98 protein-coding genes, 6 pseudogenes and 2 other annotated features (2 of these 106 cut by a window edge) are annotated in these 115,343 nt (G+C 35.1%); of the genes and pseudogenes, 30 read left to right on the top strand and 74 right to left on the bottom strand.

What is annotated here, in order from left to right:
• The 3 genes from CSE16_RS07305 to CSE16_RS07295 form a co-directional block, all read right to left on the bottom strand.
• Window positions 1-119, bottom strand: partial view of an NAD(P)-dependent oxidoreductase gene (locus CSE16_RS07305; RefSeq protein WP_099423297.1) — the 5' portion only. Its footprint begins 1,249 nt before the window's first position; only the first 119 of its 1,368 coding nucleotides appear in the window; the start codon lies at window positions 117-119; the stop codon falls past the left edge of the window.
• A gap of 180 nt (window positions 120-299) precedes the next feature.
• The gene (gene hydA / locus CSE16_RS07300; protein WP_099423296.1) at window positions 300-1,703 is read right to left on the bottom strand and encodes a dihydropyrimidinase; all 1,404 of its coding nucleotides are present in this window, start codon (window positions 1,701-1,703) and stop codon (window positions 300-302) included.
• Window positions 1,704-1,726: 23 nt separating this feature from the next.
• A complete protein-coding gene (locus tag CSE16_RS07295) occupies window positions 1,727-2,971 on the bottom strand; it encodes a Zn-dependent hydrolase (protein WP_099423295.1) in 1,245 nt (414 codons plus the stop codon).
• Window positions 2,972-3,160: 189 nt separating this feature from the next.
• Between CSE16_RS07295 and CSE16_RS07290 the strand changes: the two genes are divergently transcribed.
• The 3 genes from CSE16_RS07290 to CSE16_RS07280 all read left to right on the top strand — a co-directional run bounded on the left by CSE16_RS07290 (window position 3,161) and on the right by CSE16_RS07280 (window position 7,893).
• Window positions 3,161-4,732 carry a PucR family transcriptional regulator gene (locus tag CSE16_RS07290; RefSeq protein ID WP_099423294.1) on the top strand — a complete coding sequence of 524 codons (1,572 nt, stop codon included), beginning with the start codon at window positions 3,161-3,163 and terminating at the stop codon, window positions 4,730-4,732.
• A 248-nt stretch (window positions 4,733-4,980) separates the two neighbouring features.
• Window positions 4,981-6,342, top strand: coding sequence for an aspartate aminotransferase family protein (locus CSE16_RS07285; protein WP_099423293.1), 1,362 nt, complete (start codon window positions 4,981-4,983; stop codon window positions 6,340-6,342).
• Window positions 6,343-6,372: 30 nt separating this feature from the next.
• Window positions 6,373-7,893: a CoA-acylating methylmalonate-semialdehyde dehydrogenase gene (locus CSE16_RS07280; RefSeq protein WP_099423292.1), complete on the top strand. Its 1,521-nt coding sequence runs from the start codon at window positions 6,373-6,375 to the stop codon at window positions 7,891-7,893.
• A 740-nt stretch (window positions 7,894-8,633) separates the two neighbouring features.
• Here the strand turns inward: CSE16_RS07280 and CSE16_RS07275 are convergent.
• The 14 genes and pseudogenes from CSE16_RS07275 to CSE16_RS07210 all read right to left on the bottom strand — a co-directional run bounded on the left by CSE16_RS07275 (window position 8,634) and on the right by CSE16_RS07210 (window position 27,219).
• Window positions 8,634-9,287: a M48 family metallopeptidase gene (locus CSE16_RS07275; RefSeq protein ID WP_099423291.1), complete on the bottom strand. Its 654-nt coding sequence runs from the start codon at window positions 9,285-9,287 to the stop codon at window positions 8,634-8,636.
• 749 nt (window positions 9,288-10,036) lie between these two features.
• Window positions 10,037-12,373 carry an ABC transporter permease gene (locus CSE16_RS07270; protein ID WP_099425776.1) on the bottom strand — a complete coding sequence of 779 codons (2,337 nt, stop codon included), beginning with the start codon at window positions 12,371-12,373 and terminating at the stop codon, window positions 10,037-10,039.
• Between the two features lie 10 nt (window positions 12,374-12,383).
• The gene (locus CSE16_RS07265; protein ID WP_099423290.1) at window positions 12,384-13,145 is read right to left on the bottom strand and encodes an ABC transporter ATP-binding protein; all 762 of its coding nucleotides are present in this window, start codon (window positions 13,143-13,145) and stop codon (window positions 12,384-12,386) included.
• A gap of 134 nt (window positions 13,146-13,279) precedes the next feature.
• Window positions 13,280-14,545, bottom strand: coding sequence for a HAMP domain-containing sensor histidine kinase (locus tag CSE16_RS07260; protein ID WP_099423289.1), 1,266 nt, complete (start codon window positions 14,543-14,545; stop codon window positions 13,280-13,282).
• The gene (locus CSE16_RS07255; RefSeq protein ID WP_099423288.1) at window positions 14,542-15,231 is read right to left on the bottom strand and encodes a response regulator transcription factor; all 690 of its coding nucleotides are present in this window, start codon (window positions 15,229-15,231) and stop codon (window positions 14,542-14,544) included. The genes CSE16_RS07260 and CSE16_RS07255 overlap by 4 nt, the downstream gene beginning before the upstream one ends.
• A 375-nt stretch (window positions 15,232-15,606) precedes the next feature.
• A complete protein-coding gene (locus CSE16_RS07250; protein ID WP_099423287.1) occupies window positions 15,607-16,725 on the bottom strand; it encodes a DUF4179 domain-containing protein in 1,119 nt (372 codons plus the stop codon).
• 5 nt (window positions 16,726-16,730) lie between these two features.
• Window positions 16,731-17,267, bottom strand: a complete 537-nt coding sequence (locus CSE16_RS07245; RefSeq protein ID WP_099423286.1) for a sigma-70 family RNA polymerase sigma factor — start codon at window positions 17,265-17,267, stop codon at window positions 16,731-16,733.
• Between the two features lie 147 nt (window positions 17,268-17,414).
• Window positions 17,415-17,753: pseudogene (locus CSE16_RS07240) on the bottom strand (ATP-binding cassette domain-containing protein); the annotation flags it as partial.
• A 602-nt stretch (window positions 17,754-18,355) separates the two neighbouring features.
• Window positions 18,356-19,093: a class I SAM-dependent methyltransferase gene (locus tag CSE16_RS07235; protein WP_099423285.1), complete on the bottom strand. Its 738-nt coding sequence runs from the start codon at window positions 19,091-19,093 to the stop codon at window positions 18,356-18,358.
• A 310-nt stretch (window positions 19,094-19,403) separates the two neighbouring features.
• The gene (locus CSE16_RS07230; RefSeq protein ID WP_099423284.1) at window positions 19,404-20,123 is read right to left on the bottom strand and encodes a spore coat protein; all 720 of its coding nucleotides are present in this window, start codon (window positions 20,121-20,123) and stop codon (window positions 19,404-19,406) included.
• Between the two features lie 441 nt (window positions 20,124-20,564).
• The gene (locus CSE16_RS07225; RefSeq protein ID WP_099423283.1) at window positions 20,565-21,878 is read right to left on the bottom strand and encodes a sensor histidine kinase; all 1,314 of its coding nucleotides are present in this window, start codon (window positions 21,876-21,878) and stop codon (window positions 20,565-20,567) included.
• A gap of 842 nt (window positions 21,879-22,720) precedes the next feature.
• Window positions 22,721-24,520 carry a S9 family peptidase gene (locus CSE16_RS07220; RefSeq protein ID WP_099423282.1) on the bottom strand — a complete coding sequence of 600 codons (1,800 nt, stop codon included), beginning with the start codon at window positions 24,518-24,520 and terminating at the stop codon, window positions 22,721-22,723.
• Between the two features lie 719 nt (window positions 24,521-25,239).
• Window positions 25,240-25,809, bottom strand: coding sequence for an SF0329 family protein (locus tag CSE16_RS07215; protein WP_099423281.1), 570 nt, complete (start codon window positions 25,807-25,809; stop codon window positions 25,240-25,242).
• Between the two features lie 186 nt (window positions 25,810-25,995).
• Window positions 25,996-27,219: an MFS transporter gene (locus CSE16_RS07210; RefSeq protein ID WP_099423280.1), complete on the bottom strand. Its 1,224-nt coding sequence runs from the start codon at window positions 27,217-27,219 to the stop codon at window positions 25,996-25,998.
• Between the two features lie 109 nt (window positions 27,220-27,328).
• Here CSE16_RS07210 and CSE16_RS07205 point away from each other — a divergent pair, with 109 nt between their 5' ends.
• The gene (locus tag CSE16_RS07205) at window positions 27,329-27,703 is read left to right on the top strand and encodes a winged helix-turn-helix transcriptional regulator (RefSeq protein WP_099423279.1); all 375 of its coding nucleotides are present in this window, start codon (window positions 27,329-27,331) and stop codon (window positions 27,701-27,703) included.
• Window positions 27,704-27,785: 82 nt separating this feature from the next.
• On the opposite strand, the gene CSE16_RS07200 is transcribed toward CSE16_RS07205, so the two are convergent.
• The 4 genes from CSE16_RS07200 to CSE16_RS21760 form a co-directional block, all read right to left on the bottom strand.
• Window positions 27,786-28,631, bottom strand: coding sequence for an aldo/keto reductase (locus CSE16_RS07200; protein WP_099423278.1), 846 nt, complete (start codon window positions 28,629-28,631; stop codon window positions 27,786-27,788).
• 777 nt (window positions 28,632-29,408) lie between these two features.
• A complete protein-coding gene (locus CSE16_RS07195) occupies window positions 29,409-30,767 on the bottom strand; it encodes an amino acid permease (RefSeq protein WP_099423277.1) in 1,359 nt (452 codons plus the stop codon).
• A gap of 99 nt (window positions 30,768-30,866) precedes the next feature.
• Window positions 30,867-31,101 (bottom strand) — a binding site (T-box leader).
• 160 nt (window positions 31,102-31,261) lie between these two features.
• Window positions 31,262-31,496: a binding site (T-box leader), on the bottom strand.
• A 449-nt stretch (window positions 31,497-31,945) separates the two neighbouring features.
• Window positions 31,946-32,434 (bottom strand): L,D-transpeptidase family protein, encoded by a 489-nt coding sequence (locus tag CSE16_RS07190; protein ID WP_099423276.1) that lies wholly within the window; start codon window positions 32,432-32,434, stop codon window positions 31,946-31,948.
• A gap of 334 nt (window positions 32,435-32,768) precedes the next feature.
• On the bottom strand, window positions 32,769-33,074 hold the full coding sequence (locus tag CSE16_RS21760; protein WP_253896190.1) for an aldo/keto reductase: 306 nt from the start codon (window positions 33,072-33,074) through the stop codon (window positions 32,769-32,771).
• 227 nt (window positions 33,075-33,301) lie between these two features.
• On the opposite strand from CSE16_RS21760, the pseudogene CSE16_RS07180 reads away from it, so the two are divergent.
• The 4 genes and pseudogenes from CSE16_RS07180 to CSE16_RS07160 form a co-directional block, all read left to right on the top strand.
• Window positions 33,302-33,805: pseudogene (locus CSE16_RS07180) on the top strand (ABC transporter substrate-binding protein); the annotation flags it as partial.
• 113 nt (window positions 33,806-33,918) lie between these two features.
• Window positions 33,919-35,163, top strand: a complete 1,245-nt coding sequence (locus CSE16_RS07175; RefSeq protein ID WP_099423274.1) for an amidohydrolase — start codon at window positions 33,919-33,921, stop codon at window positions 35,161-35,163.
• On the top strand, window positions 35,160-36,374 hold the full coding sequence (locus CSE16_RS07170; protein ID WP_099423273.1) for an amidohydrolase: 1,215 nt from the start codon (window positions 35,160-35,162) through the stop codon (window positions 36,372-36,374). The genes CSE16_RS07175 and CSE16_RS07170 overlap by 4 nt, the downstream gene beginning before the upstream one ends.
• 818 nt (window positions 36,375-37,192) lie before the next feature.
• Entirely contained in the window at window positions 37,193-38,431 is a 1,239-nt protein-coding gene (locus CSE16_RS07160) for a flavin monoamine oxidase family protein (RefSeq protein ID WP_172954362.1), read from the top strand.
• Window positions 38,432-38,837: 406 nt separating this feature from the next.
• Here the strand turns inward: CSE16_RS07160 and CSE16_RS07150 are convergent, their stop codons facing one another.
• On the bottom strand, window positions 38,838-39,119 hold the full coding sequence (locus CSE16_RS07150) for a hypothetical protein (RefSeq protein WP_099423270.1): 282 nt from the start codon (window positions 39,117-39,119) through the stop codon (window positions 38,838-38,840).
• Between the two features lie 471 nt (window positions 39,120-39,590).
• Between CSE16_RS07150 and CSE16_RS07145 the strand changes: the two genes are divergently transcribed.
• The 3 genes from CSE16_RS07145 to CSE16_RS07135 all read left to right on the top strand — a co-directional run bounded on the left by CSE16_RS07145 (window position 39,591) and on the right by CSE16_RS07135 (window position 41,524).
• Entirely contained in the window at window positions 39,591-40,088 is a 498-nt protein-coding gene (locus tag CSE16_RS07145; RefSeq protein WP_099423269.1) for a COG4315 family predicted lipoprotein, read from the top strand.
• A 115-nt stretch (window positions 40,089-40,203) separates the two neighbouring features.
• On the top strand, window positions 40,204-40,788 hold the full coding sequence (locus tag CSE16_RS07140) for an RNA polymerase sigma factor (protein ID WP_099423268.1): 585 nt from the start codon (window positions 40,204-40,206) through the stop codon (window positions 40,786-40,788).
• On the top strand, window positions 40,778-41,524 hold the full coding sequence (locus tag CSE16_RS07135; protein WP_099423267.1) for an anti-sigma factor: 747 nt from the start codon (window positions 40,778-40,780) through the stop codon (window positions 41,522-41,524). The genes CSE16_RS07140 and CSE16_RS07135 overlap by 11 nt, the downstream gene beginning before the upstream one ends.
• 107 nt (window positions 41,525-41,631) lie before the next feature.
• Here the strand turns inward: CSE16_RS07135 and CSE16_RS07130 are convergent, their stop codons facing one another.
• From CSE16_RS07130 to CSE16_RS07100, 7 genes and pseudogenes are all read right to left on the bottom strand, one after another.
• A complete protein-coding gene (locus tag CSE16_RS07130) occupies window positions 41,632-42,891 on the bottom strand; it encodes an MFS transporter (protein WP_371514556.1) in 1,260 nt (419 codons plus the stop codon).
• A gap of 479 nt (window positions 42,892-43,370) precedes the next feature.
• A pseudogene (locus tag CSE16_RS07125) lies at window positions 43,371-44,719 on the bottom strand (FAD-binding oxidoreductase).
• Window positions 44,720-45,263: 544 nt separating this feature from the next.
• Window positions 45,264-46,316 (bottom strand): YkvI family membrane protein, encoded by a 1,053-nt coding sequence (locus CSE16_RS07120; RefSeq protein WP_099423265.1) that lies wholly within the window; start codon window positions 46,314-46,316, stop codon window positions 45,264-45,266.
• Window positions 46,317-46,416: 100 nt separating this feature from the next.
• Window positions 46,417-47,523 (bottom strand): o-succinylbenzoate synthase, encoded by a 1,107-nt coding sequence (gene menC, locus CSE16_RS07115; RefSeq protein ID WP_099423264.1) that lies wholly within the window; start codon window positions 47,521-47,523, stop codon window positions 46,417-46,419.
• Window positions 47,510-48,331 carry a GNAT family N-acetyltransferase gene (locus CSE16_RS07110; RefSeq protein WP_099423263.1) on the bottom strand — a complete coding sequence of 274 codons (822 nt, stop codon included), beginning with the start codon at window positions 48,329-48,331 and terminating at the stop codon, window positions 47,510-47,512. The genes menC and CSE16_RS07110 overlap by 14 nt, the downstream gene beginning before the upstream one ends.
• Window positions 48,328-49,455 (bottom strand): amidohydrolase, encoded by a 1,128-nt coding sequence (locus tag CSE16_RS07105; protein ID WP_172954361.1) that lies wholly within the window; start codon window positions 49,453-49,455, stop codon window positions 48,328-48,330. The genes CSE16_RS07110 and CSE16_RS07105 overlap by 4 nt, the downstream gene beginning before the upstream one ends.
• A gap of 5 nt (window positions 49,456-49,460) precedes the next feature.
• Window positions 49,461-50,318, bottom strand: coding sequence for a MurR/RpiR family transcriptional regulator (locus CSE16_RS07100; protein WP_099423261.1), 858 nt, complete (start codon window positions 50,316-50,318; stop codon window positions 49,461-49,463).
• Between the two features lie 369 nt (window positions 50,319-50,687).
• Between CSE16_RS07100 and CSE16_RS07095 the strand changes: the two genes are divergently transcribed.
• A complete protein-coding gene (locus CSE16_RS07095; protein WP_253896189.1) occupies window positions 50,688-51,104 on the top strand; it encodes a hypothetical protein in 417 nt (138 codons plus the stop codon).
• A gap of 250 nt (window positions 51,105-51,354) precedes the next feature.
• Here the strand turns inward: CSE16_RS07095 and CSE16_RS07090 are convergent, their stop codons facing one another.
• The 6 genes from CSE16_RS07090 to CSE16_RS21755 form a co-directional block, all read right to left on the bottom strand.
• The gene (locus tag CSE16_RS07090) at window positions 51,355-51,951 is read right to left on the bottom strand and encodes an ankyrin repeat domain-containing protein (RefSeq protein ID WP_099423259.1); all 597 of its coding nucleotides are present in this window, start codon (window positions 51,949-51,951) and stop codon (window positions 51,355-51,357) included.
• A gap of 109 nt (window positions 51,952-52,060) precedes the next feature.
• Window positions 52,061-52,756: a response regulator transcription factor gene (locus CSE16_RS07085; protein ID WP_099423258.1), complete on the bottom strand. Its 696-nt coding sequence runs from the start codon at window positions 52,754-52,756 to the stop codon at window positions 52,061-52,063.
• 15 nt (window positions 52,757-52,771) lie between these two features.
• Window positions 52,772-54,223, bottom strand: coding sequence for a sensor histidine kinase (locus CSE16_RS07080; RefSeq protein WP_099423257.1), 1,452 nt, complete (start codon window positions 54,221-54,223; stop codon window positions 52,772-52,774).
• Between the two features lie 57 nt (window positions 54,224-54,280).
• Window positions 54,281-55,270 carry a DUF4822 domain-containing protein gene (locus CSE16_RS07075; RefSeq protein ID WP_099423256.1) on the bottom strand — a complete coding sequence of 330 codons (990 nt, stop codon included), beginning with the start codon at window positions 55,268-55,270 and terminating at the stop codon, window positions 54,281-54,283.
• 445 nt (window positions 55,271-55,715) lie between these two features.
• Window positions 55,716-57,620, bottom strand: coding sequence for an endonuclease MutS2 (locus CSE16_RS07070; RefSeq protein WP_099423255.1), 1,905 nt, complete (start codon window positions 57,618-57,620; stop codon window positions 55,716-55,718).
• 721 nt (window positions 57,621-58,341) lie between these two features.
• Window positions 58,342-58,482, bottom strand: a complete 141-nt coding sequence (locus CSE16_RS21755; RefSeq protein WP_253896188.1) for a hypothetical protein — start codon at window positions 58,480-58,482, stop codon at window positions 58,342-58,344.
• Between the two features lie 159 nt (window positions 58,483-58,641).
• On the opposite strand from CSE16_RS21755, the gene CSE16_RS07060 reads away from it, so the two are divergent.
• The 4 genes from CSE16_RS07060 to CSE16_RS07045 all read left to right on the top strand — a co-directional run bounded on the left by CSE16_RS07060 (window position 58,642) and on the right by CSE16_RS07045 (window position 62,479).
• Window positions 58,642-59,439, top strand: a complete 798-nt coding sequence (locus CSE16_RS07060; protein ID WP_371514640.1) for an ABC transporter ATP-binding protein — start codon at window positions 58,642-58,644, stop codon at window positions 59,437-59,439.
• Window positions 59,436-60,458, top strand: coding sequence for a FecCD family ABC transporter permease (locus CSE16_RS07055; protein WP_099423253.1), 1,023 nt, complete (start codon window positions 59,436-59,438; stop codon window positions 60,456-60,458). Before CSE16_RS07060 ends, CSE16_RS07055 begins: the two co-directional genes overlap by 4 nt.
• Entirely contained in the window at window positions 60,455-61,471 is a 1,017-nt protein-coding gene (locus CSE16_RS07050) for a FecCD family ABC transporter permease (RefSeq protein WP_099423252.1), read from the top strand. Before CSE16_RS07055 ends, CSE16_RS07050 begins: the two co-directional genes overlap by 4 nt.
• Window positions 61,472-61,555: 84 nt before the next feature.
• A complete protein-coding gene (locus tag CSE16_RS07045) occupies window positions 61,556-62,479 on the top strand; it encodes an ABC transporter substrate-binding protein (protein ID WP_099423251.1) in 924 nt (307 codons plus the stop codon).
• Between the two features lie 333 nt (window positions 62,480-62,812).
• Here CSE16_RS07045 and CSE16_RS07040 read toward each other — a convergent pair whose 3' ends face one another.
• Window positions 62,813-63,067, bottom strand: coding sequence for a zinc ribbon domain-containing protein (locus tag CSE16_RS07040; RefSeq protein ID WP_099423250.1), 255 nt, complete (start codon window positions 63,065-63,067; stop codon window positions 62,813-62,815).
• A 25-nt stretch (window positions 63,068-63,092) separates the two neighbouring features.
• Window positions 63,093-63,719: a hypothetical protein gene (locus CSE16_RS07035; RefSeq protein ID WP_099423249.1), complete on the bottom strand. Its 627-nt coding sequence runs from the start codon at window positions 63,717-63,719 to the stop codon at window positions 63,093-63,095.
• Between the two features lie 753 nt (window positions 63,720-64,472).
• Between CSE16_RS07035 and CSE16_RS07030 the strand changes: the two genes are divergently transcribed.
• The 4 genes from CSE16_RS07030 (at window position 64,473) to CSE16_RS07015 (ending at window position 69,163) form a co-directional block, all read left to right on the top strand.
• Window positions 64,473-65,738, top strand: coding sequence for a saccharopine dehydrogenase NADP-binding domain-containing protein (locus tag CSE16_RS07030; RefSeq protein WP_099423248.1), 1,266 nt, complete (start codon window positions 64,473-64,475; stop codon window positions 65,736-65,738).
• Between the two features lie 450 nt (window positions 65,739-66,188).
• Entirely contained in the window at window positions 66,189-66,788 is a 600-nt protein-coding gene (locus tag CSE16_RS07025; protein ID WP_099423247.1) for an SET domain-containing protein, read from the top strand.
• Between the two features lie 435 nt (window positions 66,789-67,223).
• Window positions 67,224-68,744 carry an acetaldehyde dehydrogenase ExaC gene (locus tag CSE16_RS07020; protein ID WP_099423246.1) on the top strand — a complete coding sequence of 507 codons (1,521 nt, stop codon included), beginning with the start codon at window positions 67,224-67,226 and terminating at the stop codon, window positions 68,742-68,744.
• An 83-nt stretch (window positions 68,745-68,827) separates the two neighbouring features.
• On the top strand, window positions 68,828-69,163 hold the full coding sequence (locus tag CSE16_RS07015) for a DUF779 domain-containing protein (RefSeq protein ID WP_099423245.1): 336 nt from the start codon (window positions 68,828-68,830) through the stop codon (window positions 69,161-69,163).
• A 257-nt stretch (window positions 69,164-69,420) separates the two neighbouring features.
• On the opposite strand, the gene CSE16_RS07010 is transcribed toward CSE16_RS07015, so the two are convergent.
• From CSE16_RS07010 to CSE16_RS06995, 4 genes are all read right to left on the bottom strand, one after another.
• The gene (locus tag CSE16_RS07010) at window positions 69,421-71,196 is read right to left on the bottom strand and encodes an aminopeptidase P family protein (RefSeq protein WP_099423244.1); all 1,776 of its coding nucleotides are present in this window, start codon (window positions 71,194-71,196) and stop codon (window positions 69,421-69,423) included.
• A complete protein-coding gene (eutH, locus tag CSE16_RS07005; RefSeq protein WP_099423243.1) occupies window positions 71,186-72,301 on the bottom strand; it encodes an ethanolamine utilization protein EutH in 1,116 nt (371 codons plus the stop codon). The genes CSE16_RS07010 and eutH overlap by 11 nt, the downstream gene beginning before the upstream one ends.
• A gap of 254 nt (window positions 72,302-72,555) precedes the next feature.
• Entirely contained in the window at window positions 72,556-73,137 is a 582-nt protein-coding gene (locus CSE16_RS07000) for a helix-turn-helix domain-containing protein (RefSeq protein WP_099423242.1), read from the bottom strand.
• Between the two features lie 503 nt (window positions 73,138-73,640).
• On the bottom strand, window positions 73,641-74,894 hold the full coding sequence (locus CSE16_RS06995; protein WP_099423241.1) for a helix-turn-helix domain-containing protein: 1,254 nt from the start codon (window positions 74,892-74,894) through the stop codon (window positions 73,641-73,643).
• 195 nt (window positions 74,895-75,089) lie between these two features.
• Here CSE16_RS06995 and CSE16_RS06990 point away from each other — a divergent pair, with 195 nt between their 5' ends.
• Complete coding sequence (locus CSE16_RS06990; protein WP_099423240.1) at window positions 75,090-76,382, top strand: MFS transporter; 1,293 nt, start codon at window positions 75,090-75,092, stop codon at window positions 76,380-76,382.
• A gap of 321 nt (window positions 76,383-76,703) precedes the next feature.
• Here CSE16_RS06990 and CSE16_RS06985 read toward each other — a convergent pair whose 3' ends face one another.
• On the bottom strand, window positions 76,704-77,087 hold the full coding sequence (locus CSE16_RS06985) for a VOC family protein (protein ID WP_099423239.1): 384 nt from the start codon (window positions 77,085-77,087) through the stop codon (window positions 76,704-76,706).
• Window positions 77,088-77,162: 75 nt separating this feature from the next.
• Entirely contained in the window at window positions 77,163-77,498 is a 336-nt protein-coding gene (locus CSE16_RS06980; protein WP_099423238.1) for a redox protein, read from the bottom strand.
• Between the two features lie 724 nt (window positions 77,499-78,222).
• Between CSE16_RS06980 and CSE16_RS06975 the strand changes: the two genes are divergently transcribed.
• Window positions 78,223-79,572, top strand: coding sequence for an MATE family efflux transporter (locus tag CSE16_RS06975; protein WP_099423237.1), 1,350 nt, complete (start codon window positions 78,223-78,225; stop codon window positions 79,570-79,572).
• Window positions 79,573-79,625: 53 nt separating this feature from the next.
• Here the strand turns inward: CSE16_RS06975 and CSE16_RS06970 are convergent, their stop codons facing one another.
• Together CSE16_RS06970 and CSE16_RS06965 are read right to left on the bottom strand one after the other, a co-directional pair.
• On the bottom strand, window positions 79,626-80,063 hold the full coding sequence (locus tag CSE16_RS06970) for a homoserine dehydrogenase (RefSeq protein WP_099423236.1): 438 nt from the start codon (window positions 80,061-80,063) through the stop codon (window positions 79,626-79,628).
• Window positions 80,064-80,334: 271 nt separating this feature from the next.
• A complete protein-coding gene (locus CSE16_RS06965; protein ID WP_099423235.1) occupies window positions 80,335-82,560 on the bottom strand; it encodes a YcdB/YcdC domain-containing protein in 2,226 nt (741 codons plus the stop codon).
• Window positions 82,561-82,764: 204 nt separating this feature from the next.
• Between CSE16_RS06965 and CSE16_RS06960 the strand changes: the two genes are divergently transcribed.
• A complete protein-coding gene (locus CSE16_RS06960; protein WP_057982593.1) occupies window positions 82,765-82,959 on the top strand; it encodes a hypothetical protein in 195 nt (64 codons plus the stop codon).
• Between the two features lie 77 nt (window positions 82,960-83,036).
• On the opposite strand, the gene CSE16_RS06955 is transcribed toward CSE16_RS06960, so the two are convergent.
• Complete coding sequence (locus CSE16_RS06955; protein WP_099423234.1) at window positions 83,037-84,623, bottom strand: Na/Pi cotransporter family protein; 1,587 nt, start codon at window positions 84,621-84,623, stop codon at window positions 83,037-83,039.
• Between the two features lie 153 nt (window positions 84,624-84,776).
• Between CSE16_RS06955 and CSE16_RS06950 the strand changes: the two genes are divergently transcribed.
• Entirely contained in the window at window positions 84,777-85,022 is a 246-nt protein-coding gene (locus CSE16_RS06950; RefSeq protein WP_172954360.1) for a hypothetical protein, read from the top strand.
• Window positions 85,023-85,391: 369 nt separating this feature from the next.
• Here CSE16_RS06950 and CSE16_RS06945 read toward each other — a convergent pair whose 3' ends face one another.
• Window positions 85,392-85,799, bottom strand: a complete 408-nt coding sequence (locus tag CSE16_RS06945; RefSeq protein ID WP_099423233.1) for a YhfM domain-containing protein — start codon at window positions 85,797-85,799, stop codon at window positions 85,392-85,394.
• Window positions 85,800-86,013: 214 nt separating this feature from the next.
• Here CSE16_RS06945 and CSE16_RS06940 point away from each other — a divergent pair, with 214 nt between their 5' ends.
• The 3 genes from CSE16_RS06940 to CSE16_RS06930 are packed head-to-tail and all read left to right on the top strand — an operon-like array spanning window position 86,014 to window position 88,775.
• A complete protein-coding gene (locus tag CSE16_RS06940) occupies window positions 86,014-86,625 on the top strand; it encodes a GntR family transcriptional regulator (RefSeq protein WP_099423232.1) in 612 nt (203 codons plus the stop codon).
• Window positions 86,626-86,677: 52 nt separating this feature from the next.
• Window positions 86,678-87,988 (top strand): branched-chain amino acid transport system II carrier protein, encoded by a 1,311-nt coding sequence (brnQ, locus tag CSE16_RS06935; protein ID WP_099423231.1) that lies wholly within the window; start codon window positions 86,678-86,680, stop codon window positions 87,986-87,988.
• Window positions 87,989-88,016: 28 nt separating this feature from the next.
• Window positions 88,017-88,775: a gamma-glutamyl-gamma-aminobutyrate hydrolase family protein gene (locus CSE16_RS06930; protein WP_099423230.1), complete on the top strand. Its 759-nt coding sequence runs from the start codon at window positions 88,017-88,019 to the stop codon at window positions 88,773-88,775.
• Between the two features lie 524 nt (window positions 88,776-89,299).
• On the opposite strand, the gene CSE16_RS06925 is transcribed toward CSE16_RS06930, so the two are convergent.
• The 21 genes and pseudogenes from CSE16_RS06925 to CSE16_RS06825 all read right to left on the bottom strand — a co-directional run bounded on the left by CSE16_RS06925 (window position 89,300) and on the right by CSE16_RS06825 (window position 108,359).
• A complete protein-coding gene (locus tag CSE16_RS06925) occupies window positions 89,300-90,427 on the bottom strand; it encodes a PepSY-associated TM helix domain-containing protein (protein ID WP_099423229.1) in 1,128 nt (375 codons plus the stop codon).
• Between the two features lie 511 nt (window positions 90,428-90,938).
• Complete coding sequence (locus CSE16_RS06920) at window positions 90,939-91,370, bottom strand: metal ABC transporter substrate-binding protein (RefSeq protein ID WP_099423228.1); 432 nt, start codon at window positions 91,368-91,370, stop codon at window positions 90,939-90,941.
• A 102-nt stretch (window positions 91,371-91,472) separates the two neighbouring features.
• On the bottom strand, window positions 91,473-91,922 hold the full coding sequence (locus tag CSE16_RS06915; protein WP_099423227.1) for a hypothetical protein: 450 nt from the start codon (window positions 91,920-91,922) through the stop codon (window positions 91,473-91,475).
• Between the two features lie 518 nt (window positions 91,923-92,440).
• Window positions 92,441-93,529, bottom strand: a complete 1,089-nt coding sequence (locus tag CSE16_RS06910) for a DUF4179 domain-containing protein (RefSeq protein ID WP_099423226.1) — start codon at window positions 93,527-93,529, stop codon at window positions 92,441-92,443.
• Window positions 93,513-94,055, bottom strand: a complete 543-nt coding sequence (locus CSE16_RS06905) for a sigma-70 family RNA polymerase sigma factor (protein WP_099423225.1) — start codon at window positions 94,053-94,055, stop codon at window positions 93,513-93,515. The genes CSE16_RS06910 and CSE16_RS06905 overlap by 17 nt, the downstream gene beginning before the upstream one ends.
• Window positions 94,056-94,457: 402 nt before the next feature.
• Window positions 94,458-94,775, bottom strand: a complete 318-nt coding sequence (locus CSE16_RS06900) for a hypothetical protein (RefSeq protein ID WP_099423224.1) — start codon at window positions 94,773-94,775, stop codon at window positions 94,458-94,460.
• 412 nt (window positions 94,776-95,187) lie between these two features.
• Window positions 95,188-95,695: pseudogene (locus CSE16_RS06895) on the bottom strand (IS6 family transposase).
• A gap of 127 nt (window positions 95,696-95,822) precedes the next feature.
• The gene (locus CSE16_RS21625) at window positions 95,823-96,725 is read right to left on the bottom strand and encodes a hypothetical protein (protein ID WP_216641131.1); all 903 of its coding nucleotides are present in this window, start codon (window positions 96,723-96,725) and stop codon (window positions 95,823-95,825) included.
• Between the two features lie 202 nt (window positions 96,726-96,927).
• Window positions 96,928-97,380, bottom strand: a pseudogene (locus CSE16_RS06885) (hypothetical protein); the annotation flags it as partial.
• Between the two features lie 572 nt (window positions 97,381-97,952).
• Window positions 97,953-98,204 carry a YfzA family protein gene (locus tag CSE16_RS06880; RefSeq protein ID WP_099423223.1) on the bottom strand — a complete coding sequence of 84 codons (252 nt, stop codon included), beginning with the start codon at window positions 98,202-98,204 and terminating at the stop codon, window positions 97,953-97,955.
• 69 nt (window positions 98,205-98,273) lie between these two features.
• Window positions 98,274-98,768 carry a small multi-drug export protein gene (locus CSE16_RS06875; RefSeq protein ID WP_099423222.1) on the bottom strand — a complete coding sequence of 165 codons (495 nt, stop codon included), beginning with the start codon at window positions 98,766-98,768 and terminating at the stop codon, window positions 98,274-98,276.
• A 440-nt stretch (window positions 98,769-99,208) separates the two neighbouring features.
• Window positions 99,209-100,297, bottom strand: a complete 1,089-nt coding sequence (locus CSE16_RS06870) for a DUF4179 domain-containing protein (protein ID WP_099423221.1) — start codon at window positions 100,295-100,297, stop codon at window positions 99,209-99,211.
• Window positions 100,281-100,844, bottom strand: coding sequence for a sigma-70 family RNA polymerase sigma factor (locus CSE16_RS06865; RefSeq protein ID WP_099423220.1), 564 nt, complete (start codon window positions 100,842-100,844; stop codon window positions 100,281-100,283). The genes CSE16_RS06870 and CSE16_RS06865 overlap by 17 nt, the downstream gene beginning before the upstream one ends.
• Window positions 100,845-101,144: 300 nt before the next feature.
• On the bottom strand, window positions 101,145-101,453 hold the full coding sequence (locus CSE16_RS06860; protein WP_099423219.1) for a hypothetical protein: 309 nt from the start codon (window positions 101,451-101,453) through the stop codon (window positions 101,145-101,147).
• Window positions 101,454-101,702: 249 nt separating this feature from the next.
• Entirely contained in the window at window positions 101,703-102,242 is a 540-nt protein-coding gene (locus CSE16_RS06855) for a GNAT family N-acetyltransferase (RefSeq protein ID WP_099423218.1), read from the bottom strand.
• 385 nt (window positions 102,243-102,627) lie between these two features.
• Window positions 102,628-103,473 (bottom strand): DUF2785 domain-containing protein, encoded by an 846-nt coding sequence (locus CSE16_RS06850; protein ID WP_099423217.1) that lies wholly within the window; start codon window positions 103,471-103,473, stop codon window positions 102,628-102,630.
• Between the two features lie 322 nt (window positions 103,474-103,795).
• The gene (locus CSE16_RS06845) at window positions 103,796-104,572 is read right to left on the bottom strand and encodes a DUF7683 domain-containing protein (protein ID WP_099423216.1); all 777 of its coding nucleotides are present in this window, start codon (window positions 104,570-104,572) and stop codon (window positions 103,796-103,798) included.
• A 154-nt stretch (window positions 104,573-104,726) separates the two neighbouring features.
• Window positions 104,727-105,185, bottom strand: coding sequence for a hypothetical protein (locus CSE16_RS06840; protein WP_157764759.1), 459 nt, complete (start codon window positions 105,183-105,185; stop codon window positions 104,727-104,729).
• Window positions 105,186-105,414: 229 nt separating this feature from the next.
• The gene (locus CSE16_RS06835) at window positions 105,415-105,636 is read right to left on the bottom strand and encodes a hypothetical protein (RefSeq protein WP_099423214.1); all 222 of its coding nucleotides are present in this window, start codon (window positions 105,634-105,636) and stop codon (window positions 105,415-105,417) included.
• 565 nt (window positions 105,637-106,201) lie between these two features.
• A complete protein-coding gene (locus CSE16_RS06830) occupies window positions 106,202-106,663 on the bottom strand; it encodes a hypothetical protein (protein ID WP_099423213.1) in 462 nt (153 codons plus the stop codon).
• 418 nt (window positions 106,664-107,081) lie between these two features.
• Entirely contained in the window at window positions 107,082-108,359 is a 1,278-nt protein-coding gene (locus CSE16_RS06825) for an IS110 family RNA-guided transposase (RefSeq protein ID WP_099423212.1), read from the bottom strand.
• 721 nt (window positions 108,360-109,080) lie between these two features.
• Here CSE16_RS06825 and CSE16_RS06820 point away from each other — a divergent pair.
• Entirely contained in the window at window positions 109,081-109,659 is a 579-nt protein-coding gene (locus CSE16_RS06820; protein ID WP_099423211.1) for a hypothetical protein, read from the top strand.
• A gap of 415 nt (window positions 109,660-110,074) precedes the next feature.
• On the opposite strand, the gene CSE16_RS06815 is transcribed toward CSE16_RS06820, so the two are convergent.
• The 3 genes and pseudogenes from CSE16_RS06815 to CSE16_RS06805 form a co-directional block, all read right to left on the bottom strand.
• Window positions 110,075-110,404 carry a 6-aminohexanoate hydrolase gene (locus CSE16_RS06815; RefSeq protein ID WP_099423210.1) on the bottom strand — a complete coding sequence of 110 codons (330 nt, stop codon included), beginning with the start codon at window positions 110,402-110,404 and terminating at the stop codon, window positions 110,075-110,077.
• The gene (locus CSE16_RS06810) at window positions 110,397-110,633 is read right to left on the bottom strand and encodes a helix-turn-helix transcriptional regulator (RefSeq protein ID WP_099423209.1); all 237 of its coding nucleotides are present in this window, start codon (window positions 110,631-110,633) and stop codon (window positions 110,397-110,399) included. Before CSE16_RS06810 ends, CSE16_RS06815 begins: the two co-directional genes overlap by 8 nt.
• 196 nt (window positions 110,634-110,829) lie before the next feature.
• Window positions 110,830-110,931 (bottom strand): annotated as a pseudogene (locus CSE16_RS06805) (VOC family protein); the annotation flags it as partial.
• A gap of 155 nt (window positions 110,932-111,086) precedes the next feature.
• On the opposite strand from CSE16_RS06805, the gene CSE16_RS06800 reads away from it, so the two are divergent.
• Complete coding sequence (locus CSE16_RS06800) at window positions 111,087-112,424, top strand: TrkH family potassium uptake protein (protein WP_099423208.1); 1,338 nt, start codon at window positions 111,087-111,089, stop codon at window positions 112,422-112,424.
• Window positions 112,425-112,448: 24 nt separating this feature from the next.
• Entirely contained in the window at window positions 112,449-113,108 is a 660-nt protein-coding gene (locus tag CSE16_RS06795; RefSeq protein ID WP_099423207.1) for a potassium channel family protein, read from the top strand.
• A gap of 164 nt (window positions 113,109-113,272) precedes the next feature.
• Here the strand turns inward: CSE16_RS06795 and CSE16_RS06790 are convergent, their stop codons facing one another.
• The 3 genes from CSE16_RS06790 to CSE16_RS06780 all read right to left on the bottom strand — a co-directional run.
• Entirely contained in the window at window positions 113,273-113,605 is a 333-nt protein-coding gene (locus CSE16_RS06790; RefSeq protein ID WP_099423206.1) for a hypothetical protein, read from the bottom strand.
• Window positions 113,606-113,741: 136 nt separating this feature from the next.
• Window positions 113,742-114,518: a class I SAM-dependent methyltransferase gene (locus CSE16_RS06785; protein ID WP_099423205.1), complete on the bottom strand. Its 777-nt coding sequence runs from the start codon at window positions 114,516-114,518 to the stop codon at window positions 113,742-113,744.
• 291 nt (window positions 114,519-114,809) lie between these two features.
• Window positions 114,810-115,343 carry the 3' portion of a serine hydrolase domain-containing protein gene (locus CSE16_RS06780; RefSeq protein ID WP_099423204.1) on the bottom strand. Its footprint extends 393 nt past the window's final position, so only the last 534 of its 927 coding nucleotides appear in the window; its start codon lies off the right edge, out of view; its stop codon occupies window positions 114,810-114,812.

Here is a 115,343-nt window from a genome sequence, read left to right as displayed (position 1 = left end):
TAGCAATATAGACAACGATTGGCCTCTTCTATTGCTTCATTTTTCGTCATCCTACTATTCATTTCAACAAAATTTCGCTTAAGTTGTGCAGTCATTGCATTTTCTTGAATCGGAACCATTTCCACATCCCCCTCATGTATACTTTTTTCATGGTTCATTATCGTAAAATTAAGTTAATTCCCTTTCAACTTGGCGCTTACTGGCGTAGCCTATAGGTCGCTAATCCCTATTTACGACGAAAGCGGAGCGACAGGAGCACTCGCCCAGCCTCCACTTCAATCAACGAGTGTGATATACAGTTAGATGTTTATTGCTTCTACAGTAGTCGGTGTTAGTTGACGTTTGATGTATTGTCCACTGCCTAATACCCCAACAAATTCTTTATTCTTAATCACGTACTCACCGCGCACAAGTACGCTAACGGGCTCACCTGTAACTTCCCAACCTTCATACGGGTTGTAATCCACATTCATATGATGTGTGTTCGCTGAAATCACACGTTTTACCGTAGGATCGAAAAGTACAATATCTGCATCAGAGCCGATTGCAATCGTTCCTTTTTGTGGGTATAAACCGAAAATCTTTGCTGCACTCGTCGAAACCATATCGACAAATTCATTGATTGATATTTTCCCTTTCGCTACACCTTCGGAATATAAAATGCCACATCGATCTTCAATAAACGGTCCCCCGTTTGGAATTTTAGAGAAATCATTCAAACCTAATTGTTTTTTACCATTGAAGCTAAATGAACATTGATCCGAGCCAATTGTTTGCAGTTGCTTCGCTTTTAATGCATTCCACAAATGCTCTTGATGGTTTTTCGGACGAAGTGGCGGTGACCAAACGTATTTCGCTCCTTCAAAACCTGGCTGTGCTAACGCCGATTGATCTAATGTTAAATAAGGCGGACATGTTTCTCCGTACACGTCATATCCTTTTTCACGTGCTGCAATAATTTCAGCTACTGCCTCTTTGCAAGTAACATGTACAACGTAAAGCTTGGCTCCTGCAATATGTGCTAGCTCAATTGCTCTTTTAGTCGCTTCACCTTCTAATTCCGCCGGTCGTGTCAGTGCGTGATAAATTGGCGCTGTATGACCAGCTTGCTTCGCTTCTTCTACAAGTTCATCAATAACGGAGCCATTTTCACAGTGCACCATTACGACAGCCCCCACTTCTTTCGCAATTTTGAATGCTTTAAAAAGTGTGCGGTCTGACGCTTGGAACTCTTTCGCGTAAGCCATAAACACTTTCACCGAAGTGATTCCTTCTTTCTCTAGTAATACCGGTAACTCGGCTTCTGTTTCAGGCGTTAATTCACCAATCATTAAATGAAAACCATAATCAATTACTGAGTTTCCTTTTGCTTTTTCATGCCACTTTTCTACAGCTGGCCCAAGTTTCTCTTCACCAGCAGTTAAGCAAAAATCTAAAATCGTTGTCGTACCACCGAAAGCAGCGGCAATCGTACCAGATTTCCAATCATCATCTGTCACCGTGTTATTAAACGGCATATCCAAGTGCGTATGCGGATCAATTCCCCCTGGCATGACGTATTTGCCAGTAGCATCAATCATTTCTGCCCCGTCTGCTGATAAACTTTTGCCAATTTGAATAATTTTTCCGTTTTCAATTAATATATCTGCCTCATACACATCTGTTGCTGTCGTAATTAATCCACCTGTAATAATTTTTTTCACTATACCCCTCACCCTTCGTTTCATTAATTTACAGTGTATGTCTCGCCAATACTGAACTTTGTTTGTAGCGTCAAAACGGTTTCTAGTAACACATCTGCACCCTTCACGCAGTCTTCAAAAGTCGTCTTTTCCTCTTCACAATGACTTTTACCATTAATGCTTGGCACGAAAATCATCGCTGATGGAATAAAACTTGCAATATACTGCGCATCATGGCCTGCCCCACTAAACATTCGGTGAGAAGAATAGCCAAAGTTCTGACATGATTTTTCCACTTCATTACAAATGGTAGCGTCAAAAAATACAGTATCTCTTCCCCATAGCTTGACTGGTTGGATGTTACAGCCATTTTGTACAGTAGGTAAACCTTGTAAGATTTCTTCAACTTTCCGCATCACTTCTGGATCTTGATGACGCGAATCAAGTGTAAATGTTACTTTGCTCGGAATCACAGTATGAATATTAGGAAAAACGTTCATCCGACCAAATGTGTATACGAGCTCTTCCTCGACTTTACTAAGCTGGCCATGTAAAGAAGTTATAATATTGGCTGCCACACTCATTGGGTCTTTTCGCATCGACATCGGTGTAGTTCCAGCATGATTTGACTCCCCTGTAATCGTCATTTCATAACAAACCATACCTAAAACACCTTCAACCACACCAATCTCTAGTTGCTTTGCTTCTAATACAGGGCCTTGCTCTATATGAAGTTCAATATAAGCAAGGGCCTCTGTTAAACGGTTTTCTTTTTCACCCATATACCCACTCGCTAGTAGCGCCTCTTTGAAAGTGATTTCATTTTTATCAACCGATTGCAACATTTCATCTTTATTAAATTTTGAAGAAATCACACCAGAACTCATCATTGCTGGATCAAAGCGCGCACCTTCTTCATTCGTAAAATTCACAATCATTAATGGAATATCTAGTTCAATGTCGTTTTCTTTTAGCGTCCTAATCGCCTCTAATGCGGTCAAAACACCTAACACACCATCAAACTTGCCCCCTTTTTCAACCGAGTCTAAATGTGAACCCATCACAATTGGCGGTAAATCCTTTTTCCCAGGTAAAATCGCATAAATATTTGCCATATCGTCTACCGCAATTTCCATGCCTAACGCTTTACAGCACTCGCAAAAATAATCTCTCGCCAATACATCCTCTTTCGATAGAGTTAAACGAGTTACTCCACCATTTGCAGTAGCTCCAAATTGACTAAATTGTTCAATAGACTCTTGTAATCGACTACTGTTACATTTATACATATGCTAGTCCCCTCTTTCACATTAGTTAAAATATCTCCTTTTGGGTAAATTCTAAAATAGAAATCATTTACCATATATATCTATAAAACCTAAAAATTATGTGCATATGTATTTTGTATATGATAAATTATTCTTTAATATGAGGGTTGCTATGGACATGCTGCTCGTTCTAGGAGGAGGAATGAAGGTATGAATGATTTTTCACTTACTGTATCAGATGTGATGACGAAAAAGTTATTCAATAGCGCTCAGCTGATTGGAGGTGCGAAAGGACAACTTAATGTCATCAAATGGGTACATATTGTCGAAAGTATGGAAGCTGCCAAGTTATTAAAGGGCAATGAATTAATTTTGACGACTGGTATTCATTTAAAAGACAATAATGAAGGTTTTAAACAATTTATTCACCAATTAATTGCGTCAAAAGCTGCAGGGCTTTGCATTGAACTAGGTAGTTCCATTCAAAAGATCCCTAATTTTATTCAGCAGATGGCTACAGACTATCAATTTCCACTCATCATTTTTCAAAAAGAAGTCGCGTTTGTCGAAATTACACAAGACATACACAGCATGTTAATCAATCAGCAATACGGAATGATTAAAAACCTTGAAGACTACGCGCAACAATTGAACAAATATACACTTACAGTCAACAACTACGAGCAAATTTTAATGCATTTATATAAACATCTCAGACTACAGGTCATCTTTACATTCAACGGGCAAAAACCTATTTTCATCCCGAATATTTATCAGGACAAGTATGAGATGATGCACCAAGCAAACCCCGATTATGTAGAAAAACATTTTATACACTGTGATGTCAATATTTTCAACCAATACTATGGTGAGGTTTGTTTGTTCTCTCCAGAGCGCGTAATCAATGAATACGATGCACTCATTCTAGATCGCACGGTTATTGCACTATCACAATATTTATTGCGGGAATTATATGCTGAAGAGAAGAAAGGGATGGAGGATCGTGAAATTTTAGAAAAGTGGCTGAATGGTATAGCTACTACCGAAGAATTGACACATTTTATGCAAGACCATCATGCAAGTAGCACTTCAAATCATTGGCTTGTCATGATTCATCAAATTCAAAAGAGTAAAAGTAGTGATGTCACGTACTATAAGTTGTTTGCGCGCAATGTGCTTGAGAAGTTTGGCTTTTATCCGTTTATCTTAGAAAAGAATCAACAACTTATTTTTATTTTAGCGAATTTACGTGAGCAAGAAACATATAAGCTACGTATCCAACAAGCGATTGCACAAATACACGATAATAATATGAAATATAAGTATGCCGATTTAAACATTTTGTTTGCAGTTGGCAAATACGTCACCCATCTACAAGCCGTCAAAAATAGCTACACTACAGCCAAAGACACGTTAGAAATTCGTTGGAAATCACAAGAGCTTTCGTATTTCTACGAAGATCTACACCTCCATCATTTAATTTTACAATTACAAAAAAATCCTTCCATTATGGATATGGTAGCTGAATATATATACCCACTCATAGAATATGACCTAAAACATAACAGTAAATTAGTCGAAACGTTAAAAGTTTATTTGCAAACAAATGGTCTAAAAAAAGAAACTTCCGAGCGACTATTTATCGTCAGACAAACGCTGTATCATCGCTTGGAGAAAATCGAACAACTACTCGGTCATGATTTTATGAAGCCAGAAAAACGCTTAGCACTAGAATTGATGCTAGTCGCCAATGAATGGTCACTCGGTGTTCAGCAACAATAGTTGAGAAGTACCTTTAATCAAAGTTAACACTGATTGGAGTGGAGGCTGGGCGACTCCTAGGGGTTCATCGGACGCCTTCTGGAAAGCGTCCAGCCGGAACGGAAATCACCTCCATGTTATGATAATGAAACTTTAATTTACCTTTATGTGAAAGATGGTCCTCCATTTATTTTACATTTTGTATAATGCTTATTTTCCTCAAAAATTGAATAATAGATTTATAGCTAAAGAGGGAGTGGTGATTTCCAATGACGAATTTAACAAATCAAAATTGGCAAGTAAAGGATCAACAGTATGTTTGGCATTCGATGAAACCTTACAATCCAAATGCAACGATGATCGTCCAAAAATCGAAAGGTGCATGGATTACTGACATTGACGGGAAGCGTTACCTAGATGCCATGGCTGGATTATGGTGTGTAAACGTCGGCTATGGGCGAGAGGAAATAGCGAAAGTAGCTTACGAACAATTACTTGAAAATTCCTATACTCCCCTATCTGCAGGTCACACCCCTGCCATCCAATTGAGCGAAAAAATTAGTGAGTTATTAGGTGATGATTATGTTGTATTTTTCTCAAATAGCGGCTCTGAGGCAAACGAAACAGCATTTAAAATCGCTCGTCAATATCATCAACAAAACGGGCAAACAGGCCGTACTAAATTTATCTCCCGTTATCGTGCATATCACGGTAACACGATGGGTGCATTGGCTGCGACTGGCCAAGCACAGCGGAAATATAAATACGAACCGTTAGCAGCGGGCTTCATCCATGTCGCACCACCTGATACTTACCGTACAAACGAAGACCATATTACAGACCCAGCTGCCCTACCTTCAGTTCAGGCAATCGATAACGTCATGACATGGGAGTTATCTGAGTCGATTGCTGGCGTGATCATGGAGCCTATTATTACCGGCGGCGGCGTAATTATGCCACATGAAGATTATTTACGTGGGGTAAAGACTGTATGTGAAAAACACGGGGCCCTTCTTATCGTTGACGAAGTAATTTGCGGCTTTGGACGTACAGGCAAAGCATTTGGCTTCCAAAATTATGGCATTCAGCCGGATATTGTGACTATGGCTAAAGGTTTAACGAGCGCTTATTTGCCACTTTCGGCTACAGCTGTTCGACGTGAAATTTATGAGGCATTTGCGGGTAGCGACGAGTACGACTTTTTCCGCCATGTAAATACATTTGGTGGTTCTCCAGCGGCTTGTGCTGTTGCCATCAAAAATATCGAAATAATGGAAAATGAAAATTTATTTGCACGCTCAGAAGAAATGGGCGCTATTATACATGCTGAATTACAAGAACGTTTAAAGGATCACCCAAATGTTGGGGATATCCGCGGAAAAGGCTTACTAATCGGGGTTGAGCTAGTGAGCGACAAAAAAAGTAAAGCACCACTTAACGTAGCAGATGTTAATAAGGTAATTGCTTTATGTAAAGAACAAGGTCTAATCATCGGTAAAAATGGCGTAACGGTTGCAGGCTTTAACAACGTTCTCACACTTTCACCTCCACTTATCATCTCGTTGGAAGAAAAAGATTTGATTGTGAAAACATTCACGGATTCTTTAAACGCGCTGTTGCAACAGCCTTAATTCATATGAAAACAAGGGGGATATTTATTTATGGTAACCAATACAGATGTAAAAGAACTGGGACATTTTATTAACGGTTCAATCGTTCCAGGTAAAAGCGGACAGTTTTCAGATGTTTTCAATCCAAGCTTAGGTACAGTCATTGCACGTGTCCCGATTGCCTCTAAAGGAGAGACGCAAGAGGCAATTGCAACAGCGAAAGCAGCATTTCCAGCATGGCGTGCCCTGTCTGTTGGTAAACGTACAGAAATTGTTCTGAAGTTCCGTCAATTAATGACAGAGCGTTTGGATGAATTAATCGAATTGATTTGTACTGAAAGCGGGAAAACAAAGGAAGATGCAAAGGGTGAAATTACACGTGGTTTAGAGTCTGTTGACTTAGCCATCAATGCCCCTCACCTATTAAAAGGCGAGTACTCTGTCAATGTTGGCGGGAATATCAATGCTTACTCAACAAAAGCACCACTCGGCGTTGTTGCAGCAATTTCCCCATTCAATTTCCCTGTGATGGTGCCGCTTGCCATTACGAGTATGGCGGTAGCAGTCGGAAACTCAGTTATTTTGAAACCATCGGAACGCGTTCCTTGCTCTGCACTATTTCTATCAGAACTGTGGAAGGAAGCTGGTTTACCAGATGGCGTTTGGACTGTCATCAATGGTGACAAAGATACTGTAAACGAATTATTAGAAAACCCTACTGTTGAAGCAATTTCATTTGTTGGTTCAACACCAGTTGCCGATTATATTTTTGCAACTGGCTCAAAACATGGTAAACGCGTTACAGCATTAGGTGGCGGGAAAAACAATATGATTGTCATGCCAGATGCTGATTTAGAACAAGTCTCAAATGCATTTTTAGGCGCTGCTTATGGGGCCGCTTCCCAACGCTGTATGGCCATTTCAACAATTATTCCCGTTGGCGAAGAAACAGCGAATAACCTTGTAAAAGTATTGGCTGAAAAAATCGCTAAATTAAAAGTAGGTCCATACACAGTTGCAGATGTTGATTTTGGACCCGTTATTACACAACAATCAAAGGATTCTATCATTGGTTTTATCGACCGTAGCCTAACAGAAGGCGCTACACTCGTATGTGATGGTCGTAACCCAGATATCGCGAAAAACTCAAATGGCTTCTATTTAGGACCCACACTACTAGATAACGTTAAACCAGGCATGGAAATTTATGAACAAGAAGTATTTGGCCCAGCTCGTAATGTGGTCCGTGTGAATACATTAGAGGAAGCCATTGACTTAATTAATGCGCACGAGCTAGGTAACGGCGTCACGATTTTCACCAATAATGGTGCTGCTGCTCGCAAATTTACATCTGAAATCGAAGTCGGCATGGTCGGTGTGAACGTGCCAATTCCGATTCCAGTCGGCTATCATAACTTTGCTGGTTGGAAACGCTCGAGATTCGGTGAAGGGCATATGTTTGGGCCTGACCAAGTTCGCTTCTTCACAAAAACAAAAACCATTTCAGAAAAGTGGTTTGAAGAGGATAGTGAATCTGTGTCAACGTTTGCGTTCCCGAGTAACAACGACTAATACTACAATAAACAAACTATTTTCATAAACATAAGCTCACACGATTTTGATGTCGTGTGAGCTTATGTTTCGTTTTATCGCCATCCTTAAGAGGACTAATTAGTTTGTATTCAATAATTCCTTTCTTAAGCTTCTCTTTAAAATTTTTTCTGTCGTTTTTTTGGCATGCTCTGTTATAATTTCAATCTCTCTTGGTACTTTGTATTTTGCTAATATAGTATGGCAATATTCGATAAGCTCATCCTCTGTTAGTTCAGAAGATTAAACAACCACGTAAGCTTTAACGGATTCCCCAAATTCATTGTGTGGTACTCAGATCACTGCCACTTCAATAAGACCCGGATGTTCATACAAGGCTTCCTCAACTTCTCTAGGATAAACATTGTAGCTTCCAATTAGCACCAAGTCCTCCTTTCTATCAACGATAAACGAATAACCTTCTGGGTCAACTACTTTTTTGTCACCCCAGGAATAACCAACACTAACAGAACCAGGATTACGTTTCCCTTTTATGGGATTGAAGGCCGAAACAGGTGATCATTCTGATAATCCAAACCCTTCTGCTACTTTGTATTTTTCTTCAAATTTTTATAGTACTTCTACTGGCATAGATACTCCACCAGATAAGCAAGCACGAATAGATGAGAAATGTTGCACAAATTCATCTGGTAACATCAGTAGATGAATGCCGGGCGCACAAAAATAACGGCTACATTTCCCTTAAAATGTAGCCGTTTTAATTAAAATGACATGGAATGCCCGTGCCTTGCTAAATACGCTTCTTTTTCTTTATAATCTGGCATTATACTTCCAACACGTCTCCAAAATGAACGATCATGATTCATATGAAGTAAATGACATAGTTCATGGATTACAACATAATCAATGACTTCGATTGGAGCCATAGCTAATCGATAATTGAACGTGAGCTTTCTATCTGAGCTACAGCTACCCCACTTCGTTTTAGACTCTACGATTTCTATAACTTTAGGTTTTACTTTTAGTTGTTGTTGATATATTTTTATTCGTTCTCCTACAGTTTTCTTGCAACTATTAATATAGAACCTTTTGAGATTTTTTTTAAGTGTCGCTTCATCAAATTCACTTGTGTCTATTAATTCATGTAGGAAACACTCTTTTCCAAGATGTAAAAACTTCCCTTCCACATGAAATCCTCTTACTTTAGTGATTTCCCGAGCTACTTCAATTTCATGAATTTTCTCTAGTATCCATGTTACATTACTTTCTATTGCACTCATAATCGCTTCTTTACTTGTACTTTTGGGAGCTTTAACAGTAATAAAACCAAAAGAATCGATATGAATCGATAACTTCTCTCTATTTCCATACTGAACGTTAAAATTTATTGTTTTACTTTCAAATTCAACTTTCATAACCAACCTCTTTTTTCCTAGTGTATTCTAACTAGGATAGTATAAATCTGTTCGCAAGCATACTAAAAGTCATAAATTTAATTTTTCACATAAGGCGTCCCGCCATTTTCCGGCTTTAACCACACATTCACAATTACGTCGTCCATTCACTTTCCATCGAAAATCATATAGTCAATCATTGTATCTCTTCCAGTGTTTTTTGAACCTTGAAAAGTTCATTGATTTGTATTTCGCAGCTGATTCGTTTTCAAAACGTTTTTCTATGTCTACAATAGCTTTAACATCTATTCCAGGAGGATTGGCTTCAGCCTTTGTTCTGCCGACTTCACCTGAGCGTCAGACCTCATAATCTGTCTATTATGGCTCATACAGGAGTATTAATGGGCTAGTTTCAAAATATATAGTTTTATCATTCCTATCCTCGGTATTAAAATAGGATTCCCGAAGAAATCCCTTATTTTTTTTTACACACTTTTGTTTATAACAATGCTTGTCGAGTTGCACCAATAGTACAATAACTTCAACAAAATATCTTTAATCTTTTTTAGAACAACAAGAAAAAAAACGAATTTCACAACCGGAAATTCGTTCTTTTTCATTATACTAATTCTAACCACGTGACCTCTTCAAAATGTGGTGTGTGTACGTGGCAACACATGAGTTGTTGATGGGTTTATATGAAAATAGAATAGGTTCGTTCCTTGTTATAATGGAAACTACCCTATTTTTTATCCTAAAACTATACATGATTATTCTGTAATTAAACTGTAAGCAGAAATTTTCTTGATTTTTAGGGATACGAAAATCGAGACAATGTAGGCTAATATAAAAATCCCTATGCAAAGTATTAGAATGGTCGGTAAATGTACCGTAAAATCCAAACGTTTAACCCCTGCACTTGAAAGTAATACAGAAAGCATAGGATTTGTGTAAAAATATCCTAGTAAACCACCAATGAATACTCCTGTAATAATTACTGGTACGAAACTGATAGAAATTTGATGCATCAGTTGAATTGTTGAGTAGCCTATTGCTTTCATTACACCAAACTCTTTTTTACGCTTAATAATCATAGTTTTGATGACTAGATACAGAATCATTACAACAACTAGAATGGTAATTGCCAGAACCATCACCATAACTGCAAACACTGCAGTTGTATACATACCTGTTTGGCTCTCTATATTTTCATCTATATCTAATGTTTCTACTATATAATCTCCGTACTGTTTTTGGACGTTTTCCATAAAGCTTTTATTTGAAATACCATCTAGATATACATAAAGGGTCGTGCCTTTATAATCTGAATGTAATTGCTGAATTCCATCCATCGTTAATGCGGCTATTTGACCTAAATTACCAATTGATTGACTTAGGCCAGTTACTAGAAAACTAACTTCTTCAGTCCCATATTTCACCTCAACCGTATCACCAATTCCTTTATTAATTTGATTTGATACAACCCAGGAGATAGATATTTCATTATCATATTTTGGCTGACGACCTTCATAAACAACATTATTTTCTAACTGGTCATAATTATCCGAAACATTCGTATATACAGTTTGATTATCAATTTTTGTTGTAATAAGATCGAATACATTTACCTTACTTACTTGTTCCATTTGTTTAATGTGATGCAAAAGTTCTTTTGTATCTGCATCTGGCTTAACAGATATCAGCACATTTGCAGGCTCTGCACCAAATAAGTTAACAAATGCGGTTTTGTCTGAAGCAATGTTGTAATAAAGCACCACTGAAAAAACTGATGCGAATGTTAATGCGATAATAATTAAAAGTATCATGATGTTCTGCTTTACATTTGACAGCATTGATTTAATTGCAAGTAAAAAATGAAGCCCTCCTCTCGTATTCTCCAATGGAAAATGATTTTTTCTAAAACTGTGTGTTTGAATACCTCCACGAAGCGCCATAATTGGTAGAATTTTTCGAACACGGAAGGCGGAAATTAATGTAACCAATACAACACAAAAAGCAACAATGAAAATATTGGCCAAATTAATAAACATATCGAATTTTTGATACCATATTAATCCAGATAAAGATGAAATAATGTTTCCAATGAACGGCATAAGACAATATGACAAGGCAACCCCTAACACACTTGCACTAAAAGCAATTAAAACAAACTGTAAAATAATTGCGGATAGAATTTGCCTACTTGTATAACCAATTGCTTTTAGTACTCCTATATTCGTCATCCCGTCTTCAATGCTATTTGTTACACGATATTTAATGACAATTAGAGAAACAAGCACGATAATAGCTGCAAAAGCTACTAATATCATCGCTATGATGTTAATGGTCAATGCGCTCACATTTTTCACCATTTCAATGTCTAATGCCCAAAAAAATGAAGTCGTTTCACCTACTGTTGATTGAGGAAACTCCTTAGTAAAATCATCTAGTAACTTTGTAGATTGTGTTTTGTCTTCCATCACTGCAGATATGATTAATCCTTCAGTTTGTGTGTCTAGTTCATCTTCTAATGTTTGATAAGATGTTTCTGGTAACATGAATTTCATAATTCCAATGCTGGTAGTACCCATCATTGTTGTTTCAAAAAATCCAGCAATCCGAAAATTATAGTTCTTATTTTGATATGTGATGGTAAAGTCATCACCTAACTCATAACTACCATTTGTTTTAAATATATTAGGAATAAAAACATCATTGGCACTTGAAGTATTTAGCTTTTCAACCAACTTCAACGCCCCGATATTACGATGATCATCGGCATTAAAAATAGCGGCACTACTAGTTAGTTCACTATTGCCAAAATTAAATTTGGCAATGTTCATGAGGATCGCCTCTTCGGTTTCTGTCTCTGTTACCCCAGAATAAGTCTTTATGAATTCTCCATAATTTGAATTATAGCTTTCATTATCCATCATGAATATTGCATGAGGGTCTTTTAATTGTTCAGCTTTACTATCAAAAAACGCACTTATTTGAGTAATAACCATTAAACCTATATTCAGAAGTAGCGCAGCAACTAAAATAAATATAAATAAAGACACCGTTGCAGATTTACTTTTTCTAATGTTCGCTAGGGCTAGATTCATGATTTTCACCTTACCACCCCATTTCTGCAAGGAAATCCCCGAGCTTTGCGTGACGCTCAAAGTTTTCTTTCTCACTATACGCATCTAACTGCAGGTCCCCGCAAATTACGCCATCTCGCAAATATAAAATTCGATTTCCGCGTAAGGCTGTTTTCATATCATGAGTGACCATAACAATACTTTGCCCATTTCGATTTTCATTTGTTAAGATATCTAACACATTATCACTAGATGCAGAGTTTAATGCACCAGTTGGCTCATCTGCAAAAAGTATTCTAGGACTGTTAATCAAAGCACGAACAATCCCAACTCGTTGCGCCTCACCACCTGAAAGTTGTGTCGGAAATTTAGCCCATGCGTTTTCATTGATCCCTACTTGTATTAATAATTCTTTCGCTTTTTGTACGAGCTCACGCTTATTTTTATTTACCAAAAGTCCACTTGCCAGTACATTATCGAGAACACTCATATTGTCTAGTAAATAAATTTGTTGAAAAACAAAACCGCAATTGTTTCTTCTAAATATCGCTAGTTGATCGTTGTTTAATTTAGCTAAATTTTTCCCAGCAAAATCAATTTCACCTAATGTTGGTTTATCCATTCCGCTAATTGCATAAAGTAAAGTCGACTTCCCAGACCCTGAACTACCCATTATGACTGTAAAATCCCCTTCTACTAAACTGATATCTAAATTTTTTAAAACATGTTGTTGAATTCCACCGCTCGAAAAACTTTTACACAGCTTCTCCGTTTTTATAACTGTCTTTGTCATGTTTTTCAACACTCCCCTATTATTAAGCTCAAGTTTGTCAATCTTACTCAAAGAAAAAAGACCGTAATGAACATTACAGTCTTATCATACAAAATGAATTCTTATTAAATCTTTGTGCAATTCTTAATTGATTCTTAAACAAGCTTGATTTTCAAGACTACAGTAAAACCCTCCTTGGGGATGTAACAGCTAATTTGGCCATACATATTTTCCATGAAGTACTTTGATATGTATAGACCCAGGCCTGAACCATTCTTGCCACCCACATTTTTTCCGCGATAATATTTATTGAACAGTAGCGGTAATTCGTCTTCACTAACTCCAGATCCGAAGTCTAAAATGTGGAGTTCAAGATAACCTTGATTGATTTTAGACTTAATAGTAATCTTTGCACCTGAATATTTATAAGAATTACTAATAATATTGTCGATTACTTGTTGCATACGTACGGGGTCCGTTAAAATAATACATTGTGGAATTAAATCATAGTCGATCTGATCATCATAATTGACATTTTCAATCATATCAGCAAGGACTTCGCTCGATGTTTCAGTTACCGTTAGCTTTAACTGTTGCAGTTCTTCTAAAGTGGCGTGAAACATATCTGTAACAAGTAAGTTAATTTGCTCTGCTTTTGAATAGATTGTATTCACTTGCTTAATAACCTTTTCATCCTTTGCTTGCATAAGCATCAATTCACTAACCGCCTTGATTGAAGCAACTGGCGTCTTAATATCATGACTTAATGTGGCCACAAGCTCTTTCTTACTACGGTTTGATTCATACTCTCTTTGACGAGCAGCATTAAGCTCTTCACGCAATATATCAAAACTTTCCGTGAACGCACCAAAGTAATTGTTCTTGTCCATATTTAATGGTATATCTAGATTTCCTCTAGCCACATTCACTGCGAAATTCTGAAGCTGCTGAAATGGTTTCAATAATGTTTTGTAAATATAGGCAATATAAAGAAGACTAATAATCATTAATAGACCAAAAATCAAACTGATGGATGTGACTAGATCACTTTTCATTTGTTCAATTATTTCTAGTTCGTTATTACGGATAATTATTTTCCCAATAATCACGTTATTTCGCTTTAAATCTATAAATGTATCTCTATTTTTTACGGCATCGTATATATTGTTATAATGATTGCCTGGTGTTTCGTAAATCACGTTTCCCAAGTGATCAATTATAGCAAATGGTTGTATTATGTCACTGTTGCGGAAAGTTTCTTCACTAACTTGTCCCCAATTTTTCTCGACAGTTTTAACCACATCATTTATAGCTACAAGATCCACTTCAGAAATATTTTTATTGGTAATACTAATTATTGAGAAAGTAATTCCTGCTGTAAAAACAACAAAAAGAGTGACAATTAGCAGTTTTACTCTCATTTGTTGGTATCCTCTAAAACATATCCTGTGCCCCAAACAGTTTTTATAAATTGCGGGTCTTTTGGATTACGTTCAATTTTTTCACGTAAATGCCGAATATGTACATTTAGAGTCCCATCCCCTACAAAGGAATCTTTCCATACATTTTGAAACAATTCATCTTTTGTGATGATACGATTTTTATTTTTCACCAAATAATGAAGAAGTTTAAACTCCATTTGTTTTAGTTGAACATCAGTACCATTTACTCGAATACGATGAAGCTGCGTGTCAATTTGGATCTGTCCAAACTCTAAAATTTCCTGTTGGTTGTTAGAACCACTGCTATATCTTTTGAGTACTGCTTTTACTTTTGCTAATAAAATACTTAATGTATATGGCTTTTGTATGTAATCATCGCCACCTATGTTAAGAGCAATTAGTACATCGTCATCGCTGGAACGAGCACTTATAAACAAAATCGGAATCTGCGTTATTTTACGCAACTTTTTACACAATTCAAACCCAGATTCAGCGCCGAGATTGATATCTAGAAGAATCAATGATGGTTCATTTTTCTCCAAATAACGTTCGCACTCCTCCGCACTCGTTACAAATGCCGTTTTGACTTCAAATATATTAAAGTATTCACAAGTTGTTTCAGCTAAAGCAATTTCATCATCAACAATTAAACAATCTAATTTCATCATAAATCTCCCAAAAAAATACTTTCCTACTCATTTGACATGGTAAATATAGTATACAATAAGTGTAAATTTATGGATATACATATTAAATAAATAGGCTCATTGAAAAATTGTTGGTAATACCACTGTCCAGTGAATATTTCACTTTCAACTAAATTTGATGTTCTTAGATTTAGCTAATGATGCAGCAAATGGAATTACTGGTGCCTTATCAGGTAGGAAAACTAATAGACATAAAAGAAGTCAATCATCTGTAAGCACGAAAAACCGATCAACATGGGCCTACTTTAGAAAAAGATGAAATGCAAAAGAGCTGTCTAAATGCCAGTGCATAACTAGCATATAAACAGCAATATAACAAAAAGAACACTATTTTTATAATGGAATGTGAATGGATTCAATGCTGTACGATTCAATTACTGGTTCAAGAAAACCATCGCCATTCTGATTAGGATTAGCTACTTTATATGCAGTAACTATTGGAGTAATTTCGATATGTGTTACATCCTTATCTACTACATTTATCGTAATTCTTGGATTGCTTCTATGATCCTCATTAAAATCTGTACTATGCCCAGTATCTCGATAATGAATATACTTATAGTTGGTCCCAAGATTATCGGTTACTTTATATTCAATACCAACTGTTCTCAAATCTTCATCTTCTTTTGCAACAAGACGCTCGTCAACCTTTTCTGTAAGGTAAATTGTAGTTGAAATAGGTGTTTCAGTCATTTTAATTAGTTCCACTTCAACACCAGCATCTACTGCTATTACTTCACCGGAATCATATTCATTTATTTTTCTTTCTAACGCATCTAAAGTAAATTCAAAAGACCAATTTCCAGGGGATAATTGACTTACGTTATTTAAATCTTGTACAAAGTCTCCTTGCCATGAAACATTAATCGAATCCGGTTTAGTACCTTTTATTAATTCATAAATATATACTACTGCATATTCATTGTCATTTATTTTTTCAACTATATAACTTTCAAAAAATCCATTATGTTTATATTGTTCCCCAAATTCCTTTACAACCATTTTCCCTAATAAAACTGGTCTTATCCCTAAATCCTGTTCACTCTTTATCGAGTAAGCAATCGTAATATTTTCCTTATCATATACTGCATTTGTTACAGTAATACTAACCCCGTTACTTTCTTTTGTTATCCCAATATCTGTCGAATGATCACCAAATTCCTCAAATACATATCGCTCATTACTAACGAAGAGATCGAATATATTTCCTATATTGGGTAATTTTGATGCAAATGCAGGAAATGCAATATTTAAAGTAATGCTAGAAACAACTAATAAGGTTGCTATTGCCGCTAAAAAATAGCTTTTCTTTTTCCGCTTCATAAGTTTTTTTGAATACATCTTTTTGTGTACTTTGTTTTTGATACGTTTTTGTACAATATCTGAAATTGGTATTTCCTCAAATTCATTTACGTCTAATTTCACATCATTTAACTCTTTAAATATGGACATTTCAATTACACCTCACCTTTCAATAGTATGGTTTTCAATTTTTTCCTACCTCGCGAAAGTTTATTATGGACCCAAGATTGCTTTGCTCGAAACTCACTTGCAATTTCTTCAGTTGGAACACCTTCAACATAATATTTTTCAAATATCGCTCGTTCCGTATCGTTCAACTCATTTAGTAAACTCGGTAAATCCAACTCATTTGATTTTGAATTTGGTTGACTCAAACTACGCTCATCAAATTCAAAATTACTCACATACTGTTTTGTTTTTTCTGATTTTCGAATATAGTCAATGGCTCGATATTTAGCAATCGCTGCAATCCATTGCTTAAATTCATTTTTTGTCCCATCGAATGAATCAATATGAAACCAAATCGAAACTAACACGTCTGCAAAACATTCTTCTATATCTTGTTCATTACCAATTAAATACCTTCGAATGATTCCGTTTAACAGGCCACCATATGTTTTAATAAGATAGCCAATGGTTTTTTCATTTTTTGACTTTATTAGTTGTACAACATTTTCATCTGATATTTCCAAGTCAACCTCTCCTTCATTAGATATTCGGTACCTAACTCTTAATACGTTTGATATATTAAAATCCTATCAAATATGTAAATGAATTTTCTAAAAATTTTTTATCTATCAAAAAAACGAATTCCACTAAAAGGAATCCGTTCTTACAATTTATTTACCAATTTCTAAAGTTTTCATAGTTATCTTTCCAACTCTGCTATCAATATTTGTCCCGTCAAACCTTGGAAACTTCATCTCACTCACGATTTTCCCATCATTCATAAACATAATTCGTTCAGTTCGTGCCGCAACCTTTGCATTATGAGTGACAAGTATAATTGAAGTACCATCCGAGTTAATTTCAGAAAAAATGTCCATTATTTCTTGCGCTGATTTTGAGTTTAGCGCACCAGTAGGCTCATCACCGAAAATAACTTTAGGGTTATTCATAAGCGCTCTGCAAATCCCAGCTCGCTGCAGCTGGCCTACGGAAACCTGTGTAATATCGCGTGAATAATTACACTATTTTTATTGGCAATATTTGAACCAATTTTACTTAAAAAACTTTATTCGCTTCTAAATATTAGTTTGCACTACGATTGCTAACTGTTCATCCATAATTGTTTTATTTTTCTTATTTAAAGGACATTTCTCAGCGTATAAAAAATAGAATATGACCTATACTATTAAAGATTTCACTTTGAATCCAAATGACAAGGAGGGTTAACCCGATGAGTGCGAATGATCAATAACTCAGAAGGACCATCAATACTGAATATAGCTTAAGCAAAGTTTTCTTAGGACAATCTTAAGATTCAATGCGAAAGCGAGGCAGTGTGTCATGGAGGAATACAAGTAAGTGGTAATCAAACCCGGAATTTAAATTCCGGGTCTTTTTTGAATTTAATTTACATAACCTCTTTAACATTAATTATTGACCGCACTTATGATTAGGTTCTCCGTAATTTGGCAAAATGCAATTTAATTCTTCTACTTTGAGATTTTCCCCTGATTTAAGTTTCCAAGGGATGTATACAGTACAATTGTGTTTAAATGAGTGAAAAATTGGTAATTATTTAATTTTAACCTGTAGGATTAATTGTGGTGTATTTTTAAATTTTTCGTGCTTTTACAATTAAAAATGATGGGCGACGAAATTCTTTATTAAGTCCAGGTAGATTTTTTACTGCTTCAATAGTCGGTATTGGTTCAATAATTTTTTCGATTTGCAAGCCAACTTCAATAAGTGTATTTATAATAGTAGAGAGCGTTCGGTGATACATCATAACATTGTCAACTAACCAATTTTGTGAACGTAAGCCCTCCTCCTGATATCGGTCAATTGCAAAATGAAGTAAATTTCCTTCTCGGTTTGATACCCAATCCACACTTCCCTTATTTGCCGTTACAATCGGATGTTCTATAGAAAACAGCAGCGTACCCTCATCACTTAATGCAGTACTGATTTTTTTAATAAGTAACTGGAAATCCTCGATATAATGAAATACTAGAGAGCTGCTAATAAAATCGATTGAATCATTCTGTATGTTCATATCTTCAAATGCAATGTTCGTAAAGGTAAGGTGCTCATGTGAGTGGCGTTTTTTTGCTTCAGAAATCATATTTAAGGAAATATCAATTCCTGTTACATAGTTCGCACCCTGACCAATACAGTATGCTGCAAAATCCCCCATACCACACCCAATATCCAATACTACTTTTTCTTCAAGATTTGGAATGAGCGTCAAGAAATTAGGTTGTTCAAGTAAATTGTTATAGTTATTTTCGCGTACTCGTATTGCTTCATATTGTCGAAAAAACTCATTGTTATCATATATATTCTGATTCATATTTTCCTCTATTCATCGTAACGTTATGATTTATTTGCGCTCTTTAATTATCACATAGCACTTAAAATATAAATAGACTTATAATTCAAATTTTGTTAGGATGTAGATAGAGGCATGCCTTCTTTTTCCTATTTGAGAAAAAAATACAATCACTTATGGAATCATTATTTTTCCAGTTTAAATGGTCCATATATAAATAAAGATAACTTCAAGCTTTTAGGGCTTGAAGTTATCTTTATTTTTTACTGCACTTACTTATGATACGGTTCACCGTGATGTATCTAAATGAGGATTTTATAAATTTGATATGCTAATATCCGAAAATAGCAACATACTGATCTTGCAAAATAAACCTATTATCCAACCATGCTAATGTATTCAAAACATACCCTAAAGAATCAGCATTATATCTCCCAGCAATTTTCTGATAGGCCAATAGCTCATACTGCTTATTTAAATCAAAATCTACAGGATATAAACCACTAAGAGGATTTACAAATCCAGTAATAGGACTCTTCAGTTTTCCATTTTCATCATATATTTCATTTAAATACTCAATGCCTTTTGTTGAGATGTCAATAATGTACTTTTTATTATTTATCATACTAAAAACTTCCACTTTGTAATAATCTTTATAAGTAACCTCATATTGATACTGTTCATTATATACATTAAAATCAAATAATAATTGTGCTTTATTATCGACAAAGGAATAAATATAATGGTACATAATTCCACCACTACCGCCTGTAGCAATACTTATTAAAATATCATCTACTCCATTTCCAGTGAAATCCCCCAAAAATACAGTAGGATTATAGCCTGAATTTTCACGAAGTGGGACACTTGTTAATATGCCAGATCTTCCATCTTGAACACGGAGGGTGATATTTTGAATAAATGGACTATCTGGTGTCATTATGCCGGTTAAATAGACATTATCAGGTACTCTATCCCCAGTAACATCTCCACGAGCAAACGAAACTATATTCGGGGGATTCATATTCGTTCTAGCGTAATAATTATACATAACATACTCCTTTACATAATACCTATAACCTTCATTTTCTTACGTTATAAAAGAATTTTTATTATGTAATATCTATTCGTTAGAAACCTAAAATTTATAAGGCTAACAGAAATTTCTTTCAAGACATTGCATAACTCCTCAGCTCCCGTTTCTAAAGAATTCAATTTTGTTAATTATTCACCAAATTGTATGTGATTAAATGAAAAAATTTAGTTCTGTATCTTTTTGACTCGTAACAATTGGTTTTCATCCATTAGAATAAAGGATTTCGCCTCTATAATCACTTGGCAATTACTTGTTGTAACATATGCAGATCAATACTTAAATGACACCATATGGGTATATATATAATATATAACTAAAAAAAATATATAACAGGAAAAACGGAGTGCCAATTCTTCGGCACTCCGTTTTTGGCTTTAGAAAGTTTACAACTCTCCCTCAGTTTCTCTTAAGAGGGATTTTCACAATGGCCGTCGTCTCTAAATCATTGGTTGAGTTAATGGTGATTTCCCCATTATATTTATCCACAACTTCTTTCACGATAAATAAACCTTGCCCTCTTATTTTCCCTTGTTCTACTCTTTTTGTTGAATGCCCTTGTTTAAAAATTTGGTCTTTTTCTATAATCTTCGGACCTGTATTCATAATCTTAAATACATAGTGTGTATTTTCTGCTGTACAGCATATCGTTATTTTCCGTTCTCCTTCAGGTAATTCAATTGTTGCTTCAATGGCATTATCAATTAAATTCGATAATATTTTGATTAAATCAGTTGTTTTTATTTTATTGAATGTATCTCGGGAAATTGTAAAATTCATATCTATAATATAATTTTGTGCGGTAAGTTTCTTTGTTTGCAATAATATAGACAAACCAGGATGATTTATATTTAATTTTAGTGATTCAATCGCATGAACTTCTTTTGACAAAGATGCTAAATATTCTTGAGCCTGCCCGGATTCACCCAATTGAAGCAGTCCATGTAAAACTTGAATATGATTTGTAAAATCATGCCTTAAAGAGGAGACCGAGGTGATTAATGTTTTAATTTCTGCTTGGTAAATATCTTCGGTAACACCTACCTCCTTCGCCACTTCTTTTTGATACCATCTTTGCAAAAAGAAAAAGGAACCTATTACAACCAAAATAACTACACCATTAAAGACAAAGAGCAGGAAATTATTTTCTAGTACTTTGCCTTTGATTTCACTTAGTTTATCGGCACCAATATCGATACCTATGTATCCAATCACCTTCCCTGTTTCATCCTTTATCGGTGCTCCAACAGAAAGATATGAACCAAATTTGGAATCTTCAATTACACCTGTTACATATGTATTTCCTTCATAGGCTCTTTTGACCTGAGCTTCGGGTACTGTACAAATATCTCCAATATTATATAGGTCAACTAATTCATGGGGTACTCCAGCCACCATTGTTTTCGATACCTTAGGGTTGTCAATTTCCAATGTGTACACAATTAAAGCACCCATTTTTTCTCTTGCATCATTTAAGTGGTTACTAATTTCCCAATAATACTCATCTTTAACCTTAGTACCTAAGAACTTTTGGTAGGTATCAATATCAATTGTTGATGCAATAGCAATTGCTGCTTCAAGACTTTGGTTTGCAATTGACTCTTCAACCGTCTTTTTCATCTTCACATAAGAGGCAAAAACATTTAAACTTGTAAACGATATTAATAAGACAATAGATAACATTAAAATAAATTTTATTTTATGATTTTTCATTCAAAGATGTACTTCCTTATCTTTTTTATAACTTGGATAATTACATAAATCAACCGAGTCTCATATACTATATTTATCTTCATGACACGAAAAAAGTTTTTTCTAACAGTATTATTATACTATAACTAAATTCAAAATGACTTGTTTATGATTATTTCAAATTTTTTATGAAGATAACCGTTCTCTTAGAAAAGAGATCTTTTGTCATAAACTTTATTAATTCTTCGATGATGAGAAGGTTAAGAGTTTTTTGCGATTTCTAAATTCATTTCTATTGATTTTTTATTTATCTTCTACTAACCTCCATCATTAGATCGAGAAGAAAAATAATCATCTAAACAGAGCCTGTTATTCAACTAAAGAACCAGTTAGTTAAAGACAAGAGTAGATGTATTTCCTTTGAAGGTTACTGAGTTGTTTGTACCATTTTATCGAATATGGCTGTAACCAACCTGAAATAGTTGTGGGGTCAGTTAATTGCATATATTATCCCTCCTATTTTAAATATATAAAAGTCTTCCTTATTGAACAAACAAATCTGCTGCGTTAGTTTAATAACTTCAACAAAAAAACGAATTCCACTATTGGAAATTCGTTCATTTTTCATTATAATAACTCCAACCATGCCACGGCTTCACAGTGTACGGAGTGTATCTGGCAACACATGGGATGCTGGTGAGTTTAAGTAATAGACTAGGTACTATCATTGTAAAACCTAGTCTTTTTTATTTAACTTCAAACAGTATTTCCATCAACTAACGCAACCATTACTTGAAGAAAGAATTTTTAATATTTCTCACATTTTCTTCCCCGTCGGGTTCATTTTCCAATGAATAGTATCGTTATGCTTTCACTTTAGATTCAACGAATTGATTAAAAAATGTGAGGATTTTTTGATAAACAGCAATTTCATTTTCTTTTTTAGAGAACCCATGTCCTTCGTCTTCGAGAAGCATGTACTCGACATCACGCCCTTTATCTTTTAAAGCTTGCACGATTTGATCTGATTCCTCTTTCACAACACGTGGGTCATTCGCCCCTTGGATAACTAGCATTGGTTTTATCATAGTTTCTATATACGTAAATGGTGAGTATTCAATAAGTTTTTGCTTGTCTCTTTCAGGGTTTCCTACCCATTGATCCATAATTGGCTTCCATTCTTCTGGAACAGAGTTGATAAACGAGAACAAATCAGATGGACCAAATATATCCACTACTGCTTTGAAATACTCAGCATGTCGACCGTGAAGCAATAAGGCCATGTAACCTCCATAACTTCCGCCCATCAATAAAATATTGCCTTTTTCCGCGTAGCCATTATCAATGAGCCAGTCGAGTCCCGCGACATTATCGAGGCGTGGACCGTGTCCCCAATTTCCTTCTACCATTTTCATGAAAGCCAATCCATAGCCTGTCGAACCACGGAAATTCGGAGCAAAGATGCTATACCCATGATTTAGAAAGAATTGGAAGGAAGCTCTAAAAAATTTACGCTCTGCAGCTTGCGGACCACCATGCGGCCAAAAGATGATTTCACCATTATCATTTTCTTTTTTTGCTTTGAAAAATAAGGACTCAATTTCAAGTCCGTCAAAGGAAGAATAAGTAATCACATCCGGCTCAACTAATTCGCTTTGATCTACACCTGGAACTGTGTATTCCGTTAAAGATATCCATCCATTTTCCTTAAATTGATAAATATTACTCGGCTTCGTAGCCCTTCTTCCTAATAAATACAAACTACCGGACTTTGTGACTATAAGCTTTTCGATGACACTGCATGGTGAATCTAGTTCTTCCCAATTATTCGATAGCAAATCATGCATGTATAAATGATCTTCTACACCTTTTTCACTGATTACATACAGGCACTGCTTTTCTTTGTTATATTTCAACGTAGTTAAGCTTTCATTCTCCAAATCTTTCACTTTTACAAATTCATTTGTCTCTAAATTATACGAAGCCAAATAGGTAAAATCAGCATCGTAATTCGTTAATAAATAGATGAGCTCATTGGATACAAAAACTGCATCACTGACCGTATGTTGCTGATCTGTCGGCGGTGTTAGGCGAATATGTTCCTCTCCTCGTTTGGCGTATAGGAGTGTGTACGTATTAGCAAAATGTTTATAGTAGAGGGCAACCTCTTCATTTGGGCTAAAATCGATTAAAAAAGTGGCAGCATCTTTCCCCTCAAGAATTGTTTCTTCTTCACCAGTCACCAAGTCATAGCCATATGCATTTAAATACGTTGGATTTCCTTTCGAGGATGTGTAATAAAGCTTGGTCCCATCTTCTGATAAAATTGGTCCAGCATTGCGAGTTCCTTCTTCATAAATAATTTTCTTCATCGTCCCACCTTGAAGTGGAAGTCCATAAAATTGTGTATTTTCGTTTCCATTGTGGTCAAAACCGGCAATGATGAACCGTCCTTGTTTATCATAGAGAAGGCCTTGACAGCTCTGGTCAATAAAAGTAAGCGGCGTCGGGAACGTATTTGGTAAATTCATGGCCCATAAATTATACTTCCCACTTAAATTTGTACTGAAAACTAGTTGTTTTTCATCTGGACTAACCGCAAAATCGCCAATAGAAAATGTTCTTAAAAACTGTTCTACATCTGGTTTAGAAAAAGAAATCATAATGAAAACTCCTCACTTTTTTAATTGATAGAAAAGTCTGTCTTTTTACAGAATACCATTATTATACTTTAATGTATAATATATAGTAATCCGATGTACTACATGTTTAAACCTATTGTTTATCATGAAAAATAAAAAAGAGTAGATCTGTAAGAAACATGTTTGGTGACTCGAAATAAATTCTAAACTTTGATTATATAGGTTAATATCATACTACCCGTTACAACTTAGCGATTGAAAAATTGCCCCATCAAGAATTATGTTATCAAAAATTTCAAGTTTTTCTTGGGCAATGGTTGATGCTATTTGGCGTCAGTATTAGAATTGAACACAAAGAAAAAAGTAGGCTATAAATTTAGGCGGAAAATGGCAGTGCATCTAGTTTTAGAAGCATTAAATCTGCTGCGTTAGTTCAATAACTTCAACAAAAAATTTCCTTAATCCTTTTTTAGAACAACAAAAAAAAAACGAATTCCACCATCGGAAATTCGTTTCTTTTTTTGATACTAACTCTAGCCACGCCACCGCTTTACAATGTGTTGCACGTCGGTAACATTGGTATTAAAAGATGTAGTCTTGTTAACTTAACTAAAACTTTATCTTGAGTTTTACACTTTTTTTATTAATAAATAGTATTTCAGGATAGGTAATGGTTCCATTCTTATGATAACCAGCTCGTGAATAATACTAAAATCTACATGGTGATGAGTTAGTGATTTTCATAACGTACTAAGTCGTAGTTCATAAAAATACTGTACAATTGGATGCTTTAACTTCATCTTCTCGGCCATGTTTAAAATTCGTTTTTTTCCAATCCGTCTGTCCACCAAAGCTAGAATATTCAATAGGATATCATTGCTCTCTAAACTTTCTTCTATCGGAGTGGATAAAAACTTAGTTGCTACAACGATAAAATTCGATTTACTTAATGATGACTGTGCTGAAAAAATTTCCTTTGCACATTCTGATATTTTTCTACCCCTTGCAATTACTTGTAGACGATCTTCCGGAACTACCCCTTTTGTTTCTTTTCTTACCGATTCAATTTCATCATTGTTAATAGGAATTTGGATATCTGAATCATTCTTAATTTCTTGCTCCGTCTGATACCATCTGATTAAGGTAGTTTTATCACTCATATTGAGGACATTTTTTTTATCTACCGCAATATAACACAGTCCTGCTTTATCAGGTAAATAACGGTATCCAGTTGCACGGTATTCAACCATTCCATGTAATGCAGGACTGAGAAAACTCTCTAAATTTTGCTTCAATTTGCTCCAGGTCATGTATTTCTCCTTAATTGTTTATACTAAATGTATATAGTGGGAATCGTTCTATTATCCATAGTACAATAACCAACACATCAATTGAACAGTTTTGTACCCTCGATACACAATGACTTGTTAATATTCACAAAAATAAGGAAATTGAAGTGCTATTTTTTCAACTTATTCAATTTACAACAAATTCAATTAAGTTTTCGATAATGTGGAGAATTCTGATTCAGCGCTGTCATTCTGTTTATTTTCAAAAATTAACCATGCCAATGTAATGCTTGCGGCAACAATAACCATTAAGAAGCCGTATAAAGGTGTATATTCCAATGATTGATGACGTACAATTAATCCCCCAACATAAGATCCTAGGAAAATTCCGACGTTGAATGCTGAAATATTTAATGCTGAAGCCATTGCAGTGGCTGAAGGTACATATTTTTCTGAAAGCTGTACTGCATATAATTGTAAGCCAGGTACATTCATAAACATGAATAGGCCCATGAGTAAGACCAATACTAGCCCAAAAATATGTGAATCAAATGAGAAATTAATGCCCAGCAATGTTAATGCTAGTCCTATAAAGCTAAAAACTAGTGCACGTAATGGATTACTATTTGCAAAATGTCCACCTAATGTATTCCCTATTGCTACAAAAATACCGTATATGACTAGAATAACTACGATTGCTTGAGGTGAATAACCCATATGTTTTTCTAAAATTGGCGATACATATGTGTAAACTACAAATACGCCTCCATAACCGATCGCTGTAATGAAAAGAATTAATAACATACGTAAATTACTCAATACCTTACCAATATCACGTAACGAAATTGGATTACTCTTTGGTAAATTATTAGGCACGAGTAATGCATTGCTAATTAAACCAATTACTCCGATTATTACGATGAAAATGAATGACATACGCCAATCTGTTACTTGGCCGATGAAAGTCCCAAGTGGAACCCCAGTTACAGTTGCCAAAGTTAAACCTGTAAACATAAATGCAATTGCACTTGCGCGTCTATCAGGTGCTACGACATCAGCCGCAATGACTGCGGCAATGGACATAAAAACGCCATGTGCTAAAGCTGAGATAATACGACCAATAAGTAGTAACGAGAACGTAGGTGCAAGTGCAGCCCACAAGTTACCAACTATAAAAATTGCCATTACGAGCAATAGAACCTTCTTACGATCAATCCGAGACGTTAATACCGTTAAAATTGGTGCCCCAATCGTTACACCAAGAGCATAGATAGATACGGTTAATCCAGCAGTACTTAATGATATACCGAAGTCGTTTGTTATGAGTGGAAGTAGCCCCACGCTTATAAATTCTGTAGAACCGATACCAAAGGCACTGATTGCTAGTGCAAGGAGTATTAGCTTGGCATTTGGTATTGTTGTTGTTTTCATAAAAATAATTACTCCTTTGATTTTTTTATTGGATGTAGTATCATTCATACATATTAAAAAAGTACGTAGAGTATTTTTAGTTACTTTTGAATAATACAGGAGGTCCACGATGAAAAAAGTATATAATATTGGTGTTGAAGCGACACTTGAAGTAATTGGAGGTAAATGGAAACCTATTATTCTCTGCCACCTCAATCACCACGGTCAAATACGTACGAATGAATTTCGTCGATTAATTCCTGGCATTTCACAAAAAATGTTGACGAATCAATTACGAGAATTGGAACAATCTGGATTGATTAATCGCAAAGTCTTCAATCAAGTACCACCAAAAGTTGAATATTCATTAACACCGTATGGACATAAGATGGAACCCGTGCTTAACTTACTTTGCACTTGGGGTGAAAATCATATCGAAAAATTAATAGATAATGGTGAAGATGTTGTTCTTATGCAACGAGACGAAGACATTGCTATGATGTAAAATAGAGAAAGCCTTGAGGATAAGTGAAACCTAAAGGCTTTCTCTATTTTGTGTGACATTAGCCAATATTTAAGATGTTCTATTACAACATAAAGTCAAACTCTGCTGGGTCTGGACCTACACGTTTTTCTAAGTTCATGGCATTAACTACTTGTAATTCTTCCTCTGTAAGGCTGAAATCAAAGATGTTTGCATTTTGAACCATTCGTTCTTTACTTACTGTCTTAGGGATTGTTACAACACCATTTTGAATATCCCAACGCAAAATTACTTGCGAGTTTGATTTTCCATATTTTTCTGCAATTTTCGCAATTGTTGGATCTTCTAAAAGCCCACCTTGCATTAAAGGTGCCCACGCTTCTAATTGGATATTATGTTCTTTACAAAATGCTCGTAACTCTACTTGTTGTAGACGTGGGTGGAATTCTACTTGGTTAATAACAGGTACTACGCTAGCTGTATTTATTAAGTCTTGTAAGTGCGAAATGTTGAAGTTACATACGCCGATTGCTTTGATCTTACCCGCTGTGTATAGATCTTCAAGTGCTCTCCAAGATTCAGCATATTTATTTTTTCCTGGCCAGTGAATTAGATATAAATCCAAATAATCTAACCCTAATTTTTGGAGGCTTTCTTCATAAGCAATTACTGTTTCGTCATAGCTTAAACCCGCATTCCAAACTTTAGATGTAATAAATAAATCCTCCCGTTTTAAACCAGTAGATGCAAGCGCTTGTTTAATACCCTCACCCACACCCGCTTCATTACCGTATATAGCGGCTGTATCAATGCTACGGTAGCCAACCTCAATCGCATTTTTTACGATTTCTACCGTTGCATCGTTTTCCACTTGGAATACACCAAGGCCAATCCCTGGCATTTCAATCCCATTATTTAATTCGATAGTATCTTGTAAATTATTTATCATTATTTATTCCCCCACTTGAGTTATTATTTCGTTGCTTTTTTATTATGCAGCCTTATATGCATTAATAAAAGTACGCACTTTTTGGTTTCATAGAAACGCCGAGGTTCCTATTGTGTATTATCAATGGCTTTGGGTGAACAATTTTATAAAAAGAATTGGTTAGATGACGATTTTCATAAAAAATTTAACGGAAAATTATCATTTTTAATTTGATTGCCTTTGCAAAATATTAGCTTCTATTTACACTACACTAGTGCTGTGTACATGTGGCAACACAATGATTATCTGTCTATATAATTTCCTGGATATTTTTCAATAAAACACCATCGAATGATTTCGACCTCCCAATACTTTTCTATACTCTTAAAAAACATTGAATAATGAGAAAGATTTTTGACATAATTAGTGTTAAAAACATTTTTTCTAGTACGTATTTGCACAGATAAATGGACTAGTTTCGGAATACGACACTTTTATAAACTATGAAAATTGAACAAATTAAAAAGCATCAATAAAAGTGTAAGTACCACTTTTATTAATGCTTTAATTTAATTAATGTCCCATATCCATAGTGATTATATTAATTGAACATATGAAACTAGCTTATTTCTTGAGAAAATCTAATGATTAGCAGCCTCCCATGGTAGCGGCGCACACTTATAAAATCCATAATAGTAAGCTTAAAGCAACATAAGAAATTCTTTAATTACATTTATTAGCTAACAAATTCGTACTAAAGAGGCGAGCTATCGCCCTTGTCTTATAGGTTCTTTAATACTATTTCGCTTTATCTACATGAAATCGACCGCTATATATATAAGTTAACGTAATAAATATATAAATTGCTAATGTTATGCCTGTTACGATAATAGATGTTGTGAAAATAATCCCAATAAGAATCGCACTTAAAGCAATAATAGCTACCCAAGTTGTATAGGGGAACCATTTTACTGCATAGGCACTTGTTTTTTCTGGCTGTATTTTACGAGATTTTACATGGGCAATCGCAATGATTAACCAAATAAATAATACAGTGTACCCTAGTGAACCCATTAGGAACTCAAACGTTTTTTCTCCTGCAAATAAAGAAATGATTACACCCGTATACATTGCTATCGTACACATCAATATGGCATACACTGGGACCTTCCTTTTAGATAAATATCCAAAGATTTTAGGTATACGCCCGTCCATAGCTTGAGTATACAGCACGCGTGATGAACCGTATAAGCCTGAGTTCATCGATGAAACAATTGCAAGTATTACTACGGCATTCATAATATGGTCCGCACCTGGGATCCCGATCATTTTAAAGACCATTACAAACGGACTTTCTGGTACTCCGTTTACTTCATTCCAAGGAATTAAACTAACAATAATAAAGAAAGGCAATAAATAGAATGTAATAATACGCACTAATGTACTGCGAACAGCTTTTGGTACTGCTTTTTCCGGATTTTTTGTTTCAGCTAACGTAATACCAATAATTTCAGTACCTCCATAAGAGTAAATTACTACAAGCATTGCAGCAATTAAGCCTGTTGGTCCATTTGGTAAGAACCCACCATGATCCGTTAAGTTTGTAAAACCAACAGCTGTATGATTACCAAAAGATACAAGCAACAACACTAACCCTGCAATAATGAATACGACAATTACGGAAATCTTAATTAACGCTAGCCAAAATTCCGTTTCTGCAAAAACTTTCACGGATAACAAGTTAACGGCTGTAACTAACACGGAAACAGACAAGGCCAGTATCCAAATCGGATATTCTGGTAACCAATATTGAATGAAAATTGCTGCAACCACAGATTCGGCTGCAATATTTAAAACCCACATCTTCCAATAGATCCAATCTAAAAAATATGCAGGATATTTCCCTAGAATCGATTGCACTAAATCTCTAAATGTTCTTGCCTCGCTATTACGAACCGCCATTTCTGCCAAACCTTGCATTACAAATAACAGAATAATACCGCCTATTAAGTACGCAATAAGTACTGCTGGACCGGCCATATCAATGGCTGCACTGCTCCCTTTAAATAATCCTGCACCAATGGCACCACCTAATGCCATCATTGTAATATGACGCGAGGTCATTGTTCTCTGTAATTTCTTGTTGCTGTTTTCCATGATTTTTCCTCCTAATATCAACTATGCCTCGGCGTAATAAGTAACATCCGTCCGAAGATAAAAAAAGGCATATCGTCTCTTCCATCATTATCAAATGAAAAAAGAGACGATATGCCTTTAGCAAACCGCGGTACCACTCTAATTGGTCCTTTATGAACCCTACTTAAAAACCTTGTAACGAAGGTTAATCGTTAATGCAAAAAGAATCGTCAATCCATTCTAACTGCATTACCACTCCTAGGTAAGTTCAAAGTATTATTGGACTGCGTTACACCAACCCGCAGCTCTCTTAACCGAATAATTAACTTTTACTACTCCTACTCATTGCGTTTCCTAAATATTATTATTAAAATTATCCTACACTATATGAGCCTGTTTTAATTCTACCAACCTTAATTAACAAAGCGCCTCAACTAAAAGCTCCTTATTTTGGTTGTCTTCCTCCGCCTAAAGATAAAAAAAGCATGTCGTCTCTTCCATCATTATCAAATGAAAAAAGAGACGACATGCCTTTAGCAAACCGCGGTACCACTCTAATTGGTCCTTCATGAACCCTGCTTAAAAACCTTATAACGAAGGTTAATCGTTAATATAAATAGAATCGTCAATCCATTCTTTTTACATTACCACTCCTAGGTAAGTTCGAAGTATTATTGGACTGCGTTGCACCAACCCGCAGCTCTCTAAACCGAATAATTAACTTTTACTACTCCTAATCATTGCGTTTGCTAAAAATAATATTTTATACGTTTCAACTAATATCCAACACTATACGGGCCTGCTTTAATTTTGTCAACACTGTATTTTACAATAACTTTAAAAATTTAAGTATTTCACAAAATTTATTCATCATTTTTCTTAGCACTACACAATAATTAGCTCGTCCTTTTAAATTAACAAATAACTTTTCAACAAAACCACTTATACCTATTATTTCGATGAAAATGAATGACATCCGCTAGGCTGTTACTTTGGCGATGAAAGTCCCTAATAACCCAATCGTTATACCTAATGCATTAATTGATATGGTTAAGCCAGCACTGCTTAATGAACCTAAATTTTAATACCATCGTTAAGAGGAATTCGACTATTGTACGTCGTATTCCTCGCAATTTCATTTTATGCTTTTTCAGAGTAATTTTTTGAAGCTTTCCGTGGTCCAAAAATTTTGCCAATATTTATGGATGGATAATAACTTGTGTCCCTATAGGAACAATACTAGCTAACTCCTCAACATCATTATTATACATACGAATACAGCCACGTGATACAGCATGACCGATAGAACTAGGATTATTTGTTCCATGAATACCGTAGTGTTCTTTCGATAAACTCATCCACATTGTACCGAATGGACCACCAGGATTTGGCTGCTTGTTGACAATAATATAATTCCCTAATGGAGTATCATACAGCATTTTTCCTACAGCAATAGGATATTGCTTTTGAAACACACCATTTTTAAATAAACGTAACCATCGATTATTTACAGAAATCTCAATTTGAAAAGGAGTCGTATTTGGAAAACCTGGTATTATTATTTGCTGCCCAATATAAAGAACGTCTGGATTGATACCTTGATTTGCATTAATGATTACCGATAAAGGTGTTCTAAAATCTCTAGCAATTTGCGACAATGTATCTCCAGCTTTCACCGTATAAATCAATAAAATCATCTCCAAAACCAAAAGTTGTTACAGTATATTATGCATAGGTTAAAGAAAGATTTAATGGTTTACATAAGAAGTTGAAACAAATAATGATTGCTCCTTAACATATCAAAAAAGTACGTAGAGTAATCTTTAGTTACTTTTAAAGTCAAATTCTGTTGGGTCAGGACCTACACGCTTTTCTAAGTTCATGGAATTAATTACCTGTAGCTCGTTATCAATAGGGTTGAAATCAAAGATGTTTGCATTTTAAACCTACGTTCTTTACTTACTGTCTTAGGAATTGTTACAACACCATTTTGAATATCCCAACACAAAATAACTTGCGTAATTAATTCCCCATATTTCCCTCGATTTTCGCAATTGAATGATCTTCCAGAAGTCCACCTTGCATTAAAGGTGCCCAAGCTTCTAATCGGATATTGCATTCAGTACAAAATGCTCGTAAGTCTACTTGTTGTAAACGTGGGTGAAATTGTACTTGATTAATAACTGGCGTTACGCGAGCTGATTTTAATAAGTCTTGTAGGTGCGATATGTTGAAGTTACATACGCCGATAGCTTTGATCATACCCGTTTTATATAGATTTTCCAGCGCTCTCCAAGTTTCTGCATATTTATTAATACCTGTATACATAAAAAGTATGCACTTTTTGGTTTCATAGAAATGTAAAGGTTCCTATTGTGTAATACCAATGCATTTGCGTAAATAACTCTAATTGATCACCGCTCCCCATTGGTGAATTAAGGTTTTTCAATAATCCCTATATGTCTCCTGTATTATATAATACTTTTATTAGAATTTTCCGATTACTATTTACACAGGGCGCAATTAGTGGTATTTAAGATAATGTAGGTACATTAGCAAACTCTGCGATAAACCCTATTGTTGTTGGTTATTCACCAAATGAAAAAGGCTTTGATAATAATATTGAACAAGCAAAAGCCTTGTCAAAAGATGATGTAATCGTTGAAGGAACAACTGTTGGATTATTGATGAATGAGCGGAAAGTACATATTAATATGACTGAAGTTATTCAATCTCAACTTAAAGGAATTGGTTTAAAAGTTGAAATTCAAGTAATGGAATATGGTGCTTATATTAATGTAATCTCTTCGCAAAAGCATCAAATGTTTATTGGTGGTTCGGTTAATGCTACAGGTGATGGCGATTACAATCAATACAATCTGTTCCATACAGCATCACAAGAATCTCCTGGTAACCATTTCTTCTACTCTAATAAAGATATTGATAAATTTATTGAGGAAGCTAGGGGTGGAGGTGAGATAGTAAAACGCGCAAGTTTAAACGAAGAAGCAATGAAAATTGAGCCTGAAGAAGCCAACTACATCTCTGTTAGTAATTAAGAACAATTAGCTTTTTAAAGTATTAAAGTAAAGAACTTTTGGTTAGATTCATCAAACTACACGATGATTACTGATGTAGAAATCTCAAAAAAATGGGAAGGGTGATTTGCAACATGAAACAATTGATTAAGCAAGTTCATTTAGAAACAGGCTATCGATATGAAGACGGCATTATTATAGGGACGACTATTGCTCCTTTTGATATTTTAATAGAGGACTGTAAATTTTCGAAAATCGAACCGACGATTGAATCGACATCTGAAATGCAAGTGATAGAGGCTCACGGGCAGTTATTGTTGCCTTCCTTCCGTGAAATGCATATTCACATTGATAAAACATATTTTGGTGGAGAATGGAAAGCACCTACAGCGATAACGAAAGGTATTTTAACTCGTATTGAAGAAGAGCAATCCTTACTACCGAAGCAACTTCCTTATGCGAAAGAGCGTGCCATCAAAATGGTGGAACATTTAATCGCTAATGGACATACACATATCCGTTCACATTGTAATGTTGATCCGCAAATTGGTACGAAACATATCGACGTAACAATGGAAGTATTGGAATCATTCCAAAATAAAATTACGTATGACATCGTCGCGTTTCCACAGCACGGATTAATTCGCTCGGCCGTTGAACCTTTAATGCGTGAAGCGATGGAAAAAGGAGCAACACATGTTGGTGGTGTAGACCCAGCAATTGTCGACCGCGCAACACACCAATCTTTAGAAACGATGATTCAAATTGCTAAAGATTATGATAAGCATATAGATATTCATTTACATGACCGAGATACGCTTGGTGAGCATGAATTTCACGTGATGATGGATTTATTAGAAAAGCATAACTTTAAAAATGAGGTAACAATTAGTCATGCGATTGCATTATCTGATTTACAAGGTGCTTCTTTAGAAAAGCTCACGAAACGTCTTGCATCTTTTAATATCGATGTGACAACTACAGTACCAATTGGACAAAATCGCTCGACAATCCCTATTCCTTATTTATATGAAAATGGCGTACACGTTTCTGTCGGACATGATAGTTTAACTGATCATTGGTCTCCTTTTGGTACTGGCAATACAATACAAAAACTCAATGTATTAGCTGAGCGCTTTAAATTAATCGATGAGTATCAATTAAGCCAGTCGTTGAAATATGCAACTGGTGGTATTACCCCACTGAACGCACAAGGTGAGCAAGTATGGCCGAAAGTGGGACATACAGCAAATGCATTACTCGTTGATGCAGTGAGTGCAGCACATACAATTGCCCGTATTTGTCCAATTACTACTGTCATCTCAAACGGTGCGATTATTTATGAGGATAATATTGAATTGAAAGGAGCTTACCGATGAATCAATGGCTATTAAATGTTCGTTTAGAAATAGGCGAAGCTTTACACGAAGATGGAAGTATCCGTACAACTACGAACTTTTTCCATATCGAAATTGATAAAAATGGACATATTGTAGAAATGATGGAAAATGACGCAGCATTCCAACCTGAAAATGCACAAGATATGCAAGGTCAGCTAGCATTACCTGCCTTTAAAGAAATGCATAATCATTTAGATAAAACCTACTTATCTTTACCGTGGAAAGCTTGCCGTACTGTGAGTAGTCTTGAGGAGCGTTTGCATTTAGAGTCACTTGAACTTTCCGCTTTAGCCGAAAATTGTGAACAACGTGCTAGCGCAATGATTGAGAAAATTTTAGGATTTGGCTCAAACCATATTCGTACGCACGTTAATATCGATCCATATATTGGTTTAAAAAATTTAGAAGGCGTTTTAGCAGCACTTGATAAATATAAAGATTATGTCACTGCAGACGTGATTGCCTTCCCTCAGCACGGGCTACTTCGCGATAATATGCCAAATTTATTGCGTGAAGCTTTACGTAATGGTGCGACAATGCTTGGTGGATTAGATCCAGGTGGCATCGACCGCAATATTGAAAAGTCTTTACAAACGACGATGGATATCGCACAGGAATTCAATGTAGATGTAGATTTTCATTTACATGACAATGGCCAATTAGGTTATTACACGATTGATAAATGGCTTGATATGGTAGAGGAAACCGATTTTAAAGGGAAAACAGATTTTAGCCATTCTTTTTCATTAGGTGATGTTACAGTATCTGAGCAAATCGCTATGGCACAACGATTAAAAAAGCATAATGTCGCCATTATGTCGACAGTACCATTTAATTTAGGACGCAAAATTCCACCGATTGATTTATTAACTGTCCATGGTGTGGACGTGCATTTTGGATGTGATGGGTTCTATGATTCTTGGAGTCCTTATGGTTCGGGGGACATATTACAAAAAGCTTGTACATTTGCTGATGTTACACGAAAAATTACAGAGCGAGAACTTCGCCAAAGTTTAGCATACATTACAAATGGAATCACACCACTCGACAATGAGGGACAAATGCAATGGCCGCAAGTTGGAGATGAGGCAAGCTTTGTTTTTGTCGCATCTAGCTGTAGTGCAGAAGTTGTGTCACGACCACCGGCAAAACGTCTATTGATGAATAAAGGAGTATTTTTCAAACAATAATTTATGAAGTTAAAAGCTTATGGAATTCTTATTTTTAGAGTTAGTTTATAGGCATCCAACTTTATTTTTGGTGCAGTGCTCGTCAATTAATGGTCAGCTCTACACGTCTAGATTCGATTAATTTGTATTAGTTTATTTTTAGGAATCATCGGCTCTCCTATTATTCGAAAAGCACATATTCGTCCGAAACAATGGCTATTACTTTGCGTCGCAACCATTCTCGGCGTTAGCATTAACCATGGGAGCTTTTTCAAAAGTTTGGAAATAATGAGCTGGCTTTATTATTTCAGCAAAACAAGTGGTAAGCGCGCAGTTTGGTTTCGGAACATCGGTAGTGTACTCGTTTTAGCAGGGATTGTTAATTCAGTTATTGTGAATGATTAATTGCTACCGCAAGAAAAAAAATATTAAAAGCAAACTACAATGTATACGAGTAGTTTGCTTTTTTTGCTTTAGTCATTATTTCGTCCCCGACAATCTAAAATTTTTGGGGTTTGCAAATAAATTTTTTAGCATAAGCTGAAAACGACACATCTTACATTCCCTTATCTTTATAAAAATGGAGGAATAATTGTTTTTTCGTTGTATGGGAAATTTGGCTCGACCGTGCTTTCAAGGAAATGGACTAGGACTCTACTTTTTGCACACTCTTGTAGAATTTATACTCGAAATCTCCCCTAACCAACCTATAATTTTAAGCATATTTGAGCAAAATAAAGTGGCAAGCCAACTATATCTAAAATTTGGTTTCTCATTTACAGAAAAATTCGATTAAAAGGACGAAAAAATTATGATTTATCCATATGGAGGTTTGTAAGATGCTCAAACAAGTCATTATAATCGGTGCTGGTTTAGCAGGGTTAAGTGCTGCTAAGAAATTGAAGGAACAAAACATTCCATTTGTATTATTAGAGGCGACTGAACGCGTTGGTGGTAAGGTAAATTCCGTCACGCATGACAATGGAAATTATTTTGAGTTAGGTCCTCAATTTTTTAATGATGATATGCATGCCTTCAATCAGCTATTACGCGCAGCAAACATTCCCCTTGCAGAAACGGCACTAGACAATAAATCAATAGAAGTGGACGATGTACGTAAACAAGACGTTGCTCCGATTATTCAAGAACTTTACGCTATAGAAGAAGTTAGTTTATCTAAGGATATTCCGCTACAAACCCTATATGAAAAGGTTATAACAGATGGGCAGGCTCGTCGTATTATAGAAAGTTATTATTGTGAAATTTTAAATATCCATCCTTCACAAATAAGTACAATTGCATCTTTCAAAAGTAATAAACGTTATTTATCGGAGCAAAATGATTTACAACTTCAAGGGACAAAACCATTTAATGAGCTGATTCATTATCTCGCTTCCCTTTTTCAAGAGGAAATTTACACTAATCATCCTGTTAAAGCGATCTACAGGATGAATGATTGCTATGAAGTTCGTACGATAAAGAAAGTGTTTTATGCACATGCAGTTATTATAGCGGTCCCTCCAACAATCGCAAGCCAAATTCAATATAGCGAATCACTGAATACGCACTTTATGCCAGCGCTTAAAAGCTATGTGGATGGCGCGATTATTAAAATAACATGGCTGTACCCTCAAAAGTTTTGGCAGGATAAACAGCGACTTCATGGAGTTATATATTCAAGTGTGCCTGGTATTTCGGTTGTGGATTCATCAAAAAAAAAGAAGGATGCCCGTTTAACAATGTTCATCGGAGCAGCTATTGCAGAAGAATTTGCTACCTTTGATGCGACGACTCGCCTACAAAAAGCGACCGCATTAATCGAGCGCTATTTTGGTAAAATCGCCCATAGCTACACTGACGTTCAGGAAAGTGTTTGGATCAATCATCCTTATTATGGCGGTGGATATAGTGCGAAAGTGAAATTTGGAGGACTCACCGATGCACCTGAAATTTTAAGAACACCGCATGAAAATGTCGTTTTCGCTAGTAGTGAAGTAGCGCTTAAATTCCCTAATTTTATGGAAGGTGCTATTCAAGCAGGATACACTGCAGTGGACGAATTAAAATTAAAAAAATAAATTAATCCCATTATTAAAAGGAACACTCACCTGTTTTTCCAAATTAGCACATGTTCCTTTATATGTTAAAGTTATTTATAATATAGGTCTTGTTAATTGGACTGGCTATTTAACTTTTTTCGTTGATACGTAGATAGTACTACTTCGCCTACTATAAATAACGACCCTAAAATTTCTACCTCTATTTTTGGTTTGTATTGCAGGGTCAATCCCATTATCATTGCTACAAATGGTTCTATATTAGATAATATGGATGCCTTTGAAGCATCGACATGTCTAATGTTATAATTTCAAATCAATGTGGCTATACCCTGTACAACAACAAGATTTCCAATAGTATTTTGGAATGTCATTTAGAAATAAAATTCCCCCACAAGCTTTATGAAACTTGCGGGGGGATTAACTTCTATTCTTGCTCTTCCATAATTTCTTGTACTTTGTTCAATTGCTGCTTCATCAAGTCTAACTGTTCTTTGCTTTGCTGAACTGTATTCACTTGCTCATTAAATTGCTCTGCATTAAAGAGTGCATTTTCTACACGAGAGATTGAATTGAAAGCATGCTCAACTGCCATCTCTTCTGGATGTGACATCGCTTGCTTTACCGCACGATTTGCCTTTTGAACAGAGTTGCTTAAAAAAGTGTTTGGACTATCCTTTTTCCAACTTTTATCTGAATTCTTACCCATTCATACCTCTTCCTTCCTGCAAATAAGATAATTTACGGAAAGCTTAGTATTGTAAAATTCCCTAAAATTATTCCTAGGCTGAAGCAAACGTTATTGAACACTTTTTTTAATATAAAATTAATCTTTAAACCACTGGGAAAACCTCACTTACTAATGATACGGTTCAACGTTATGGTTCTACATGCGGTTTTTACACAACATTTAAATAAAGGTCTAACGAAGATTCAACTTCCTACGCAACTAGTTCAAGTGCTCTCGTATCGTTTCACCACCAACAGTAATGCCTTCAAGCCCTATCTTTTTTCCTCATAATATAAATACCAAAAGAAAGAAAGAAAGAAAGAAAGAAATATCTTTAAATCCTTTCATCTTGTTTTATTGAAATTTTTAAAATTATTTTATTTTTTTTCGAACCGTTTTTAATCTTCCTTCGTTTCCTTTATCGAATAAAAATAATAGGAGGTAATTAATATGAAAAAGAATGGTTATTTTTTCACTACTTTACTTTTAGCGTTCCTACTTCTTGCGGGATGTAGCGCTGAAACAAACAACGAGAATCAGAATACAAAGGAACAAGCAAATGAGACAGCTGCCAAAGTCGAAAACAATAAAGACGAAGTGAAATCCGCACTTAAAATGATGAAGAATGAAAAAGTAGGTCAATACTTGGCTGATGCTAATGGAATGGCTCTTTATTACTTTGCTAAGGATGAGCCTAATAAAACGAACTGCAGTGGCGATTGCCTGAAAAACTGGCCTTCTTTCTTTGCAGAAAATGTAGAGGTTCCTGAAGGATTCAACAAAGAGGACTTCGGCACAATTACTCGCGAAGATACTGGAGAAAAACAAACAACCTATAAAGGCTATCCGCTTTACTATTTTGTCAATGACACTGCATCCGGGGATATTAAAGGTCAAGGCGTCAAGGATGTTTGGTTTATTTTAAACAGCGACACAGTATTTAAATAAGATAACATGAAGGAACTGCTGAAATTGGCAGTTCTTTTTTCTCTCCATTATATTTTTATACATTCTATGGTTTATAATAAAACTAAATATTCTTATAAAGGGAGAGAATCAGAGAGTGAAAACTAAAACGGACGAGGAATTGATTGAATTAATTGTTCAAAAGCATCGTCCAGCTCTGGAAGAACTGTATGATCGCTATATAAAGCTCGTTTACAGTTTCTCCATGAAAATGACAAAGGGCGACACAGAGAAAACAAAAGAAATTGTTCAGCAAGTTTTTCTCCGACTTTGGACAACAAATAGAACTTATAGCCAATCAAAAGGGGCATTTCCGAATTGGCTTATCACGATTACTAGAAATATTTCCATTGATTTAATTCGTAAAGAACAAAAACATAAGGGAACCATCCAGTTAGAGTTCCATCAATGGAGACAAATGCAGGATCAGCAGTCAGAAGGTATCTTCCAACAAGTTTCAAAAAATATTTTAAAACAACAAATTCATGAAGCTAAATGCCATCTGTCCGAATCACAGCAACGCCTTATCAATCTATTATACTGGGAAGGCTATTCTTTAAGTGAAATTGCTGAGCTTGAAAAAAAACCCATTGGTACAATTAAAAGCCGGCTACATCAAACCTTAAAGAAACTGAGGAATTATATGAGTGAAGGAACTGGAGGTGCTAGGCATGGAAAATAAATGCGAAAACCTGATTTTATATATGATAGAAGAACTTTCTAAACAAGAACGAAAACGATATGAACAGCATCTTAAAACGTGCATACCATGCCAAAATGAATTAAACTCCTTGCAAGAAACTTGGCAGATGCTGTCATATGATATGGAAGGAGCGGAAGTCCCAGAAACTCTTAAAACAGAGGTTATGAATTTAATCTTTGACGATGTACCTTTAAAAGCACCTGCAGCAATCGATAAAAAACAAACCATCGTTCAACGTTTGAGGTTACAATTGCGAAATCAATTCTCACCCTTATCTGCAGTAACAACCATCATTTTAATATTAGGTATATTTGGATTGTATTGGAATAACACCCAATTAAACAATTATATTACAGCAGTAGAAAGCGAAGTTCATACTCCTTCTCAAATCGTCAAAACCTTTACTTTAAAAGGACAGAATATAGCTTCATCTGCAAACGGAATGGCCTACCTTCTTGAAAACGGCAATCATAACAATCTAATTATTGAGTTAAACAATATGCCAGGAACTAAAAGAGATGAAGTATATCAAGTATGGCTGTTAAAAGACGGGAATCGCCATAATGCTGGCATTTTAAAGCCCGATGAAAACGGTAACGGCTTCATTACGTACCGGCTATCGAAAGATCAAACCTTCAATGATATTGGGATTACTTTAGAACCAAATCCAAATAACACCCAACCTCAAGGAGGAAAAGTGATGGGAACTTCTTAGATTTAATCTAAATAGGCTTTACCAAATGAACTTATTCTTGTAGGTAGAGCCTTATTTAGCTAGTATGGCTTGACCATATATTTTGCTAAAAACACTTTACCCTATGATTAATTCCACAATCCTGCTTTTTCTAATTTCTTTTTCCCTTTAAACGCCATGATAATAGCTCCCACATTCAAGAGCAACATGATAAAAATACTATACAAAACATACGTGTAACTGCCGGTTAACTCAAAGATATAGCCGTATGCAGGTAACGCAACAATACCTGCTACAGCTAGACCCGTAATTGCAAGTCCATAGATTCGACTGAACTCTTTATTACCAAATAGAGCTGTTGTTAAAAGAGGCCCTAATGTCCCAAGTGATGCAACAACAAATCCATAAAGGCCCGTAGCTATTGTAAACATCATTGGGTTATCAGGAACTAAAATAAGAATCCCTACTGGTACTAGTCCTAAAAGCATAGCGGAAATCGCTGTGTTCTTCACTCCTATTTTATCACTGAGGAAGCCGAAGAATAATGCTCCAATGACAATACCTACCGACCAAGAACCCATCGCATTACCCGCAAACTTGATATCATAGCCCAAACCCATCGCGAATGGTGCAACATGTTGGTTAAAAGCAGCTATCGAAGTATCAAACAAGAAGAAAACGATTAAAAAATAAAATGCACTCGACTTTTTTGCAATGGCAACAGTAACGCCGCTATTAGTTGTTGATTGAACTTGAATCTTATCATTTGGCTTAACTTCATCCATACCATATGGCTGTAACCCTTTTTGCTGCGGAGACATTCTAATCGTTAATAACACGACAGGTATAACAACCGCCATTACACCTATCCCTAAAATAAAGTACGTATTTCTCCAACCTTCATTAGCAATTAAATTTCCTGCTACTGGTTGTAAAAAAGCTCCTATTAAGCCACCTGCTCCGACCATAATCCCTAAAGCCAAGCCTTTATGTTTTGTAAACCAATTATTAATAAGTACCGGGCCTGCCAATTGTGTGACTAATACCGACCCCATTGCCATTGGAATAGCAAACAGGTACCAACCCCACACGGAATTCATGAACCCAAACATTGCAAAGGATCCTGCCTCTAAAATAACAGCTACTACTAAAAGTGCTCTAATATTATATTTTGCTATCAGCTTACCTGCAATAGGTAGGGATATCATTGTTACAATTGAAGATATACTAAAGTACAATGTTAAACTACCCATTCCAATACCTAAATCTTCTGTAATTGGGGTTAAAAATAATCCACCTGTAGTCATAATGCCGCCTTTAGCAGCGCCGACCATTACAACTAACCCTAATAATACCCACCAAGCATAGTGGATTTTTTTCTTTGACACATTCACGATGTCGTCCCCGATTCCTATATTTGATTACTACTTTCCTTATAAAATATCATTAATTAAACATGGTACTTCATATGGATTGATTTATAATTAACTATTTAAATACAGACAACTTTCATTATCTTAAAACTATTAATTACCAGGTTACTTTTCGTAACAATAATAACCCTATGCAGATAATGAGTCAATTATATGAACTTTACTGTTTTGACAAAATAAAACAAACTTGTTTAAGAACTTAAGAATCTTGCAAGATGCTCATACATTTGCGCTGGTCTCACGTTCCGCTTGAACAATTTTTATAAGTAAGTCTCTTTACTAACCCTACTTAGAACACAAAAAAAGCAGATGCGAAAATCTTTTTCCGCATTCCGCTTTCCTTAACCTCACTGTTATTAAAGCTTACTTGAAAAAGAACAAAAACTCGATTGTTCGTTGGGACTTTAATAGAATCACCCTTTTGAAAACATCTTTTAAAGCCATTTCCTGCTAGGTGGAATACTTTGAGGAAACCGAAATACGTTTCTTGGATCAAATTTTGATTTTACTTCTCGCAATCTTCTAAAATTCCGACCATAGTATGCAGTTGGCCAATCTTTGATGTAGCGATCGGGAAAATTCACGTAATCCCCTGCTGTATAAGGAGATAATGTATTCCTCACTTGTTCTATCCAATGAATGTTTTGCTTTTCTTCAATTGGGTCTTTCCATGTAGTCAGATACTCTTGAGCAATGAGGGCATTTCGATAGTAGTATGACGTACTATTTGAAGGGACTTGCCCTACCGCCCCCTTAGCGATTGGTGCCAAATGGATGTGTTTTTATTTGGTGTGTTGGCTAAAAACTCTTTCATTTCCGTAATGGCTTTTTTCGGAAATGGTCTTTCAATAAAAGATCCTGAGCGTTTGCGGAGGGCTGGTTCATTTCCACTCGGTACGTCAAAGAATTTAACCGCTTTGATGTACGGGACTTCCTTAATCGAGACATTTGTCGGGGTGCCTGTATTCCTTAAAGGTCTGAGTAGCTTTCTTAATTTGGATGGTGTACCAACAAAGATGCCTTGCGCAACAATTTCGCCCATTTTTTTTGATTTTAATTCAATTTGTGATGTTAGACGTTCATCTGTAAAAGGGGCCCAACGTTGCCATGTATCAAAGGCAACTTCAAAATCCTTCCAGCCCCATGTAATGGAGAAGATTGATACATTTGCAATTGGATGTAGCTTAAATGTAAGTGAAGTGACAATGCCGAAATTTCCACCTCCCCCTCCACAGCAAGCCCAAAACAAATCACTATTCGTATGTTTGTTTGCTTTAATGAGTTCGGCTCCTCCATGACCACAAGCCGTGACTATTTCAACTTCAATCAGATTGTCACAAGTCAGTCCAAACGGCCTTGACAACATGCCAATGCCACCACCTAGTGTAAGACCAACTACCCCCACACTGCTTTCAGTACCCGCTGGAATCGTCATGCCATGTTCCCATAATTCATGATAGACTTTCCCTAGATTTGCACCTGCTTCGATTTTAGCAGTCATTGTTGTTGGGTTCACCACAATTTTGTTCATCTCACTAACATCTATAATTAGGCCCTCCGTAACTAATGAAAAATTTTCATAGCTATGCCGACCACTTCTAATTCGAAACGGTTCATTCTTTTCTTGCACCCACCGCAATGCATTGATGACGTCCTTCGTTTTTTGACAAAATACAATTTTACACGGGAATTTTGGATTGCTTAAATTATTATTCGTTCTTGCTTGCTCATAATCAGAATCCCCAGGGACAACAATTCTTCCAGTCAGCTTTACCTTCTTCAATTGATAACCTCTTTCTCAAATAATGTTGCTCGTCTGTTACATACTATGCAAAACCATAAGAAAAGGTTGTTTTTGAAATCCAGTAGCCAGTTAAACGAATAAAAACCCCGTCACGATTTAATAGACGGGGTAAAACAAACTATGTAAGTTAAACAAAAAATTCTAACATTTTGATGGAAGTTCCTATTATAGATTCTTATAAATTGCGTGCTTGTATGTCTGGCTAAGCACATGAGTCACACAGCTTTGTTGTACAAATCTGTACGACTCATCTTTTATTATTAGGAAGAAAATAATTAGGGATTATATTGGTATAAACTTGAACAGAAGGAGTTTATTAGAATGAGGGAGGCTACTCCTGCGGGAACAGCACGAGCGGAAAATCCACTTGTTTCGAGATGAATCTCGAAACAAGTTAGTTGGAGCCGTGCCCGCGGAAAGCTCCGGACCAGAATGGAAATCAACTCTCCCCTTTTTGGGAAGGGTTTTTAAAAGATGGATTCTTTAGTTCAATTTATTCTACATATTATTTATTTCGTTCAAATTAGGCAATTTTTTTAGTTTTACGAAACCAAGCAATCATAATTGTAATAATTAATACAAATCCTAAATAGCCCATTGTTGAATATACTTTTCCAACCAATGTTGTAAAACCTACTAAACTCGCGAAAAATCCAAGTAATCCTACGAATACAACAGTAGGTTTAAATTTTTTATCTTTCGCTGCAACAAAGCGCACTGTAAAAGAATAAAACATTCCAACTGCGGTATTGTACATCATTCCAAGAAGTGCGATTGCCATTAGAACACCTACTACCGGATGAATGTTGTTTGCTAATTCAAGTGTAGGCATATCCACCCCTACGACAACATCCATTTTCACAAACATAGTCAAATTGATTAAAATGATCAAGGCTCCTAGCATAACCCCTCCGAAAACACCGCCCATGCCAGCTACTTTACGATTTTTTACTGTTCCGCCCATTACAATCAACATCGCTGCACCTGCTGCTAGGTTATACGAGACATAAAGCAATGCACTGACAATCCAGTTAGACGCTGCCGAATTTTGTGTTTGTGCCATTTCATTTGCCTCTAAAACGGAAAGATCCATTGTAAATAATGAGTAGATTAATATAACAAAAATGATTACCATTAAGTATGGCGTAAGTAAAGCTATTACATTAATTATGTTTTTTACATTTAATAACAAAGTAATGATGGTCGCTACTACCATAATGACACTACCAACCCTCGGATCAATTCCAAACATTTGCTCGAATGTAGAGCCCGCACCAGCAAACATTACAACGGCTACCCCAAATAAGAAGAACGTAATTAAAATATCTAAAACGAATCCGATGTACCGTCCACCTATGTAATAGATTACACCTTTGTGCGACGTTGTTTGAAAATCCGAGCCTAACTGTGCCAGCGTCATTCCTAATAAGGCAAAGGCAATCGTAGCAATAATCGCACCAATCAACCCTTTAAGCCCAAAGCTTGTGAAATACTGCATAATTTCTTGTCCAGAAGCAAAGCCGGCACCAACAATAATTCCGACAAATGCTCCTCCTATTTGTATACTTTTCTTCATCGATTCACCTACTAAATTATTTTATTATTTAAATATTCAAATAATTATAGTCAAAATACATCCTTAAGCACCTTATTCGATACTTAAGGATTGTATGTCATTATTGATACGTTTTTTTCTCTACCGTATATGATTCTATTGTTTCAACATCCACTTTGTATCCAATACCAGCTTGTTGTAGCACTGTAATATAACCATTCTCTGCTACAACTTCTGGCTCGATTATATCTTTCTCCCAGTAGCGGTTTGAACTCGCTGTATCACCAGGTAAAATAAAGTTTTCTAACGTGGTTAAGGCTACATTATGCGCACGTCCAATTCCTGATTCCAACATTCCGCCACACCATACAGGAATGCCTTGTGCTTCACAGTAATCATGAATCTTTTTCGCCTCCGTTAAGCCACCTACACGTCCAATTTTAATATTAATAATTTTTGTAGCCCCGATTTCAATTGCTTTTCGTGCATCCTCTAAAGAATGAATACTTTCATCCAAGCAAATTGGCGTCGTCATTTGCTTTTGCAACGTTGCATGATCGATAATGTCATCCGATGCAAGTGGTTGCTCCACCATCGTTAAATTGAATTCATCCAATTGCTTTAAAAGCTCCATATCAGCTAAACGATACGCTGAGTTGGCGTCGGCCATAATGGCAACGTCTGGGAATTTTTCACGTAATGTACGCATCACCTCGATATCCCAGCCTGGCTTGATTTTAACTTTAATACGTTTGTAACCTTCGTTTACATACTCATCTACAAGTGCGACTAAATCATCAATTGATTTTTGAATTCCGATACTAATACCGACTTCGATTTTATCTTTTTTGCCTCCAAGCGTAGCAGCAAGTGATTGATTGGTTTGCTGCGCATAGATGTCCCAAATTGCACCTTCGATTGTCGATTTTGCCATGTTATTTTTACGAATTGGTTCAAAAATTTCGCTTACTTCATCTGGATGATTGATTTCCTTTTTTAAAATAAGAGGTATTAAGTAATCCTCTAACATATGCCAATTCGTTTTTAGCGTTTCCTCGTTGTACCAAGGAGAATGGAATGCAACAGATTCACCCCAGCCGATTGTACCGCTTTCGTCCTTTGCCTCTAATACTAAAAAATCTTTATTTGTAAATGTGCCAAAACTTGTTGTGAACGGCGCTTTTAGCTTCATTTGTAAATGGCGAATTGTTATTTCAGTAATTTTCATATGTATTCCCTCCGAGTGCTAATGTCTCTTTTTTTACAAAAATGTATTCATTCCATTGTTCTGCAATTGCGATCCGAACAGCTACATAGCCCTGTGAAAAGAGTGCACCAAATGCTTTTCGTGTCGTCATGCGCCAGTGCAATGCACAATCCGCGTTCGTCTGCTTTAATTGTTGGAAATCTTTCGGAACAGGCAGTGAATACGAATCATTTGTTAAATTTTCTAAAGTTGCTAGCTGTAAAGTAGGTCGTTCATTTTGATCCAAATAAAAATGACCAATTGGTTGTAAATTCAAAATGTTCGGCTGTTGTTGCTGTTCTACATATTCTGAATCTAAATGCCAGTGCACCTCGAAGCGATCTGATGGGAGACCTTTATTGAATCCATCTTGCATTTCACCGTAGCAATTTTCTAAATAGGTGTCACAAATACCATTTAGCTTAGATAAGTTTAAATAACCGTTGCGTGTTTCAAGTGGATCAAATGTCCAATGCATTATAGTGTAGCCTTTTGCCCGTGCAATTTGCCGTTGTGCATGCTTCAGTTGTTCACCAATTCGCTTCGAACGATAGGCTTCATCGATTCCCAACATATGTGAGCAAAGATAGCTTTCACCATTTTTATATGCTGGAAAACCATAGCTAAAGCCGACTAATTTTTCACCATCAAATGCGCCAACGACGATGCCACCATTTTTTACAGCCGTTAACGTTTGGTGAGTCGGAATTGGACTTATGCCCCATACTCGCTCCTCTAGTTGTTGGACTTGCTCCATCTCTTGTAATGATGTTAATTCCTTAATGTTCATGCTTGTTCGCTTCCTTCTATTTGCTGATAGGCTAGTTGTATCGCTTTTGTAATTATTTGTGCCCCTACTGGTAGCTGTTCATGATTGAATGTCATTTGTGGATGATGCAATCCTGGTGATACCGCGCAACCAAGACCTAACATCGTCGTTTTCAGCTTAGGCCTCGTAAACGTATAAAAGTGAAAGTCCTCCCCACCTGGCGTCACAATAGCAGGTGCACAATTCGTTGCCCCAACCGTATTAATAATCGCTTGCCTCATGATTTCATGCGCGTCCTTATCTACTTGTGCAGCCACAATATATGCCGATACCGTCGTCTTAATGGTAGCCCCGTACAAAAGGCTAACCGCATCGACAGCATTATTAAAGCCAGTCGTTAATTTTTTCATCGTTTCATTTGTTTGTGCTCTTGCATCTATACTAAATGTAGCTGTGCCCGGAATAATATTTGTCGACGTTCCACCGCCCTGTATTTGCGTCATTTTTATGGAAGCTGACTCCGTTGGGCTAATCCAAATACGCTTTATTGCATCTACAAGTGCCGCGGCTACTTCGATTGCATTAATTCCTTGCTCTGGTCTTGCACCATGCGCTTCTATACCCGTAATTGTACCGGTAATCAGCTTGGCTGCCCCATGATAAAGTGCTGGAGCATGATGTCCGTCCGCTAACTCTACAAGTGGGCGAACATGTGAACCGAATAAGTAAATGAGCGGATCAATTACGCCTTGCTCAAGCATGGCCTTCGCTCCGGATGCTTTTTCCTCTGCTGGTTGGAAAATAATACGCACAGCACCTGGTAGTTTCATTTCTTTTAATAACAAAACAACACCAATCGCCATTGTCATATGTCCATCATGTCCACACGAATGATTCGCTTGAAACTGTCCATCAATTTCTTGCCACAATGCATCCATATCTGTTCGGAAGCCCACTTTCGGTTCACCTTGGCCAATATCAACATATAAACCTGTCATATTCGAAAATTCAATTGGTTTTAATCCTTCATTTCGTAATAACTCCGCAATGTATTTTGTTGTGTTTACTTCCTGCCAGCTAATTTCTGGATGTGTATGCAAATAGTTAAATTCATTTTGTAGACGGGCTTGTAATTGCTCTTTCATATTTATCATCTCCATCGATTTGCGATAAAACTAGTTTGAAAATCATCAAATTTTAACCGCTGTTCATTATAATAAGCTACGTCATGTGACATCATGCCAACAATTAAAGAATTCATAAACGTCACAAGCGCAGGCATTAAATCAATTGTTGATAACTCCTTTTGTTCAAGAACAAAGCATGTATCGATCACTTCATGTAAAGAAGCAACATTCGAATCTGTTATCCCTATCACTTTCGCACCTCTTGCTAATACTTCTTGTGCTAATTGCAAAGTGTCATTGTAATAACGATGCAAGGAAATAATTAGAACAAGTGTGGTTTCATCTATTTCCTGTAGCTTACGAATTAAGGCGCTTGTTTCCATCACAATCAATTCCACACCCGGCCTTAGCATATTCAAAGTATAGTGGAGCCACTGTGCACCAAATTGGGAAGCGCCAACACCCGCGATATATATTTTTTTAGCATCATGCATCGCTTTAGTCGTATTTTTAAAAAGCTCTTCATCCATTTGCTCAGCAATTTTGACAACTTTAGCACTCGATTGACGCATGACCTTTTCACAAAGCGCCTGTTCTTTAAATAATGCTTCTTTCGATGATACGTAATTTCCTAATGTACTACTTGCATAATCCTCCACTAAAAATCTTGTAATTTCTTTTTGTAGTTGTGCAAACCCTGTCAAACCTACTGCATAACAAAATCGAATAACTGTAGTCTCACTTGTATTAGCCAATTGACCGATCTCAGCCGCTGCGTGTGTACTAATATATGCTGGATTATTTAAAACAACAGTAGCCACTTTTTGTTGAGACTTTGATAACTGAAAAAAATGTTGTTCAATACGCTCTTTAATCGTCAACTAAAGAAGTCACTCCTTTATTTTTATATTTTTGAAGTTTGTACTTCATTCGGGTATTACATAATTTAGCATGATCATTTATGAATAGCAATTAATTTTCTGAAATTTCTCGATACAGTAACTATTAGACATTTCCCCAATTCTTGATAAAACGTTTTCAAACAGAAAAAAGTACAAACGAGTAAGGAAATTCGCTCGTTTGTACTTTTGAAATTATTATTATCGTTTTGGAGGCTTTTATTAAAGTTGCATACAAAAGAATGGATGTTTACAATTGGGGATTTATTTGTAACACCAGGCTAATTCCTACTATGCCATTGAATTTTTTACATAACTTAAATGGACTACTAATGAAAGAAGGTATGCATTTTGAATAGATTTCCGTTTGATGAAAGTCCGAATGGCCAACCGTTTAATCAATTCTTCCCACCAGGATTTGGTGGGCCTGGTTCTCCACCACCGGGATTTGGTGGACCTGGTTTCCCACCTCCCTCCATGAATCAACCACCAATGGGAGGTAATACACCAATGCCAATGGGAGCACCACCTAACTTTACGCCAGCAATGCCTATGTCAACGTCTAGGTCTGGTTCACACTCTGGTTCTAGTGGGATTAGAAGATGTATTTACCGCAATACATTCATTTGGCAAAGAAACGGCAATAGTTTTTGGTTTTTCCCAACATTTGTATCTAGAAATGTAATTTTAGGGTTCCGCTGGGGACGATTTGGCTGGACATTTAGCACGATTAATCGAGACTCGATTCTTACATTCCAATGCTTTTAATTAGTTGTTGAATGGTATGTTATGATTGCAAATGTGATGGTTTAAATATCGTTTGCAATGACGTGGTTTGTTAAGGATTGGACAATAAAAATACCAGATACAAGGTTAATACAACTACTCTTGTTTCTGGTATTTAATTTCTTTTAGTAAATTTTACATTTCACTTCTAAAATGGGTTGGGCAACTGTATTTTAAACAAAAGAGGATAGACCCACTTCTGACCATATTTTTCAACAGATACAATAATTTATTATCTCTCTAATTGCTCGATCATTTCTGTGTATCCTCTTTGTTTAGCATATTCCAATGCCGTCATTCCATTGTTATCACGAAGCTCTTTGTTCGCTTTGTAAGCTAACAACTCCTGAACAATTTGCTGATATACTTTTGAACTATCTGTTAATGCGACTGCTTCAATTAAGGCTGTATAACCAAAATCATTTTGATGATCCATATCCATCTTACCATCTGCTAAAAGTAACTTTACATTAGCTAAATGTCCTTTTTCAGCAGCTGGAATCAATGCATTGCCACCATAACGATTGTACACTCGATGATCAGGTGTTGAATTTTCAAGTATATAAGCTAAAATCTCTGTTTTACCTTGCGCACCTGCATATAAATAAGGACTATCTTGAATCGCATCCTGTTGGTTAACATCCGCTCCTGCATCAATTAAAGCTTTTGCAATTTCAACATAATTTTTATGCGTAGCAATTAACAACGGTGATTCGTCTTTTTTATTTGTTTCATTAATTGGATAAGATTTATCTTTTAATATGCCCTGTACTTTTTCAAGATTATTAGCTTCAACAGCTTGAAGCAATTCACCTGGTTGATTTGCCATTTCCATTACCTCCTCGTCATTACATCCTGTTATTATGAATAAAAAGTAAAAGCTACTAATAAGCCCTGTGAAAAATTTCAAATTAAAGCCCCCCTATAAAAGGAGCGATTCAATTATTAAAGCGATAACCGCTACCCCAAATGGTTTCAATCGGTAAGTCTGATAATTTACCCTTTTTTAATTTGTCACGAATGCGCCCGACATGCACAACAACAGTAAATACATCGCCATCCAAATCGTCCATATACCATAATTGGCGGAAAAGCTGTTCCTTCGTCCATACACGATTGGGATGTTCCATAAAAAATACGAGTAAATCAAACTCCTTTGTTGTAAAAGTAATCTCTTTGCCGAGTACAAAAACTTTACGCGCAGCTTTATCTACAACAATATTTCTTATTTCGATAAACTCTACTCCCTGTCCCACGCCTGTTAGCTGTTTATAGCGTTTCATATGTGCTTGGACACGTGCAACCAATTCACTAGGACTAAATGGTTTTGTCATATAATCATCCGCACCTAATCCAAGTCCCCGAATTTTATCTACATCTTCCTTTTTTGCTGACACAAACATGAGCGGAATATTTTTCACCTCGCGAATACGACGACAAATTTCAAATCCATTCATCGAAGGTAGCATTAAATCAATAATGACTAAGTCATACGCTTCATTTAATGCACGATTCATCCCTTCTAAACCATCTGTTACAATATCCGCTTCAATTGAATGAATTTCTAAATAATCTCGCTGTAATTCCGCAATGCTTATATCATCCTCAATAATTAAAATTCGTGATGTAGCCATTTCTCAACACTTCCTTTAAACCTTTTCCAACAAGATGGTTACAGTTGTACCTTTATTTAACGTACTTTGAATATTCACTTGACCTTTATGTTTTTCAACGATTTGCTTTACAATTGCAAGTCCTAAGCCACTGCCACCCGTTGAGGATGTTCTCGCTTCCTCGCCACGGTAAAAATGATCGAATACATATGGCAATTTATCCTCTGAAATACCTTGCCCGTTATCTTTGACAATCAGTTGTACAAATTGATCCAAAGCAATTGCTTCCACAACAATAGTTAATGGCTCCGTTGCCTTTTGAAACTTTATACTATTTTCAATTAAATTTGTAATCGCCCGATTCATATGCATTCGGTCAATCTGTACAAGCACTTCTCCAGAAACTTGCAAGTCAATAAGAACTTGTCGATTGGATAATTGAAACTCCTCTATAACATGTGCTAGAAAATCTGGTAATGAAGTGCATTCAAAATGAAATGGTACTGCCTCTGCATCAAGCTTTGAATAGAGAAAAAGCTCTTCTATTAAATGATTTAAGGCAAGTGATTTGTAATGGATCGTTTTTAAATACTTTTCCTGCTTTTCTGGCGTTTCAGCAACACCCTCTTGCAAGCCCTCCACATAACCAATAATAGATGTAATGGGTGTTTTCAAATCATGTGAAATACTCGCCACTAATTCCTTTCGGTTATTTTCAAGATTTTGCTGCTCCACAATTGACCCCAGTAATGCCTCTCGCATTCGTTCAAAATTTGCCGTCAGCTGTTGCACTTCTTTTGCAGTATTTTCCGGCAAAGTTGGTACCAGCATCGTCATGTCACCATCTCGAATACTTGACATTGTTTGCCCTAAGTTTTCAATAGGCTGGATGATTGATTTGCGAATTTGATGATTTAGAAATAACATACCTGCAATCGAAACTAACAATATGAGAATAATAATAAGTAGCCCCCATCTTGTCAGAAACTCTAATAAGTTATTTTCCTTCTTTAATACCAGGATACTTCCTTTAGTATGATCGCTGTAATAAAAATCAAATTTGATGTAACGGTACATTCTACCTGCGTTATCTACCGTACCCTTTGTTTCAATATTATTTGTATCAAAAACAGGAAAATGTACAATAAGCGACCTTTCAACTAGCTCCTCCGAGTAATATAAAATGTTCTCCTCCTTACGAATTACTAGACCGAGTGACTGATGCTCTAATTGTTTTAATTTGTTTTGCACATCTTCTACTAATAGTTGGTCTGGCGCACTTTTCGCTATATTTCTTAACTCTACATAGGCAAACTCCTCTTCTGGAGTTAAAGAACGTTGCTTCGTAAAGGATTGATACAATGTTTTCGGAGTTGGTACAGTTCCTGTCGTTACATAAAAAGCAATACATAAAATCATGAGAATGGAGACACTTGCAATAAAAATACCACCAATATATGAAATGAGAAATCGATTTTTTATTGTCATAGTAACCTCCCTTCCCAACTTCTTTAAGAGAAATCTTGCATTATCAAAAATAATCTATTAAAAGCTAAAATTCAGACTTAATTCTCCATTATATGGCTCATGCTCAACAAAAATAGTCGCTTCATTACCTGCTTTATCTTTGCCCATGCGCTTATAAGTAAACTTACTATCATTTAATTCTGTCAGTTCTAGAGCAGCCCCATATTTATTTTCACCTAACGATACATGTGCTCGAATTTTGTTACTATTAATAACATCAAAATAACCAAAATCGCCTCGACTCACTCCTGTTTCAACGTTGAAAAATTCATATTTATTTGTCGTTGGATCGTATTTAGCGATACTAATAAAGTTAGAGTTTTGCTCTGTTACATCAATCCCCTGCCCATCTAGCACTTTTGTCCCCTGCCATAATGTTTCCCCTAAAATTTCATCTCCATCTACGTCCGTAATAATCGTGCCAGTCGTTGCCGTTAAATTTTGCATTTGATTTGTAAAGGCTAATTCTGTTTCATCATATGGAATATGCTCAACAAAAATTTCTACATCTTTACCAGCTGCATCTTTACCCATGCGCCTGTATGTGAAAATGTCTTCATTTAATTCCGTCATCTCCACAACTGCTTGATACTTCATCGTATTAGAAATTAAAACTCGCTTCTCTCCATCATTTGTCATAAAGAATATTCCTTCATCGCCACGTGTTTCCTTTGTTGCTGCATCAAAAAACTCATAACGCCCTGTTTCAGCATCATATTTAGCCAAGCCAATAAAATTTGCGTTTTCCTTTGTTAAATCATTGTTATCTTTATCATAAACTTTTGTACCTTGCCAATTTGTACTACCAAGCAGATTCATCATTTCTTGACCTTTTGTTAGCTGGGTTTCCGTTTCAGCTTGTGCTGTTTGTTCGGCTTGCTCTGTTTGCTCAACCTGTTCGGTAGAATTAGTTATCTCCGTCTCCGTTGCTGCCTCTTCGCTACATGCCGCCAAAATTGTTAATGAGCTAAACACTACCAATGACGCAAATTTAATTTTTTTATTCATATTTATTCTCTCCCTTTCATTTTCTTATATTTCATTATGAAAGGAAGTTCTAAACTCCTTATATCACAAATATAAACAAATTATAAATTCGAAGTTAATTTATTTTTTCCACCAATCACTCATAATTTCAATAGGAGATTATATTTAATAATGTAGATAATTTAAATTGTATCATTGAGAAAAAAGATCGAACAATAATATTTATAGTAAATTATCTACATAGCTGCTGTCTTCCCCAATTTTCTCAGGTACGTGCTCCAAGAAAATGACAGTATCTATTCGCATCGCATTAAAATAATTAAGAAACCCAGCAACCTTCTCCTGAGAAGATTGCTGGGTTTTAAATTTGTATATTCAAAATAACAATAAAATTCCACTTAATTTAGCAGTCAATATAATTCCATTGTAAATATAACAAAGTTTTCCTTTAATTAAGCAATAACATTTAATTTAACTTATTATTTCGTATTTCTTTATCAATTTTACGCAGTGCTTTTTTCGATCCACGTTCGATATCATGATTTAGTTTTCTCGTTTTATACTCGACGAATGATGAATCTAAATCATAGCCTTCCGGGTATAACTCTTCGGCTTTTAACTCTAACTTCAACCGCTTTTCGTTAACCTCAATTAGTTGATTTTGATAATACACGGAAACATTATAATATTTGTCTTTTTCCTTGTACACTATACCAAAGTCATCGTGGTCAAGCAGTTTGACACGGTCTCCTTTTTGATAGTCGATACTATTATTTACTTTTTCAACAACTGCTTTTGGTTTTCGGATTTTGCTTTCATTTAATCGTTCCAAGCGGTATTCTTTATTTTCCATATATTCTTCTGCTCTTTTTAATACTTTTTCAGGTATGTTCATTTTTCTAGAAATCCATAACGCATTACTGTTTCCAGACTGTCCGATGAGAAGTTTATATAATGGCTCTAAAGTTTCGTTGTTAAATTGCATGGCCGCGTTCATAAAATCACTATGCATTTCAGAAAAACGCTTTATTTCACCATAATGTGTGGAAGCCACGGTAATACATCCTTTACTATAAAACTCTTCTAAGAGCGAGATTGCTAACGCCGCGCCTTCATTTGGTTCTGTCCCACTGCCAATCTCATCAAATAGTAGCAAAGTATTGTTGTTTACCGCTTGAAGTATTTCAGATAAGTTCTTCATATGTGAAGAGAAAGTGCTAAGTGCATTTTCTAAGCTTTGATTGTCACCAATATCGACAAAAATGCGCTCAAAAACTGCAATTTCGGTATCTTCCGAAGCTGAAATATGAAACCCGGACATCGTTGCCAATGTTACAAGACCTATTGTCTTAAGCACAATTGTTTTTCCCCCAGCATTTGGCCCAGTTATAATTAAGCTACGATAACCGTTTCCAATCTGAAACTGAAGTGGTACAACATGACCTGATAATAATGGATGCTTGCAATTTAATAATTTTACATTCCCATAATCATTTATTTTCGGCTCAATTCCATCCACATGTCTGCTATATTTAGCTTTAGCAAAAATCATATCATACTGTGATATAAGCTCCATATTAATATTTATTGCGTGAAGGTTTTCTACCACTAGTCCCGTCAAAGTAGCTAGTATTTGATATTCCAACATGGCCTCTTCCGATTTTAACAATGCTAATTCACCACTTAATTTCCCTACCACACTAGGTTCCATAAAGACTGTCGAACCTTTAGAAGATATTTCAATAATGGTTCCTTGTACTTGATTTTTGTATGAAGATTTTATTGGGATTGTATAGTGATCATTTTTAAAACTGATGATAAATTCCTGAATATAATTTTTATTTGCGCTGCTTGTTAAAAATTTATTTAATCTTTCTTTTATTTTTTGTTCAGCTGTTTGGATATGGTGACGAACACGTTTGAGATCATTACTTGCAGCCGAGTCAACCTGATTATTTTTAATTGAAAAATTAATTTCCTCTTCTATCTCCACGAATTCTGTCATGGAATTTGCATATGACGATAATGTCGGAGCAAAAAATTCTTGCCCAGTCATAAAACTTTTTATTTTTCGGCAGCCTCTTAAAAAATCAGAAATGCTTAACAGCTCTGATGGGTCTAAAATGATGCCTTTATCTAATTTAGCAATAATATGTTCAATATTGGAAACACCTACGAAAGGCACGTTTCCTCCTGCATCTAAAATGGCACGTCCTTCAGATGTTTCGGTTAATCGATGTTTGACGACGATTAAGTTAGAACTTGGCATTAACTTATCAAATAGTTGTTTGCCTAGTCCGCTAACGCAATAAGATTTTACGATTTCTTTTAATTCAGTGTACTGTAATTTTTCAAAAGTATTTTCATTCATTTTTTTCATTCTCCTCAATGTGATTTATCATTCAACAATGAAGAAACCTAATGGCAATATTTCAATGAGTTGAGAAAAATATAAAAAAGCTGCGGTGAATATACCGCAGCTTACGTTTACAATGCAAAAGTGAAATACACAAATAGAACTATCATTAACGATTGTTCTAATCATGATATAATGCGCTTGTTTGTAAAGTATTGTAGGTATCTTCATAGGTGGAAATAAGTCCATAACAAAATAAAGGGCGTAAAATTCACTACAATCCCCAGATGCTAAGGCTCTTTTATTTCCTATATTATTTTCCTATTTAGAAACTACCGCACTCACAAACTTCACCTCACATAATATAATTAATTTCTCATTGAAATCGACTTTACAGATTTATTATACTTTTTGAAATGCGAATTGTAAAGAATATAGTAATCTGCACAGGGTGTGAAAACAATAGATCTACAACAATAAATAAGACATCTAGACTATTTGCATGTAAATGGTCTAGGTGCTTTAATCATAACCACACTCCGCACTTACTGGTCCCTTAAGGATTACATACTTTCTTATTCCACTAAACTGCTACGCTAGCTTAATAAGACTGTTTCTATGATTTTATTATAGTTCCTTGGTGAAAGAACATTTGCCATTTACTAATTTCCAAATGGAACTACGTAAAGTTTTCTGGTTTCATCTTTTATACGATATGTTGCTAATACCGATTCATCTAATAAAGGATATATTTCAAATTCAGAATTGTCACTTTCCTCAAAGTAAGACCTTCCCCATCAATAGAACCTCTTTTATACCAAACATTACCTAAACTACCGAATTCAAAAAAATCATCAATACGTAATTTATCTTTCATTTCCTGTCCCCCAAATCCATATATATGTAAGCTTACTTAGAAATTTATTTTAGTATTCATCAATGAATCAATTGACAAGGTTTACAATTCTGTTTATTGTAAATCATTATTGATAATACTTTTCAATTAAAAAATTCAGAATAAAGAAGGCACACTATGATAGATACATTTCAAACTGAAAATCTTACTATTTCTTATGATGATAAAATTATTGTAGATAATTTAAATATTACAGTACCTGTAGGGAAAATAACTGCGCTTGTAGGTGCTAATGGCTCTGGCAAATCCACGATTTTAAAAACGCTTGCACGTCTCCTACAACCCAAAAACGGACAAGTTTTACTCGATGGAAAATCGATACATACTTATTCAACAAAAAATGTTGCCAAAAAGCTTGCGATTTTACCACAAAATCCAATTGCCCCAGATGGATTAACTGTAAGTGAATTAGTAGCTTACGGAAGATACCCTCACCAAAAATCTTTCAGCTCACATTCTAAAGAAGATTTCAATATAATTCATTGGGCAATAGATGCCACTGGATTATCAGCATTTGCAGAAAGTCCAGTCGATGAATTATCTGGCGGGCAAAGACAACGTGCCTGGATTGCGCTTGCACTTGCCCAAAAAACACCTATATTATTACTTGACGAGCCCACAACTTTTTTAGATATGGGACACCAACTCGATGTTTTAAAATTAATTCGTAAGTTAAATGAAGAACAGCAACGCACTATTATCATGGTAGTCCACGATTTAAATCATGCTACTCGTTTTGCTGATCACATCATTTGCATCAAAAAAGGGGAAGTTCATACAGAAGGAAACCCACTAGAAGTCTTAACGGAAAAGGTTTTAAAAGATGTTTTCCAAATTGAAGCAACAATATTAATAGAGCCAAAAACAGGAGTACCTGTTTGTATTCCAACAGATTCCATTACAGAGGAGACGCCATGAAATCGAATAGCTTCCTTTGTAAAACAAATAGACGACCATTTTATGTAACAATTTTTGTGAGTACAATTTTATTAGCAATCAGTCTATTTATTGCGATTGTATTCGGCGCGAAACCATTACCTTTTTCAACAGTTTGGGCTGCTATTTGGCACTTTGATACAAGTAACATTGAACATCAAATTTTATACTCTGTTCGCTTCCCTCGTGTACTAGCCGCAGGTTTAGTTGGAGCTGCCTTTGCAGTCGCAGGGGCACTTATGCAAGGTGTGACACGAAACCCATTAGCTGATGTTGGCGTACTTGGTATTAATGCTGGTGCAACTTTTGTTGTTGCACTGAGCTTTGTTTTTTTTCCAGACATTCCATTTTCACTATTAATGGTCCTATCATTTTTAGGGGCGACTTGTACAACATTATTTATTTTTTTACTGGGGATGAATACACCCGGTGGATTAACACCACTTAAACTAACATTAGCAGGAACTGTTATTGCATCATTGTTACATTCTTTAACTTCAGGTATTGCCATTTACTTCGAATTAAGTCAAGATCTTGCTTTTTGGTATGCAGGTGGAGTTGCTGGTGTAGAATGGCCTCAATTAGTTGCAATTGCACCTATTTTAATCATTGTATTAATTGGTGCCATGCTGCTTGGAAAATCATTATCCATTATGGCAATGGGAGAAGAAATGGCGGTCAACCTAGGTTTAAACACAAAACGGATTCGACTTATTGCCATTGTATTCGCACTTATGTTAGCAGGTGTTTCCGTAGCTGCTGTTGGTTCTATCGCATTTGTTGGACTTATCATTCCGCATATCGCGCGTAAATTTGTTGGCGTCGATTACCGATTTGTGCTACCCGTTAGTGCAATACTCGGCGCATTATTATTAGTCGTAGCTGACTTACTTGCACGTACCATTGATCCTCCTAAAGAATTTGCAATTGGCGTCATTGTTGCGATGATTGGTGTACCGTTTTTCTTATATATTTCTAGAAAGGAGAACCGTACCTTATGAACATCTTTCAAAAACGAAAAAAACGAACTCAACAAGTTATACTCGTGCTAGTATTTATTACATTTGCAACCATTTTATATGGATTAAATACAGGTTCATTAAAAATTTCGCCATTAAATGTGCTTTATACTTTTTTAGGTCAAGGTTCAGATATCGAAAAAATGGTACTGTTTGATTATCGTTTGCCTCGCATTATTATTACAATTCTTGCAGGTGCAGGGCTTGGTGTTGCAGGTGCAATATTCCAAGGTATTACCCGTAATCCCCTTGCAGATCCAGGTATTTTAGGCATTCATGCAGGAGCCGGGGCTGGCTTAATGATATATATGACATATTTTACATCGCTCAACACATTACCGGCATTAACAATTCCCATCTTTACATTTGTTGGTGGCATCACTGCTGCAACTCTCATCATTTTCTTTACATATGAACGCCATAAAGGAATTTTACCAACTCGATTACTCTTAGTTGGCATAGCAGTTGCAGCTGGTTTCAATGCATTAACTCTTTATTTATCGTTACAGCTTGATGAAAAAACATACTCTTTTGCTGCAAGCTGGCTTTTAGGAAATGTATGGGGACGCGATTGGATTCATGTGTATTCACTCTTACCATGGATACTTGTACTTCTTCCATTAGCATTGATGAGCAGCAAAACATTAAATAGCTTTGCATTAGGTGATTCACTTGCTTTAAGTATTGGCACAAAGATACAACCCTCGCGTATCAAGCTCTTATTTTTAGCAGTAGCACTCTCTTCTGCAAGTGTAGCGATGACAGGTGGTATTGGATTTATCGGACTTGTCGCCCCACATATTGCTAGACGCTTAGTTGGACCAGCACACGAACATCTATTACCGATTTCGGCATTTGTCGGTGTTGTAATTCTCGTATTATCTGATACACTTGCCCGCTCTATTTTTGAGCCTAGCGCAATTCCAGCTGGAGTGATCGTGTCAACAGTAGGTGCTCCTTATTTCTTATATATTTTATTCAAAACTAAAAAATAGATTGTTTTTTAATAAAAATCATATTATACTACCAAAGTACAAATGATAATTATTATCAATGAATCTACTATTTAGGAGCGTCCTATGAAAAAAATATTATTAAGTCTTTTCTCAGCACTATCAGTTTTTACATTAGTAGCATGTGGAAACGATACAAAAGAAGAAAAAACAGCAGAGCAAGAAGTACCAGAAGTAACAGAAGAAGCAGAAAACATCGCCTATGATAAAGACGTTGCTTCAATCTCAATTTTCCTAACAGGTAACTTACAAGCATTGGAAATCATTCCTGTAGGAACCACTACTAGTGATTTCCTACCATTAGATGAAAAACAATACCCGGAAACTAAATATTTAGGTTTCACAAAAGAACCAGATATGGAAGCATTAATTGCATTACAACCAGATGAAATTTTTATTGATGCTGAGTTTGCGGAAAAACATGGTTTAGATAAATACGAAGCTATCGCAACTACACATGTTATTAACTTAGATGAAGGTCGTTGGAAAGACCACTTAAACAACATCGCAGAAATTACAGATCGCTCAGAAACAGCGGAGGAATTCATTGCTGCGTATGATGCAAAAGTAGAAGACGTAAAAGCATTAGCGAAAGAAACCCTGGGTGATGGAACAGTAATGGCTGTTCGCGTATCTGCAAAAGGTATTCGTGTATATGGCATGGAGCGTCCTCTAGGTCCAATTTTATTTGAAGATTTAGGATTCACACCAGCACCAAACGTTAAAGCAATTACAGGTAACTGGGAAAATATCTCAAAGGAAGTACTTCCTGATTTCAACGCAGATACAATGTTTGTACTAGTATCTTCTGTAGATGAAGGTAGCCAACAAGTATTTGATGAGTTGCAAAATGATCCAATTTGGCAAAGTTTAAAAGCAGTACAAAATAATCAAGTAATCATAATTGAAGAAAATCCTTGGTTAAACTACTCTGCATATGGTAACAAGTTAGCTTTAGAAAACTTAGAAGAAATTTTATCAGCGCGATAATTTCACAACAAATTTCCAGCTATTTCGCTGTATCAAAATAAAAAGTGGATTCGGATAACTTAATAGTTTTCCGAATCCACTTTTTAATTTCATCAATATACTTGCATATCTGTACTAAGCTGTCACACCAACGATTACTTTAATTGAATCTGTCGCAGCAAATTTAATAGAACTTGTGTAGATTAGAGTACTGAAATAAGCTACAAGGATTATCTCCCATATTATAAAAATTCACTGATTTAATTACAGAAAAACCCCTCATTTACTTATGATACGGTTCTCCGTAATATATCAAAATGAAGTTTGCATTAAATATTGCTTTAATTGTAATGCTCATTTCCACCTCTCTAATTTATGAAGGTTCATTACAAACATTCCTGCCAAAAACTTCGGAAAACCCATTTCGATGCATTTATCTTTTACAAATCGTTTCATTTCATCTACCGAAATGTCCTTTTGCGTGAATTCCCCTTCTTGATAACAATGCTTACAGTACATACAACTTTTATCTAAATTTTTCTCTGTACCACGATCTTCAATTTTTTTTAATGGCATGCCACAGCTTTGGCATTTTTTATATTCTTTCATACTATCACCTCAAAATTTACTATTATTAATCTTCTAATGTTTTATAAATCTTTTTGACTCTTTTTAATTGTGGTGCTGTTAGGTATTTTTCTCTTCTTCGTAATACATTCAATAATTCCTCTTTATTTTCATCTGTTACGGCTAAAAGAGTACTTTCCGAGTGCTGAGGAATTTCCTTTGGTCTGCAATTATCAAGGTGATGGAGTAATATTGGAAAAATCACATCATTGTTTTCCTTACTGACGGCTGCTAGCTTCGCAAGAGTTAGGACACCTTTATCAATTGTAATAACTGAACCAACTTTCATAGCATGTTTTAATATGTCAAGATGAGCCATAATGGTTTCTGATGCTCCCTCAGCAATCGTTGCTAATGCCGTCATTCCGCCCCAGACCAAACGATTATTACGGCTTTTTAGCAACTCTATAAAAGTCAGGACATACTTACTTATGAGTTCTGGTTTAACTTGCCCAATTTCGTACGCTACTTTAATACAATCGTATTGAATCTTTTTATCTTTGCAAGTTAGGTTTTCAATTATTTCTTTTATGCCCGTATAATTTTCTTCATTGGCTAACTTATGTGCCAGCTCAATATTGGGCACTTCATCATTTCGACTTAGTTGAGAAGCTAACAGGTTCACAACTGACATGATTATCCCTCATTTATTCAATTTATTTTATGTATATACATTATCACATTTAACCAGTATTGAAACTATATGAGGTTCTTAACATAATTTAAGTCTATTAGTTTGTATTCTCTTTTTTTTTAGACGTATCGGTTAACGAATTAAAATCAACATCTTCATTTTTACAAATACTAATTATGTTACTTATTCTATCTTAATGGTTAGCTTCTGCTGGTAAAATTATACTTTTCACTGTCTTTTCAGCATTAATCCGAAGAACATTTTTTAGATAATAGGTATCTTCATCGGATTCATTAAAATATATTTTTTTAATGAAAATTACTCATTCTTGTTTATATTATCATTTAGACCCTCGAAGGTATTTTTCAGTTCAGAGATATTAATATAGCCTGGATCAATTTTTAATTCGATAACAGCTACAACTTCATATTTATAAATTTTCTCTTTATTTGGATGCTACAATACGGCTTACTTCAAAAAAAAGGTGGATCAAGAACCTATATGTATTTTTCAAAATTTATTCAGTTCGAATCTGAATTCCCATGTTTCGTAGAACAACTAGGTGCTGTATCTATTCCTTCAGAAAAAACCGCCTTACTTATGGTACGGTTCACCGTAACTAATTTAAGTGAGATTTATATTAATTAATTTTCATATTAAATTTCAATTAGAATTAGTTGTTTCATACAAGCAATCTCATTCAAAAATACATACGCTATGTTAATTATAAGTATAAGAAAAGGATGTTTTGCTATGGGAGAACTAAATCAATATACAATCACTATTCTTGGAAGTATGGGCGGAGTTGCTAAGTCAATCTTATCTATTCTAAATCATTCTATTACTGATAAAAATGATCCAATCCACCATATTATTGTAAATTCAAAGCTTGTTTTAATAGATAACAATCAAAAAACGATGGATTATTATAATCAATTGTTTCCAAATTTGATTGATAATTTGATTATCGTTCAATTTGATCTTAGTGACCGAGACAAATTTACTGAACTTTTAAAATCGACAAACACCAATTTAGTTATTGATGTATCCTGGGCTGATACAATCGAAATGGTTGAATGTTGTAACAAACTTGGAGTTCATTATATCAACTCAGCATTAGAGAACACTGCGGTTGATCTAGATGATAGCTTATATGGATTTCCACTGACTGAACGATATTACCGCTTTGAAGATAAGAAGGATATCTTTACTAATACAAGAGCAATTATTGGTTCAGGTATGAATCCTGGTGTAGTTCAATGGATGACCATTAAATTATTGAAAGAAAATGCCAGTAACCCACCTTTAGCTTGTTATATTTTTGAGCATGACAGTTCCTTTTATAAAGACAAAAATCTTATAGATCCTAAAACTATTTATACTACCTGGTCCGTTGAGTGTTTTCTAGATGAAGCAATTTTAAGCTATCCAATGTTTGTCCGAAATCATTTACCACTTTACTTATATGATGATGTCTATGCTACTGAATTTAAGATAACGGTAGGAAAAAAAGAATTTTATGGATGTCTTATGCCCCATGAAGAAGTACTAACATTAAGTAAGCTATATGATTTTGAAATGGGATTTATCTATCGAGTCAATGAATATACAACTGAATTAATTCGAGATAATTTAGATGATGTGGATGACCTTTGGAATTGGAAACAAAAGCTAATAGACCCTTCGAATGGAGAGGTAGAAGGGGAGGATCTTGTTGGTGTACTTTTAGTATACAATGATAAGGAAATTTATATGTATAACTCAATGAAAAGTATTGATATATTCCAAAAATATAAAACTAGTGCAACATACTTCCAAGTAGCTTGCGGAATATATGCCGGTACTGCGAGTTTAATACTAGATAATATTCCTTTAGGTGTATATTATGTCGATGAATTATTAATTAATACGCAAAGTAATTATGAAAAATATTTAACTTACTATATGCAAGATTTTGTCTTTGGTGAGAATAACAGCTCGGATGGATTATTACATCAAAGAATGAAGAGAATTGAATAATAACAACTGCACTAGGATGAATTGATATCATACCCATTTTAAATAAGAACTTTTCTTTATAAAAAAACACCTTACTTATGATATGGCAAAAAGCATTTAGCCTTTTCGTACTCGACGCTATATATTCTTTCCAACTTTTATGTTTACTTTCAACATTAATGATTTTACTTAAAGCCAATTATTTTGCCTATAAATCTAAGTGTATTAACTACATTTTGTGTTTGTTTTGCATGTTCTTTCATTTGATGAGAAATTGAAAGTTCTTATAAAAGTCTATGAATAAAAAATTTAAGTATAACTCCACCTTTTAAAAACTAGGTCTAAAGCCTGCTCCAAACGAAGAGTAATAGAATAAACATAATTAAGAAAATAGGATTTTATGGGAAAATTTATCACCCATGAAATGTAACATATCATTTAAATGGGAATACTATTAAGGAGGAATAACAAATGATGCACCCAGATACAGAAATTCGGTTTGTAAGTGAAGAAGTAGGCGTTGGTGTGTTTGCAACAAAATTAATCCCTATAGGAACCATTGTCTGGATTAAAGATGAATTAGATATGATTCTAACAGAGGAGTATATTGAAAGTCTTGATAATTTGCAAAAAGAGTATATATATAAATATACCTATTTAGATACTGACGGCATATATGTTCTTCATTGGGATCACGCAAAATATATGAATCATAGCTTCAATCCAAATTGTGTAGATACAGCCTATGATTTTCAATTGGCTACAAAAGACATTCAACCTGGTGAGCAATTAACATGTGATTATGGAGCTATAGGTGATGATGAAGAATTTGAATGTATACCTGAAGAAGGAACATCAAGAACAAAAGTAACTGCAAATGATTATTTAATATATTATGCAGAATGGGATGAGATGGCAAGAACAACATTTGAACATTTCAATGCAGTAGAGCAACCACTAAAATATTTAATCAGGGAGCAATATATTGATAAAGTAAATGCGGTAGCCAATGGAAATGAACCACTAGATTCCATTCTCACGTTATTTATTGATAACGAAGACGAAAATTAAATACTTAACAGGAGAAACTGCGACACTACTGTTAGAAAATCTTATTCAAGAAATCATCTTGAATAGGATTTTTCAAAAGTATTTAGAGTTTTTACTCGTCATAATTTCATCAACATTTTATTAATTTTCAACGTCAAACCAAAAAAAATATTTATTCATTTCATTTCATAAAAATTCATTTTATCCTTATCATTTTCTATTGTTATACATCACAAACAACTATTATAGTATATCTATTACTATCAACTCCCTCACTGTATCAATACAATTATTCTTTCGCCTCTTACAAAAAGTATATACAATTTTATTTTTCAGAATAATTTAAAAATATTTTTGTAAGCCTTTTCATTTGTTTTATTCTACCACTCTATGCATAATTTGAGTATAAAGTTTATTCAACTTTAAATACGAGATTTATGATAGGAGTTTTAAATTATGATTTATTCAAATCCTAACTCTGCTGGTGCAGTAGTAAACTTCAAAGATCAATACGAAAACTTTATCGGTGGCGAATGGGTCGCTCCAGTTGGCGGCGAATACTTTGACGTAAAATCTCCAGTAACTGGGAAAGTGTATACAAAAGTAGCACGTTCTAAAGAAGCTGATATTGAATTAGCACTTGATGCAGCACATGCAGCAAAAGATGCTTGGGCTATGACTTCAGTTGCCTATCGCGCAAACATTTTAAACAAAATTGCAGACCGCATTGAACAAAACTTAGAAATGATCGCTGTTGCTGAGACTTGGGACAATGGTAAAGCAGTACGTGAAACATTAAACGCTGATATTCCACTTGCAATTGATCACTTCCGTTACTTCGCTGGTGCGATCCGCGCGCAAGAAGGCGGGATTTCTCAAATCGATAACGATACAGTCGCATACCATTTCCATGAGCCAATCGGCGTTGTAGGTCAAATCATTCCTTGGAACTTCCCATTATTAATGGCTGTTTGGAAAATCGCTCCTGCATTAGCTGCTGGTAACACAATCGTAATGAAACCAGCTGAGCAAACACCTGCTTCAATCTTAGTATTAGTTGAATTAATTCAAGATTTATTACCAAAAGGCGTATTCAATATTGTAAACGGTTACGGTGTAGAAGTTGGTAAACCACTTGCTACAAACCCACGTATCAATAAAGTTGCCTTCACTGGTTCAACTGGCGTTGGCCGTTTAATCATGCAATATGCTACAGAAAACATCATTCCTGTAACATTAGAGCTTGGTGGTAAATCACCAAACGTCTTCTTCCCAGATGTAATGGATGCTGATGATGAGTACCTAGATAAAGCGATCGAAGGTTTAGTAATGTTCGCATTAAACTCAGGCGAAATTTGTACTTGTCCTTCTCGTGCATTAGTACATGAATCAATCTATGACAAATTTATGGAACGTGTATTAGAACGCGTTAAAGCAATCAAAATCGGTAACCCACTAGATTCAGAAGTAATGATGGGTGCACAAGCGTCTAACGAACAATTAACAAAAATCCTTTCTTATATTGAAATCGGTAAAGAAGAAGGCGCTGAATTATTAATCGGTGGTTACCAAAACAAATTAGACGAAGACCAAGAAGGCGGATACTATATCGCACCAACAATCTTCAAAGGTAACAACAAAATGCGTATCTTCCAAGAAGAAATCTTTGGTCCAGTTCTTTCTGTGACAACATTTAAAGACTTCGACGAGGCAATGGCAATTGCTAACGATACTGAATTTGGTTTAGGTGCTGGTGTATGGTCTCGTAACATGGATACAGCTTACCGCGCCGTTCGTGGCATCCAAGCTGGTCGTGTTTGGACTAACACTTACCACCAATACCCAGCACATGCTGCATTCGGTGGATTCAAACAATCAGGTATTGGCCGTGAAAACCACTTAATGATGTTAGAGCATTACCAACAAACAAAATGTATGTTAGTAAGCTACAACAAATCAGCTCAAGGTTTCTTCTAAGCCGTTATTCTGCTAATCAATCCCCCGTTTAATTTTTTATTAAACGGGGGATTTTTATCATAATTCCGAAAAGGTGAATACAAATGGAAAAATTAATCGCAACTCAAAAAGCGCTGGAAGTTATCGAATTACTAAAAAACAAGCACGGCAACCTCCTGTTCCAGCAAACAGCAGGCTGTTGTGATGGTACTGTTCCAATGTGCTATCAAGCAGATGGGCATTATATTAGTAGTCAAAATGTATTAGTCGGTGAAATCGCAGGTGTACCTTACTATATTGATAAAATACAATATGAGTATATGAAGCATATGCAAACCATTGTCGATGCAATCGAAGGACAGGGTGCTTCCTTTTCACTTGAAAGCGTTGAGGGATTTGCGTTTATTACGCATTCGAAGATACTTAAAGAGAAGCAATAAGTAAGCTATTTTTTGCATTTAAAAAACGCACCTCCACTTATGAGGTGCGTTAAATTATGCCATTTTTTTAGTTTTCGAATACAACAGTGTGTTTAATTATTTTCTTCCGATGCAACAAAGCGAACTGTAATGCAAAACCTCCCAACTGCGGTATTGTACTGCATTCCATGAATTGCAATTGCCATTAGAACACCTACCACATCATGTAGTGTATATCTTCCAAGTTGAGTTATATACTTGTATTCGGCAATACCTATTTATATTTCTCTAGTTTCTTCTCTTAGCCATTCGCTCTCTTCGTCATTTAAATAAGGAGCTAGCTTCGAATATACCTCTTGATGATAATTGTTTAACCATTGTTTTTCACTCTCTGTTAACATATCTTTATTGATACCAGCTAAATCAATTGGGCAATACGTAATTGTTTCAAATTTCATAAATTGACCAAACTCTGTTTTCTCGTCTTCAACTACTAACATCAAATTTTCAATTCTAATTCCATATTTACCTTCAAGGTATATACCCGGTTCATTCGTAATAACCATGCCTTCTTCTAATGGAACATGATTATTATTTCGTATGCTTTGTGGTCCTTCATGAACATTCAAGAAAAATCCTACTCCATGTCCCGTCCCACATTTATAGTCTATACCATGCTGCCATATTGGTTGCCTTGCTAAAATATCTAAGTTTCCACCTGTCGTGCCGTATAAATATTTTACTGCGCTTAATGCAATAAACCCTTTTAACACTAAAGTATAGTCTCTTTTTTGTTCATCAGTCAGTATTCCTAAAACAATCGTTCGTGTAATATCTGTTGTGCCATCATAATATTGGCCACCTGAATCGATTAAAAAGAGTCCTTCATTTTTAAGGGTAAATTGCGTTTCTTCATTCGCTTTATAGTGCATCATCGCAGCATGTTCTTGATAACCTGCGATCGTATCAAAGCTAGTTCCCACATATCCTTCTTGCGCCTTTCTGAAATTTTCTAATTTTTCTTCTGCAGCAATCTCTGTAATTTCTTCGTTGTTTACAGCGTTTTTTAGCCATTTAATAAACTTCACCATAGCTACACCGTCTTTTATTTCACACCATTTCACATTTTCTATCTCAACTTCATTTTTAATGGCTTTTAAATTCGTTGTGATGTCAGGGCTTGCAATTTTCTTTGTATTGCTGTTAATGGCGTTATATAAAGTGATATTTGTTTTAGTCGTATCTAACATAACGGCATCTCCGCTTGAAAGATTTCCTAGGAATGTTTGTATTTCGTCATTCGCTTTTAACTCGATTCCTTCAGCCTCCAGTTCTAATTTAACCGAAGCAGGAACTTTGCAGGAATCAATAAATAAATAACATGTATGTTCTGCAACGATTACATTAGCAATTACTACTGGACTGTTAGGCACGTCCACCCCTCTTATATTCAAAAGCCATGCAATGTCATCAAGAGACGTTAAAATATAATAATTGGCTCCTTTATTTTTCATTTCTTCTCTTACTTCATTTAATTTTTCTACGCGTGATTTACCTGCGTATTTTACGTCATGAGTGAATAGTGGTTCTTTAGGAATCTCCGGTCGATTTTCCCATAGCTCACCAAGTAAATCTTGATCCATTTTTAATTTGATGTCCTTTGCTTGTAAATCCTTTTCCATCCTTTTAACCAAATTCGTTGAAAAAACATTTCCATCAAAGCCTACAATGCTTCCTTCATTAAGAACTTCTGCTAGCCATTCTGAATAAAATGGTACCCCTGGATCGACCATTCTAAATAATCGAATTCCTGAGCCCTCTAGCTGCTTTTCCGCTTGAATATAATATCTACCATCTGTCCATAACCCAGCATCTTCTAATGTAATAACGACCGTACCTGCCGAACCTGTGAATCCTGAAATCCATTGTCTCCCTTTCCAATGTTCTGCTACATATTCACTTTGATGCGCATCAAAACTAGGAATGAGATACGCATCCACTTGATTTTCTTTCATTAACTGTCTTAACTTTTCAACTCTATCCTTAATACTCATTACGAATTCCTCCATTTTCTTTAAGATTAAATTTTTTATTTTCACGTTCATACATCCATGCAGCGAGTACGATACTTAGTATTCCAGCTGTAAACTTTGCTATGATAAACGCTCCTAACATTTCCGGGGCTACTCCTGACACGAATCCAAATTGACCGCCAAATACAAATGCTCCACTTATCCCAAAGGCCGTACATACCACTTTTCCTTTAGGATTCATTTCTTTAAATGTTCCAAATACCAACAGATTACTAGCTAAACTACCTAGAATACCTGCTACTGACGCTGAATTAATGCCCAATTTCTCCCCAATTTCTTTAAAACTCTTATTAAAAATTCGATTGATAAGTGCTAACATTGGATAGGCTCCACCTAAGAAAAGTGCGATTTTGGCTACTATTAAAGTAGATTCAGATAGTGGTGCTAATCCTGACACGAGCGTTACACCAAATATCACATCTATACCTTGTAAAAGTAAACCAACCGTACTCAAAGTTATGATTAGCTTTCCAAATACATTAAAAACTTTTATAAAAACAGAAGGTGCTTTTAATAATCCTACTCCTAATAGAATGGCAAAAACAAATATAGGAACCATATTCCATACTAAGATGTTGATATCTATTTTTTGCCACAAGCCTGCTGCAAGACATCCGATAGGTATCGCAATAATTCCAACTAACACACCTTTAGAAAAATATTTTTCATCCTCTTTAGAAAGCATTCCTAACGCAACAGGTATTGAAAAACTAATTGTGGCGCCTAAAGTAGATGCGATAATAATCCCTGAAAATGCCCCCATTTCCTCTGTCAAAGCCAGTTCATTCGCCATTTGAAAGGCTCCCATATCTACAGCTAAAAGTGCTGCTGGAACGATTGAAGGATCTAGATGAAAAACCTTAAAGATCGGAATAATCTCAGCGGATAAAAAATTTGTAAATATAGGCACTAAAGAAAGAATTCCTATCATGCCAAGCCCTAAAGCCCCCATGGTCTTTATGCCTTCCTCAAATTTCTCACCCAGTTTCAAATGATTTCCGGTAATATAATCAATAGCTCCGATTACAAAAAAAGAACCAATTAGATATAATACAAATTTATCCATTTTTATTATCACTTTCTATTTACTTTTTTACTTGTTTCAGCAGTAGTCCCTTACTTCTATATATGGGGGTTCAAACCCCGGCTGAATCAGAGGAACTCAAGCTAAGAACGCCGCGTCGTGCGGCAACGCCTGAGTGACCAACATCGTGTTGGCCCAATGCCTCGGCGGATGTCACAAATTTTTAAAAGGAGCTTTTCGAGAGAACTCGAAAAAATCTGGACGCAATTACGGCGAGGCGTAATTGATTGTCTTTACTAATCAGTATCTTTAGTATAAAACCTACTATTGTAGATATAATTAGGCGTATTAACAGCTATAAGCTTGACCTTTTTGTTCGTATAATTAGCCCAATTGTGGGCAATATTTGATTCCATATGAACACTGTCACCAGGATATACTTCATGCCTCTTACCATTTATGTAAACTGTTAATATACCCTCTAGAACATAAATGAACTCTTCTCCCTCATGCTTGTAGGATAATATTTCTTCATCCTTCCTTTGAGGAAGAATTTCTATAAGTCTTGGAACAAGTTGTTTATTTTCCAAATTTGCACTTAAACTATACTTAATAAAACCACCTTCTACTAAATCCATTATTTCTTGGTCATAACTTCTCAAAACCATAAATTTCTTTTTAATAGGGTATTCAAAAAAATGTGTTACATGTACTTCCAAAATATCAGCTAGTTTTTCAAGTGAATCCACTGCTATGGTAGTAAGACCCCTTTCTAATTGAGACAGAAATCCAACAGACAGTTCGCTTTTTTCACTTAACTCTTTCAAAGTAATTCCTTTTTCAGTCCTCAATTTTTTTATTTCCATCCCTATATTCATCACTTCACCCCGATTTTTCACTATTGTGAATAATATAGTATATATTATAGCTATAAGCAACATATTATGAAATAATTTCATCGATATGAAAATTATTTATTTTACGTAATCATCTATTCTCTCAAGGACAGTCCTTAAAAATTTCACAAGCTGGCACAAAAAAAGACGCTTGATCTATTAGATCTAAGCGCCTAGATTGTTAAATTAAATATAAAAAAACGTAAAAGAGTTATCTTATTGTGCCTTTATCGACTAAAGCGCCACTAAATCAAAGGAGAGTAAAGATACTTATAATTTGATCGACCAACCTCCGTTTTCTTGCTAAGTCATATTTATTAGGTACAGATCTATATTCAAGTGAGGAAGAATTTTCGAACTTTGAGCAAGTTTTGACACTTCAAAAAGCACAAATGATTTCAAATTATGAATATTTTGGGTAAAATGTAAGAATTGCTTTATTACATCATTCCAACCATTTAGTTCATACTAATTCCTTTTTACTGCTATTTCCCTAAAACTTCCTCATACGCATCCAAAATAAATCGTTTTTCCGGTGTTTCACTAAAATCTTTGCAGCCATCCACCGCATATAATATATCTCTTTTGGCGTTTTCAATGTCACCTTCTTGAAGATAGCATAAGGCACGAATCGCAAAGGCTCGATAAATTCTCACTAAGTCGATTGGATGATGATGAATTTCAGTGAGCTTTAGTGTTTCCAATTCTTTTTTTGCCTCGTCATGCTGTTTCAAATGCCAGTAAGCATAAGCATACTCCCCATGGAGGAAAACCTTTAATGGGCTTAAATATTCTTCAGTTATTGGCGTTTCTTCCATCTTTAAACGTATTACCATCTCGTAGTCTTTCTCAATTTGATTCATATAAACCAAGTTCAATAATTGTTCAATAACAGCTTCTGCCGGTTCCTCTAAAATTTCAGTAAACGCGCTTATTTTTTTCAAATAGTAACGAGATTTTTCGGCATCCCCTTTTGAACAATGAATAACAAATAAGAAACGATAAAAATCATTTAAGCGATATAAAATTTTCTTTTCTTTTGCAATTTTCAAAGCCTTTTCTAAATATTGTTCCGTTTTTTGTTCATTGTTTAATGCGGAATAAACTACGGTAATATTGTAATATAAATCAAGCTTTTCTAACTCATCAATTAACCCTTCATAGCGAGTTATATACTTTTCCCCTTCTAATAAATAGTCTAGCGCTTCTTCGTATAAATGTTGCTCAAATTTAATGGCGCAAATTCGACAATAGCCACTTATTATTTTGGAATAGGCATGGATTTGCTCATACATTTTTATGACGTTTAAAAATGGAGTGATCGACGTATCTATTTTTAGTAAATATCGCACCCTCGAATAAATTTCAACTAAACGTACTTCCTCATAATTACTGCCATTTAACATGTCCTCTTCAACAAGCGGTTCAATTAAATGAAGGATTTCCTCGCATTTTTCATTGTATTTCGTTTTATTAAATTCCTTATTTAATTGGGCACGCAATTGTTCAACTTCAAGAAAAAGGGAGCGGATTTTTTCATCATCTTTTCCCTGCATTAATTCTGAAACCCCAATATCTAATTGATTCGCAATGTGCTGCAAGCTTTCCATTGAAGGTTGTGCTTTTCCATTTTCAATTAAACTGAGCATGCCTTTTGATAAACGATCCCCTGCAACTTGTGCCAACGTCAGCTTTCTTTCTTTTCGTAATTCTTTTATTTTTGTACCGATATTTAACATATTATCACCTCATTACAGTCAAGTGTACCAAATCTAAGTGATTAAAGGAATTTTTTTAAATTTAATTAAACAAAAATAAAGTATAAAACAAATTAAATTTAAGAGAATTTAATTTAATTAAACTTTTATATTGCAATTCCCATTTTTATGGTTTATTATAAGTTTAATCAAATTAAACAAAGGGGTTAGGATTTTATGAATGAACAATTAATGCATAAAAAAGCGACGTATCATTTATACACTTTCTTAATAAGTAAAATGATTGGTTCACTCGGATCAGGTGTTTATGCGTTTGGGATTAGTATGTATATTCTTTCTTTAACAGGCTCATCCTTAAGCTTCGCAACAAATATTTTACTCAGTATTTTGCCACGAACAATTATTTCACCAATTGCTGGGTTACTTGGAGACCGGATGCCTCGGAAATGGTTAGTTCTTGGAGGGCAAGCTGGGGTTGTCTTATCGGTAAGTGTATTACTCCTTTACACGCACATGGTTGAATTATCTTTAATGGCGATTTATATGGCGACATTTTTTAATAGTATTTTTAGTACGTTTACAAGTGTTTCTTTCTCAGCATCCATTGCCAATTTAGTGGATGGGGAACGCCTTCAAAAAGCAATGAGTTTTAATCAATTATCCTACTCTCTTTCAGGGATCGGCGGGCCAGTTTTTGGTGGTATGTTATTTGGATTTGCTTCAATGAAAATCTTTTTAGTTATTTTTATTATCGCTTCAATTATTACCCTTATACTGGAATCTACAATGAATTTTACATTATATAAAAAAGTGACAAATGCACCTGCTGAAAAAGAAACGATGCTTAAAAGTCTTAAAGCTGGATTTGCTTATGTCAATAAAAAGCGCGTCATTCGTTCAATATTATGGACAGCGCTATGGTTAAATTTATTCTTTACTTGTATGAATATTGGCGGTGGTTATATTTTGCTAACAATTTTACAGTTGGAACCAAAACTGATTGGTTTTGTTGAAGCAGGTACGGCAATTGGTATGCTTATAATGGCGATTTACTTTACTACACGTTCAAGTGTAAAATTTCCATTATTGCTTGTGAAACGCTCGACTTTGCTCATGGCAATATTAGTCCTTTTCGCTGCCTTACCTTTATTAGTTCAATTTTCAGCTACCATGAATTTCATATATTACTTCACCTTAATGTTTCTATTTGGTGCTCTTGGTGTTATAACGAATACGCCACTTGGGGTCATATTACAAACTTCAATTGAAGAGGAATTTCGTGGTCGCGTTTTCGGAATTGTTGAAATGATGGCCATGAGCATGATGCCTATCGGTACACTAATTTTCGGGATTTTATATGATATTATCCCAGCTCAGTACATTTTACTTGTTAGCGGGAGCATTTTAGTCATGATTGTTTTAACATTACTGCGACGTTCAATTATTGAAATGGCACACCCAGAATTAAAAAAACAAGTAGCAGAACAAGTACTTGAGGTTTTAGAATAAATGATATAGGACGCAAAAATCCACCATGTACATAAGCTGTACGAGTGGATTTTTTGCTTGTTACAGCTACAATCAATTACGCCTTAGCGTAATTGTGTCCAGATTTTTTTCGAGCTCGCTCGAAAAACTCCCCTTAAAAATCTGTGACATCCGCCGGGGCATTGGGCCAACACGATGTTGGTCACTCAGGCGTTGCCGCACGATGCGGCGTTCTTAGCTTGAGTTCCTCTGATTCAGCTAGGGTTTGAACTCCTCTGAATATAATTGCATATTTAGTATTCCCACCCAATTATAGAAGTAGGGGAATTTTGCTGATACAAGTTATTCAATGGCTGTGCATATTTCAATATAATGGCCATCCGGATCTGCAACGTATGCCACAGTTTGTCCCCAAGGCTTTTTCGCAGGCTCTTTAATGATTGGGACACCTTGATTTCGTAAATTCTCGATAGTCCCTTCCACATCTTCTACAACAAATCCAATTTCAAAAGTTTGCATTTTTACAATAGTGTCGGGCACATCTAATCCAATTTCTTCTTTGACAGATTCTCGCGTATTCACAGATAAAGTTGTAGCACCCGTATCAAATTCCACATACGTTCCTTGCTCCATTTTTATCGGTAAAGCTAAAATGTCGCGATAAAAATGGATTGTTTTTTCGAAATCATTTACATAAAGAATGATATATTTCATAGCAAGTTTCATGAACGTCCCCCTCGTATCAACATGTTCCAAATAATTGTATCATTATTTCCTTTAAATGTTTTATTTGTATAAAAATTAACTATTGAAAAACCAATCCATTACTAATTGAAACCCTTTAAATGCAAAATAAATGGCAACGATACCGAATACGATAAACGTTAAGCAGGAAAACAGACCTGAGAACATAACAAATTTTATATTCGGTCCTTTTCTTTTTCCCCACTCCATTTTATTTTCACTCGTTACTGTATTCATCGTTTCGCAATGTGGGCAGTTATCCATAAACGTGCGACTTTGATGCTTTTTCCCGTTTACTATTTGTAGGGATGAAGAAAACTGGGCTTGATTGAAATCAATCGTCATTTCCTCACCACAATTTTTACATGAAATCGTAACTTTCTTGGCCTGCATAAATGACAACTCCTTTATATTCCTATATTATATCAGATGGAAAAATCAAAATAGCCTTATGAAAGTAGCAAGTTCTCATCCATTAAGCTACCGCATATGATGATTTTTAATTACGTTCGTTTTGGTAAAACATTCAAATCGGTCCTTGTAATACATTCGCATGGTCTCATAGGACCTCTCTCTATGAGTTAAACTAAAAAATGCTCCTTTTAGATGTTTACCATAACAAGGAGGAGTGATTTCCATTCCGGTCCGGACGCTTTCCGCGGGGCCAATTATAAATCAAAATTTAAGTGTTCAAGTTATATATTAGATTGTTTCTGTTATTAAAACAGAAGTGCTACTTTATAGCGGAATGAAAAACATCCCATGGTGAGGCACGTGGAGAAGAAAAATATCAATGAATCCGCCGTCTCTCACTTTAGTAGTGTACTATATGCGGATGGTTTCAGTAGGCCCAACGTACACATAGGCTGGCCTAGCACAAAGATGATTCAGTACAGATTTGTGACAACAAAGCTGTGTGACTCAAGTGCTTAACCAGCCAAAAGTAGTCCATTCTTTATTAGAATGCTTATAAGAATACTTTCATTTATAGAGAGCTGCACAGGTTTGGTGAAAGAGCGATACTATTCAAATTGATTTACAATTCGGACTATCCGGCTCTCGAAATTTATGTTACGATACGTTTTGCTTTAATCAACTACACGAAAGAGTGAAACAAATGGCAAAATCAACAAATGATTTAAGTTTATTTAAACTAACATGGCCTCTATTTTTAGAATTATTTCTATTTATGCTCATGGGGCTCGCAGATACTTTTATGCTTAGCGCGGTGTCAGACGATGCTGTTGCAGGTGTTGGAACGGCCAATCAATACATCCAAATAGCGATTTTATTACTAGGGGTTATTGGAACAGGTGCTTCTATTGTTGTTTCGCAATACTTAGGCTCTCGATTAATTGGGGAAGCTTCTAAAATTGCTGCTCTATCTGTGACATTAAATTTAATCATTGGATTAGTTTTAAGTGGCGTATTCCTTTTAATGTCCGATCAAATTATGCAAATGATGAATTTGGAAGGTGCCGTACTTGAATTTGCACAAAGCTATTTAGCAATTGTAGGTGGATTTATTTTTGTGCAAGCACTCATCACTTCCCTTGCGTCTGTAATTCGTGTACAAGGTTGGACGAAGCAAACGATGTTTGTTTCGCTCGGCATGAATGTCGTCCATGTAATTTTGAACTATATTTTAATTTTCGGAAAGTTCGGGGCACCTGTATTAGGCGTAGAGGGCGCAGCGATTTCCTCTGTCATTAGTCGGATATTAGCTTCAATCGTATTTTTCTGGCTGCTCTATCAGGCGTTAGAAGTTCGAATTAAAATTCAAGATTATTACACGTTCACAAAAGATTATATTACAAAAATTTTAAAAATCGGGATTCCTTCAGCACTTGAGCAAGTACTTTATCAAACAAGCCAAATTATTCTGCTTTATTATGTAACCTATATTGGGGCTGAAGCATTATCTGCTCGTCAATACGCAGTCAATATTTCAATGTTTACGTATTTATTCGCGATGGCAATTGGCATGGGAACTGCTATTTTAGTCGGACGTTACGTCGGAGCAGGTGAAAAAGATCGAGCTTATCAAAGTGTATGGTTTAGCGTGAAATCTGCACTTATTTTTACATTTGTTATGGTCGCTCTTGTCACTTTTTTCCGTGAACCGTTAATCGGTCTATTTACGGACAATGACGAAATTATTCGAATTGGTGCAAGCGTTCTTTTATTAAGTGTTTTACTGGAAACCGGAAGGACGATTAACATCACGATTATCAACTCATTACGTGCTGCTGGAGATGCCACATATCCAGTCAGAATCGGCATTGTATCGATGATTTTTATCGGTCTGTCGCTCGGCTATGTCTTTGTTTTTGTATTTGATTTAGGACTTGTAGGTGTTTGGCTAGCCATTACTTGTGACGAATGGATACGAGCAATTTTAGTTCTTATTCGTTGGAAAAGTCGTAAATGGGAACGCTATGCTATTATTCCTTCCAATAATAATTAACGAAAACAAAAACCACAATTCACTGAAATGCATGCTCAGTGAATTGTGGTTTTTTAATTTGTTACTTCTTCTTTATCTTCTTTATCTTCATCTGGCTGTGATTTTTGTTCTTCAGCTGCTGCTTCTTCAGTTGCTGCTAAAGCTGCTTCTTCTGCTGCCTTTTTTGCTGCTTCTGCCGCTTCGATTGCCGCTTTTTTAGCTGCTTCCTCTAAAGGTTTGTTAATAATATCTAGGCACCATAAAAATTCTTCCCACGCCATATTGAAGCCTTTATAAAATTCCTCTGAGTCATCCCATTTTACTAAGTAAGAAAGTCCGTCTTCTGTTTTCACTAAAAATAACAATAGATCGGCTCCTGCACGATCACTTACTAATTTAATTTTGCCAGTTTCATCAAAGCGTTCTTCAATATTATCTTTTTCCGTAAAAGCACGACTTTGAGCAATTTCAAATAATGCATTACTATGAATACGATATTTATTCTTTTGCATCCTTTTCCCAACTTCCATCAATAATTAAGTACTTTAAATATATTACAACGTTTTCCGAAATTTATCGCCAATTTTTTTCGTAATGAGCACTTATTCTTATTTTAGCATAAAAAGGGGTGCTAAAACTACAATTATATGCCGCAAATAGAACGTGCATTCGTAAAATGTGCGTTTTTTTTCATAATTGAATCAAAAAATCCCGTAAAGTTTAGTCCTAACTTTACGGGACGTCGAAATTTCACTACAATTACTTGACGTTATTTCTTGCTAATTAGTAATACATACGAGATTGTCGTTTATCAGCAATTTCGTATGCCAATTGAATGATTGAAACTGCTAAATCCGCATAAGTTACTTCACTTGTTGGATTAAAATTCGATTGCTGTAATTTTTGTAGTCCCATCGCTTGTGATAATGCTACATAACCCTTATATTGCGCTGATATCTTATCTTTATCCGCATAGGCCACGTTATAAATATCGCTATGTTGCGCTGCTTGTTCAAGCCCTAATGTACGAATAAACCATACAGATAGTTCTTCACGTGTTATTTTTTCATCCGGATTAAACGATTCTTGACCAGGTTTTAAAATCCCAATTGCCGATGCACTTTCAACTACTTGATAAAGCGGATGTTTCGGATCGATATTGTCAAATGACATTGGTTTTTCTGAAGTTTGATTGTAGTCATCGTAATAGAAATATGTTAATGACTTAAGAATCGTTTTTAATGCTTGGCCTTTTGTAATGGCTGCATCCGCATTAAATTGACTTACATCCTTCACTTCAATTGCCCCTGCTTGGATTAAATAATTTAGCTCTTTTTCTGCAGTTGGATGGGTAATAGAAAGTTGATCTTGTCCGCCATTAACAAAACCATTCACAATCTGACCTGTTTGAGCATCAATGTGATAATATTCTTGTCCCTTCACCGTTGGAATATAAACTAACTTATACGCTTCTTCCGGATTAGTATTGCCCGTTCTCGAATAAACTAACTTGGTAGATAACGCCTCTTTAAATGTTTCTGTAGCCTTTGTTTTTTCGATCGCTGATGAAGCATCTGGCCATTCATCAATTTCATATGCTGAGCGATAGTATGATTTTACTTGGCCATCATCTCCAACCGTTACAGATAAATTATCACCATTAACAATTAGCCCATTTTTGATTTTAGGGAAAGTGACATGATGCGTACCCGATTGTTCGTCATAGTAAGGGTCGATCGTTGGCTTGGAATAGTCATGTAATGTAGAAGGTGCAAATTCTTTAACTGCTTCCAATGCAATGTTTAGCACTTTATCTTTCGCTAATTTTGGTACTTTTGGTTGTTCTTCATTTGAAAGATGGCTCTGGTATGAAGAGAAATCAGAGTAGTTTATTAACTCTCCTGTATTTTTATTAAAGTCTATTGACGAACCAAATGATGAGTTTCCAACATGATACGAATAACTAATACTAATAATCGCTTGACCATTTCGTTCACTTTCAAAAGCAGAATCAATCGTAAATTTCCCTTCACCTGCATCTTTATTCGTCAATTTTTTCGCAATCTCTTTTGCTTGTTCTAAAGTAATTGGACTCATCGGCTTTAATGGTGCCGTTGCTACCCTCTCCAATTTAGATTGTGTCGGTACGGTTTCAGTTAGACCTGACAATGTATACCATTTATTCGATGTCGCATGAAGACCGATCATTGTCGTTACAGGTTGATAAACGAGCTGTACATATGGCTCTCCTGAATTAAAGTTATAATTAATTTGATATTGTAGTTCTAATTGAACATTGTCCTTAAATTTGTTAATCGCTTCCTGAGAAGAAATCATCGACGCTTTATCCTCAAAGGCTAAACGCTTATTCCCATTGACTGTTTGATAAATACTTTGAATTTGACCGTCTCCTAGAACGCTTACTAAAATCATATTATCTTGAATCGGAACCCCATTTTCAGCGCGAACAAAGGAATAGTTATACGAAATTGGCTCTGTTAAAACTCGAGTTGAATAGTAACTTGGCACATCGCTATTGATAACAAAGTCATTCCCCTTTGCTATCTTTTTCATGAAGGATTCCGCAATTTTTTGCGCTTCTTCACTCGTCACTTTACCAGGGAACATGGCATCCTTCATATTACCAGGTTGGAAATAAAAACTTTCTAAATCTAAATTATCACCTGCAAATGTAACGCTTCCCGAAGTTGTTTTTTTATCCACCATTTTGTTGAACATTAATTCATAGCGCGTCACATCATCGCCAACATAATGATGACTCATACTACTCATTTGGAAATCACTATCTTTATACGAACTAAATGTTTCTGGAAGTATCTCTTTTAATTTTTTAATTAATTGTTCTTTTGAAACATCATTTTCATTCAATGCAACTAATATTGGAATTCTTTCATCCTTTTGTTGCACTGACGTTGAAGCTTCCGCTGTAGTTGCTAATAAACTTAACGCTAAAATCGATGACCCAACTGCTACTGACCATTTCTTCATAATTTTCATCCTCCATTTCTCTTATTATAAGACGAGTTTAAACCGGTGAAAGTTTCAAATATTTAGCAAAAAAGAAAAAATAAGTAATTTAACCTACTATTGATTTCTCTCTTGATTTCTCTCTTGATTTCACAATGTATTAAACACGCAGTATCATTGTATTCATAAACACCTCGTGGTAGAATTTTTTTAGAGGTGAAATAATTGAGCATTATAACAGCAGGACTATTAATATCTTTTTCAGGAATTGTCGTTGTTTGCTTAGGGCTATTTGATGTCCTTCCAAATGCAGGTACAACATTAAATTACGTTTTCATTGGGATTGGATGGGTATTTATCCTTATTGGAATTGTCGTTCGAATTATTGGCATGAAAGTTGAAAAAAAGCATACTCGATAATGTACAAGCCGTTAATCTACTAAGAATTAACGGCTATTTTTAGCTGAGCGAAATCTTCAACAATGGCATCGCCACCGCTACGATTTGTGATTCGAGTCTTCGTTAATAGATTGAAACTCTGCCATACGCGCTGTTGCTCTCCAATAGTGATAAACGAGTCGGTCAATCCACAACAATGCTTCCACTTTCGAAACAGCTAAATCCAGCTGAGTTTCATTCGCTACGGAGCGTTCAAAATATTGTTTACGTTTATTTCTTCGCTCTTGTGCCATTTCTTGAGAAGTTTGCTCTAATAATAATGAAATATCGAGCATTTTTTCTTCCTGTGAAATTTTATCCTCGATCATTGTTAAAATTTCCTGCCACTGCTGCATCATTTTTTCTTGTAAGTAAATCGCTTCGACTTTTTGTTGTTCTCTTAAAACCTTAATTAAACGCGTTAAGTGATCTAACGTATGTAAAATCGAAATAAGCTTTAATCTTTCGCGTTTTGATGTCACGAGAATACCATCTAAAAACGTCCGTGTAGTATCAATGGCTTCTTCTACTTCTAACATTTTCTTTTCGTATTCAATCGTCACTTTTTTCATCGTAATTAACCGTTGTAGTGCTTTCGTTAATTCGATTATGATCTCTCGTAACGTTTTAAAGGAGACATCAATCGCGACAGAGGGCATGGCTACTAAACTGTCATCTAAATTGCGTGTCAGTGCATTTTCGCGTTCTGGAACAATTTTCATTAATAAATTGGCAAATGGTTGCATTAACGGGATGAAAATACACGCACCTACTAAACTAAATAATGTATGAAAAATCGCTAATCCCAATGTTTGTTCGAATTCACCTGCAATTAAAATTGTAAACCATTTCGTTGCCTGTAAAAAATACGGGAAAATTATCGTGACAATAACAGCCGTAATAATATTGAATAATAAATGCGTCATTGCCGTCCGTTTTGCTGAAACCGAAGCCCCGATCGCTGCAAATAATGCCGTTGCCGTTGTCCCTATGTTTTGTCCAATGACTAAATACGCCGCCTGTTCAAAATCAATTGCGCCTGCAAACAACGCTGCCAACGTTGCCGCCATGGCCGCACTGGAAGCTTGCATTATTACTGTCATCACAATCCCGATAACGATTAATAAAAAAATTGAAATAAAAGTATCGGCTGGGATTGCATTAAATGAAATCAATTCTTGCGCTGAGCCCATCCCTTGCTGTAACAGATCAATCCCTAAAAATAATAGCCCGAATCCAGCGAGGACCCCACCAAATTTTTTAACATCATTCGGTGCTATTAAGGACATAAATACCCCAACACCAATGATTGGTAATGCCATCGTTTGCAGGCTAATTTTAAATCCTATTAATGAAATAATCCAACCCGTACTTGTACTCCCGATATTCGCACCAATTATCACACCAATGGATTGCATAAATGTGAGTAAACCCGCGCTTACAAATCCAATAGTTAACAGCGTTGTCGCTGTCGAGGATTGCACGAGCAACGTCATGACTGCCCCCGAAAACACGGCACTTATACGACCTTTTGTAAATGTATTAAGCCACCGCTTTAACGCATCTCCAGCGATTTCTTTTAATCCGTTCGTCAACATGGCCATTCCTAATAAAAACAGACCAATCCCTCCAAAAATCGTAAGCATTCTAACACCACCACATTGTATTTATTTCCAAATACATATCTTATCATTATTGAATGGTAATTTTAATAATATTTTTACAATTAAGTATATTCTTTGATTTAAACGCAAATTAAGTTACAATGGAAAACAAGAAGTTATAAAGGAGTAGATCAAATGTTGACAGCAATCATAATCGTAGGGATTGTTATGACTGTGCCAATCACAGCAATCGTTACCGATCATCAGCGAAGACTTGCTAAAATTAAAGCCGATATGATGCGGGATGAAATTGAACTTGAAAAAATAAGACAGAAAAACTTCATTATTGAAACAGAGAAAATGAAAATTGAATTAGATAAAATGAGACTCGATTATTCATCCGAAAATCATGATCTAGTGAGAATGAAAGAATTAATGTGATTTTAAATCATTTCTAAAAATATGCCGAACACTTCCAGTTATTTTTAGTACAACATGAAGAATTTCTCATAATTACAGGTCTGTCTCTAAAAAATTAAGTGGAATGCACAATAAAAGGACTTGCGTTTATGAAAATTAATCATATACGCAAGTCCTTTTCTTTTTATTAACGATACAAAATCCCTAATTGCAGTTGACTTGGAATAAAGATTGATTAAAATACAGCTATAAATGATGATTTTTATAGAAAATCATAGCCCCTTTTTGAACAAAGATTGTTCAAAAAGGGGCTATTTTTCATATCTGTATAGGTTTTTTTATAATAAAAATTGATCATTTCGGAAACCGAATATTCAACTAAAGCCCCCGTTAGTTGAAGAAGGAACTAATTAATTTGGTAAGAATACTTGAATTTTCCTTACTTAGTTTAGCGTATGTATCTTCTTCCATTACAATTTCGACTATATCATTATTAGGACTTATCCAAAGATTATATGATGCGGCTTTCGCTTCTATATTAGGATTTTTATACTGAAATATAAACCTATAATCAGCAGGATGTTCCATCTGTACCTTTGCATTTTCCCATTCAATATCAAAAACTATCTCTTTCACTTTTTGGACTCCATCATTATTCGTAATTTCTTTGAAATCTTCATAATTGTTTTCATCGTCAACCCGTATTTGAACTTCAATTTTTTGTTCTTCATTCACTACTTCATTTGAGCAACCAGTTATCAGTCCAAAACCTAACAAAATGATAATGATAGATCGCATTGATATCCCCCATATTGAACAGTCAACGTTGCCTTTCTAAGCATAAAAATTCACTCCCACAATCATATTCCTCAATTTTCTTAAATGTCTTCTGCTTATTTGGAAAATATTACTCAAAAAAATACATTTACATTCCCTAATATTCAGAGTAGTATAAATTTTATCTTACATTCAACTTACATGTAAGTTGAATATAAAGTAGGGAGGGATTTTCTTGAAAGGAAAAACACTTCAAGAAACAGCGTATGATGAAATAAAAAACAAAATTATTAGGGGTGATTTTTTAGAAAGCGGTTTCACTTCCCAAAATCAGTTAGCGGCTGAGCTTGGAATAAGTAGAACACCAATAATGACTGCTCTACAAAGGTTACAAAATGAAGGGTTTGTAAAAATTATTTCAAACCATGGCATTCAAATTTTAGGATTGAACGTCCATGAGGTAGAAGAAATGTATGAACTGCGATTAGCGATAGAGATTTTTACCATACCAAAAATAGTTAAATTGATGACTGCGGAACAAATTGAGATACTTGAGGAAATCATTCAAGAACAGAAAAAGTGTGTTGAAAACAATGATATAAATCAATTTTTGAAATTAGACTCTGCCTTTCATCTTCAACTTACTGAAGTTTACGGAAACTCCTTATTTATTCAAACACTTTCTAATATTCGAGAAAGATTATTTAGTAACCCATATTATTATCGTAGAAAAGATTATCAAATTTCTAGATATATAAAGGAACATGAACAAATAATTGAGGCAATTAAATCTAAAGACATTAGCAAAGCGATTAAAGAATTAGAAACACATATTATAAATGGATAGATTTTGAATAGTTAGAGGTTTTCATTAAAATGCGTTAACCTAGGAGGGAATTATGAAGAATAAAACTTTAATCGACAGTATTATTATTGGATTTGCCACATTTGCAATATTCTTTGGAGCAGGAAATCTTATTTTCCCACCCTTTATTGGTTTTACTTCGGGAACAGAATGGGTTCCGGCGTTACTTGGTATGACAATTACAGGTGTAATTTTACCGGTTTTAGGAATTGTAGCTGTATCTGCTAGCGGAGGAACATTCGCTGACTTAACTAAGCCAATAGCACCTTGGTTTTATAAAGTGTTTTGTACACTCATCATGATAGTGATTGGAACTTTCATCAATGTTCCGCGAACTGCTGGAACTAGTTATGAAATTGCTATTAAACCATTTTTTCCTAATTTCCCTACATTCTTGTTCAGCATCATTTTCTTTGCTATTGTGTTTTTAGTTTCTTTTAACAAAGCAAAGGTTATTGATACAATTGGAAAATTCTTCACTCCTTTTAAATTTGGATTGTTGCTAGTTATCGTTGTTGTTGCCATTTTTTCTCCTATTGGGAATCCAATTTCAACCAATTTATCACAACCATTTTTGAATGCCTTTGTTGAATCCTATCAAACAGCCGATGTATTGACTGGACTGCTCGTTGCAAATATTATCATCGCAGCGATCCGTGCCAAAGGATACGCTGGAAAAGAATTAAAGAAAATTACAATCTATGTTTCTGCCATTGCTGGCCTTGGGCTTTTCATAATTTACGGAGGATTGCTCTATCTTGGGGCTTCCGGTAGCCAAGTAATTTCAAACCATAATATCGAAAGAACTAGTTTGTTAGTAGAGTTGATGACTAAATTGATGGGGCAAGGTGGCATGATACTACTTGCACTATGTGTTTTACTAGCTTGCTTGGTTACAGCAATCGGATTGACAAGTGCGTGTAGTGACTTCTTGACAGACCTAACAAATAATAAAATTCCTTATACTTTTTGGGTGGCTATTAATACAATAATAAGTGCAATTTTTGCAAATGTTAAAGTGGATGCACTTATTTCAGCTGCAGCACCTATCTTCCTTGCTCTATACCCAATTTCGATTACAATCGTTATTTTAGGGTTGTTTAGTAAGTATATACCAAATAGAGGGTCGTATATTGGAACAGTATGTTTTACATTCATCTTTAGTTTAAATGATGCATTTAATGCAATGGGTATTAAATCAGATACCTTTAACTCATTTGTAGCAAAGATACCATTCAGTTCTCAAGGTTTCACATGGTTGATACCGGCGATCGTAGGTTTTATTGCGGGAACTATCATTTACAAAATATTCAATAAAAAGCCTAGCAATACTATTGCAGCATAACTTAAACGAATTGAAAGAAGGAATTTTTATGAAAAAACCTATTATCGGAATTTCTTGTAGCTTTAGTCCAAATGGACAAATTGGAGTTGTGTCTCACCTTGGTGCACCAAGCCAGGAATGGCAACTTCTTGCAGACGACTACATTCAAGCAATTGAGAAAGCTGGAGGGATTCCAGTGATTTTGCCAGTTGTTGAAAATCCAGAAACAATCCTTCCGATTCTTGGGAAGCTAGATGGAATTATTTTTACTGGCGGAAATGATGTTAGCCCACTTTGTTATAACGAAATACCTTCAAGTGCTGTTGGAGAAGTTTCTGTAAAAAGGGACAATGTAGATTTGGTACTAATCACATCTGCATTGGAGAACTATCAAATTCCGATATTAGGGATTTGCAGAGGTTGTCAAATGCTGAACGTGGCTCTTGGTGGCACATTACATCAAGATCTTGCTAAAGATGGTGTTACTAAGAATGAGCACTTCTTAATGTCATACCCTATCGAAAATATTTCTCAAATAGCAAATATTGAGACAAACAGTAGACTTGCAAAAATTTTCGGAAGTAAAAGTATAGGAATCAATAGTTTCCATCATCAAGCAGTTAAAGATTTAGGGGGAAATTTAGTAGTAGCTGCAAAAGCTGAAGATGGTGTCATTGAGGCTATTGAAATTCCTGGTGAGAGATTTATAGTTGGTGTTCAATGGCACCCTGAGATGATGCAGAGAAACAAAGTAAATCACTCTGTCTTTTTTGAGAGTTTTATTAAGGAGTGCTCTCTTAAGAATTGAGTAGGAGTGAATGAGTGATTGATTAACTCCCTCTCTTACACCACCGTATGTACGGTTCCGTATACGGCGGTTCAATTAAGATGAATAACGCAAAGTTTCGTAACGTACTTGCAGAATTTTCAGCCCTTGGCTTTCCCATTAGGAATTGCCGAGGGTTCTTGTATTTTTTGAATAAAGTTAAATAAAAAGTATGGTGCAAACGTTGATTTTATACAGAAAGTAACCAACTGTTTTGAAACAAAGTTTGATCAAAACAGTTGGTTCTTTATTTATCTATTTTGGTTTTTTATAATAAAGATTGATTATTTCGGGATACGAATCTTCAATTGCCCCCGTTAGTTGAAGAAGAAACTATAATTTCCAACAGGTAAAAACTCTGGGGGTTTTCTAATTACAAAATGTTTTTCGATGTACATAAGAACTTCATTATTTCTAGGTTATGAAACTATTTCTATCGCTTCATCAAATGATAACCATTGATAATCGCTATGTTCATAAATTGATTTTACATCGTCGCCATGTGTTTATGCTACGGCTCTCGAGTCGATTTTCTGTTTCCGTTTGTTCTTGTTCTTTTTCTTATACCACCACATATAGACACCAGTGAACATCAGTATAGATGGAGTAAGACCACCGATAGCATACAAAATTTTAGTAAATAAACCACCAAAACTACCGGTATGTAATGGAAGATGCCATGTTTGATACATAAGCCCACTATTAACACGTGGATCTAACTTGCCCACTACTTTTCCGCTATACTGATCTAACCATACTTTTACATTTCCATTCCCCGGATCGAATGAACCACTGAGACGAAATTCCACTGCGCCTTCTGGAGTTCCTCTTTCCACCTCTTCGGGCATTCTAACTTGCATAAGTGTTCCCTGAGGTACTGCTTCTTCAGCCCTACTTATCAATTCATCAAGTGGAAGCTTACCACTGGGAAGGGCTTTTGAGATAAGCTGCTCTTCTGGAGACATCACCTTTGCTTTTGCACCAAACCAACCAAAAATCATTTCATCATACGCAAAAAGTGCTCCTGTTAACGAAACAACCAATAAAAACGGAATGGAAACTCCACCAATGACTTTATGTAGATCATATTGCCTTACATAAGGGTTAGCATTACGTCTTAAAATAAACCCACGTGCCCATTTTTTAATCCCCGGCCACCATAAATATAATCCTGATAATGTAATAAAAAAGAAAATAAATCCAATTATCCCGATTATTTTATCGCCATTAAAATTTTTCAACAGCAGCTTTTCGTGAAACTCCGTTATTAGGTTAAATAATGCTTTATCCCCTAATGTTCCATTTATGTATCCAGTTCCTGGATCGACAAATATGTTTTGTTGTTCTTCTCCTTCTTTAAGGCGGAATAGGTAAACTCCTCGAGCGTTAGGTTCACTTGGAGTGTATACACGGTCAATTTGACCTTTTGGATATGCTTCTGAGACAACCTGCAAGGCTTGCTGGTACGTAACTTTTTTTCCTTCTGTTACTTTATACAAATTAGGATGCAGCATACTGTTTAGTTCAGGTTCAAAGACAAGCAAACTTCCTGTTAAGCCAATCAGTACTATAAAAACCCCTGTTAGCATACTAAGCCATAAATGAATTTTTGCGATGATTCTACGTGTTTTCAAAGAAATGCCTTCTTTCCAAAAGTAATATGAAATTATGAATGTAACCAATAATATAGAGAGAATGATTATCATTGTCAATAAAAACTATTAAAAATATGTGATTAACATTTACATTTAATAGTTTTAGTTCAAATAATTAATTATAAAATTAGTAAATTAGTAGTGGTACATGCATTTCATTAGGTTAGATATGCTTAGTCACAAAAATCGTTCTCCATACCTTAAATCGTTGCGGGCTAATTTATGCTGATTTATGTTTTAAAGAAGCGGAAGGTCAACGACAACGGCCACGGCAGTGGCCGATTCAGTTCTTCCGGATTTTTCAGGTCTAATAACAGGCATAACTACTTCAAGATTATTGGTTTTTTTATAGGAAATAAAAGTGCACATAAAAAAATGAGCTGGGGAATGTATTACCAAGCTCATTGTATATTGTTGTCCGTTTTTTACTCAAGCCCCTGTTAGTTGAATAACAGATTCTCTTTACCATAAGTTTTTCAATAATAGAACATCATCTATTTTCCTTACCTATCCAAAACTTACCAATAATAGTCTCTCCATCAAAAGCATACAAAGGAACTGCTCTTGGAGGAAGATTATTTAGTTTAAGTGCTTCTTCAGGGGTTTTTGGCTTTGGACCTTCCAATTCTACTTTTTTTGCATACCCTATTATACCGTTCTCACCTTGTGCCAATATTAAATCAGGTACTCCAAGTTCACCAGAATTTAAGCCTCCCATATCAGGTCCATAGGTTTGCCCATTTTTATTTGTTGGATAACCCTCTTTTAAAATACTTTCCTTAGAAGGTATATCTAAATCTGAAGCAATTCCCCCTAAATGATTGCTATTGTTATCTGCTTCCTTTGTTAATGTTTCTTGTTGTGAACAACCAACTAATACAAATAACAAAATTACTGTTAAGACAAATAAATTTTTCCTCATTTTCTCCCTCCTCGTATATTTAGAAAACCTTCATCATTCACTAAAGACCCCTTTAGTTTAATAAGATCGACCTTAAGTTTTTAATTGTAGGACACTCTCATTTCATTTCACATAAACATCAAATAAATATGTTATTTTTCCTTTATCCCATGTCGCATTAATTTCATAAATATAATATCCCTCTTTAGATGGCAAGATAATCTCATTATCTTTCATTTCAACACTTTCAATTGTGTCATTTTCATCCACCTTAATCATCTCTACGGAAGAAGGTTTTTTATCTATCTCAAATTTCAAAGTATCTCCTTTTTCGGCTTCTAATGTTTCAAAGTTATCCGCTAATTTAACTCTATCGTGAGGACCTATATGTTTTACTCCCATATTATTTTCTTTCCATTCGTAATTACTCGTCATCATATAATGCTGTTCGCCATTCAAAGAAACTTTGCCTAATGGTTGTCCTATAGCCTCATTATCATCCGACTCCCCGCTACACCCAGCCAATACAAGCCAATCAAAAAAGGTAGAACGATTTTTTTCATTTGAACACACTCCCTTTTAGCAAATTATAGGTTATTAATACATTCCTGCTTATTGAAGAAACCTGCCCGTTAGTTTTAACGTGTAACATTTCACAATGGATCACCGCCGAAGCCTACTTGATGTTTTAGACATAAAAATAGACCATCGAAATGATGGTCTTGTTTAACTAAATTCCCCCGTTAGTTCAATAAAGAAAAAGGCTATGTTATAGGAAAAGGTTGATTTATAACGTTGTATATGCAAGATTTTATTCAAAATAGGATCCAGTGCAATTTCTTTTGAACAGCATAGAAAGCTTTGTTGTATCTAAGTTCAAACGATAGTGCAAAAAAGGTGTATATGAATAAAATACAGAAAAACACTTAATACATTAGTATGACAACGTTTTAAGTGTTTTAATTCGTCACAAAACTTTTGTTTGGGAACGTTTATTAGATTTAATTTTTATGCTTTATTAATCCTTGCTACAAGAAAGCACCGTTACTTTAAGCTAATAAATTCACAAAACTTAATTGTTTACCTAAAATTCATTGTGGTATTTTCACTTTAAATGATTCAAACTCAACTGGTTGTAAAGAATCCCCTCTAAATTCTAACTCTCTTGTTTCATCATTTTCGTCAAATTCTACTCCTCCTCCACCAGTTGGAAGTGCTAAATAAGGAGTGATTGTCAATTCCGTCACATTTGAATCGATTGGATCAAACTGTTTATTGCTCTTAAACACTAATTTATTTTTTAACTTCTTACCTGTTATTCCACCTGAATGACTCATTATTTCATTTCCATCTTGATCAACCATCTGGAATTCTATATCACCAGCCCGACTTTGTTCAAAATCCGTACCTTCTTCTGAACTTTCATAGGATACGCTGACACCCGTTTCACTTAAAGATAATTCTGTAACAGTGAGATTGATGCCATCAACATTTGCTGTGTGTTGAATAGGAACCTTACTGATATCCGTAATTTGTTTTATTGGAATTGAGAAATACCACGTTTCCCTATTCTCACCATGTAAAATTAATCCAAGTTCGAAAGCATTCGGCATATCCTCAGATACAGTTATATCTTGAATTGCAGTCCGAGTTGTGGGCGATTGTATATCTTCACCGTATCCACCTGATGAACCATTAGGTAATTCACCATTAATCGTAAAATCCGCACCTGCCCCAAAATAGTGTTCGCCCAGTTCTTTTTCTGATTCGATTATATAACCAATCGTAATATTATTTTGATCATATAAAATCTCATCAAGGGTAACGGATATTCCATCGATTGTCTGTGTTTCACCAATTGTACTTGTTAAACCTTGTTTTTGAGCTTGTTGTAATCCGATTAGATTTGAATTACCGAAAACAGAACCGATAATAGGTATTTGAGATAAACTACTTGCTAAAGCTGGAGAATAGTAAGATGAACCAATCAATATTCCAACAGCGGCTGCCACACTACTTACAGCATATAATATCTTTCGCTTTCCACTGTTCATTTGATTACCTCGAGTTTTGATTATTTTGTTATTAATTTGTCCTTCAGCTTGAACAATACCCGCTTGAATAGCTGAACGAACTTCTTCTTTTGGAAACTCGTCTAACGGATCATGTGATTTTTTCATTTAATTTATAACTCCTTTCTAACTCACTCTTTAATTTTTTCTTTGCTCTGCGTAAATAAGTTTTTATTGTCCCTACTGGCTTTTCCATGATTTCGGAAATCTCCTGAATTGGAAGATCATGATAGTAAAATAAGATGATAGATGTTTGATAAGATGAATCAAGTTTGGATAATGCCTCACTCAAATGAAAAGATTCTACTCCGCTGTCTTTCTTTTTTTCTAATCTTTCTAACAGTTCATTTTCCTCATAAGGTATGATTTGATCTCGCTTTTTCAATAACTTGTAGCATTCACGTATAAGAATTCTAAATAGCCAAGTTGAAAAATACTCTGGATTTTGCAATTGTCCTATTGAAAGGAACGCCTTACATGAAGTTTCTTGAATAGCATCTAAAGCATCTTCTTTTTTACCAACATAAGAAAGAGCTTTGTAATATAGCATTTTTTCTTCTAGAATAAGCAATTCTTCGAAAGCCTTAGCATCTCCATTAATTGCTCTTTTTACTGTATGTATATCATGTTTCACAGTGTAATCCCTCCTCCTTTCATTAATTAGAGTAATCTGAACGTACAAAAAGTTTCAACCTCTTAATTTTTTTGAAATTATATTTGATCCCATGATTTTTAAAGTGAAATTTATAGTTATTACAGCAAGACAAAAAAATTTTCCCAAAGCTTCGTTTGGGAAAAATTTCAAAATGCTTGTTGCACTAAAGCCCCCGTTAGTTGAACAAGAAATGCTCCCCAAAACGAGGTTTTGTTACCTAACTTGCATTTGGGAACGTTATTAGATTTAGTTTGTATACATTATAACTCTTTAAATTTAGGCTATTCGTAATAAGCAGTGGAATAAAATTATATTTCACTAAACAATTGAAAGATATTTGCTGGCTTATCTTGTTCAACTAATGCCCCGTTAAGTCATCCTTTATGTCGGTTCGCTATTCACTTTCTTTCGTATCACCAATATTGATAGCACTAAGTTAAATACTATAAAATATAAGAAAGCTGCAACATTTATTATTTTACTTTTAAAATCTGATTCCTCAAAACCCATAATGTATCCAAAGCTACTAAAGGTAAATACCAACATCGTTACAAATATCCCGCAACAGAGCGAGATCATATTTAAACAAACAAATGCAATTTTCCCTTTATCCACGCTATGGGATTCTAAATTTTTTTGGAAAATGAACATGAGGTTAGCAATATACAAAAATAAATTTATTACCACTGCTATAGCCATTAGATCCTCCCCTTTACGTAATATTATTTCATTATAACTTTATCTAATAACCTGTCCAGTCAGCCATCTATGGCGCGTAGAAACATCGCTACACCACAGGAAATTATGTAGTAATCAATAATAATTAAATTGGATATTCCATCACTTGTTACGAATACCCTAAAAACATTACCAAAGCGTCGTTTGGAAAGATTCTTGAAATGATCTTTCACTAACGCCCCCTTTAGTTTAAGTGAAAAAACTCACAATCTTTTTTCTCAAAAAATCTAATCACTCAACGTGAGGGGCTTATTAAAAAGACGCCTTCTTGTTCAAGAAAAGCGCCCTTTAATTGAAAATCGTAAATATGGGGTTCTGGTGCAAATATAATTTTTTAGAAACATAGCACCTCATAACGCTTCACATCTGTGAATTATGATACTACCCCAAATAATCTATGTATGAGTTCAATCTCGTTTTTGACAGATTTCACCCCTTGTTGAAGTTGTCCTTTTTTAAGCATATGCATCATTTCCACGCCATAGTTAATCTGTTTGGCTGTTCGAAACGTTTTTAACCCTAGCATAGAACGGACTCGTTTCTTGATAAAGCGGTGATCTTGCTCCACGATATTATTTAAATACTTCTGTTGTTTGATTTGCATACCATCAGGTATGCTTTTCTCTTTTTTAACTGTTCAATTGCAATAGGATAAGCCGGATTCTTATCTACTGTGATGACACGAGGCTTAGAAACATGATTAGACTGCCATATTGATGAACCCAACGCATAATTGTTGTATGATCCATTAACAAGCCCCGTTCTTCCATCATTTCCACCAGATTACGAAAACTAAGGTTGTACCGTAGGTACCATCTCACTGTTAACAAAATAATCTCCGACTGAAAATGTTTCCACTTGAATAGCTGTTCCTTATCCATACTAATTACGCCCCTTTTTTAGAGTAATAGTATTAGTATGACCCTACTTTAGAGCTTAATTGCAGTTTTTTAGATATTTTTGCACCAGAACCCTTCTTCTGTAATCGATACGTAAAATACTTCTAAACTAGCGACAATTTTCTTCCAGCAACTTACAGCACTCAAGTTCAAACATTTCTTTTTTTACTTTGTACCATTTTTTTACAATATTTTTCTTGTTTGTATATTCTCCACCACTTAATACATAAACAAATTCTCCATGCTCAAATATGATAACTTGCCAGCCTTGATCAACGTCACTAAAAGGCCTATCGATGGAAATATTCGTTCTGCTCAAAAAATAAGCAAATGAAGGAAAGCCCCAAAAATTGTTCAATATTTCATTTCTACTTGCACTATAAAAATAAATATAATCGATTTTTTTCTTCCCCACTAAAATTTCGAAATCCTCGACAATCGGGAAAGATGCCAACTTTACCTTATGCAAATTATCATTATATATATTTTTTAACAGTCTACCATTATTAATATGTGCTTCTTGATTGATGCTTCTAATATTAAATTCACCACTCGTTGTACCAATGAAGATGTTTTTCTGCCAGTATCGCTTCAATAGTTTTATCCATTGCTTCAAATATGCATTTCTCGGTGTTTTATACCATGTATGTATGTTTTTATTATGGCCCTGTAAAATATAAACGAAGTCATTTTCCTCGAATATCCTTATTTGCCAGCTTTCTTTTCGATCAATATACGGCTCTGTGCGAGTTCCTAATGGGATATCTTCTTCATCACATTCTTCCAATGCATAATGCCGAGGAAACGTCGTCAGCTGTTCCTTTCTTTTCGCGCTATAAAATGAGAGCATGTTAGTATCTTCTGTTACTACTACTTCAAAATCTTTCACAATTGGAAACGACGTTAAATCTAGCTGTTGTACATCACTCGCGTGTAATGTTTTATCATCATTTACATGCGATTTGTTCTTTTTTAATTTAAATTCACCACTTTTTGTTCCAAAAACTTTCACTTTATATCCACCTTTCACACGTGATTATAAATATTCTGGTTCTGGTGCAAAAATATCTAAAAAACTGCAATTAAGCTCTAAAGTATGGTCATACTAGTCGACTAATGAGCAAGTGCAAGCCCTTTATATTTTCCGCACGTTCTTCATTCTTTTCTATCACTTCTACATGCGCATCCTCATAGCAAAACCATTTTTTAGGGGCTTATTCACCTACCACACCGTCATTATCACGATCTTGCATATATTTGTACAACCAGTGTTTATTGGTTATTGGCATACTGAAACCAGCTGCTTTTGCTTCTGCGATTGTCACGATACCATTTCCATTTGTATCAACACTAGAAAGCTCACCTTCGCTTGTTGAAGAACTTGCTGATTTGGACTCGGACTCATTATTTCCTGTTAGTCCAAGAGTTTCGTTTACTTCATCTGGATTCACATTTTCAAAAGAATCTATAATGACATTTCCGTTTATTGTATAGGTATACTGATAACTTGAAGGATTCAGCGTTTCCGTATTAGGATATGTGATAATTGCTTCGAAATTAGTAGCTCCACCAGCTTTACGAATAGCGTCTTCCATATATGCTTGATCACCATGTCGGTTAAGCGTACTATCTTGTGGCGTAATATTATAACCGTTTGATACCCCTCCGGTATAGGATAGTCTTTTTAGGGATAAAACCTTTTAGCTGTTGATACTCCTCAATTTGAGCAATGAACAAAACTAAATGATGAACAAAACTTAAAATTCCTACACTTTTATCGTAGGGTTAGTGTAAGAAAGATGCGTTTTTTACAACCTTAAAGAATATGCACGAATTTATGCAACGACATCAACGCTGTATTATCACTAGAAAACTCTCAAACGATTGCTGTAATTGGCTTTGTAGAGAAATGCATAAAATACCTTATAAACAATGTTCATATAAAAATCCTAGAAATACTATTAAATCAGGATTTCTAGGATTTTCGTTTGCGCCAAAACTTTAATTTGGGAACGTTATTTCAATAAAATATGTATCAATTATACAGAGTTATAGTAGCTGAACTTCTTGCTTTTTATACCAAGAAAACTGCATTGCAAATAAACCTAAACACCCAGTCGCCGGTTCAATACCGACAACTGGGTGGATAAATGCTTCTTTTGGCCTCTGTCTTTTGTACGGGAATCAATCCTAAATTTTAATCTAATTTATTTGATTAACTAATAATTTTTGAATCACATTACTGAGTTCGTGCTTTAAATAAGACATCATATAAGCCAGTTAAAATCAAATGCAACATAGCGAAAAATAAAACTATATTAAAAAATTGAGTTTCATAAAAATTAAACCAATTTGTAAAAAAACCTGTCTGTAAAACTCTTTTTCCAAAATCACCAAATCCAAAATCTGTAATAAGAGGTGTGCCGTCAACAATTATAAATATTAAATTAAGAATTACAAAGTAACCAATATTAATAATCCATTTTTTCATTTTAATATCATATCCCCCTTTTAATTAATATTTTGTTGAAATCAGATTGGAGAACGTGTAAATGATTTATCACGGCATTATATCGTAATTTATAAAAGAGCCTATACTTGCTCCAGCTAAGCCCCAAACTATTATACTAATGGTATGCCAAAAGACGACTCTCTTTTTATTAGCACCAGCAGCTAATGATGTGAAAGCTGCAATATGTCCAGAAGCCACCAATGGAGCTATAAGTGCAAGACCAGGTACACCATAATTTTCGTACCATTTTCTTGCTTTACTTGCTCGATTATGAATAAATCCATTTTCTTTCGATTTTCTATTTCGCATTTTTTTTAATAAAACGGTAAAAGGTATTATAATCAACATTACTGAAATCCAGTTTCCGCATATAGCGATTAATCCTGATAAAATAAATGAAAGACCAATCAAAGAACCTGCTGCTGCCCCACCGGGAGACTCAACGAACGGGATAAAAGATAAGAATAAAACACCTAAATACTGTAGTATCAGGTTTGATTCATTTAATTGCAATATTATATTTTGTACAATTTCACGAAACATTAAATCATCTCCTTTTATCTTAAAATATCAAATTTTACAATACCTTAAATTTAACATCTATTCCAATTAATGTATAGTAAACCCCAGACGCTTTTGTCGGAAAATTTCAATTATTTCTTCTTGCTTATTTATAGAACACATAATAACAACACTACCTTAATCCATTAAATGGCCCGTTAGTTGAAGTGAAAAATACTCCCAAAGCGTCGTTTGGGAAAATTTTCGAAATGCTTGTTGTACTAAAGCCCCCGTTAGTTGAAGAAGAAAAGTGAAGCTTATCCAACAATCGCGCCCGATTGTTGGATAAGGGGGTTCACCCCTTTATGAAGTTTAACGGCTTTATTTTTGTGTCTGAACTGTACCTCCAATTGTTCAGTGTATTAACAATTGGCGTGCAGTTTATGTTTTTAGTTGTTTTTCACAATAAGTGCGGTGCCTTATTATTTTTGTTGAATATCTACAATAATATCCTCAAGCTCAATTATTTCCTTTATAGAATTGCTATTATCCCTAAAATATTTAGCGCCATTATCATCAATTTCGTCAGCCTCCATCAATCGGAAGAATGGGGTGAATATTAAAGTTTCAGCATCCGGATGCAGTTTTTCAAAGGTAAAGACAAATTCCTTATCTCCATGGTCGTGTCCTATACCACCGGTTAACGCTGATGTATACGTATTACCTAAATTATCCTTTACTTTTAAACCGGAAGAAATAATATCCCATTTTTCTTTTAAATTCTCGTTTTTTATTGTTTCTCTGTAATTGACGATAAAGGAAATCGGTGTGTATATGATTTCATTCAATTTAATACCTAAATCATCTTTTTTTGATGCAGGAGCTTCCACGATTTGGACTTTAGGCTCAGTCGCCTTAGCATTTATTTCAAAATCCCAACTCCCCTGGATCATTTCCTTTTTATCCTGACTGGAAATACTACTAATGTGAAACTCAAAATTCGCCTCCTGTAAATGATTAGATAAATTCAAGATCGCTGTTGTTAAGCCGGCGTATTGATTTGGCCCGACTTTTTCAATCATATGTTTCGTATGAAAAAATGCGTGTTCGCGGCCATCCACCTTAAAAGTAGTCTCAATTTCCGGGGACTCACCTAAATCCCTGTCCGTTTCAATATAATAGCCAACTAAAAACTTTTTACTATCGAATAAGCTTTCATTTACCGTAATCGTTATCCCATTGCTTTCTACTACAAGATGTTGTTGATCCGCGAATTCCTCATAGCCTGACATTATTTTATCCTGGGTCGAGAAAAGCTTGATAATACTGTTCAAAACTGGAATTTCCTGAGCGAATGTTGTGTAGGATAGACCTATAATTGATGCAGTGCCGATACCCAACGACAAGCAGACAGCTGCAGCTCCCTTCATCCACTTTCTCGGTGTTGTTTTGGATGTCTGAATTCTCAGGTCCCTTTTAAACTGTGCTTTTTCAAGTTCTGTTACCTCTGCTTCTTCAAAGTCAGTTATATCGATTCCAATATCATTGAAGTGTTTAAACAGATTTTTCAATGGGCATACCCCCTAAATCTTTTTTTAGTTTTTTCCTGCCATGGTAAAGCCGGTTATCAATAGCCGATTTTGTCATCTGTAATTGATGGGCAATTTCTTCTGTATCAAAATCTAGCAGGTACCTCATTATAAAAATTTTCTGATCGACAGGCTTTAATGTTGAGATGATTGCCTGAATGTTCTCCTGTTCTTCCAGATAGGTGCTTTCATATTTCAAGGAGTCAGAAGGCGTAAGCTCTATATCCAAAGAGGGGCTTTCTTTTTTCTTTATTACCATGCGGTAATAATCGATTGCTTTATATTTGGCTATCACGCATACCCATTTTTGAAAGTCAGCTGCATCTCCGTTGAACTTTTTCGCGTTTTTCCAGATAGATAATAAAATATCGTTACAACACTCCTTTATGATGTCATTAATGTCAAGAGGACCTAAAATTTTTAATACAACACCTTTTATTAATGGAAGATAGTGATCGATTACGTAATCAAGAGCGTTTTCTTTGCCGCCTTGAAGATATTTTATAAAATTATGTTCATTAATCTTCATTTCTTTCTCCTTTATATAGTATTGATACTGCAAAAGCCATTACATTATATATAACGTTGAATGGCATCTATTTTTCGCAAAAAACCTAAAAAAGTTGAAATCTTGAAACATATATCGACTTTATCTCAAATTGCTTAACTTATATTTATAAGGGCGTCATCTACGGCAACAATACGACGCCTGAGACTACAGGCTTAGGCCGTGCTAGCGGTGAAGCGTCCCGGATTGGAAATCAATTTTTGTTTATTTCGAAAAAATGCCATTTTCCTCCCCGAAGAAAATGGCATTACTCTGTATTTTTTATTTAAGGTAAATATTAATTTCATTTGTCATACCCACTAATACTTCTGTTTCTTTTAAATTTCCAGTATCGTAATCGTAATTCCCGTGTTCAATCATATAGTTAAATACGTCTAGTTTAAACGCTTTCGTATAATTTGTATATCGTCTTACAAAAGCTTCTACGCCATTGTATTTATTTTGTATTACCCAAGTTAATAGGTAACGATGGGACACACCTATATCTTCCGCTACTGTTCTTGAACTTTCTTTTCCATTTACATATCTTTGAACTGCTGCTAATTTTTCTTCTGCACTAATTTTTGCCATAGAAAAACTGCACCTCCTTGTTAGTTGTGTCTAACAATTGGGGTGCAATTCAGCTTACATTTGGGAACGTTATTAAGATTTAATATAATATATTGGTTTAAGGGCACACACCATTTAACTTTTTTTCGCGAATCCCCTTCACAATTTGTGAAACCCTAGCTGCTGTAAGGTTTAACTCATTGGCTATTTGTTTTTGTTTTAAGCCCTCTGTAAGTAAATTATCTAACTTTAATTCCAGACTGGTTAGCTTTATAATCCAAGTCTGGCACCTACTTCTGCATACTCTATATCTTTTCTTTCTGCATTCCAATTATCCCCTGTTTGTCCGTCCCATATCGCTCCTGTTTCAACGAAACCGACAGACGCAAACAACTTCCGAGCGACTTCGTTTACCATCCAATATGATGTAGCAACTGCATCGGCTTTTCCTTGTGGAAACGACTTTATATAATCAATAACTTTTATCATTGCTTGTTTACCAAATCCTTTGCCTTGATGCTTTTTATCAATCATAAAGCGATTAAGTCCATAAGTAGATTTATCTCCATATTTTTCACATAAAAATGCACTTTTCGCCAGTTCGAAAAATCCAATATCGACATATCCTATGACTTCATCATTGTTGCATATAGCGAAAATCATAGGAGGTTTTTCGTCGTTGAGTATCTTTACATAGGCTTTAGCCAAACAGTATATACTGGAATCCACATTTCCTTTCTGCTCGTCTGTTATGCTTAACTTCAACACTGCCTCAAAATTATCGTGGGTAATTTTTCTTAATTCAATCATTTTTCTTCCCTACTTCCGAAAATATAAATTCGCCCCTCTACAATTCAACTTTCTTTACCATTTCGCCATTATCCCCAGTACACCTTTTAAACGAACCGATTTCTCCCATCAACTGATGATAAATGCACCCAAAGCGTCGTTTGGTTGCATTTCTTAATACTCCTTGTTGCACTAAACTGCCCCGTTAGTATAATAAGTGGTCCCGTCAGATTTATGCGAATTTACAACGTTAAGTTAAGAAATATACACGATTTTATGCAAAGTAAAAAACAAATCAAACAAGTAAAATACTGCTATCACATAAAGTGGAAGATTATTACGTTCTTTCATGGGAGTTCAGTAAGGGATTTGATATTGGAGAAAGAATTACAGCCCCTTTAATCCTTTAACCGATAGAAAACCTATTCAATTTTGCCTCGGTACCAAGCATGACAGTGTTAAGCTCATTCCCTCGGCTACATTGTCCTCTTCTGAAATAGAGACTCCGTAAAAAATTCTTGCTGTTCACGCGAGCAATTACCTGACTGCGACTTCTCGGCAAATTGCAGCATTGTGCTAAGCCACTAATCCAATCAGCAATTTCTTGATGTGGAAGTAACTCTTTGTCAATCATCGTATCCACGATGTTGACTAACCGTTCATCATCTTCATCGCTAAAAATGTGTCTACCATTTTGAAGCATACCAGAGATAGCGACAAGGATCTCACTCAGCAGTGCGTCGCTGCTTTCCTCGCACTGCACCAGCTCGGCAAAAACATCCGCACCGTGAGACGCACTGTGAGCCCAGCCTCCTACTGAAAGATAGCCTCGTAGATCCTTCTCCTCTTTATAATAACGGAGCATTGTATGTATTAATTGCTCAATTTCCGCTTGATTGAAAAACGGATTTTGTCTGTGGAATTGCACAATCAAAGCGATAGGCAAGGCAGAGAACGTTCTTGTAAAAACTGACTGATCCTCCTCGCTACCAATTTTATAAAATAAATGATTCTCATCAGTCAAAACAGTCAAGAGGCTACGCAACTCCTCTCCACTGAACCTATTCTCTTCCTTAATCCACATATAAAACATCGGATATACCAGGTTATCCCTTAATTCTGGTTCAGGATCGCCAATAAATTGAAGTAATAAAGGCAAGAAATCTTGATGCTTCTCACCTTCGCGTAACTGATACTCATCCTTCTCAATTCTTTGCAAATCCAACATTAATTTAGTCCGTGTATCGCTCATTTCTCCATTCCTCTCATTGAAACTAATTCTCCTTTCATCATACTTAATGTGGTATATAAAGTAAAACCTGGTTATTTCATTTAAACTTAACTACTTACGTTAGTTGAACAATAAAGTCCCCAAAGCGGTGTTTGGGGGCGTTATTTGGATTTATTTTATATGCTTTATAAATCAGGGTGAACAAAGAAGGAAAGGAATATTACTTTAACGGGTTCTCTTTTCGGAGGGAAAACTTAAATTTCCCCTCCGAATCGCAATAAAATCGACAGCAAAATAACATTTGAAAAGAGGAAGCATATTTGCTCCCTCTTTTCAAATGACTTTAACATCCGCCCCAAAACATATACTCATATTTATCAAAATTCAGCTTATGCTTCAAGAATGTTTGGAAAAATTCCAATTGTTCTTTTTTAATATCAAAAGAGCCTATAACTGGATGTTCAGCAGATAAATTAAAAATTCTCTGATACTCATTCAGTGGAATATTTTTAAGTTCCTCTTCACCCACAATTAATTTTGACTCATCGCCAATTTCATTCCATTGAATTTGCCTTGTAGTTTCTTCCTCAGAAAAAGCATGTGGTGACGTAAACTGTTCAACAAACAGTCCATTATTCGTAGCAAATTTAATAGTAGAAAGACAATTTACATTTGACCCAATATACATATAATAATCCCAACCAAAATGTACGAAGAAATTATCCTTACTATACAATTCACACCATAAAAAATTCCGCAAAACCATTTTGCAAATCAGGCGTATTTCTTTTTTGTTTACTATCGAATCTTTTTTAAGAATCAGTTTTTCAAATTCTTTTTCATATAAAGGTGATATCTTACCTTCTTCTGAAATATGGCATTTAAACTGTAAAATTCTTAATGAATCAATACTGCTTTCCTCTATGAATTTAATTACGGAATTAATATAAGCTTCCTCAACTTGAAGATATTCATCCAAGGTGAATACATTCCCGTTAATGGTTTTCCCTATTTCAGAAGGACAAGTCCATTCCTCTCTTAAGGTATAGTAACCATTTTCATCCCTAAAATCAGGATTGTACTTTGTGACACGCCACTGGAAATTTATTTGATTAACCAACTTACTCCTCCTCAGTTTATCTTAGATAAATTATATCATTTATAAATCCGCATAAATTGGATGCTAACCCTAAAATAAAAAACACCCTAGGAGGCACAGAATGGTCTTCTAAGGTGTCTTTTATATCTATCTAATAGAAACTACATAAAATGTCTTACAGGGGCTCTGATCGACCTAATTTAGCAAGTATCTTCTGTCTTTCTAAATCAAAATCAATCGTTTTGTCCTCAGGTTCAAATTTTTGATGATTACGAGCTGGAAACCAATCGGGTACTAATTCAGTTTTTCCAGAAGATACAGGAGCACTTTTCTTTTGCATGTTATCAAGATAGGTACTGGCTGCTTTATTTACATAAGCAATCTTATTGGCAATTCCTCGTTCAATTGATTGCTGATAAATTTCTTCGATCCAATCAGGTGAAATACCTTGATGGCACCATTTTGCTTTTAAAGATAAAATTCTTTCAGCATCTTTCGAAATTGGAACACTAGCAACATTGTTAACATCTCTTATATCTTTTAATTGATTATTATTTAATTGATTATTATTTAATTGATTATTATTTAATTCATAATAATTACTTGTACAATTTGTGCTGTACGTTTTGTTCAACTGAATAAACACTGATTTGACGGTCTTTCTTGCTATTGTACAAATCGTGCAAATGTTTTTTTAAACCTTCGTGACCTGTTGAAATTCCGAGAAATTTTGCACCTTCTAAACTGAAAACCTCTTCGATAATTTGTTCTTCAGAAAAGATTACATCACTTACAACGGAGTAATAATTCACGACATGCAGGTTGGAGCTACTCACAGTTTTTCATGTTCGTCTCAGTAACCATTATTTTATGTTTTTGTTAAAATGATTAGCAACTTTTTCAGTTAAAAAGAATATCGCTAATCCAACAAATAATATAATAAAAGAATTACTTATTAACGGTTTATCTTGTGCCATTTCAAAGAGTCCATTTATAAAAAGGGTAACTCCCCAAAATATAAATGTACTCTGAAATGCCACATTAATACTTTTTTCATTAATTTTAGAATTTTTTTTAAAAAACATATTTCCCCCTCCGTTTCTTCAATGTTCCACTTTTTAATTAAACCCAACTCGACTTTTCTTCTCTGGTACTCCATGTTGCACTAAACTGCTTCGTTAGTTGAATAAGAAACGTCCCCAAAGCGTGGTTTAGTTACCTAACTTTCATTTGGGAACGTTTATAAGGTTTAATTTGTATACTTTATAAATCTTGAAATAACTTTACTTAAAATTTTATCCTAGCTATAATATGCCCTGGAGTAAACTATTAAAAAAAGAAACAATAAAAATAATGAAAGTAGTAGAGTAGTAATATTAAAAGCTATCACTAAAAAGTTTTTTGCTAGCCCCCCAAACACTACGCCACTAATAGATAGCACTATTATTAATCCAAATAAAAAGAAGTCGTCAATATCTGTATATCGAAACATGCCAAGAGATATTATACTGAAAAATACCATTAGCCATGAAAAATTGCTGTACTTTCTCAAATAAACACATCCCCTTATGATTGTTGAATAATGAAAATGCACCCAAAGCGGTGTTTGGGGACGATTTTCGATTAGTTAATCAAAGTTTGTTATTTTTATCACTCGCTATAAAAAGAATCCCACAACATTTCCATTCGTTTATACCTAATTTTGAAGTAGCCCCAAGCATCTTCCCCAAAATTCCTAGGAAAGCCCTCAAATGTCTGTTCGAAAAATAACTCATTTTTATCTTTTATATCTTCAGTAACAATTGTGAAGTCTTTAATTAATTTTAATAGTGGAACTGCAATATAAGTACAATCTCTATCATAATCTATAAGTTGTTTTTCAATGTGTGAACAATCATAATAACCCGAATCTAATACCTCGAAGTCATAAAAAACTAATTCAACATCATTTGTTTCCATTTCAGTGTCAAATGGGTTTAAAGGGTGTTCTTTTATAATTACAAGACTTTCAAATGTTAAGTAGAGATTATCATTTTTAACCTTGGCTTTTTCTATACAAACGGACTGCCACTCAATATTTTCAAAGCAATTTTCTGATATGTATTTTGGCATTTCTTTCAGTCCTTTTATCTTTTATAGTAGCATCTTCTTCAACTAAACTCCCTCTATAAACATTGAGATATCAACGGTTTCCACCACTTCGTGATTTAAGAAAAATATTTTTCTCCCCTCTGATAAACAGAGTATTGAATTTATAGATTATATTACCAAGTAAAGCGTACGCTTCGCTAAAACTAATGGAAATCATTAGCTTTTTTATCCATTATTTTGATGCACAATGGATCTCTGCGATGCTTATGACGACGTACCCTCCCATGTCTCTTAGCGTCAACGCGCTTACATTCCTTCGTTCGGTCTATTCATAAGGCAGAGGCCTGCTAAGCTGCTCCGGGGACTCATAGTCTAAGTTTAGTGATATTGCCGGCTTCTCCGTATCATCCTTTTTGTTATAGCTCTTTGATCGAAATGCTTACGCTGCCTCTCCGAGACAGTAGAGATCTTTCATCATAAGTTGCTCGTTAAAATACACTTTCTTTTTACAAATACCATGTAATATTTTCAGTAATTTACCACAGAGAACTACCATCGATTGCTTACCCCGTAAGGGATTCTGATTCCTTGTGGTGTAGTATTCGTGAAGTTGTTTGAATGCTAGGTTATGCCGAATCAAAGGAACAATCACTTTGAAAAGGATATGTCTAAGTCTCTTACGTCCACGTTTTGATATATGCTTTTGACCCTTATGTTGACCAGAAGAGTTTTCACGTAATGTTAGTCCCGCTAGTTTAATGAGTTGGCGTGGATTTTCGTAAAGTGAAAAACTCCCTACTTCGGAAAGTAGATCAACAATTGTCGCATCTCCTAAACCTGGTACTGACGCAAGTAGGTCATATTCCATCGTTGTCTTTGCCAATTCAGTTACTTGGTCATTCACTGCTTCGATTTCAGTTTCTAATAAGCGAAACTGACGTAGGAGTGTGGCGATTTCATGTTTGGCCATCTTTTGTCCTTCTGTCAGTCCTATAGAGTTTGAAGCCTTTTCAATGAGTAGCTTAGCTTTTGGTAGTTGTGGAGCTCTCATACCCCCTACCTGACGGTAGAAAAATACAAGTTCTTCCGCGGTTTTCCCTCGAATGTCCTGTGGCATTGGTGTTCTTTCTAATGCAGTAAGTGCCATTTTTCCGAAAGAAGGAAAGACTTGAGTGAATTCAGGAAAATATCGATCGAGCCAACGAATGATTCGATTTTTAATACTTGCTAGATCCTCCGTTAACTTTGATCTAAGAGTAGAACCAATCCGTAGTTCAGCTTCTACTTCTTTTAATATTCGTGGATAGCTAAAGCGTCCATCTTTCAATAACCGTGCGATGACTAATGCATCTTTTTTATCATTCTTAGTAGGCAAATTATCATCAAGTTCTTTCGAACGTTTGACGTGCATTGGATTTACCATGACAAGTGGAATGCCGTATTGATCTAAAAAATAGGCTAAGTTCATCCAGTAGTGGCCTGTAGGCTCAATCCCTATTATTACTTCAGTTTTCTTAGCTTCCTTCATCATTTGACGAATCTTTTCATACAAATTTTCGAAGCCTTCTTTCGATTGATGTACCGCAAAAGCCTTTTCTATTACTCGCCCGCGTTCATCGACAAAACATGCGTAATGAATACGCTTTGCAATATCCATGCCGACAACCAGTGTATTTTCAGTAACTTGATTAATTTTGTTATTCCATTTAGAATGCATAAAGGAGTCCTCCTTGTTTGATGATGGGTCAATGGTCGTTGACACTCATGCATCATACTAGAGGGCTCCTTTTCTTTCAAGGCCTCGAACATCCTTCAAACAGGAATGCTGCTCCGTTAGTTCAATAAAGAAAAACTATGTTAGGAAAAGGTTGATTTATAACGTTAAGGAATCCGCTGTATATGCAAGATTTTATTCAAAATATGATCCAGTGCAATTTCTTTTGAACAGCATTGAAAGCTTTGTTGTATCTAAGTTCAAACGATAGTGATTTAAAGGGTGTATATGAATGAAATACAGAAAAAACACTTAATACATTGGTATGACAACGTTTTAAGTGTTTTATTTCGACCCAAAAACTTGCGTTTGGGAACGTTATTGAATGTGATTTTGTATACTTTATGTTAAATGACAAAAAGGTTGTTTAATTCACAATAATGTCGTTTAAAAAATAATAAAGTTGTTAAATAAAATGCGAGTCATTCTATTCAACAAAAGGGAGCTTTTATGAAGTAACTAAAGCCTAATTTCTCACTTACACCACCAAGAAATTAGGCTTTTTTAAATTTGGCTTTCCTTATCGTTGTAAATCTGCATTTACCTGACGTTCCCCTTTTAGGTACTACTTATAAAAAAAGATTTTCCAAAAACAAACTTTTTAGGATACCTCATACGTCTTACTTATGTAGAGACAAAAATGAATAAATGGAGGTTTTACAAAATGAAAAAGAAGTACGTAAAGAAAATTCCTTATTTAGTGTTAGCAGGTTTCATTTGTGCAGTTGGAATCGGGGCGCCACAAGTTTCGTTGGCAAAACAGGCAGCTTCAGATTCAAAAGTGGTGACTCAGCAATCTGAAAAAACGTTGCCTAAAATAGAAATTGGTAAAAAATTTAAAGTACCCGAACTTAAACTTAAGGAAAATACGTATGTACTCGACTGCAAGGTGTCCGATATTAACGGTAATTCAGTTAAAGACAATGTGATATTGGTGGGTACAAAAGAAAAGATTGATGGAAAACTGGATGTGTATGCGAATGATTTATCCATCATCGTGCAGGAGGGAAAAACTAAAAAATACATAAAATATGATTGGATGGTCAAAGAGACGGATGGAAAATTGTATGGGGAATCTGCCCGAGAACCAAACTTGATTATTGGTGACTATACGGGCAATAAAGTGAACGATATTATCGTAACGGCCCCTCAAGGAGGAAATGGTGGACACGTGGATCATCTGATCTTAACTTGGGAAGGAAATAAACTCAAAGATGTTAAAACAAGCGCCTCGGTACGATAGGGATGCATACGAGGTCGATGCCTCAAAAGTCCATCATCTAGGAGGACACTCTACGATGAAGTATAAATCGTAGGACAAGAAAATCAACTCATTGAAAACATTTCCTCAATGCATCTAGTTGTCGGTGTAGATATTGCCGAGGAGGCTCATGGGCGCTATTGTTGAATAAAACTTAGATTTTAAAACGACTTTATTATTATATTTTTTAGTGGCGTGGAGTATCTTACATCAAAAATTAAACAACAATATTTTTAACCCCGTTCTAAATCTAGGACGGGGTTATGCTTGTTTGAGCTTTTAAAATTAAATAACTTTATTGTCACTTTACACTTTATTAGTTCTTGTTGCACTAAAACACCTGTTACTTTAATAAAAAAAGCTACCAAAAAGGCAGCTCATTGTAATTTCTAAATTTTTAATTGAAATCTTTTTTGTATAGTCTGAAAGCACTTATTGCACCTACAAGGAATACAATCGCTTGGAATAATAATAAGAACTGGCGAAAATTTTGGATATCATTGTCAACTAATGAAATAAACACACCCGTCATTATCAATTGGGTAGAAAACATACTAGACATGATTTTTAAATATATGGCATTTGTTCTTTCGTCTGGTTTACCAAACTTCTTTCCCACAAAAAATAGAACCAGCAAAGAACCAATATAAATAAATGTCATAACCCCTACAAAAATATTAAAATTTACTACGCTTTCAAGCATCCATCTGTCTAATACATCAATCATTGTTATCTTCCTCTCCTACATATGAAAAAATTTCATTAATATCTACTTCAAAAAAATTTGCAATTCTATAGGCTAACACTAAAGATGGTGAGTAATTATTCTTTTCCATCACAAAAATAGTTTGTTTGGAAACTCCAACTGCATCTGCCAGATCCTTTTGAGACATCCGCTTTAACACTCTAAACTCATATACCTTGTTTACGATTGAATCACCAAAGCTCTCTTTCACAAGACCGCCTCCCTATATTTAACATAATAAAACATAACTAGAAAAAAGTAAAGTTTAATTATACATTTTATAAAAATTTTTTTATAAAATTATGATTTGTATTTATATTTTATAACTAACACTTTACTGGAGTGCACCATTATCATCCATAGAAAAAGAGCTTCCCTAATTATTGGAAAGCCCCAGTTTATCCTACTTAATTCTTTTGAGCAATGGGGTGATCAACATTTAGTTGCAACAAATCCCATAAATTCCCATATAAATCCTTAAACACTGCAACTATTCCATGTGATTGCTCTTGTAAGTTTACCTCGGTCTTTTTACTTTTAAAAAACAAGTTCATAAAATCTTTTATGAATAAGAAGAAGAATCGAGGGGAAAACATATTTAGTTTAATCATTGGACCATGTGTATGGGGAAATATATTTTTAACTTAATTCTAAGGAGAAAGTTATGAAAAATTTCAAAGAAAGCCTTAATCCATCGAAAATACTTGTTATAGGCTTCGCCACTTTAATCCTAATAGGAGCTTTTTTATTGACTCTATCCATAGCAACAGAAGATGGTAAAGGACTTCCGCTCTTAGATGCATTATTTACCGCCACTTCTGCTACATGTGTTACAGGTCTAGTGGTTGTAGATACTGGTGATACATTTTCGATGTTTGGTGAATTAGTGATCTTATCACTTATCCAAATTGGCGGTTTAGGATTTATGACGTTTGCAACCTTTTTATTCATTTTATTAGGTAAAAAAATCTCTTTAAAAGAAAGGATTGTATTAAAAGAAGCTTTTAATGCTACTTCAACTGCTGATATCGTCAAATTAGTAAAAAGAATATTAATTTTTACTGTGATAGCTGAGGGTATTGGCGGTATCATACTGGCTATTCGTTTTTCATTTGATATGCCTATCGGTCAAGCAATATATTTTGGATTCTTCCATGCGATTTCAAATTTTAATAATGCAGGTTTCGATTTAATGGGAGAGTTCAACAGTCTAACTGGTTATGTTGACGATCCATTTGTAGTTTTAACGATTTGTTTTCTTATCATATTAGGTGGACTAGGTTTTATTGTAATTAATGAACTTTATGAATATCGTGAAACTCGTACTCTCTCTGTGCATACGAAAGTTGTATTAAGCACAACTCTGGTCCTTATTGTTGGAGCATCCATCTTAATCTTCCTATTTGAGTATGGAAATGATAAAACATTCGGACCGTTATCTTCCACAGGAAAAGCTCTCAGTGCATTGTTCCATAGTGTAACGCCAAGAACGGCTGGAGCTAATACATTACCAATGGCAGATTTGACTCAAGCAACATTATTCCTAACGATTTTCCTAATGTTTATCGGGGGAGGTTCAGGATCGACTGCTGGAGGCATTAAGGTATCTACTTTTGCTGTCCTAATGGTAACTGCTCTTTCCCAACTTAAAGGGAAAGAAGATGTGGTTTTATTTAAACGTCGTATCGTTGTAGAGAGTATTCTAAAGGCTCTTACTGTTGCCATGAGTGGAATCATGATAGTTGTAATTGTTACTTTCTTGTTAACTATTACTGAAAAAGGTCATGATTTTATAATGTATCTATTTGAAGCTACTTCAGCATTCGGTACTGTAGGACTCTCAATGGGTTTAACACCAGAACTTTCTCCATTAGGTCGTATACTGATTATTTTAACAATGTTTGTAGGTAGATTAGGACCACTAACACTAGGTTTTGCAATTACTAAAAGACGTAAACAAGAAGCGTACAGACATACAAAAGGAAAAATTATGATTGGTTAATTTTCAGTAAGGAAGGGATAATGAATGGCTAAAAAAAAACAATATGCAGTAATTGGTTTAGGGAGATTTGGAACAAGTATTGCTAGAAGATTGCATGAAGCTGGGCAAGAAGTTTTGGGAATTGATATAGATGAAGAAACCGTGGAAGACGCTGAAGTTTATATCACAGAGGGAATCATTTCAGATTCTACTGATGAGAAGGCACTTACATCATTAGCTATTACTAACTTTGATTGTGTAATTGTAGCAATTGGAGATGATATTCAAGCAAATATATTAACATGTATGCTTCTTAAAAATCTTGGAATCAAAAAAATTATTGCTAAGGCTATTGGAAAACGTCATGGACAAGTTTTAGAAGCAATAGGAGTCGATATAATTATCTATCCTGAAAGGGATATGGGGGAACGAGTAGCAAATCAACTTCTTTCGCCAAATACGCTTGATTATATTGAATTATCTAAAGATCATAATTTAGAAGAAATCATTATTCCGGAAAAAATGGTTGGAAAGAATCTAAGGGAATTGGATGTTCGCGCTAAATTTAATGTTAGTGTAATTGCTATTATAAGAAAGGGAGATATTATTATCTCACCATCTCCGGAAGAACTACTCCAAAAAGAAGATATATTAGTTACAATAGGTAATAAAAATGATTTAATAAGATTTTCAAGTATAGATTAACATTCAATTAGGGACCTATATACTTAATTAAAGGCTCTAATAAATTCTTTTTTTAAACTAACTGAGTGTTTATGCTATTAGCAGGGACACTTTTTTACTAACGGGGCAGTTTTACTTACACCTTGTTTCTTTAACTAAAGCCCCCGTTAGTTGAAGAACTAAGCTTATTTGTGATCCTCAATAGTTTCAATATCACTAAGAAAAATTAAATCATTTCTTTTTATCGTGTATCTTACGAAGTATGTCTTATCTTTCTGAATTAAATTCATTACCATTGGTTCCCTAACAATTACTTTAATCTCTTCTTGATGTCCCATTGGGGCATTGGGGTTAAATCCCTTTATCCATGCTTCATTGTTATCGTTAGAATACCCTTTTTCAGTGACAGTAAAATCAGATACAGTTAACACAGACGAAAAAGAATTATAAATTAAAAAAACAATCAAAAAGGCAACAGAAATTGTTATAGCCGACAATAAAATTCTTTTACTCTTCATAAAATTCCCCTTCCTTCACTCTCCTGCCCCGTTAGATCAATAAAGAAAAAAAGAGCTGCCTATGCAACTCAATGATCTCCAAGTAAAGCCCCCGTTAGCTTAAATACAATTTTTCACAAACTAAATCAAGCACCCATTATTTCACTGCCTTCCAAATTGTCCATCTATCTCTTTCAACTATGTTATCAACTGATGCTATTGACGCATCTATATGATTTATTAATAAATTCATTTCCTTATCGTCTAATTCATGTAAAATACTTCTTCCTGTTCTTTCACTTAAATCATTTAGTAATTGTTCTTTAGTATCATACACTTTTCTGATTTCCCATAACTTAACTTCTTCGATGTCTCTAAATCCAGCTTCCTTAAGCTTTTCAATTACAAATTGACTATTGTGTCTGCGATTAGTCTCTTTTTCAACTAATCTTGGGAAAAGTTCAAAGAAATACCCTCTGATATGGCTTTCATTACCTTCTAATAAACAATCTTCAGGGGTCCGGTCTTGAACAATATAAAATCCGTCATCCTGCAACATTCTATATGCCTCTTTAATACAGGTTGGTAAATCCTCAATATGATGTATCAAAGCTCTTTCAAGCAATAAATTATAACTGCTATTATCTAAGCCAGTATCATAAGCATTTCCATGCTTAAACGAGATGTTTCTATATTCTTTACAGTTTTCTTTTGCACCTTCAATTATAGCTTTGGAAAAATCGACACCTGTAACAGAACCAACTCCCATGTCTGATAGCGCCTTAGAATAAATTCCTCCACCACATCCAATATCTAAAGCCTTAGGAATCTTTTCGATAGGTACAAGGTTGTTTATTGCCTCAACCCATGATTTGTCGGCGTTTCGAGTTGTATAAGTTCTACTACTTTTCTTGCTATGAAAATCAATCCCCACTTTGCATCCCTCCTCTCAATCTTTTTTCAAAATATATACAGTCAGATTTCACCACATGCCATTCATGTAAATAATATCTCCTTGTACTAAACTACCTTGTTAATAGGATAACTCCCTTATATTTACTAATTCGATGACCTTTCAAAAATACCCTCTTATTCAACTAACCTGCCCCGTTAGTTCAATAGGAAAAAGCTAACCTAAAGGCAGCCTTGTTTTGCTAAGGCACCCCGTTAGTTTAAGAAGAAATTAGTATGATACCAGAAGAGGAGGAACCAAAGTTTGGCTTGCTCATATATCTCCCTCATCCTGCCAACTACCTAATAGCTCTTCGAAAATGAGTCCCGGTGCAGATTGCTGGTCATTTCGTAGTTGACTTTTTACCACCGCCATAATATTTAACTTCGGAACAATAAATATATATTGTCCAAATATGCCATTAGCATAGTAATAATCAATCGGGGTGTTAGTATTAGTATTTTCATAAGTCCATAGCTGATATCCATATCCAAATGTTCCTTCTTTTGTGGTAATAGTTTGTTTATATGGTCTTTTTGCCTGAATGATCCAGTTGGATGAAATCACCTGATTTGAATTAAATCGTCCTTCGTTTAAAAATAACAATCCAATCTTCACCATATCCTCTAAATTTAATGAAATACTAAAACCACCCCCGTGAATTCCTTGTGGGTCCCTTTGCCAAGTGTATTTATTTATCCCTAATGGACAGAATAAATATTTTTCAGCAAATGAAGCGGTGGAAATCCCAGAAATTTTTTGTATTATCGCACTTAGTAAATGAGAGTCTCCAGAATTATATTGAAA

The sequence above is a fragment of the Solibacillus sp. R5-41 genome, assembly GCF_002736105.1.
GTDB lineage: Bacteria > Bacillota > Bacilli > Bacillales_A > Planococcaceae > Solibacillus.
The sequence above is the reverse complement of the archived record's forward strand: the minus strand, read 5'-3'. Positions and strand labels throughout refer to the sequence as shown.

Coding starts and splice junctions, on each gene's coding strand:
- CSE16_RS07295 (WP_099423295.1), bottom strand. CDS start 2,971: ATGTATAAATGTAACAGTAGTCGATTACAAGAGTCTATTGAACAATTT.
- CSE16_RS07290 (WP_099423294.1), top strand. CDS start 3,161: ATGAATGATTTTTCACTTACTGTATCAGATGTGATGACGAAAAAGTTA.
- CSE16_RS07285 (WP_099423293.1), top strand. CDS start 4,981: ATGACGAATTTAACAAATCAAAATTGGCAAGTAAAGGATCAACAGTAT.
- CSE16_RS07280 (WP_099423292.1), top strand. CDS start 6,373: ATGGTAACCAATACAGATGTAAAAGAACTGGGACATTTTATTAACGGT.
- CSE16_RS07275 (WP_099423291.1), bottom strand. CDS start 9,287: ATGAAAGTTGAATTTGAAAGTAAAACAATAAATTTTAACGTTCAGTAT.
- CSE16_RS07270 (WP_099425776.1), bottom strand. CDS start 12,373: ATGAATCTAGCCCTAGCGAACATTAGAAAAAGTAAATCTGCAACGGTG.
- CSE16_RS07265 (WP_099423290.1), bottom strand. CDS start 13,145: ATGACAAAGACAGTTATAAAAACGGAGAAGCTGTGTAAAAGTTTTTCG.
- CSE16_RS07260 (WP_099423289.1), bottom strand. CDS start 14,545: ATGAGAGTAAAACTGCTAATTGTCACTCTTTTTGTTGTTTTTACAGCA.
- CSE16_RS07255 (WP_099423288.1), bottom strand. CDS start 15,231: ATGAAATTAGATTGTTTAATTGTTGATGATGAAATTGCTTTAGCTGAA.
- CSE16_RS07250 (WP_099423287.1), bottom strand. CDS start 16,725: ATGTCCATATTTAAAGAGTTAAATGATGTGAAATTAGACGTAAATGAA.
- CSE16_RS07235 (WP_099423285.1), bottom strand. CDS start 19,093: ATGAATCAGAATATATATGATAACAATGAGTTTTTTCGACAATATGAA.
- CSE16_RS07230 (WP_099423284.1), bottom strand. CDS start 20,123: ATGTATAATTATTACGCTAGAACGAATATGAATCCCCCGAATATAGTT.
- CSE16_RS07225 (WP_099423283.1), bottom strand. CDS start 21,878: ATGAAAAATCATAAAATAAAATTTATTTTAATGTTATCTATTGTCTTA.
- CSE16_RS07220 (WP_099423282.1), bottom strand. CDS start 24,520: ATGATTTCTTTTTCTAAACCAGATGTAGAACAGTTTTTAAGAACATTT.
- CSE16_RS07215 (WP_099423281.1), bottom strand. CDS start 25,809: ATGACCTGGAGCAAATTGAAGCAAAATTTAGAGAGTTTTCTCAGTCCT.
- CSE16_RS07210 (WP_099423280.1), bottom strand. CDS start 27,219: ATGAAAACAACAACAATACCAAATGCCAAGCTAATACTCCTTGCACTA.
- CSE16_RS07205 (WP_099423279.1), top strand. CDS start 27,329: ATGAAAAAAGTATATAATATTGGTGTTGAAGCGACACTTGAAGTAATT.
- CSE16_RS07200 (WP_099423278.1), bottom strand. CDS start 28,631: ATGATAAATAATTTACAAGATACTATCGAATTAAATAATGGGATTGAA.
- CSE16_RS07195 (WP_099423277.1), bottom strand. CDS start 30,767: ATGGAAAACAGCAACAAGAAATTACAGAGAACAATGACCTCGCGTCAT.
- CSE16_RS21760 (WP_253896190.1), bottom strand. CDS start 33,074: ATGTATACAGGTATTAATAAATATGCAGAAACTTGGAGAGCGCTGGAA.
- CSE16_RS07175 (WP_099423274.1), top strand. CDS start 33,919: ATGAAACAATTGATTAAGCAAGTTCATTTAGAAACAGGCTATCGATAT.
- CSE16_RS07170 (WP_099423273.1), top strand. CDS start 35,160: ATGAATCAATGGCTATTAAATGTTCGTTTAGAAATAGGCGAAGCTTTA.
- CSE16_RS07160 (WP_172954362.1), top strand. CDS start 37,193: ATGCTCAAACAAGTCATTATAATCGGTGCTGGTTTAGCAGGGTTAAGT.
- CSE16_RS07150 (WP_099423270.1), bottom strand. CDS start 39,119: ATGGGTAAGAATTCAGATAAAAGTTGGAAAAAGGATAGTCCAAACACT.
- CSE16_RS07145 (WP_099423269.1), top strand. CDS start 39,591: ATGAAAAAGAATGGTTATTTTTTCACTACTTTACTTTTAGCGTTCCTA.
- CSE16_RS07135 (WP_099423267.1), top strand. CDS start 40,778: ATGGAAAATAAATGCGAAAACCTGATTTTATATATGATAGAAGAACTT.
- CSE16_RS07120 (WP_099423265.1), bottom strand. CDS start 46,316: ATGAAGAAAAGTATACAAATAGGAGGAGCATTTGTCGGAATTATTGTT.
- menC (WP_099423264.1), bottom strand. CDS start 47,523: ATGAAAATTACTGAAATAACAATTCGCCATTTACAAATGAAGCTAAAA.
- CSE16_RS07110 (WP_099423263.1), bottom strand. CDS start 48,331: ATGAACATTAAGGAATTAACATCATTACAAGAGATGGAGCAAGTCCAA.
- CSE16_RS07105 (WP_172954361.1), bottom strand. CDS start 49,455: ATGAAAGAGCAATTACAAGCCCGTCTACAAAATGAATTTAACTATTTG.
- CSE16_RS07090 (WP_099423259.1), bottom strand. CDS start 51,951: ATGGCAAATCAACCAGGTGAATTGCTTCAAGCTGTTGAAGCTAATAAT.
- CSE16_RS07085 (WP_099423258.1), bottom strand. CDS start 52,756: ATGGCTACATCACGAATTTTAATTATTGAGGATGATATAAGCATTGCG.
- CSE16_RS07080 (WP_099423257.1), bottom strand. CDS start 54,223: ATGACAATAAAAAATCGATTTCTCATTTCATATATTGGTGGTATTTTT.
- CSE16_RS07075 (WP_099423256.1), bottom strand. CDS start 55,270: ATGAATAAAAAAATTAAATTTGCGTCATTGGTAGTGTTTAGCTCATTA.
- CSE16_RS07070 (WP_099423255.1), bottom strand. CDS start 57,620: ATGAATGAAAATACTTTTGAAAAATTACAGTACACTGAATTAAAAGAA.
- CSE16_RS21755 (WP_253896188.1), bottom strand. CDS start 58,482: ATGAAAGATAAATTACGTATTGATGATTTTTTTGAATTCGGTAGTTTA.
- CSE16_RS07055 (WP_099423253.1), top strand. CDS start 59,436: ATGAAATCGAATAGCTTCCTTTGTAAAACAAATAGACGACCATTTTAT.
- CSE16_RS07050 (WP_099423252.1), top strand. CDS start 60,455: ATGAACATCTTTCAAAAACGAAAAAAACGAACTCAACAAGTTATACTC.
- CSE16_RS07045 (WP_099423251.1), top strand. CDS start 61,556: ATGAAAAAAATATTATTAAGTCTTTTCTCAGCACTATCAGTTTTTACA.
- CSE16_RS07040 (WP_099423250.1), bottom strand. CDS start 63,067: ATGAAAGAATATAAAAAATGCCAAAGCTGTGGCATGCCATTAAAAAAA.
- CSE16_RS07035 (WP_099423249.1), bottom strand. CDS start 63,719: ATGTCAGTTGTGAACCTGTTAGCTTCTCAACTAAGTCGAAATGATGAA.
- CSE16_RS07030 (WP_099423248.1), top strand. CDS start 64,473: ATGGGAGAACTAAATCAATATACAATCACTATTCTTGGAAGTATGGGC.
- CSE16_RS07025 (WP_099423247.1), top strand. CDS start 66,189: ATGATGCACCCAGATACAGAAATTCGGTTTGTAAGTGAAGAAGTAGGC.
- CSE16_RS07020 (WP_099423246.1), top strand. CDS start 67,224: ATGATTTATTCAAATCCTAACTCTGCTGGTGCAGTAGTAAACTTCAAA.
- CSE16_RS07015 (WP_099423245.1), top strand. CDS start 68,828: ATGGAAAAATTAATCGCAACTCAAAAAGCGCTGGAAGTTATCGAATTA.
- CSE16_RS07010 (WP_099423244.1), bottom strand. CDS start 71,196: ATGAGTATTAAGGATAGAGTTGAAAAGTTAAGACAGTTAATGAAAGAA.
- eutH (WP_099423243.1), bottom strand. CDS start 72,301: ATGGATAAATTTGTATTATATCTAATTGGTTCTTTTTTTGTAATCGGA.
- CSE16_RS07000 (WP_099423242.1), bottom strand. CDS start 73,137: ATGAATATAGGGATGGAAATAAAAAAATTGAGGACTGAAAAAGGAATT.
- CSE16_RS06995 (WP_099423241.1), bottom strand. CDS start 74,894: ATGTTAAATATCGGTACAAAAATAAAAGAATTACGAAAAGAAAGAAAG.
- CSE16_RS06990 (WP_099423240.1), top strand. CDS start 75,090: ATGAATGAACAATTAATGCATAAAAAAGCGACGTATCATTTATACACT.
- CSE16_RS06985 (WP_099423239.1), bottom strand. CDS start 77,087: ATGAAACTTGCTATGAAATATATCATTCTTTATGTAAATGATTTCGAA.
- CSE16_RS06980 (WP_099423238.1), bottom strand. CDS start 77,498: ATGCAGGCCAAGAAAGTTACGATTTCATGTAAAAATTGTGGTGAGGAA.
- CSE16_RS06975 (WP_099423237.1), top strand. CDS start 78,223: ATGGCAAAATCAACAAATGATTTAAGTTTATTTAAACTAACATGGCCT.
- CSE16_RS06970 (WP_099423236.1), bottom strand. CDS start 80,063: ATGCAAAAGAATAAATATCGTATTCATAGTAATGCATTATTTGAAATT.
- CSE16_RS06965 (WP_099423235.1), bottom strand. CDS start 82,560: ATGAAGAAATGGTCAGTAGCAGTTGGGTCATCGATTTTAGCGTTAAGT.
- CSE16_RS06955 (WP_099423234.1), bottom strand. CDS start 84,623: ATGCTTACGATTTTTGGAGGGATTGGTCTGTTTTTATTAGGAATGGCC.
- CSE16_RS06950 (WP_172954360.1), top strand. CDS start 84,777: ATGTTGACAGCAATCATAATCGTAGGGATTGTTATGACTGTGCCAATC.
- CSE16_RS06945 (WP_099423233.1), bottom strand. CDS start 85,799: ATGCGATCTATCATTATCATTTTGTTAGGTTTTGGACTGATAACTGGT.
- brnQ (WP_099423231.1), top strand. CDS start 86,678: ATGAAGAATAAAACTTTAATCGACAGTATTATTATTGGATTTGCCACA.
- CSE16_RS06930 (WP_099423230.1), top strand. CDS start 88,017: ATGAAAAAACCTATTATCGGAATTTCTTGTAGCTTTAGTCCAAATGGA.
- CSE16_RS06920 (WP_099423228.1), bottom strand. CDS start 91,370: ATGAGGAAAAATTTATTTGTCTTAACAGTAATTTTGTTATTTGTATTA.
- CSE16_RS06910 (WP_099423226.1), bottom strand. CDS start 93,529: ATGAAAAAATCACATGATCCGTTAGACGAGTTTCCAAAAGAAGAAGTT.
- CSE16_RS06900 (WP_099423224.1), bottom strand. CDS start 94,775: ATGGCTATAGCAGTGGTAATAAATTTATTTTTGTATATTGCTAACCTC.
- CSE16_RS06880 (WP_099423223.1), bottom strand. CDS start 98,204: ATGAAAAAATGGATTATTAATATTGGTTACTTTGTAATTCTTAATTTA.
- CSE16_RS06875 (WP_099423222.1), bottom strand. CDS start 98,768: ATGTTTCGTGAAATTGTACAAAATATAATATTGCAATTAAATGAATCA.
- CSE16_RS06865 (WP_099423220.1), bottom strand. CDS start 100,844: ATGAAGATTAATGAACATAATTTTATAAAATATCTTCAAGGCGGCAAA.
- CSE16_RS06860 (WP_099423219.1), bottom strand. CDS start 101,453: ATGGCAAAAATTAGTGCAGAAGAAAAATTAGCAGCAGTTCAAAGATAT.
- CSE16_RS06855 (WP_099423218.1), bottom strand. CDS start 102,242: ATGATTGAATTAAGAAAAATTACCCACGATAATTTTGAGGCAGTGTTG.
- CSE16_RS06850 (WP_099423217.1), bottom strand. CDS start 103,473: ATGAGCGATACACGGACTAAATTAATGTTGGATTTGCAAAGAATTGAG.
- CSE16_RS06835 (WP_099423214.1), bottom strand. CDS start 105,636: ATGTTTTTTAAAAAAAATTCTAAAATTAATGAAAAAAGTATTAATGTG.
- CSE16_RS06830 (WP_099423213.1), bottom strand. CDS start 106,663: ATGCCAAAATACATATCAGAAAATTGCTTTGAAAATATTGAGTGGCAG.
- CSE16_RS06825 (WP_099423212.1), bottom strand. CDS start 108,359: ATGCATTCTAAATGGAATAACAAAATTAATCAAGTTACTGAAAATACA.
- CSE16_RS06820 (WP_099423211.1), top strand. CDS start 109,081: ATGAAAAAGAAGTACGTAAAGAAAATTCCTTATTTAGTGTTAGCAGGT.
- CSE16_RS06815 (WP_099423210.1), bottom strand. CDS start 110,404: ATGATTGATGTATTAGACAGATGGATGCTTGAAAGCGTAGTAAATTTT.
- CSE16_RS06800 (WP_099423208.1), top strand. CDS start 111,087: ATGAAAAATTTCAAAGAAAGCCTTAATCCATCGAAAATACTTGTTATA.
- CSE16_RS06795 (WP_099423207.1), top strand. CDS start 112,449: ATGGCTAAAAAAAAACAATATGCAGTAATTGGTTTAGGGAGATTTGGA.
- CSE16_RS06790 (WP_099423206.1), bottom strand. CDS start 113,605: ATGAAGAGTAAAAGAATTTTATTGTCGGCTATAACAATTTCTGTTGCC.